This is a genomic window from Oxobacter pfennigii (assembly GCF_001317355.1).
GTDB classification, from domain to species: Bacteria; Bacillota; Clostridia; order Clostridiales; family Oxobacteraceae; genus Oxobacter; species Oxobacter pfennigii.
Genome location: NZ_LKET01000039.1, coordinates 403,700 through 513,968, shown reverse-complemented (window position 1 = coordinate 513,968; position 110,269 = coordinate 403,700). Strand labels below are relative to the sequence as shown.

Here is a 110,269-nt window from a genome sequence, read left to right as displayed (position 1 = left end):
GGTATGAGCAACTTGGCGGAGCAGATGGCCCATTAACAGATGCCATACTGGATCGTATTGTACATGATGCTTACAAAATCAATATCGAAAGCATCGACCCTACTAAAGATATTTCAATGCGAGAGGTATATGGTTTAGATAAATCTCAAAGTGAATAGTTTTTATTAAGTCAATCGAATGCGGTTTCCGGTTCCGGTCAGGAGGTTTCCAATTCACCGGAACTTCGGTTTCACCGCACCGGAATATTCAATTACATTATGGCAGTATTGATTATAGCTTTTTTCAATAATCATTTGCAATAAATTAAACTATATTTAACATAATTATAACCGAATAAACAAAGTATTGTTATACTATGAAATTAAGAACTTAACTGGAAGTGATTATATGTTGTATATAGGCTTAATAATTTTTACATTTATAATATTAATGACGTTTGCTCTATGCAAAGCTGCAAGTAAAGAGAATAAATATTATTAACAGTTATTTAGTTTAAAAGATATTGTAGGGCACTTGATTTTTAAAAATCCACCTTAAACCGGATGGCTCTGAAAAGATCCTCTATGTGCTACCCATTGTCAAGACACGAAAAATGTTTCGTAAGTTAATCTCCTTTCGTGTTTGATTCTAGTAGGCGTTTGCGAAACGCTAGAACCCGCATAATTACATGACTTTTTCGTTACAAAATAAAACAACTCCTCACTGATTTATGGTAAAATTGAATTGTCGAAAAACAAATTCACCACTACCTCAGAAAGGAGTTATACACATATGTTACCATATAAACAGCTTTCTTTGGCAGATATTTTTTCTGATTGCAAAGAAAAATTTGAAAATGATAAATATCAGTTCCTTTCCCTGCTTGAGGATAACATCAATCTTGACGAGTTGGTTCCTGCTTCTTTCAAAAACCACTTTTACGCTTCTACTGGTAGGCCCCGGAAATTTCAGCCTTACGCCATGCTTTGGGCACTGATTTTGCAACGTATTTTTTCCATACCTACAGATTCCCTGTTAATCATTTTTCTTCAATACTCTAAAGAATTAAGAGATTTCTGCGGGCTTACCAAAGTTCCTGATGCTTCTAAGTTCCCTGCTTCAAGCAGGATTTCCTTTTAGACTTACAATTCATGTTCGAATCCTTAGTAGATATTACCGAACCGATATGCCAACAGATTGATCCCAAACTTGCTGAAATGACCATATTTGATACCTCTGGTATTGAAGGTTTTGTTACCGAGAATAACCCTAAATACATAAACCGTATTATCAAACAGCTGAAATCCTTTAAAAAAGCTAATGAGATTGACGATTCCTATGACCCTTATAAAGCTGCCTACGCCTCTATGCCCTCCCATGCTGCTTCCAATCCAGCCAATGGGCATTTCTGCTATTCCTTTAAATTTGGTATTATAACCAACGGTCTTGGCATTGTAAGGGATATTTCTTTCTACAATAAGAAGTTTCTTGAATCTCATGTCGATATCACAGTCGAGAAAAAATCCGATTCTCCTGATAAAGATAAATACTTGCAGATTCAAAGGCTCTCATACCCGTTTTTAAGGATTTCTTCGCCAAACATCCTCTCATTAACCCTAGGGTATTCATAAGGTGATGCCGCTTTCGATATCATTCAGATTTATCATTACTTATTTCATGATTTAAAGTTTCAAACTGCTTATATTCCTTTAAAGAACAAACTCTCTTTAGAAGATGCTGACTGCCCTTTAAATGAAGTATGTCCACCATTACTATGGGGATAGGATATATTTATGTAGTGGCCATCGTATGTAGTTCCATTCTCAATAAACCTTGCTTCACCGAAATCTACTTGAGCTTCTCCCGGAGGATGGTCAAGTGGAAGTGAGCCATCAGTCTCAATCTTAAGTTCCTTCCTAAGCTTTGCTACAAAGCTTCTTACTGCTCTTTCAGAAGCATTAAATTCATCTTTGTAAATCTCGCACAACCTGTCATATACCCGTTTGGCAGTATGACGCTGCTTGTGAGGTGCCTTCTCATCATCGGTCAACCATTTGATTACCAAGTCTCTATATGGTGAGAGCTTTCCTGTTCTAATCTGTTTAGGCCGGATTTCTATATTAAAATTATCTTTCTCAACATACTTCTTTACTGTTTCAAAATCATGTCCTGTGATATCAGCAATCTTTCTTAAACTTTTCCCTTCAAATTTCTTCATATATTTGATACGATATACTTGCTCCATTGTTAGCATCTCCTTATTCTCCTTTTCAGTTTGGTCACTAAAAAGGTTATATTATTTGAGGGGTGCTTGCAATGGAGTTCTTCCATTTTATGCAGGGATTTTTAACTTCCGCTCTGCTTGGTTTCTATTCTACCAAAAACAACTATAGGAACCTTATAAGTTTTTGTACTTTGCTTTTATCTACCGCCAACAAGCATTCTACAAAATTTTGGTGATAACTTTTTTATAATTATTTCCAAGATAATGCAGCAAACAATTGTTAATATCGGTATAAATAAATATTGGAATAGTTCTACAATTAATATTTGTGGTAAAAGTTTAAAAGCAATTCTAAAAAAAATTGTCACTAATGTTTTATGACATGCAAAAATAACAAAGGAATGTTGTGCTATTAAAATGAAAAGATTAAATAAATCCGACTGAATTAGATGTTTTGACACATAAATTAATGTAAGCATTCCAAACAAAATTGAAATATTCTGTAAAATAAAATATTTACTACCCAATTTCAATACTAGTATTATCAAAAGAAGATACAGTGCAATAATTTCTTTAGCATTAATTTTGTCAATTGCTTTTACACTGATCTTATATTTCACCAGAAAGTAACCCAATGTAAAAAAAACAACTGACAGATTAGAGATATAAGGTACTTCGAATATCCCTATCCAGAATAACACAATTACTCCAAAAGAGAAAAAAGGAATTTTATCTACAATACGCTTAATAACTATAGCTAAAACATTCATAAAAAATAAATCTTTTAAAAACCAAAATGGACCTATAATTGGATGAGTTTTATTGAAAATTCCAAGATACGCATCAATCCAATCTTCCCACGAAAATTGAGTTATTAAGGTAGAACAATCAGAAAAGTAAGTTCTCAGCACATGAATGTTTTGCACAAATAAATAAAATAAAATTAGTAATGTATTCCACAGAAAATAAGGGAGCCCTATACTTCTAACTTTTTTTACAATATTTTCTTTCCATGTAAATTCTTTTGAATATAAAAGCATACTTGAAATAACAAAGAATAGGGGAACCGCAAGATTTGCAATTATAACCGATAAAACTTCTTTAATTATTTTTACCACTGCCCACATCATAGTATCATTGAAATTCTGAATTGAGGTAAGGTTGGAATGTAAGAACACTATTAGAACGCACAAAATAGCTCTCATACATGTAATTCTTTTCGACAATTCTTCATCAATTTTATAATTCACTTTCATTATATACCTTTCAATATATTCTAATTTATTCTATTTATAAATTTAAACATGGACTGCATTGATAAACATCACCAACTCTCAACGCAGCCCCAATATAAACTATTTAATTATCTACCGCCCAATAGATATATCCTAGTAAATTTTATTTTATTGAGAATAATAGAAATTATTAATGAACAAATAATAATAATAATTGTTTCAATTATTATTATATTGAAACAACATATTTTATTTATCTTTTTTAGAATATAAATGTTAATATATTCAGAAATAATATATATTCCTAATGAATGTTTACCAATAAAAGATATAATTTTTATAGCTACTCTTGCTATGTATAAATTAACTTTATTAATCAGGAATATACATAATATAATAATCCAACTACAACCTATAATCCCAATCATCCAACGAAAAATATCAATACCTAGTTGATACATAAAGTTTGGATTACTAAACAAAAAAATTTTAGAAGTGTATATATAACTATCGTAATCGTAAAATTGTATTAATATTATATAGCATAAAAATAATGCAAGAAAAGTAGCAGTCTTAATTATTAATTTCATATTAGCCATTTTTGATTTTATGTCATATTTGTTCCAGAGGTATGCACCTATAAAATATGGATACATATATTTATATAAGTGAGTGTTAAAAGCATCAGGTATAAATAGCATACTAAAGCCTATATATATATAAGCTATGATACTATCATTAAAATAATGGTTTACGAGTATTATAATTATAGAACAATAGAAAATTGACCATAGAAACCATAAATGTAATAATGACGTCTTTAAATACAGTGTAATTATTTCTTTATAATTTACATCAATTCCATTAGCAAGATTTTCTGTAATTTTAATTAATATTGTGAAGAATGCCCATGTAAATATTGGAACTAATAATTTCATAATCCTATTGTATAGAATAATAATTTTATCAGACTTGTAAAAAGTCTGATAAAATAAATAACCAGATATAAGCATAAACAATGGCATATGAACACTATATATTAACTTAAATGCTATGTTGTAAAAATAACTTTCATATTTCAAAAAAATATATCCAGATCCATATTGAATCGAATGCCCTGCTACCACAAATATTATAGCTATACCTTTAATAAAATCAAAGAGGATATTTCTATTTGTATATTTGTTTACATAGATTTTGTTCATTCTTCCACCTCTTTTATTCATCTCCCTTTAAATAATCCTTATTAATAATTTTATAAAGCATCATACTTAATATAACACTCCAAATAATTAAAAATAGGAACCTTACTATGAATTTTTCCATTGCAAATAAGCTTATTATCCCAATAAAAAATAAACAAATTACTATTAATGCAATCATTCTTAAATCGAATAACATGAAACCAATAATCTTATAAGTCATTATCAAATGAAAAATAAAATTTATAAAATATGATAATAATGTTGTATAAGCTGCAGCAATATAGCCATATTTATTTATACATATAACATTTAAAATAATATTTATAATTGCCGCTCCAATTGTACCCATAGCAATTAAACTAGTTTTTTTATAGTAATACTCAACTTGTACAGGTATTACATAAATCGCAGCAAAAAAAGAACCTAATAATACGGGAATTGTCGTATACTTTGAATTCCAGAAATCTCTTCCTGACATAATTATTGTTATTTCTGGAGTAATAAATACAAGAATCATAATTATAAATAAGAAAATTATAAAATATACGTTAGATCTTTTTCTTATATTATCATAATTTTTTTTCCCCATTTGCTCATAAAACCAAGGTGACCATGTCGATTCAAGTGAATTAATAATAATTTTATAAATTGTTGATAATGTATATGAGAAACTATATAAACCTGCTTCTGATGCACCTACTATTCGTTGAATCATCACTCTGTCAAATTGTGATAATATAACTTGTGATAATCCATGTGGTACTATAGGAATACTATATTTAATGGCAAATTTCCAATAGTCATAATTAAATACCGGCTTAGCTCTCTTATAAAAATAAAGAAGTATCCATAATGATATAACAATCATTGATATTGAAGCACCAAATATCCGTCCTAAATACTTTTTCTCAATACATTCCTGACTAATCAATAATAACGATAATCCGATATTAAGCCCAGTATTCAAGAAGGCCATTATTAAGTATTGTTTATAGGAGTAGCTTAAAGTAATAACATAATTATAAATTAATAAAATTGCAGTACATGCACTATGTATTAATAAAATATTTAGAATAATTTTTTCAAAACCAGTAAACTTACTTAATTGCTCACTATATATATGTACGATTAAAAGTGACACACATAAATTCAATATAACAATTAAAGTTATAGATGATATGTATTCATTAAATGAATTTTTAAATTCATATTTAGCACTCCGTATACTGTCATGCAAAGTTATACCTATTATCATGTATAGAATTGTTTCATAAGCAATATAAGAATTATAAATACCAAAATCGGATGTTGAAAGAATTCTCGTAAATACTGGTAACGTTAAAAAACTTATACCTTTTATTAATATGTTACCGATAGAATAGCCTAAACTAGCCTTGACCGTTATATCATTTAAAACAGACTTTATATTAATATTTTTCATTTAATCACACTTTCAATTAAACTGGGGTTTACATTCAATATTTTGAGATATAATTTCATCAGAAAATTTATAGGCAAATAGAAGTATTATAGAAAAGAATTGTATGGGTTGAGAAGCCATTAACATCAATAGTATGATATATAATATTACAGCCTCAAATTTCTTACTTAGCAATTGTTTACAACCACAATAATAAAAAAATAAAAGTACGGTAAAAAATAATCCTCCTCCTCTATAAATACCTTGAATCAAACCATTTGAACTGCCACCTGTACCTAATTCTATTTCTAATTGCTCTGATAAAGCCGATTTATATCCCACGCCAAAAAAAGGATTCTTTAAAATAATTGAGATGCCACCATACAAATCTAAAGTACGTGCTTGAATTGATGAATTATCTGAAAAAAACTTATCTTGAATGATTGGTGTATTTGTTAACATAATACAAATAAAAAGAATAAATAATGTAAAAACATATTTCATAAAAAAGAATCTTTTAGAAACATCATGGTATTTAAATATGTATGCAATCATCATAAAAGTTAATGTCAAATATCCCATAGCCGACTTTGTTGTTAATATCGTCATAATAAATATTACAGAAACTACTTTTTTATACTTACTAGAAAATATCTCATCGATAAACAATAAAAAAAATAACCCAATAATCAAATAACAAGCAAACATACCTGGCTCCCAAAATGGACCAGCATTTCTATTAAATGCAATACCCCACCCGATTGTATGCCAATACGTCATAACATAGATTGTATTATTGACTAATTTATACATTATAAACGGCTGCAAAATATTAGGTTGATATATATATAAGAAATAAGTAATTATACTAATCAAAGAAATCATACATAAACAATTTACAAATACTTTAATAAATTGTTTATGGCTTAAAAAACCTTGTGCTATTGCAACCACAGCCATCTTTTCTAATAATAGAATTACATGTACCCAATTGATTTCATTATATGCATTTATAATTTGAGATAATATAAATAGAATTGCTAATATACTAAAACGCGCAAAATTTTGCTTAATAATTCTTTTTCTATGTATTGCAGCCAATATAAATACAGGAAAAATAATGACAGAAATCATATTTCCATATAAAACACCTAGAAAAACTGTACCGTTACAGAATAAAACATATATTACATACATATATATTAGAAATGTTTTCATATTTAATCACACCTTGATAAGAATTATGTTGATACTCCCATTTGTATTCTTATATATATTCAGGCAATTCATCGCTGAGGCTTTCGTTGAAAGATCTAATATGCGTATTATCAGTTGGCTCTTCTGGTCTTGAGTATTCAATCGCACATTATTCAAGTAAACTCATGCATCAAGAGACTTCGATATGAGTTTCGGACTATAATCTACCTTTATTTTCTTGGGCAACCCTTCATTTAGCTCTAATCACTTAGGTATTGGCTACTGCTTCACCTTTTATTGATTTATCTATATAAATAGCCAGGCATTCACGACTATACGTATCTCTTATTTTCAAAACCTTGATCTTTTTTCATCATAAAGCTGATCTGATACAAAACCAGCTTTAATTTATTATTAAAGGTATATTTTATTGCCTGCTCGTCCTTCTTTGGTTTATATCTGTATGCTGTTCTATTTATATTCAATACCTTGCATGATCTTCGTTCACTTACCTCATAAGCTTTCTCCAAGATATTTTAGCATTCCCTTTTTTCCGACAGGCTTTAGAACTTTTTGATAGCACATCCTGAAACATCGCTTTATACAAGCTGAGGTTAGCTACAATTTGTTTCAACTTCCTATTTTCTTCTTTGAGCTATTTAAGCCGCTTTACATCGGTTGAAACCATATCGTCCTATTTGTTTTCCACCTATAGAATGTTTGCTCAGAAATCCCTATTTTCCTGCATACTTCATCTACAGAAGTGCCTAGCTCTGCTTGCTTTATGTGAAATCTATTTGTTCTTCTGCATATTTTGCCCTTTTCATATTTTCCCCACTCTTTTTTATTAATTTTATCATTTTTCGCATTAAGAGTGGACCATATTTTCGGGAAGAAGATCAAAAGTTAATCTAATCCTATAGTAATTTTATTTTGATAGTTTTTAAATCTAATACATCATCAATTATTCATTTTATTTATTTAAATTTTAATATTTATATACCTCTTTTCATATTCTCCTGCCATAATTCTTGAATTTAACACTTGACTTATTAGAGTTGATGCTGCATTAGATTTTTTATCATAATCATTTTTATTAATTTCAGATATGCATTTAACTAAACTATCACAATCATTATTTTTAAATAGAATAACCGAATCTTCTGATAGATTTGCCACTTCGCGATGTGAATCAATATCAGATAATATTGCTGGCAATCCACAAGACATACCCTCTAGTACTGCCAGAGGTAGACCTTCTGAGAGTGATGCAGAAATAAAATAATCACAATATGGTAAATATTCAAAAGCATTGCTTACCCTTCCAATCATAATTACACGATTGTCTATTTGGGCATCCCTTTTTAATTGTTCATATTCCGGTCCGTCTCCTAATATTAGAAATACTATATCTGTTCTTTGAATTACTTTAAATGCTTCTAATATTAAGCTAACATTTTTACGTTTAGAAAGATACCCGCAAAAAACAAATATAGTTTTATCTTTATCAATTCCATGATATTCTCTGAAAAAAATTTTGGTCTGGATATTATTATTTTTAAAATCAATACCATTACGAATATAATCAATTTTATAATTTGTTTTATATTCAATCTTTTTTGCAACAGTTTCAGAACACGCAATTGGATAATCAAGTTTTTTCATAAAATAATTGTATATTAATGCTTTGACACTTCCTATAAATTCTCCATCCTTCATAACAAAATCCTCATGCGGTACACAATGAACTGTACTAAATGTTTTATGTAATCCATCTACTTTAGAATTTATTATATCAGCAATACCCCCATGTGAATGTACAATATCTGGTAGTATTTTTTCTAACAATTCTTTCACTTGTTTTAATATACTTAGAATATTAGATTTTTTTAATTCGATAATCTTACATTCAACATCAGAAAAATCTTTTTTATTTTTTTCTGAACATACTTCTAATGCTAAAAGTGTTATATCAAATTTTCTCTTATCTAAAAATTTCACAAGATTATATAACATATTAACAGGTCCACCCTTTTTAAGGCTATGAATCATATATAAAATTTTTATTTTTTCTTTCATATAAATTCCTTTCTATCAAACAGAAAAAATTACTGTATTAAAAATCTATTACTACAAGTTTAATTGTGCTTAACTCATTAACTCTCTTGGCAATTATTTCAACCAATGAAATAGACTTATCTATAAGTTCCTCGTTCTTTAAAATATCTTTTTGAAGTTCGGAGCCACCACTATTAGTTCTAGCCAACAGACGTTCTTTAATTACATACTTTGGCACCCGAAAAAAAATAATTTCATCAGCAAAATAAGGAAATAACAGTTTTTGTAATTTATATATACTTTGCTCTGAATCAAATGAATTATATGAAATTCCCCAAATCACTTGATTAATTCCTTCATCTAATATTATTAAATTTTGTGAGTATTTTGTAATACACAAACTATATATACTAACAATTGAAAATAAATACGTAAACATTTTAAGTTTAGTAAATTTTGACTTAAATTTCACTCTATTAAAAGCTATTGTTAATTCAATGGACTTTATTGGGTGTGATAAAAAAAATAAAAATAATAATTTAATCTTATTCATATTCTGTTTAAAACGTAAATCATCATAAAGATATAATTCTAATGGGTTCAAAGCATCTTTATTCTCTTTTATGAAGTTTCTAACATATGTACTCTTACCACATCCTGGTATTCCTAATAACTCAATTACCATTTCTCACTTTATATCTCCATTTTGTTTTTCTATAAATGAAAATTAAAATATTTAGTACTTTATATTTTAAAGCATGTACCTTTCCATAGTATTTTTTATGAATTCTATATTTCTCATTAATAGTAATCCAGTTATTACTACTCAGACCTCCATATTCCATTACAGCCAGTACTTGTGACGATTTATGAAATTTACATCCCTTCATAAAAAACCGTACCATAATTTCATAATCTGCAGTTATACGAAAATTCAAGTCGAATAGTCCATACTTATCATATATTTCCCTTTTGACAAAACATGTAGGATGATTCACACTCATTCTATGAATTAACTTATGATGATTAGCCATCAAAGGTTTATTAGAATCTACATAATTATTATCTGTATAAATAAGATCTGAATATATAATATCAGCATTTTTTTCTTCAAACATTGAAATTACTTTTTTGAAAATAAAATTATTATAATAATCATCACCATTAATTATACCTACATATTTTCCTTTCGCTGCCCTTATCCCTTTATTCATAGCGTCATAAACTCCCCTATCAGGCTCAGAAATATAACGCAATCTTCCATTAAATTTTGTAATATTCTCTTCAATGATAGATACAGTTTTATCTGTTGATCTCCCATCTATTATCAAATATTCGTACGAATCATAGTCTTGATTATATACAGAATCAAGCGTCCGTTGTAAAAACTTCTCGCAATTATATGTAACGGTCACTATAGTTAAAATAATTTCTTTCATATTTACCTCATTAATATAAATGCATAATCGTTCTTTAATACTTATCTATTAGATATCTCTAAAACTTGTATATTTTTTATAATAGAATCATTAGGTATATCTTTATGAATAATGCAACCAGCACCTATGACACAATTACTTCCGATTTTTACACCTGGTAAAATTATTGAGTCACTTCCGAACCAACAATTATTGCCAATTTCTATAGGAGCTGTTCGGTATCCTTGTGTTCGTATTAATTGCTCACTATCTATAAAGCTATGATTATGATCATATATCTTAACATTTTCGCCAAAAATACAATCGTCTCCAATACTAACATCTAATAAACAATTTAATGAACAGTCATTATTAAAAAATACATTATCACCAATTTTCAATATGGCATTCTTACCTATTCTTATATTAAGCCCTTTCCTAGCAGAAAACTTCTTACCAACCTTTAAACTATTTCTATAAAGTATTTTTAATATAGTCACTTTAATAAGAAATATAATTTTATTTATTATTTTCAACAAAACATCCATATATTACCTCATAATAATTCTACAGTTTCCTTAACAACACGTCTGATATCAAATCGACTTTTTACACACTCTAACCCATTTTTAACAAGTTGTTTACGATACATTTCATCTTTGTATATTTTCATTGCTGCTATGTATACTGCATAAGGATCATCTGGTGAAACTAATACACCATTTTTACCATCTTCTATTAAATCAGGTATTGCATTAACATTTGTCGCTACAAGTGGTTTTCTTCCTAACATATATTCAGCTAGTACAAGTCCAAAGCCTTCCCAACGTGATAATAGAAAGGCTTGGTCAAATAATTGTATGTACTGCATAGGTTCATCTACCCACCCAGTAATTAATACAGAATCAGCTATTTTTTTCGTTTTTATCATCTCTTCAATTTCCGCTTGTTGATCACCATTTCCAACTAAAATAAAGTATGCATTTGGTATTTCTTTCTTTATCAATGCTGCGAAATTTATAAATACATCTGGTGACTTTTGCTTGGTTAGCCTTCCTACAGTTCCAAATATATATGCCTCTTCAGGGATTCCGAGATCCTTTTTTGTTATATGATATAGTTGATTCTTTTGATAATATTCTTCTATATCAACACCATTGAAAATAACCTTTATTTTATTAAAATTACATATATTATTTGCTAAAGCTGATTTCATTTCAAATTCAGAAATAGCAATAATCTTTGTACAAAAATTTGACAGTATCTTTTCTATCCATCTATAAATATATCTTTTAAAATTACCACAATCCATATTAAAAGACCATCCGTGTGGATTGTATAAAGACATGTTATCAAGACCTATATTGGCTAGTCTGCCTATTGCACCTGCTTTACTACTATGCATATACACCACATCCGGCGAATACTTTTTTATGAGTTTTCTTATTTTTATACATGCATAATAATCCTTTAAAAAGTTTATTTCTCTGTGCATATCAACATGTTCAAATGCCATTACAAGTCCATTGTAGTTTTTTTTATTATAGTCATATGAGCAAACTAATATATTTTCATATTTTGATAAATCCATATTTTTAATAAGCATCAAAATATATCTTTCTACCCCACCTGAGGATTGAACTATATGCATTATTCTTTTCATACTTCAATAACCACCTACCATTTATGATAACATGCAATTGTTTAATTTATAATTTAAACTCGTAGTTATCCCCTCAACAAATCAGCTGGATAGAAAAAATACCGTACCCATCTTAAATACCTTATTTGATTACAAAACCTAAATAATAATATAGGTGCCCCTAAACCTAAAATAGTTGCAAGAATCACATGTATCCAAAATACATAAATACCAAATTTACACAATATAACTCTGACTCCCGCGGTTAAAATTGTATGAATTACATAAATTACCATGCTATTTTTACCTATACAAATAAGAACCTGAATAAACCATGTCTTATAAAATTTATCATCTATATCTGAAAATAACTTAAATAGAAAAAATAAAGCTATATTAATCAGTGAAGCAACTAAAACTTCTCCTAATATGAAAATAAATGACCAATTACTATGTAAATAATTACAACATATAAACGAAATAACCAATACAAGCAAAGTAATAATAGCAGTAGTTTTTAATTTTTCAGTTATTTTATATCTATTATTTAATTCGATAATATAAACAAACCGTGTGACTATTTTCCCTGAATAAAAGAATATACCTAATCCTATATATTCCAAAATCCAACCTATAGCTTGATGATTTACTATAAAACTTCTAGATAAAAAATATATGAATATAGATATTCCAAATACAATATTTTCGTTTGTAATTAAAATATCTATTAAGCTGTAGAAAATTGTAATAATCATTAGAGCATATAGAAACCAATAAATACTATATGGCTGATAAAAAACCTGGATGAATTTATAATAGTTAATTTCATAACCATATACAATTATTTGCATAACTAATAAGCAATATGTAAATATAATCGCCGGTATATAGAATGATATAATCTTTTTACTAATATAATTGAACCATATAGGTAACATTTTCTTTATATATAAAAAATTACTTTGGTTCTTAGTAGGTTGATATATATCTATAATATTTGATCTTCCATAAAGAAAGCCGCTAATCATAAACATCAATGGCATATGAAAACTATATATAATATTATCAAATAACTGGAGACTATAATTCAAAAATAATCCTTCTCCTTTTAGACCACGTTCAATATGCCCTAAAACTACAAGTATAATTGTAAATCCTCTTAAGGCATCTATCCAATTGATTCTTTTGTTCATATCAACTTTCCTCATATTCTATTTTATTGCCTCCAATATTGCATACTTTTGATATCGCTTAATCAAGTAACCAATTATCGGAAATACATAACGGTTCGATACAAACTGATCAGAGTATCTAGTAATGCATAAATATAATTATAAATATTTAGTTTTATTCAATTTTCAATATGCTCCGCTCCTCCCTAAACCACTCATATGCCAATCTAATACCGTATCTCAAATCCATCTTATGCCTCCAACCAAGCCTATGTAGATTACTCACATCCGTTAACTTCCTGAGCGTTCCATCAGGCATATTCGTATTAAACATCATATCACCATCAAATCCAACAACTTCTTTTATCAACTGTGCGAGTTCCCTAATGGAAACTTCCTGACCAGTTCCTACATTTACATGTTCTTCACCATCATAATTTTCCATCAGAAATACGCAAGCATCTGCCATATCATCCACATATAAAAATTCTCTTAATGGTTTGCCTGTGCCCCATATCTCAACCTGTGAAAGATTGTTTACTTTTGCTTCATGAAATTTCCTGATGAGAGCCGGAAGGACATGAGAATTATTCAAATCAAAATTGTCATTGGGTCCATATAAATTAGTAGGCATACAGCTTATAAAGTTATCCCCATACTGCCTTTTGAAGTACTGACACATCTTTAGCCCGGCTATCTTCGCTATTGCATATGCCTCGTTTGTGGGCTCCAGATATCCGGATAAAAGATATTCCTCTTTTATTGGTTGTGGGGCCAGTTTAGGATAAATACATGTACTGCCTAGAAATAATAGCTTAGTTATTTTATAATCGTGGGCGGCTTTTATTACATTGTTTTGAATCTGCAAATTATCATATATAAAATCTGCCGGATATGTATTATTGGCATTTATTCCTCCTACTTTTGCTGCTGCCAAAAATACATATTCAGGGCTTTCTTCTTCAAAAAACTTTCTAACCTGTTCCTGATTAATCAAATCCAGTTCCTTATGTGTTCTTGCAATTATATTATTGTAGCCTTTTTCATTCAGGTTTCTTACTATCGCAGAACCTACCAAGCCTCTGTGGCCTGCAACATATATTTTTGATTCTTTATTCAAAAAGAACACTTCCATTCAAATATTATTTGGAGGCAGCTGCCTCTAGAAACTCATCAATTCCCATCCCTGCTATTTCCCGTAAATCGGCATCCACCATCATCTTTACAAGTCCTTTAAAGTCTACTTTCCTTTTCCATCCCAATTCTTTTTCCGCCTTGGTTGAATTTCCCCATAGGAGTTCAACTTCAGCCGGCCTGAAATATCTTGGGTTTATATCTACCAGCACTTTGCCGGTAATTTTGTCGAACCCTTTTTCTTCAACACCGGTACCATTCCATATTATATCTACTCCAACCTCTTTAAAGGAAAACTCTACAAACTCCCTGACTGTGTGGGTTTCATTGGTTGCCAGTACATAATCATCCGGTCTGACTTGCTGCAGCATTAGCCACATACCCTCAACATAATCACCAGCATATCCCCAGTCTCTTTTTGCATCTAGGTTTCCAAGAGATAGTTTGTCCTGTTTTCCTCCAATAATGTTTGCAACAGCTCTTGTAATTTTCCTTGTTACAAAAGTTTCACCTCGTCTTGGAGATTCATGGTTAAAAAGTATTCCATTACATGCAAATAAATTATAGGCTTCTCTATAATTTACAGTTATCCAATATGAATATAATTTTGCAGCGCCATATGGGCTTTTGGGATAGAAAGGCGTTTTCTCATTCTGAGGTGCGGTACCAGGTATGCCCCCGTATAATTCCGATGTTGATGCCTGATAAAATTTGCATTTTATTCCGCTTTCTTTTATGGCATCGAGCATCCTTAATGTCCCTATGCCATCTGTCTCGGCGGTATATTCAGGAACTTCAAAAGATACCTGGACATGGCTCTGGGCTCCCAGGTTATATATTTCATCGGGCTTGACTTTTTCAATAAGCCTGTTTAAGTTACTTGAATCTGTTAAATCTCCATGGTGAAGAAACAGCTTTTTATTGCCTATTTCAGGATTCTCAAACAAGTGGTCTATTCTTTTGGTATTAAATGTGCTTGCACGTCTTATGATGCCGTGTACTTCATACCCCTTGTCCAATAAAAATTCTGTTAAATATGAACCATCCTGTCCTGTTATGCCGGTTATTAATGCCCTCTTCATGTCTATCCTCCATTATTATAAGTATGAATCCAAACTCAGTTCTTTCATTTCTCCGATAAGCTGCTTAATATCCTGAGCCTTGTCCTTTTTACAAATAAGTATGGCATCTTCTGTTTCCACCACTATTAAATCATCTATTCCCACAGTTGCAATTAATTTCCCGCTGCCCTTTACAATACACCTATGAGTATCCAGGCTTATTACATTTCCCTTTAACACATTGCCTTCATCGTCACAGTTGTCCAATCTTTCAAGGGATGTCCAGCTTCCCACATCGTCCCAGCCAAACTGGCAGGGAAGCACATATATGTTTTTTGCCTTTTCCATTATCCCATAGTCTATTGAAATGCTGTCAAGCTTTATAAATTCCTCTTTTATGGCGTGGTTTTGATTGCCGGTTCCTATTGCTTTTTCAATATTTAAAATGCCGTCAAACAGTTTTGGCATGTGTATTTCGAAGTTCTTCATTATAGTATCCACATGCCAGATGAACATGCCGCTGTTCCACAGGTATTTTCCTTCGTTTATATATTTATTTGCTGTTTCTGCATCGGGCTTTTCCACAAAGCGCTCAACATTAAATGCCAGGTCTTCATCCATATTCCCAATTTTGATATAGCCATAAGCTGTCTCAGGGTAATTGGGCCATATGCCTAAAGTTACAAGATTTTCGCCAAGGTTGGCTTTTTTAAAGCCTAATTCTATCATATTTAAAAAGCGGTCTTCGTCTTTTATAAGGTGGTCGGAAGGAAGCACTACCATGTTTGCATGCTTATCCTTCTTTTTTATAAAAGCACAGGCAAGGCCAATGCAAGCTGCTGTGTTTCTTGCCACCGGTTCAACTATTATGTTTTCTTCATTTATAGTCGGCAGCTGCTCTTTAACCAGCTCCTTATACATTTCATTGGTTATTATGTATATATTGTCGCAGGGTATAAGCCTGTTTATTCTCCTTACTGTCGATTGTATCATAGTCTCGTTTCCTAATAAATTTAAAAATTGCTTTGGACGGCTCAACCTGCTTTCGGGCCAGAACCTTTCGCCTCTGCCGCCTGCCATAATTACTGCATGTAACATTATGTATCCACTCCTTACGATGCATTAACATCTCCAAATAAAACTTTGACTGTTTTTAGTATAAGCTTTATGTCCAGCCAGAAGCTTCTTTCTTCTATGTACTTTATATCCAGTTTCACCCATTCATCAAAGCCTACGCTGTTTCTTCCCATTACCTGCCAGTAGCATGTAAGGCCGGGTTTTACCATAAGACGCTGCTTCTGGTATTCGGTGTACTGTAAAACTTCGCTTGGAAGAGGCGGCCGCGGACCAACTATGCTCATATCACCTTTTAAAATGTTAATAAGCTGAGGAAGCTCGTCAATGCTTGTACGCCTGATGAACTTGCCGATTTTCGTAATTCTTGGATCATCTTTTATTTTAAATACTGGGCCTGTCTGTTCATTTTTATCTTTGAGTGTTTCTTTGAGTTCTTCGGCATTTAACTGCATGGAACGGAACTTAAGCATGAAAAACTTTTTTCCGTTTTTGCCGCACCGCAGCTGTTTAAAAAGGATGGGGCCTTCTGAATCGAGTTTGATAAGAAGGGCTGTTATAATAAAAACCGGGGATAATATTATAATACCGAATAAGGATCCGGTAATATCCATTAATCTTTTGAAAAACAAATAAACTCCGTCTTCATTTGTATGTACATGTACCAAGCTGTCTTCAATAGCAATTTCCCTGTCCATAGATTTTGTCCCCCACAAATAATAAAATAAATCATCATCATGGATACAGGTTAGCTTTATATTATGCTCTGTCACAAAATGCGTTTTTGCAAACCGTTTTCCATTATTTACCGAATGTTATTATTTATTATATATCCTATATTTTCAATGTCAAATGTTATAAAAACCTAGATTTTGACATTGTTCACAGATTTTTCTTTAGTGGTTGTGCTTTATATTTTACTACTATTTTCTGTAAATATCCATACGATTGGTGAAAATTTAAACTAAACTTTAAGATTATTGGTTTCCAGAGCGTTTTTTTGTATTTACAGAGCAATAATTTATATTTTTTTCTATGTCATAAAATCATCCCCTTTATTTTTATATACCCTGTTTACGGTTGCTAATATTATTGTACTGATATTATTACTGGGCGTAATGTGCTAAAGTACAGTCCTAAAAATTGGTAATAATATCCGTATATTCAATAAACCGTTAAACATTTAAAATTTTACTATAATCTGCCAAAAAAATAACCACCCGAAAGGGTGATAAAGTATATTTCTTCATAAATTTATCTAAAAAATAACAAAACATTTTACCATATTAATTTTTTTTCAATAATTTAAGCTCCTTTGCTTTTGTGACAACCTGTACCCTCCTGTTTACTTTCAATTTCTCGTATATATTCTTTATATAAACCTTGACAGTATTTATGCTGATTTTCAAACTGTCGCTGATTTCCTTATTGGACATTCCTTCTGCAATCAGATTAAGAACTTCCGCCTCCCGCTCTGTGAGAGGGTCGACAAGGTAGAGGCCTTCTTCAACATTCTTTTCTTCCTTATCTGTTTCAAGATATTGCTGCAGTTTTTTAACATAGGCTATCTGGAGGGATAACAGTTTTAAGAATTCAAGCCGGCCGGGTGCAAATATACCCGATATAAAGCTGTTTTCAAAATAAAGGAGGCCGAAGGGTATTCTCTGCAGCAATAAAGGCACACAGGCTATGGATTTTGCATTTGATTGTGATATATATGGATCGGAAGCAAAGATTCCTATCTGATCTTCGCAATTTAAAACTACAGTTTCAGAGGCTCTGGCAACATACCGTACGACTGCCTTTGAAAGTTTATCATTGTCTTCTACCGGGATGGCCTGTACAGTTAAGCTTCCAGTATTGTTATCCTTTATAGCCTCGATAAACAGCTCTCCGTTTTTTTCAAGTATCAGATATCCCCTGTCAGCACCGATGCTTTGAGCTGCTAAGCTTAAGAAGCTTTCAAGCAGCTTGTTTATGTCCGTTTCCATCGAAATGCTTTCTATAGCTTTATCTATAAAATACATGTCCATATTCCCCGGAGTTTGCATGTAGCTCGGAGTAGGAATGATTGATGTATTTTCAGGACCTTCTTTGGCATCATTATTTTGATTTTTGGAGTCAGTCCCGCCTAAAAGTTCATAATACCGCGACTTAAGTTCTTTAGCTTTGGCAGATGCTCCCCACCTGTCATAACCACTGCAAGCGTCTATCATATAGGTCTTTGCTATCTTAGTCAGGCCTTTGGAAAGATAAAAGCCGGCAGCCAGTTCATTGGCAAGAGCCTCGTTTTGTATATAGCTGTTTTCCTCAGCAGACAGGATGGCCCGGTCATAAAGTATCATGGCTTCCATTTCTTTGCTTTTAAAGCGTGCTGTTTCGGCTTCCACCAGCAAAAATTTATGTTCAAAGTTCTCCTTGCAGGCCTCCGACCATTTTTTCATCTGCCGCTGGTTCTTTTTAAGAACTTTTTTAAAGCACTTTCTCTCTTTTAAAGGCAGTTCTCTATAAAGGGCGGTTATGGACAGAGAGTAATAGAAGTTGTATTCGGCGCTGGTCATAAAACCAATGAGAGCCTCTGCCAAAGGTTCGATCAATTGGGCGGCGGACAGGGCCTTTCTGTAATTTCCGGCCATATAGTAAAGCAGCATCCGGTATAAATAAAGGGTGGCTAAAGAAGGCTTATCATTCTTTACCAATTGAAGAAGCTCATCTTCTTCAAACTCCGCACCGGATAAGGAAGAATCTTCATCCCCTCCTTTAAGCGCAGATATAAGCTTTTGATAGATTGCAACATTGACAGCAAGGCTGTCATGCTTCAGCCTTTTTGCAATTATTTGTTTTTCCCGGATTTCGTCTTCAATTTCTGTAAGTGCTGCGCCTATAAGATACCGGGTTTCAAGAAGAAGACAATGGGCATAGCCCATAATTAAGACATCTCCGGCTTCCATTGCGCTTTGAATTGATTTTTTAAAGCAGTCAAGGCTTAGGGAGGCATGGCTGGTCCAGTGAGAGACGAAGGCTCCGATGACAAAATATATAATGCATTTTGAAAAACTGCGGTCATATTTTTCTATAAGGCGTATGCATACCTCTCCATACCTGCTTCCTGCCTTATAATCTCCCAGAATGTTTCCGGCAGTAATGCTGTAGCCTAAGTATCCTACGGAAGTTATTTCGCTGTTCCCGTAGCTGGCTGCATAATTGCCGGTTTTAAGTATAATAAAACCATGCAGGTCCGGGTGGCTGTTCATGGTTACGGAGCACATCCGGGCTAAAAGCTCCGCAATTTTCTTATGGACCGGGTCCTCCATCTCAGGAAGACAAAGCAGCTCCTCTATTTTTTTATTACGCATGTGCCATTTAAATAATAAGAGTTCCTTTGCATAATCCAGCTTTGCCGGGTTGAGCGGCAGCTTTACTCCCAGATTTTTAAGAACCCGGATACCTGTACGGACAGATTCGTCATATTTTCCTGCACCTGCATACAATATAATCTTTAAACTGTATATTCCTGCGCGCTCCAGCTCAGTTCCGGACTTTTCCAGGAGGGTATCAAACAATTCTTCGGCGGTCTTTACATTGGAAGATAAGTATTCCGCCTGAGCAAGCTCCAGATGCAGGTCATAACTTAAGCTATAAGCATGTTCCCAGGAATACTCAGTTAAAAGTACCTTCCCATATCTGAAATATTTAAGGGCTGAAGCATAGGCCGCAGAGGCCTTGACTTTCCGTCCTGCCATCAGGTTATATTCTGCCAGTTTTATTCTTTCTTCAGGATGTGTAATAAGTTCCAGGCTGCGGTTGAAATGGTCCATAGTCGGCAGGATTTTTTCATCCAGATTGCCGGGGTCCGTATTCTGCATGAACAGCCGGCCGATTAAAAGGTGCTTTTCCTTCTTCTCATTTTCCGGTATAAGGGAATAGACGGCCTGCTGCACCCCATCATGAAGAAACTCAAATACGGAGTGCTTCAGATTTTTATACTCCGGGTGCAGGCCTATGTTTTCACTTTCTAGAGTCACTATGAGCCTTTCAAGCAAGGGCTGCACCAGGAAGGATGTTGTCTCCTCTGGGGGCTTGCCGTATACAAAAGCCAGGGTTTTTAAATCAAACCTGTTTCCGATACAGGCTGCGATTTTCATAATCTCACAGGTTTCTTCAGGCAGATTTTGTATCTTTTTTATCAGAAGCTCCAGCACGTCTTCTCCCGGCTGCAGCTTTTTAATGGTTTCAAGCTCCCATTTCCAACAGCCTTCCTGCATATCAAAATATATATGTCCCTCATTATGTATCAGCATAAGCATCTGTCCTAAAAAAAATGGATTTCCTCCGGATTTGCGGTACAGTACTTCCGACAGGTCAGCAGCATTTTCAGGACTGGTATGAACTGTTTCAGCTACCAGCTTACAAGCATCATTCCATTTAAGAGGCATAAGGTAAATATGCTTCATATCAGTCTGTTCATTATATGTTTCTTCCGTCATCTCTTTAAGCGGGTGGCCAGCGTTTATTTCATTATCCCGGAAAGAACCTATAAAAAGCAGGGAATGGAGGTTTGCATCCCGGGTCAAATATTTCAGCAGGTGAATACAGGTGCTGTCCGCCCACTGTAAATCGTCCATAAACAGTACCAGCGGGTGCCCTTTTAGTGCAAATACACCTATAAAGTCCCTGAACACCATAAGAAAGCGGTTTTCTGCTTCTTTAGGAGGCAGCTCATCGACGGGAGGCTGCTTGCCTACGATATATTCCAGTTCCGGGATTATCCCGGTTATAACCGCGGCATTCCGCCCAAGAGAATATAATATTTTTTTCTTCCAACGCTCCAGCTCTTCACGGTTTTCAGTCATAAGCTGCCTTACCAGATTCCCAAAAGCGTCAGCCAGAGGAGCATAAGGTATGTTCTTCTTAAGCTGATCAAATTTTCCCGTAAGAAAAAAGCCTTTTCCCTGAGAAATGGACTTCAAGCTTTCATTTATAAGCATTGTCTTGCCTATGCCCGGGTATCCGTTTACCAGCACCGTAACGGTCTTACCTTCATGTGCGCTGTTAAAAGAGTCTTTTAGAATTTTCTTTTCTTCTTCCCTGCCGTAAAATTTGCCGGGCAGCCGAAAAAGGTAAAGAGCGTCTGCTTGTCCTATAGAAAAGTGCTCAATCTTACCTGTATGGTTAAGAAGCCTCTGGCATTCTTTAAGATCCCGCAAAAGCCCATATGCGCTCTGGTATCTCTCTTCAACAGCTTTTGATAATAGTTTCATAATGATAAGGGATATAACAGGAGGGATATCCGGATTGTTCTTGTCCGGCGGCTGAGGTTTTTGGGTTATATGGGCATTTATCCACCCGGCGGGGCTTTCAGCCTGCAGCGGAAGACACCCGGTGATTGTTTCATAAAGTATTACTCCCAGGGAATAAAGGTCGCTGCGACAGTCAATTCCTGTATTAAGCCGGCCTGTCTGCTCCGGAGACATATACTCTAAAGTTCCTGACGGGCTGCCGGGAAGCCGGGTATTTTTATTTTTTTCGTCCAAAAGCACAGCATTGCTGAAATCAGTTATATATACTTTTCCCGTATTTGGATTAATAAGAATATTATCCGGCTTAAGGTTTCCGTGAATTATACCCTTTTGATGGATCCGGATGAGGACTTCCGTAAGCCCGGCAGCAACTTCCAGAAATTTATGTATGCTTATTGAACAGTCCCGTATATATCTTTTTAAGGATACTATCCCCTCTATTTTGTCATTTTCGTAAATTTGTTCATAAATTATATAATCCGGCAAGTTAAACATATAAGCTTTCAACCCCATTTTTGCGCGTCTTTATTGATATACTATCACTGGTATTTAGTAAAGTGAAGGGTTGACAGCATGACAAAAAACGAGGAATTATCTCATGTAGGTTTTATTGAGGATGTTATTCAAAAAAGCAGAGAGTCACAGTAAAAATACTGTGCCCTTTAAAAGGTTCGTGGTATTCGTTTTGTGAACAGAGCGAAAAAATCAATAGCTCATTTTATTGCTCTTGTAAATATATTTGCATAGGTATTATCCCGCCTTCGGGTGGCTGCTCCGTATCAAAGGCTGATGCCCCTTCTGGTCTTGGGTAAATCTGCCTGCCATTGCTTTTGTTATAAAATACCACATTAGCAAAACCGGTATTTGTATAATTATTTGCGGTATCCACTGCCTGACCTGCCTTTTTTGCATTGGATTCATTTATACGTGACCCGTTTACCCAGGCACCTATCAAAGCTTGTATGCCTTTCGAGCATCCATTGAATTTGTTGCTTTTGATTTCTGCCGAGCCCTCCTCCACAAAGACGCCGGCAGTTGAATATATTTCATCGTTGTTTTGTGAAGTAAAATTATTTATAGTGTTTCCTGTTAAAAGTATCCTGGAATTACTTCTGCTGCCCTTGACATGTACCGCATATTGTATTGCAGCACTGTCCAGTTCTCCTCCGAAGGTATTGCCATCTGCCGTCCCTTCCCCGCCTATGGTAGCTTGTGCATTATCGTATATACCTATGCCTACCTTTTTAACTTCTGAAATATATGAATCCCTTATATTTATGTCGGCATTATTGAATGCATATATGCCCCATCCGTTCTCAATATCATAGGCTATGCTTTTTATCCTTATGTTATTAATGTTGGCGTAACCCGATATGCGAAGAGCTTCCATTACCTTATGTCCGGTACCGTCTATGGTGAGGTTTGAGACACTCAACGTTTTTCCCTGCTCTACAAAAATTACTCCTCTGCCATCTCCGGAATTGTCCGTATCATAGTTTATTTTTATTATGGTGCTCCCCCTGCTCATACCCTTTATAGTAAGGTCTTTGTTTATCACAAACTGTTTATCCAATATATAAGTATTGTTGTATAGATTAATTATATCGCTGTTTTGGGCCAGATTATATACCTCCTGCAATGAATCGTCTGTGTGCCAAACAGCAGGGCTTGGTATTTTAAAGCCTTCCGGAGCATCATCTAATGACCCAAGCCAGGGGCTGTAATCCACATTAGCGCTTATATAATCCTTAGGGTAAATATCTCCCCAATAGTTTCTGGTTGCATCCAGCATTATATCTGTACTATTTTTTACTCCTGTGTTATTGGAGGATATTTTATTTAGATAAATCTCGTTTAATGTGGTTTCGGCAAATATTCCCGTATCGTTATCAATTATTGTGTTACCTATAACTTTAGTGTCTTCTGTAGTATCTGCCAGCCATATGCCATCACCTAAAGCATTGCCGGAAATGTGGTTGTTTTCCACCTTGTTCCTAGACCCCATTACCCTTATCCCATGAACACGGGTATTAATTTCATTACCCATAATGTTGTTATCATCCGGTGTGCCTGCGTAAGCATAGGGAGATATTCCTGAGAGTATGCTCATCCTTATTCCAAACTGAGAGCCTTTTATTGTGTTTCCATTAACATCTCCATCGCTGCTGTTGCTTATTATTATACCTACGGATTGTGAGCCCTGCCAGCTTGTGTGGTCTCCGGCAGTAATGCTATTGTCTGTAATCTGTGTTCCCTTGCAGGCCGTAAGGGATATACCATATACCACATTTCTTATGGTGTTGCTTATAAATTTATTGTCGTCATTTAATGAACCTACACCTGATTCTCCGCCCTGGGAAAAGATACCATCCAGACTCCAATAGTCACTGTGTGTATCCTGGCCATCAATTATGCAGTTTTGTACAACATTTAAATCACAACCGTCACGAAGATATACTTCATATTCGCCGTTGCCCCGTAAGTAAAGGTTATCCAGCATGGATTTATCGCTATTTAGCATAAATATGCCGTAGGACTCGCTTGTTTTTTCCTTCGTTCTTTTTACCCCTGCATTTCTAACCGTTAAATTTCTTATTTCAACACCCGAGGAATTAACTATTTTTATTCCCGCTTTTGTGGTTCTTCCATCCTGGGTAGCATCAATGATGGTAGTATCGCGGTCATAACCTATAAGCTTTAAGTTGTCCTTGTTTATTACAATATGCTCGTTATATGTTCCGGAGGCTATTTTTATGGTATCTCCCGGTGAACTTTTGTTCACAGCATCCTGTATTGTATCGTAAAACGAATTTTTTTCAACGTTAAGTATGCATGGTGATATTTCAAGGGTGGCAGTTGTATCTTTGTATCCCGGCCTCTTTGCCGTTAAGGTAATGGTGACAAATCCCTGAGATACTCCTCTTATTCTAAGAGAGTTATCCAGTATGGATACGCTTACCACTCCCGGTTTATTAACCGCTGCCGTTATTTTTGCATCCTTTGGATTGACTTCCAGACTTATATATTTTATATCCCCCGGTTTTACAGATAAGGGTGCATCAATAGCCTTTATGTAAATTGACGGCCGTTCGATATTAAGCAAGTCGCCTACTATGTATTCGGGAACTACGGCTTCTCCGCCCAATGCAGTTATCTTAACATCATTAGCCATTCTGGAGTTTACAAATTCAAGAGTTGATTGTGGTATGTCTTCATAAACCAGTATAACAGGGGCTTTAGTATAGGATGCCAGTACAGAGCCTGATAATGCATCGGCAAATTCATCACCATAGGGACCATCAGCAACTGCAAGGTATATATTTTTAAAATTCAGACTATCCTTAAATTCATCCATTACAGCCACATTGGTTTCAAACCTGTCAGAGCCGGATAATCTTTTGGTGTTTGCTGCTATGGTTTTTATGTCGTTTTGCACATTGCTTGCTATTACGCCTTCACCGCCTATTATGTATGCCTTTTTAATTTTGTTCTTTATCATATATTGCACTGCTCCTGGGTTAAGATTATGTTTATCCGTTAAAAGTATAGGCATATTTGTGTATGCAGCTATGGACGATATAGATAATGAATCGGGGAAGCCGGTACCGGTAGCGAATACCGCCTGCGTGACCTTTCCCAGTTTTTCAGCAATTTTCACCGAGGTTTCATATCTGTCTGCTCCAGCTATACGCTCCACATTTATTCCCCGGGAAATCAGCTGTTCTTCTATTTGATATGATATGGCGCCTGCACCGCCGACAATTATAATATCAGTTACACCTAAGCGTTCTATTTCCTTTGACACTTCGGGGTGAAGCATATTGCTTGGGGTTAATAATATGGGGGCATCATATTTTTTAGCAAGCGGACCTGCACAAAGTGCGTCCGGGAAATCATCTCCTCTGGCTATTACAGCATATTCTGATTCCTTCGGCCAGCCATGCTGTGATATTTTAACGGAGGTTTCATAGCGGTCTTTACCGGATAACCTTGTGTATTCAATAGGCTGCTGCATTGCTGTCTGCACCGGTTCAGATTGTGTAATGGGCTGTTCTGCCGGCTGAAGTTCGGTAACTGTTTGTCCGAAAGTAAGGGACTCCAGTAAAAGCCACATCAAAACAAATACAGTAATGAATATTAATCCACGAAGCTTATCCTTTTTCACCATATGTACCCCCTTTTATTGAAAATAAACACCATATATTGTATTTTAATTATATCACATAATACACTAAAATTATTAATAGATTATTAAAATTTCTAAAGGTAGCCCTCGACTTATTCAATATGGTAAAATATCTAGTAGATAGTAATGTTGCTAATTTGTGTCATAGTAAAGGAAGTAAGGGAGGAGTTAAATGTTAAAGTTTAAAAGAGAGCTTGGTACATTCATATTCATTTTTGTTTTTATGGCTGCTTTGGCGGTAAAAGCATATGCAGCTGCTGATATAGAACGGCTTATGGGATCAAGCAGATATGAAACTGCTGTAGCGGCAAGCCAAAAAGGATGGGAAAAGGGTTCTCAATATGTGGTTTTAGCAACTGGCGAGGATTTCCCCGATGCGCTGTCTGCCGCTCCTCTTGCAAAAAAACATAATGCGCCGATTCTTCTCACAGGCAAGGACAGTTTAAACAGTGAAACATTGCAGGAAATTCAAAGACTGAAAGCAAAAAGTGCTTATATAATAGGCGGTACCGGAGTTATATCAGTCCAGGTGGAGAGCCAGTTAAAACAGTTAGGTGTATCGCCCACGCGTATTGCCGGCATGGACAGGTTTGAGACATCAAACAAGGTGGCAGAAAGGGTGGGCTACAAAAACGGCATTTTTGTTGTAACAGGCTATGATTTTCAGGACGCAGTGTCTATAGCACCTATTGCTGCAAAAAAGGCCATGCCCATTGTTTTATCTCCGGACGGATTTATTCCTGAAACCTTTAAAGATTTAGCCTCTAAGGGAAGAGTGGGACAGATTTATGTTATATCGGGTAATACGGCAGTTACTGAAGGATTATTAAATGTTACGGCTATAACAGGTTATAGCGCTTACGCTAGAAATATAAACATATTAAAGAATTTTTCAGATGAGATAGATTTTAATAAGCTGTACATAGCAACGGGCAAGGATTATCCAGATGCTCTCGCAGCTTCGGCATTGGCGGCAATCAATAATTCTGCTGTTGTATTGGTTAATGATTATATTCCCAGTGAAGCGACGGCATTTATAGGCTCAAAGCTTGTAAGCAACCTGTATATATTAGGCGGTGAAGGAGCGGTAAGTTCTTATGTAGAATCACAGCTTAAAAGCCTTCCGGCTAAAATAGTTTCTGTCAATGATGTAAATGCATCGGTAGTTGAAAAGGGAAAATACGAATTTCCCAAAACCGTAACTGCAATATTGAGCAGCGGGGACACACACGAAGTTCCCGTAACATGGAAGTTAACATCGGTTGATACGTCCAAGATGGGCAATTATGTATATGAAGGTATAATCGACGGCTATGATGATGAAGTAAATTTATACCTTGAAATAAGGCCTGCGGTAACATCTGTTGAAAACATAACTGCTGAGGTGGTATTGTCCGATACCTATGAGTTTCCAAAAACAGCAACAGTGAAGTTCAGCGATAATTCCATAGAGGAAGCTGCCGTTACCTGGACTTCAAATACTGTAAGTATGAATAAACTTGGCAATTACAGCTTTAAGGGTACAGTCGAGGAATACAACAAGACAGTTACATTAACGCTTAAGGTTGTGGAGGATTTGCTTATAGATATTCCTGATAGCGATTTACGGGCGGCGGTCAAAAGCGCGCTGGGTATAAAGAAAAGCAGCGGCAAGATATATAAGAAGGATGTTTTAAAGCTCACAACATTGAAAGCTGATAGAAAAGACATATGGGATTTAACAGGCTTGCAGCATTTTTCAAATTTAAGAAGCCTGGATTTGGGAGAAAATTATATAGAAGATCTGACACCCTTACAGTCCTTGGTTAATTTAAGGACCTTAAGACTGGATAATAACGAAATAGAGAACATAACGCCTTTGTCAAAGCTGACCAAGCTGGATTATTTGAATTTGTCGGATAATTATATAGAGAATATTTCACCTTTAAAAAGCTTGACTAATTTGACATCGCTGTATCTTGATGATAATTATATAGATGATTACACCCCCATTAAGTCTATTTTTCCAAATCTTAAAAAGAAAGATTTCGATATTTATGCCGATTGATAGTTTAAAATTCTCCAATATATTTTAAAAATTGCGTTATTTGATAGTCCGAAAAAGCCCTGTTATGGTAAAATGTTGGTATAAAGGAAATTTCAAAGGAGGAGTTTGATGTTAGGACGTAAGAGAATTATATTAAATGTTATATTTGCAGTTTCATTGTTTTTGATGTTTACGATAAGTGTACAAGCTGCTGTCAATATCGGCCGCATACAAGGCGACGACAGGTATAAGACAGCAGTGGAAATAAGTAAAGCTGCTTTTGAGCAGGATTCCATGTTTGCAATTTTAGCCTACGGTGAGGATTACCCCGATGCACTGGCTGCGGCGCCTTTGGCTAAGTTGTACAGCGCACCCATTCTTTTAACGGAAAAGGAATCTCTAAATGCTTCAACGGCAGCGGAAATGGAACGCCTGGGTGTTGAAAAGGTGTTGATAGTTGGCGGTGAAGGCGTTGTATCCAAAGCCGTTGAGGATCAGCTAAAAGCAATGGGGATCGAGCCTTACCGCGTTGCCGGTGCCGACAGGTATGAGACATCTGTAAAAATTGCAGAGGTTGTAGGAGCGGACAACGGCATATTTGTAGTAACAGGCTATGAATATGCAGATGCAGTATCCATTTCGGCCATAGCTGCCAAAAAGAATATGCCAATAGTCCTCGCGCCAAAGGACTCATTGACACAGTCCATAAAGGATTTTCTGACAAGCAAGAACCCAAAGGCAAGCTATGTTATAGGAAGCACTATGGAAATAAGCGATGATGTATTAAATGCTCTGCCTAACGCCAAAAGGATAGGCGGGTATAATAAATTCAACCGCAATATAAATGTTATAAAGGAATTTTCAGGTGATTTGAATTTTGATAAGGTCTATATGGCTACGGGCAATAACTTCCCCGATGCGTTATCTGCGGCTATGTTGGCACAGGCATCATCATCTCCGATCATTCTGGTTGATACAATACTACCAATGGAATCAAAGGAATTTTTAAATACCAAGATGATTAAGGATTTTGTAATACTGGGCGGCCCTGGAGCAGTTGACCCTGCTATCGAATCAGACCTTGGAAAGACAGCGGCTAAGATTGAATCTGTAAAGGATATCAAAGTGCAGGTACCCGAGGGCGAGGAATATGAATTCCCGGAGACAGTTACTGGTGTGACATCTGGCGGTCAGGAAGTAGAACTGCCGGTTACCTGGAGACTTATTTCTATAGGAGAAGGTAAATCACCTACGAATATTTATGAAGGTACCGTTGAGGGCTTTGATAAAAAGGTAAAGCTTACGGTAGAGATGAAAGCACAACTTGAGTATATAGAGGATATGTATGAAGAGATTATACAGTACAGCGGCTACACCTTCCCTAAATATGTAAAGGCAAGGCTTAGCGACGGCGGCACCGAGGACATTCCTGTTATATGGAACAATACAAGTATTATTAATTTAAGCAAGCTTGGTACATATACCATTGAAGGTGAGATAGAAGGCTATGATGAAGAGGTTTTATTGACCTTGAAGGTTGTAGCGGACGACCCCATTACCTTTAAAGATGATAATTTAGAGGATGGCATAAGAAGCAAAATTAAAAAATCCAGGGGTACTATTTATAAGAGTGATGTGTTGGGTGTAACTGATTTGAAGCTGGATAGAGATGGAATAGAAGATTTGTCGGGACTTCAATACTTCACCAACCTTAAAAGTCTGGATTTGGGACAAAACGATATCGAAGATATTTCACCATTAGGGAGCCTTGTAAAGCTGGAAACATTGAGGCTTGACAACAACTATATTGAGGATATAACCCCTTTGAGGAATCTAACAAACCTTACTTATTTGGATTTGAAGGTAAACTATATATCGAATATATCGCCCCTTAAGAGCCTGGTTAAGCTTACAACGCTGTATCTTGATGATAACGCTATAAGCGATTACACTCCTTTAAGGGCATTCTATAAGAATCTTGAAAAGAAGGATTTTAACGCGAACCTGTAAAAAAGTTAACCCTCGGCAAAATGCCGAGGGCTTTTTTTACTTAATTACTTAATGGTGAATTCTACCGTTCTAGTAGCTTCATTCCCGAAATTATCCCAGGCCACTACTGTTACTTCGTGGACACCTTTAGTCCAGTTTATCTTCTTTAACGTTACTGTGCCGTTCTTTTTATTAAATGTAAGGTAATTTTTCTTTTTGCTGTAGTCCACGTCGTCTACTATTATGGTTACTTTATCCCAGTTAATATCGGACATATATGGGTCCTCTTCATTATCCCTGACTTTTGCGTTTATGCTTACGGAGCGGGTGTTGTATGATTTGCCGTCAACATTTATTTCTTCTATTATAGGTGCAAATAAATCATCCTCTGCCGTTATTTCAAATACCGCCCTTATGTTATCCACATAAATTGAGCCTTTGGTCATAGGTCCTTTTATACCTGAATTGACGGACATTATCCTTATAGCCTGAGTAGGATGTAAGGATACAGGTTTTGCTATGGATGAAGGTATTTTTGCTTCTACGTATTTCCATCCAATCCAGTTTATACCGGTAGCTCCATCCGTTAAGTCAAGGTTTTGTATATTGCCTTTTCCGTCAATAATTGCACTTCTTAACCAATAACCCTGTGCTTCAGGAGTTCCATACACCCACATGCCTATGGAGGATATATTGCCCTGTATTTGACTTGCGGTGCCGGGGCCTGCATAAACTCCTAATGTGTCCACCCACAGGGCGTTTGTAAAGTCAAAATCTATTTTAAGTGCCTTTTCATCAAAGCGAACAAGATCCTTTTCACTGGAGCTTAAGCTTATTGAAGAATTCTCTCCCTTTCCTGCAACAGATGTTCCCCATACTCCAAGGCCATTTTCAAAGGCATAAAGAACTTCAGGCTTCTTGCCTAATTCCAATTCTATTTCTGCCGTAACCTTATTTTTCTTATATTTTGCTGTTATCTTTCCAGGTTCAGGATTTTTTGCAGCATGGAATACTCCGTCTTTGTCAACTGTACCCAAGGTTTTCGGAAGCTCCCATTCAATATCACTTGCCTTTATCACAAGAGGCCTTCCATCAACAGAACCTTTCATCGTCAATTGCTTTTCCATGTTTGGTATTACAGTAAATGGCTCCATATCAAACTCTAAAGTATCAGGGTTGGCTATTTCAATCCAGGTGCTGCCTGCAACCTTATTATTGTACTTTAAAATGACCTCTACTTCCCCTGTCTTCCCGTTGGATACGAATACTCCCTTGTTGTTGATTTTTCCGTACCTGGTGCTGGATAGTGACCATTTTAATCCCGAGGTCTCAATGGGGGCTGACGCTAATGATGAGTCCCTTCCCTTGAATGAAAACTCAACTGTGCTTCCGGGGGTATAGGAGCTATCGTAGGGCTCTATATATGCATTTGCGAATTTATGATCGGATTCTGCAGTGGATACAACCAGCCAGGAATTTGCCACTTTTCTTTCTGCTCCTGCAGAAGGCTTATTTATAAGTCCCAGTATATCTTCACCGGGAATTCTTGATAGATATGTTGTAGAGCCGCCGCCGTCCAGTTCCAGTGCTGTTACCGCACCTAAATCTATCATAAGCTGAGTGAAGTCTTTTGATGTCAATCCTGCAGAGTATGGCTCCTGCCTGCCGTCAACAGCTACAAAGAATACATCTCCGTTTTCTTTTATACCCACGGCCGTTCTTGGGTTTATTCCTGTATCATACACTGCGGGCTCGCAGGATTTTCCATCTTTTACTATTATGGCTTGTCCGCCGATTGCTTCTTTAAGGGTAACCCCAATCTGACTGTAATAGCTCATATCTCCTATCACTGCCTTGTTGTCCTTCGTTATGCCAAAAAACCTCCAAGTTGAATAATAATTAGGTCTTACCGCCCTTCCATCCTTATAAATTATCCCAAAGGGCTCGCCTGTGGACATATTAAAAAAGTCTCCATTTACCGCCGCAACCACTGTATGATTATAAGAGGTGGCAGCATCAGCCTGTCCCCTCACCGTCTGCAGTCCTATACTGTCACCGTCATATGGTGTACCGGCTTCAATAGACACCGAATTATTTTCCATATCAATATTGGTAACAAAAACTTCCCTTTTTTTGCCGTCATTACCTATAAAGCTGTAACGGCTCTCGGTAACTCCTGGAGCAATATCCACCCGGTATTCATTTATGGCTTTATCCACAATTTTCGATTTGAGGTTAAAACCGCCCAGGGCATAAGATGTAACAGAGCCTAAGACGCAGTTGCTTATTAAAACTGTTGTAGCTGTAAAACAAATTACCTTCTTTGTAAATTTCTTATCGGATTTTCTTTTCACTGCTTCTATCCCCCCTGTGAATAATGTTATTACTATCTGAAAATGTTAGAGGACGGTTGACTACCATCTTTCTTTTAAAACAGCATGTCCTAATTTTCTTTAAAAGATAAACAGTAATGAACCGTCCCCCCTCTTTGGTCTTTGTTATTTCCTTATATAACTATTTAGTTTGTTAACTAATTTCTGTCAGTTACTACAACAGCTCTTACAAACTTTGAGCCGGAAGATACAAGATATAAGGTAACTATATCGCCATCGTCGATATCCCTTAGTGATATTTCCTCTATATTATCTATATCGGATATATCGTAAATTATGGCATCATCTTCAAGCGTATATGTAACTCCATCTATCTGTATCTTACTGCTGGACCGCGTTACGCTTTCCACTTCTGCATCTTCTATAAGGTAGTTAAGTTCATAAACGTCAATTATTTCTTCTGTATCTTCATCTACTGAAATTTCCACTACGTCTCCTGCATAAAGGGATATTCCCCTTAAAGTTCCTTCATTTTTCTCTGTGCGCAGGTTTTTAAGCTCTCCATCCAACCAGACCTTCAATCTCCATGTATCTTCATTTGACAGCTTTGTTGGATTGGAATCAAGTACGACAGTATATTCTTCTGTATATACTGAGCCTGACCTGTCAGATTCTTCAACTATTACGGCCAGAACATCATCGCCATCATCGACAAATACCCTGCATCTTATTATTTCATCATAGTTTATATCTTCAAACAGACTGATATCTATTGGATTATCATCCTCGTCATAATCATCATCTTCATCGAATTTTTCTACATTGAACATAACTGTATCTGCATTGAGCCTGTAGTCGTCCACATATCTATCACCGGCTTCGAAACACACTTCGCCGTTCTGGTCGTTGTCAACTATAACTTCTTCTAAAAATTCAACTTCCACTAAGTTATCATCTTTATCTAAGGTTATTCCAACTAAAGTGCCTGCAACGATATCTTCCCAGTCCAGTCCTCTTGGAGCAGTGAAGAAATCGTCATCGTCTATATCATCTTCATCTACATCGTATTCGGTATAGTCCCCATTTTCATCAACAACATCAAGGGTCCATACATAGCCGTTTCTCGTAGATGTGGATCTGGTGTCATTGACAACATAAGCTATCAACGAGGCTGAACTGGAACTTATATCTCCCGCATTTACAAATATCGCATTCCCTGCCCTGTCAAAATAAAGGGTTACTTCCTCGTCTTCCATATCCAGCGCAGCGTCACTGTCAAAATATTCAAGTCTGTTTCTATTTAGATAAAGTATCATTTCTGTATCATAATCATTATTTATCTCATATGTATATTCTTCTCCGTCAAATGTAAAATCCACTTCCGTGACATCTTCTATCTCATCTTCTACAGTTTTATTATATACTTCAGCGAATTCCGCATCTTCATTATAAAACACTATGTCTCCAGCTTTTACAGCTTTATAGTCGATTGTCTTACCACTCTTCACAATAGTGAAGTCTTCAACATCAATCTCATTGTCGTAGCTGTATATGACATAGTCATCAACATCCTCTACTACTAAGAAATTTTCCCAATCATAAAGGTCCATGAAAACTATGTTGTTACGCGAATCCAATACTATTTTAGCATAATCGTACTCTCCATCCAGTTCATCTTCATCATCCTCTATTTGTCCGTTTATTCGGAATATAAGATTATCAGATATATTATATTCGTCATCTTCTGAAATTAATGTAGCTGTCATCTCATCTACATCAATTTCAACTGCGTCATGTTTTACTTTGTCAGAACTTGTGGAGTAGTTTATTATTTCGTTATCATCCAGGCTGAGGTTAATTTGGAGGCCTAATACCTCTTGGTAATCTATTTTTAAATTGCTTGGTACACTATACCATTCTGTATCTTCATTTTCATCAAGCACTTCTATTTCCTCTTCATCTTTATCAACATTTATTACCCTTCCTGTTGCTGCAGATGAACGCGCATAGTCATAACTAATAGTGTTTTCATTAATTCTTATGGTAAATGTGTACGTTTCTCCTTCTTCAAGGTATTGTGCATTGCTGGTATCCTCAATAAATTCTACATTTGCACTCATTCCGTTGGTTGCAAACAAAACATCGTATACTCCCACCAGTTGTCCGGAGGCTTTATTAGTAACTGTAACATCTGAAGAAGTGAAGGCCGGTACCTGTTTATTAAATTGAATACGTACCACTCTTCCGCTCTGTACTAAGGGAGTTATGGAGGTTATCTTAAGATCCTGTGAAGTTCCCCCATCTATTACTCCACCGCTTATGGAGCCTAATACAACATCAGATACATTTCCTATTGACAGCACATTTGTACCATCTTTTACTTTTTCAGAAATAATGCTTTTGGTTTCTGTCACCATAGGGTTGTCTGCCAAAATTACCGGCGAATATGTAAGTGCTGCAAGAGGTGAAGCAATTAACGCATATGTATAATCCAAGCCTGTTGCGAGGAATGCTTTGCTGAAATTTAAATCTGAAAATCTTCTTAATATTGCTGCGTTGGTTTCATACCTGTCCATACCGCTTAATCTTTCAGCATTTAAACCTGATACAACGGCGTCGCTTATGACACCTGTGCCGCCTACAACAAATACTTTTTTATTTCCTATAAAAGTTTTTACTTTAGCCGGCATGCTTGTTATGTCTGTTAAAAGTATAGGCATGCCGTGAGCTGCTGCTATTGATGATATAGATAATGCATCGGGATAATTTTCCGCATATGCAAGCACTACTTGCGAAGTATCACCTATGTGGTTAGCGACAGCCAGAGATGTTTCATACCTATCAGCTCCCCAAAGACGGGTAACAGTTTTTCCATTGTTTTTTAAATAATCCTCTATTGATTTTGAAATTACGCCTTCTCCGCCGACAATCATAATATTTGTGGCACCTAATCTCAATATCTCATTTATTACCGTTGTGGGAAGAGTATTAGTTGGTGTAAGTAAAATAGGCGCGTCGTATTTCTTAGCCAGAGGCGCTGAACAAAGCGCATCAGGAAAATCCTCTCCATATGCCAATACAACATATTTAGAAGTTGTCCATCCCGACTGGGAAACTTTAACGGCCGTTTCGTATTTATCAAGGCCTGTGATTTTATTGATATTTACAGCTGCAAATGCGGTATTTGCTGTAACCATCTGAGTTAAAATCATACAGAACACAAGGCTCAATACGAAAATCCTTTTAATTTTCTTACTCATTTTTTAGCTCCTTTCTGCTAAAATGCACAATTATATTAATTATACTCTTTTATAATATAACATTTTTTCGGATAATTTGTGTCGCATTTATGAATATATCTTTAAATTTTATGTGAAATTTGACTATACAAGAAAAATCCGCCAAAATATCACAGTTATTTTGACGGATTTTTATAGTTTAGGTTCCAGAATTTCATTGGTTATTTTATTCAAAAAAGTCCTGCAGCGCTTTTTCCCATGGCCTTGTTTTATAACCAAACTGCAGCTCCAGCATATAATTCTTTAGCACGGAATACTTAGGACGCTTCGCAGGGCTGTTATATTCCACAGATGATATGGGCAGTACATTCATAGTCTTGCCTGCCATCTCAAATATCTTTTTAGCAAAATCATTCCAGCTGCATTGCCCTTCATTAGTGACATGATATGTTCCATAAGCATCGGTTTTTATTAGCATATCGATTACCTTTACTAAATCCATGGTGTACGTAGGACACCCTATTTGGTCATCAACTACAGTTAAAGTGTCTCTGGATTCTGCAAGCTTTAGCATGGTCTTTACAAAATTTTGGCCGTTCTTGCCATACAACCAGGCCGTTCTTAATATATAATGCTTCTGACATATTTCTTTAATAAGGTTTTCTCCTGCCAGCTTAGACTTTCCATATATGCTTAAAGGATTCGGTGTATCGAATTCTATATAGGGTTCATGCTTTTCGCCATCAAACACAAAATCAGTAGATATGTGAAGCAAGCGGGAATTAGTCCCAATAGCCGCTGCTGCTAAATTCTTGGTACCTATTGCATTGACTTTGTATGCCAGATCAATATTTTTCTCGCAGTCGTCCACCTTTGCATATGCGGCACAATTTATTATGATGTCCGGCTTTTGTCGTTTTACTGTATTAACCACGGTGTTGATATTCGTTATATCCAAATCCTGAGAAGATAGTCCGATAACATCGTAGTTTTCTTTTAATATATTTGCTAAGTCTATCCCCAGTTGTCCCTTGGCACCCGTTACCAACACCTTCATTTCAACACCTCTAATATGCGTTTTTATTTACAAGCCCATTGAATATTGTGAGAAAAACAATCTTTATGTCCAGCCATAATGTCCAGTTTTCTATATAGTACAAATCATGCTCAATTCTCTTTTTTATGGATGTGTCTCCTCTAAAACCGTTTACCTGGGCCCAGCCGGTTATTCCCGGCCTAACCTGGTGTTTAATCATATATTTGGGTATTTCTTCTTTGAATTGTTCGACAAAATATGGCCTCTCAGGTCTTGGACCGATAATGCTCATGTCCCCTTTTAGCACATTGAAAAACTGTGGTAATTCATCAATACTTGTCTTTCTTATGAAGTTTCCAAACTTTGTTTTTCTTGGGTCATCCTTTATAGTCCATTGTGTTTTTTCTTCTTCATCATCTTGTACAATCATTGAACGAAATTTGTACATTTTAAAATTACGCCTGTTTAAGCCTACTCTTTCCTGTTTAAATAACACAGGTCCGTGAGAAGTTATTTTTATAATTAACGCAGTGATTAACATTATTGGTGAAGTAATTAGAATGCAAAAAATAGCTGCTGTTATATCAAGTAGCCTTTTTATAATTTTATTAATTATATTATCTAACGGTATATACCTTATATTTATCAAAGGCAATCCATCTATTTCTTCAACATATGGCCTTGCAGGAAGGTATTTAAAATAATCAGGAATAATTTGCGTCCTTACACCGCATTTTTCACATACTGCAATAATATTTTTTAGTTTATCATACTCTTTAATATCCAGTGTTATAAATACTTCATCGATATTTTGATTATTGAGATAATGCTCCAACTCATTTATTTTCCCCATAATATATGGTTCTGAATTTGATACTGCAACCTGTTCTAAAACTATATTGTCTATTACATTATTATGATTGACTGCGATTTTTTGTTTTGTTTTAACTGCATATTTATTGTCATCCAATATGCCTAATATATTGTATCCCCAATGTCTATTTGACCTGATTCTTTTCAAGAGCTCATTAGTCAGGTCACTATATCCTATAACAATCACATATTTAATATTATAACCTTTCTTTCTTACCATCCTCAATATCAGCCTGGCAATAGTTCTTTCAATAATAATTGTTATTGTGCTGATAATTGAAAATATAAATAATAATATTCTTGAGTAGTCTATCTCTTTGAATAGAAATAATATCAATACAAATAATAAAATACCTGAAGCATTTGCTTTTATTATATTTAAGATTTCTTCCGAAAAGTTCCTAATCCTATAAGGCTCATACAACTTAAATAAATAATATAAAGTAATGAAAATTGGAACAACAAAAATCACTGGCCTAATATAATTATTGAAACTCAAATATTGACCTTCAACATTGAATAAATTACTTTTAAATCTTATTATCCATGAAAATACCAAAGATAAGAAGATTAAACAAATGTCTATTATCAGCAAAATTTTGTTTAAGAATTTTTGATTTTCCTTTATCATAAATAATCACACTTCCAAATTAAATTAATTTTATTATTTCTCATTAAACTCTTTAAGCTTTTGATTAAAAAACTCGATAAATTCAGCTTTAAACCTATTTATACTATATTTCGATGCGTGCTCTCTTATATATTGTTTATCGAATATATCATAATCACTCTCGACTTTTAATACTGCTTCTTTTAAGGATTTCACATCTTGACTATAAAAGAAAACACCGGTTTTACCATCTATAATCGTTTCAAGAGTTCCGCCCTTACCAAATGCAATGACTGGCTTTCCACAAGATTGAGCTTCAACAGGAGTGATTCCGAAATCTTCCTCTCCTGGAAAGACAAAAGCTTTGCATCTTCTATAGTAGTCTCTTACCTCTTCATTGGATAATTTACCCTTGAAGATTATATTATCCTTAGCGATGCTTTTACATTTTTTATATTCAGGTCCGCCTCCGATTATTATTAGTGTTAATCCAAGTTCATTAAAAGCTTCAATAGCAAGCTCAACCTTTTTATAACTAACTAGCCTGGACACAATAAGATAGAAATCTTCAGTTTCATTACCTGGTGTGTAAAAATCAACATCTACAGGGGGATAAATAACTTTTGAATTCCTCCTATATGTCTTTTCTATTCTATTTGCAACATATTTGGAATTTGCAATAAAATAGTCTACTCTATCCGCAGAAATCCTGTCCCAAATTCTTATTCTATTCATAGAGTATGCAATATACATTCTCAGTAGCTTGTTCTTATCAGCAATATATTCGTGATATAAGTCCCATGCATATCTCATCGGAGTATGACAATAGCAAATATGAAGCGTATTACTTTTGGTCAGAACACCTTTTGCACAGCACGTTGATGAACTTATGACAACATCATACTCAGACAAATCATATTGCTCAACTGCAGTAGGCATAAAATTTAACAGAAGTTGATACTTCTGTTTTGCAAAAGGAATTTTCTGAAGATAAGACGTCCTTATATCCATACTCTTATACTCATCTGGCATGTTCTTCTCATTATATACAAATGTATACACAGGGGCTTCCGGGAAAATGTCATGTATTGCTTTCATTACTTTCTCAGATCCGCCTAATCCTGCAAGCCATTCATGAACAATCGCAACTTTCATTATTTCCTCTCCTTTGTAATACCAAGATGATAAATTCCACAGTCATTTTTCACATACTATCTAATTTAAATTTCTCGATAAATATCTATTATCTGCTCAGCGGTACTATCCCAATTAAATTTATCTGCTCTTAATAAGCCTTTACGAATGCATTCTTCTCTTAAATTTGAATCTATCAGAAAATTATTTATTCTTTCTGATATGCTCTCGACATTATATGGATCAATATATAATCCCGCATCCCCTACTACCTCAGGAAGCGATGATGTATCCGATACGATTACCGGGACGCCACAGCTCATAGCCTCAAGAGGGGGAAGGCCGAATCCCTCATATAATGAAGGATAAACAAGCATATTGCTTCCACTATATATAGCAGGCATATCAGCCTGTGCAGCATACCCAATATAGCGAATATTAGATTTTGCCTTACTATATTCTATCTTATTAAATATTTCTTTGTAAAGCCAACCTTTTCCCCCAAGCAATACAAGAGATATGTCTTTATTATGACTGTATATTATTTCAAAGGCTTCGATTAACCTGGAAATGTTTTTTCTTGGCTCCATAGTTCCAACAAATAGTATATAGTTATCAGGAAGATTATATTTAATCTTAACCTTTTCAATAATAGAAAAGTTCTCAACTCTTCTATAGTCACCCTTGCCAGGATATATTACTTTAATCTTTCCTTGAGCCTCAGGAAAGAAATTAATTATATCGCTCTTTGTATTTTCAGAAATAGTAATTATTTTTTCCGAGCGTTTAATGCTATATGGGGTTAAAAACGTCTTCAATTTCCTGTTCTTTGCAGGAAAAGTTTCAGGATACTTTAAAAATGTTAAATCATGAATGGTTGTTAGAAACCTTTGGTTGAAATTTATAATAGAGCTGCTGTAATCTATATAATGAACTAAATCATAATCGTTCATTTTGAGTTTTAATGGAAATAAAAATTGTTCATTTAGCATCCTCTCAGATGGACTAATAAATTTTTTATAATATTTAACAGCTTGAGATTCAATATTAATATCTTGCTGTAAAAAAAAAGTGATGTCTATATTATCATATTGAGATATCTTATTTATTAAAGATTTCATGAGATTATATCCATAATGCCCGACACCAGCTTTATACTTATCAATAACTAAACCATTAAATGCTATTTTCATATTTTTTATCCTCTTTGTCATTTACAGACTGTTTTGCTAACAATATTAATATAATTATTCAATATATAACAGATTAAAATCGAAAATATATAAACGGATTGAAATCAGTACCTGACATATACAAGATAGATACAATAAATATTAGAATTAAAGCAAAATTATATGAAATTCTTGCTATTAAATATGCAATACTATTTATTTTTGAAATGAAAGTTCTTTCAATAGTATCTTTTAAATAATTATATATAGGTGTAGAAAAGATAATGGCTATTATTATAATAAAAATAGACTCATTATCAATAACCCTAAGCACATAACTTGTTCCGCTTAAATTAAAGCTAAAAAGTGCATGTATAAATTTCACAGAAGATTGTAATGTATCCATTCTAAAAAATACCCATCCGATAAGCACAACAAATAATGTATATATTCTTTGAATTATTAATGGTAATTTGTCTAATAGTTTTCCAAAACCACTTCTTTCAATTATAAGGAAAAAACCATGATAAAGCCCCCAAATAACAAAGTTCCAACTAGCCCCATGCCATAAGCCAGTCATAAAAAAAACCATCAAAAGATTTCTATACGTATTAATTTCTCCTTTTCTATTGCCTCCCAATGGAATATACAAATAATCTCTAAACCAGGTAGAAAGTGAAATATGCCAGCGTCTCCAAAAATCTCTTATACTGTTTGCTATGTATGGATATTTAAAATTCTCAAGAAAATCAAACCCAAACAATTTACCAAGGCCTATTGCCATATCTGAATATCCGGAAAAATCATAGTAGATTTGTAATGCGTAACAGAATATAGCTAGCCATGCAGTTCCCATATTATAATGTTGAGGTGCATTAAAAATATAATCAGCTACATAACCTACATTATTTGCAATAAATACTTTTTTAGCAAAACCCAATATGAATCGTTTAATACCATCATAGAACTTACCTGGATTAATTATTCTATGTACAATTTGTTCTGCTACATCTATATAACGAACAATTGGACCTGCTATTAACTGCGGAAAAAGCATTATATAAAGAGACAGGTGTATAAAATTTTTTTGTGGTTTAACAGAACCCATGTATACATCAATAATATATGACATTATCTGAAAAGTAAAAAAAGATATCCCAACAGGCAATAGTATTTTTTCATTTGATATTACTAAACCAAACTTAAATAATTTACCAATATATATAATATTATCAATTAAAAAATTGTAATATTTAAAATATGTTAGTACAAAAAGATTAATCAGTATAGCACATATAAAGTAATATTTTCTTAACTTATTGTTGTTATCATTAAACTCAGGTTCCCCTATCAGTATACCAAATATATAATTGATAACCGTGCAGAGCAGTATTAAAACAGCGTATTTGGCACCGCTCCAAGAATAAAAAATAAATGATGTGAGCATAAGCCAAAAATTTCTTAGTTTATTAGGTAATATGTAATATACAAATAATGTTATCGGCAAAAAAATAAATATAAACTCTGGAGAACTGAATACCATATTTTCACCTCAGAAGAAAAATAAATTAATGTAAATAATGTGTTTATTGGGAAAAGCCACCGTTTTCAATCCATTTTACGAAGTATTCCATAAAGCCTGTCCTCATACTGCCTATAGCTTCCTGATTAACTTCAATAATAATCATATCCTTATTTTTTAATAATTCACCAAAATTGACATTTTTAAATTCATTATCTATTTCATAATATCCGCTTGGAAATGATCGAACAGCAACGTTATAGAACATAAAATCAATATTACTAAATACATCTTTGTCACCTATGATATCCAAAATTTCGTTATTAAAACTTCCTCCCCTTATAAAAAGATTGGGTTTTACCGTATTAGGCGATTCAGTGAAACTTATACGTGGATAATAGTATTTTGTATCCATGGTACCTTTATATAGATTCATAAGATCAAGGAGGTCTGTATCAGGTGCTACTGGCGATTCTACTTCATCAACGCCAGTGACTACCATTTTTTTTAAACGTATACCAGTACGCTCATACATTGACTCGAAAAATCCGGATGCAGCATATGCTGATGCAATATAGTTCCAATGCACTCCAGTAGTTGCAAAGAGTGGATATTTAATTTTATCTCGGTTTTCTTTTAGATATTTTGCTGAATCAAAATATCCAATATCGTTATTTTCAAGAAGTGCAATAAACCGTAAATATGCACTATCTTTTTTATTAACTGGAGCCATAAAATAGTATTTATCTGGTATCCTTTCAGGGTAAATATCAGCTTTACTAGGTGTAATTAAAAGAAAAAATATAATATCATTTAAATCACAAAAATTATTAATATACTTTATATCATCGATGAGTATATTTAAATATTCATCCGATGCGATTGGTCTAAGTTGCAGATATTCATCTATATCACCTGAGCCATATAAAGTATTATCCTTACCAATGACTACACTACTATTTGGTGATTTTCCGAATACAGAATATTTAAATTGAGAATATGATCTTATGATATTATTTCTATGTGGAAAACTTTGCATAAACCATTCACTAAAATTCTTTTGATATTCTCCTGTCCAATATTTATCCCAACTTAAATTGTCTCTTTTAGTAGTGTTTATAACCCCTGAGAGTTCTTCATTTTTTGTTAATTTTAATAATTGAGCAAAATATAGAGATGTTAAAATACAAAAAAATAACAATATTAAAGATATTGAAGTAACAACATCTGATTTTGGTAGATTACTATTACTTTTTAATCGATTCTTATTTTTTAATAAGATGTTCTTCAAATAATTCACCTCATATGATAACTTTTGTTTCTTATATAAATAATTCCCAATAGAAGCTATAACGATATCACAATAATCCCAGAGATTATCAATAATAGGCCTGCGACTTGATACATGGATATATTTTCATGTAAAAATATATAAGATAAAATAAAGGTTAATACATATCCAAAACTCACTAAAGGATATGCAGCACTTAATTTCATTTTCGAGAGAACGTTGATCCATAATAGCGCACTAGCTCCATATAGAAATAAACCAGTTAAAATATATTTATTAGTAAATAATATAGTGAATGAATTTAAACTAAGCTTTGAAAAAACATCTGATCCTTTTTTCAAAAATAATTGTGCAACAGCACCGAAAAAGATGCTAAGAAATGCGATAAAGTATTTATTCATATTTTTACCATTCTTTCCGTTAATATTGAATAATATTTACACATAATTACATCTTGACAAAGTAAATAGATATTACTGAAACTATAACCCAAGCAATAATATTAATTAAAAAGGGTTTGTCCTCGATAAAAATATCTTCCGGACTTCCTCCAAAGTTTTTATTCATTATCAAATATTCATATCTAAATGTACCATATAGTACAAAGGGTACAGTCAAAATCATACCTTTATAATCAGTACCATTAATTACATAAAGCGCATATGTTATTATAGTAAGTGTCATTACAATTATAAGTATCTTATCTAAATACTCAATGGTATATTTAGAAAGTATAGTACGATGTATGCCTGCTTTTTCCCTCATGACAATCAACTCATTTTTTCTTTTAGCAAAACCTAAATATAAAGAGACTAAGGCAGTACATATCAAGAGCCAGTAGGATAATCTTACATCAATGACAATTGCACCTGATACAACTCTCAAAATAAACCCTATGGCTATAGTCATTACATCAACAATCATAATATTTTTTAACTTAAATGAGTATGCAATATTAATCAGAAAATATATGATAAGTATCACAGTTAATCTAACATTGATAAAGTAAGAAAAAACAATCGAAGAGATAAATAAACATAAAAGTATTACTATTGCTACACTCACAGATATCGTTCCTTTTGCAATAGGTCTTTTTCTTTTTTCAGGATGTCTTTTATCCTCGTTCACATCTACAATATCATTTAATATATACACACAAGAAGATATGAAACTAAACATAAAAAAAGTTAAAAAAGTAGAAAATAAAAGCTTAATATTGAAAAAGTTACCTGAAAAAATTATTGCAGCCGCAACAAATCCGTTTTTTATCCATTGCTTTATCCTACAAAGCTTAAAAACTTCATTAATTATGTTTACTTTTTCTTCTACATGTATATATTTCAAATTCATCAACGTGTCCTCCATCTGTTATAATGCTTCACAATTTTAGTTATAAAATGAACGAACAATGGACTTTTCTTTGTGATATACTGTGCATTCGATAAACTAGTAAGGAATTCCTCTGGGGAGTTAAAATCCTGCATTTTTATATAAGAATTGCCTATTTCGAACGGTGTATGAGCATCACTTCCCAAACCTTTCAAAATTTCTTTACTCTGTGCAAATTCAAATGCTTTAATGTTATCTTCATTATATACATTTCTCGAATTAAAGACTTCGATTATATCTGAAAGTTCACACACATCATATAGAACATCGGGTTTTAGCCTCTTTTTTCTAAGCCTATCAAATGGATGAGGAATATATACTATTCCATTTTGCTCTCGAATTTTTTTTATTGTATTGAATACATCCATATTAGGTTCAATCCACTGTTTAAGAAACAACCCTATTATTTCACCCTGTGCAGTATTTATCTCTTCACCAATAATTATTTTAATCTCGGTGTTCATATTTGAAATAATTTGGGCACCTCTTATAGAATCATGATCACATATAGCAATGCAATCAATATTTCTTTTTTTACATACTTTTAAAATTGATTCATAGCTACACAAACTATCTTTAGAGTCTATAGTATGAATATGCATGTCTACATTAATAACACCCATTATGCTGCATCCCTTCTTAAAACATCTAATAACATATACACAGATAGAATTTCATTATATTCGAAATATAATAGTATCATATTTAAAACGAATTTGTCTCACTAATATGCTTATTTGTTTTTATGAATATAGTCTTCTCTACCCCAGCGTACATTTTCCCTTATTATTTTTGCTGGATTACCTGCCACAATACAGTTAGAGGGTACCGATTTTGTCACTATTGAATGTGTACCAACAATACTATCGCTATCTATATTTACTCCCTTCAAGATTACTGCATATGACCCAATCCAAACTCTGTTATGTAAATAAACTGACTTTTGCATATTAATCCTTTCGTTAGTTTCAATATCATATATAGAATGCCAATCGCTTGTTCTTATTTCTATTCCCCAAGAAAGCATGCATTCTTCACCAATACTTATATTACTATCACATTCTACAGCAAAAAATAGGCAACCTAATATCGTTGTTCCTTTTCCTATCGATACTCTTGTATTATCACCTTGTAAAAAAACCTGTGTATTTTCTATTATAGTATTTTCATTAATTTTAAGACTTGAACAATTTGTATGTATTGAATCAGAAGACCTTACATTCACTCTTAGATTTTTTATGATAGAGTTCTCACAAATAATGATTTCATGGTTATCTCCTTTAACATCTAATTCACAACTCTCAATATTATTAGTTTTTATAATAACACTGTTGTTATTACCGGCAATGGATACTTGTAATTTATTCCAATCAATGTTTTCATTAGTTTCTACTGTATTGTTAATTCCAGTATCATATTTCATCGTAGGCCTCCTACAATAGCATTACATACATTAATTATATCATTTTATTTCTACAGCTATTTCAATGGTATTAGAACCTTTATCCTCAAACCATGCAACATTCTCCTGTATCATATCGAATTCTAATATATATCTGCCTGGATTGGAGGGTGTTAATATGTTAATATTAATATTTTGTATATCACCTGGCTTAATAGGACTTTCAAGATAGGTTCTTAATCCATCATGTATTACGACTTGTCCATATGAATCGAGCCAATGATATGATAAACCAATAGCATACTTGTTATTTTCTAAAAACTTGTTGTCCCATAAATAATTACTTATATTCTTTAGATTAGCACTTATTTGTATATTTGAATTAGGCCCAATTATCGTTGGTATATTTTCAATATTTAGGTCATATCTAAACCCTTCATCTGGCAATGGACTCATAGTGAACTGTGACATCTGATTTTTCTTAAAATTAATATACATTACCTTATCAGGATTTTTACTGAATTTTAGCAATAATTTATTATAATATTTTTTATCTATTACTTCAAACAATTTCGACATTTTTTGTAAACCCTTATAATCTGTCAATGCTTTCATAACATTTCCATTATTAATATAAACAATTGGAAACTTATCTGCATAAGTAGTATCCCCGATTGATAATACTCTTTCAGCAAATATTTCATAATCCGGTGAATAAATAAAAGGCATATTATTTAATATTGTTTTTGCAGGTGCTAACATTTCAACATGCGATAATTTAGGAATAAATCCTCCACCATGATAAACTATAAACCATGATAAAATTAAAGATATTGCAACTGCACTTTTAAATTTTTCTATATCTATATAAAGAATTACATAATATATAATTATAGGAATCATCCACACAGCATATCTATTTAAACCGGAGCACCCATGATTCCAATTAGATGTTTGTGCTGATAAAATAATCATAAGAAGTAAGCCGCCTGCAAAAATATAACTTAATATATCTTTTTTAAATAGTTTTCTTGTCAAAAGATAAATAAATAATATCAAAAGTATTGGCAGATATGGAAATATGCCCATATTTAGGTCAAATAACAAATCATATATTTTTTGAATGCTCACATACTTAATTCCTGCGGAGCCGACCTTCATGATTAAATTTGGAGTAGCATAATTACAATAGTAAAAAATGCTGGGTATTCCTGCTGGAATACATGAAATAATCATCAGGATTGCATCCTTAATTTTATAATCTTTTTTATATTGCTTAATAAAAAAGATTAAATATATAGCCATTAAAATTACTAATGGAGGATTTTGCATAGAAGCTATTGCAGAAAACAACATAGACAATTTTAACTTTTTTCTTGAAAACATTACCAATGATATGATAATAAGGCTGTATGTAACAACTTCCGGGTGAGTCCATCTTAAATACCAAATGATTGGATTTACAGCTAGCATTAAAACCAATATCTTCTTCTTTTTTTCATCAAATTCTGTATAAAGATATGTAATCCATAATGAAATAATATAGAATATAGCATTGGTTATTTGAAAACTCTTAAGAGTATTAATATCAAATAACTTTAATACCAACTTTACAGGAAGAACCACTAAAGGATATCCGAAAAAATGATAAGAATACATTTTTCCCGACAATGATTCAAAAAAACCTGAGTAAGCATCTGAATAAGGTACTATATTATTTTGATTTAATATTATCTGAGCATCCATTATATCTTGCGGGAGAACATCAGGTGTGAGATGATTTTCTAATGCTTGAAGCATATATATATATTCAAATCCATCACCATATCGCTCAGGGGAAACTATAATTATCATATTCACAAGAATGAAAACTGAAAATATTATTAATATAAATTTAAATGAATTCTTACTATAAATTAATTCAATAAATCTATTAACGTTTTTGTTAATAGGTGTAAATATTATTGTAAGTAAATATGTCACTAAAATGTTTACAATAAAACATAGCACCATTATTATATACCAGCTTACTTTTAGTTGTATAAGCTTGCTGGCTAATAAATAGATTACAGATCCTCCAAATCCTTGATACAAATATATGGTCAATGAGTTTCTGCCACTATAATTAAGAAATTTCAAAAAAACATTCTTTTTATATAAATTTTCGCACGGTAATTCAAAGTTCTTAATATATATTGATATAAAAATTGAAAACAACGAAATAATTAAATAAAAAACTGATGGTGGAAATTTATTTGATTGAACATCAAAACTTCCATAATAGCCTAAATAAAGTAGAAATATAAATAATAATCCGAGTATAATAATTAGAAATTCTTTTAAAGCAATATACTTATCACTAAAATACATACCAAGAATGAAAAATAATATATAAAAAGTAAAGTATCTTAATGTAACATTAGTGTAAATATTTAAGTTCTGAATATTAATACTGGTAAATGTAAATATTGCATTCATCAGTATTAATATAATTATAGTAAATATAAATAGGCTGTTATTTTTGATTAATTTCTGAAATATTGGAGTTATAGAATAGATAACAAAATATACTGGTAAAAACCACATACTCCCCATCACAACATGCCATCCGAGAGAATCAAAACTTTTTAAAGTTAACCAATTGTATATAGTCACTCTAGGTACACTAACCTTATCAAATAAAAAAAGAAGAGCTATTAGAAAAAATATCATAATCACATATGGTATATAATTTGATATTATTCTTTTAACAATATCACTAAACTTATATTCCTTATAACTAACTGACCAACCTGATAAAAAAATAAATAGGGGTATATCAATTAGCAATGCGATATCTCTAATTAAGTCATAAGGAATGTACATTTGCCCACTCCACCAAACTGTATGAATTAAGATGATATTTATAATAGCAAAACCTCTAATAATATCGATCAAGCTATTTCTTTTGTTAATTAATTCCACAACACTCAACTCCAGAAAAATTATAAATCGTTTTATATCAACATTAATTATCAAGCACTTTTATTTGATAAAAATATTATCTTCGAATATTTAGCGAAATCACACATATAGATTACTTATATAATCTTTATAGGTCATTTTGATACCTGTTCTTAAATCGATGCTAGCTTTCCATCCAAGATTATTCAATTTAGAAACATCCAATAATTTTCTTGGTGTCCCATCAGGTTTCGTCCTGTCATATGCTATTTTACCCGTAAAACCAACAACATCTGAAATAAGCAGCGCCAATTCATTTATTGATATGTCATTACCCACACCTATATTTACTGTTTCACTACCTGAATAATTTTGCATCAAAAATAAACATGCATCTGTCAGATCATCAACATGTAAAAATTCCCTTTTAGGAGTTCCACTGCCCCATATTTCTACATATTTGCTTTTATTGAACTTAGCTTCATAGAATTTTCTAATTAAAGCAGGAAGGACGTGAGATGTTTGCAGGTCATAATTGTCATTGGGTCCATATAGATTAGTCGGCATTACGCTTATAAAATCAGTCCCATACTGCTTATTATAATATTCACACATTTTAAGACCAGAAATTTTCGCTATGGCATAAGCCTCATTAGTTTTTTCCAGGTACCCACCAAGCAAATATTCCTCCTTAATTGGCTGTTCAGCCCTTCTTGGATATATACACGAACTTCCTAGGAAAAGCAGCTTTTTGACTTCGAATTTATATGCACTATGAATAATATTGGTTTCAATCATAAGATTGTCATAAATAAACTCCGCGGGATATATATTATTTGCAACTATACCGCCTACCTTGGCAGCAGCTAAAAAAACATATTCCGGTTTTTCATATTCAAAGAATTCCTCGACTTCAGATTGCCTTCTTAAATCCAATTCAGCAGAAGTCTTATTTATTATATTATTATATCCGTCTATTTTTAATCTTCTTATAATTGCTGAACCAACCATACCCCTATGTCCGGCCACATATATCTTACTACCAATATTCATCCTACTTCTCCCAATAATAATATTAATCAAATGCGCATCTTATATATTTCTCATTTTTAACAAGCTTCATATCTTCCCATATCATTTCAGATACCATATCATTAAAGCTTGTTTTCCTTGGATTCCATCCCAGTAATTCTCTGGCTTTCGTAGGATCACCAAGTAATTGTTCAACCTCTGTGGGCCTGAAATACTTAGGATCTACTTCTACAATAACTCTTCCAGTAGCTTTATCTATTCCTCGTTCATCTACACCTTTTCCTTGCCATTCAAGCTGAATTCCCGCTTCCTCAAAAGCGAGTGTACAAAATTCCCTTACAGTATGCATCTCACCTGTAGCTATCACAAAATCTTCTGGTTTATCGTACTGGAGCATAAGCCACATACACTCTACATAATCTCTCGCGTGGCCCCAATCTCTTAATGAATCAAGATTACCCAAATACAATTTCTTCTGTTTGCCTTGGACTATCCTTGCTGCTGCTAGTGTAATCTTCCTGGTAACAAATGTCTCACCTCTGCGTGGAGATTCATGGTTAAAGAGTATCCCATTCACAGCAAACATATTATATGCTTCTCTATAATTCTTCATAATCCAAAATCCATACATTTTTGCAACTCCATATGGGCTTCTTGGATAGAAAGGAGTTGTTTCTTTTTGTGGCACTTCCTGAACTAAACCAAATAATTCAGAAGTGGAAGCCTGATAAATTTTAGTTTTTTCTATCATCCCAAGTAGTCTGACAGCTTCAAGAATTCGCAAAGTACCGATTCCATCAGCGTTAGCTGTATATTCGGGAGTTTCAAATGATACTTTTACATGGGATTGTGCTGCTAGATTATATATCTCATCCGGCTTTACATTTTGGATAAGAGATATAATATTAGTTGAATCAGTCATATCTCCATAATGCAAATATACTTTTCTCTTTTGGTGCATATCTTCTATAAGCTCATCAATGTATAAATGCTCAATCCTGCTTGTATTAAAAGACGAACTACGCCTTATTACTCCATGTACTTCATATCCTTTTTCTATAAGTAATTCCGCAAGGTAAGAACCATCTTGACCAGTTATACCTGTTATAAGTGCTTTTTTCATTTTGTTCCCCCTATCTCCATCTCACTTTACCCTGTATTTGCCTTACAAATGCTTTATATAACTCATTTACAATTATTGATGGGTTTTTATAATTTTGTTTTATTAGCTGCTTTAAAGATTCATAAATTACTTTTTTATTACTGTAATCAGGATTATCATAAAAAATCTTTGATTTAATCCAGCTCAAAGGTATATATCCATAATGTTCATACAATATTTTTTGTGCTTCTGCGTATACCTCACAATGTCTACTCAACGTCTTATTTTCAGGATATATTCTTGAAGATGCAAGTATATCATTTAAATAAGCAAACTTATATTTTTTACCCATGCGTATCCATAGTTCATAATCCAGGCATAAATGCAATGACTCGTCAAGATATCCTATATCCTCTATAACTGACTTTCTAAAAAAAACAGTTGGTTGACAAATATAACATCTATCAGCCAATCTTTTATAATCGAAAGATTCAGTTGGATATTCTCCTGTAACTTTATCATAAATATCGATAAAATATGCATTACCGTAAATAACATCATAATTATTAGTATTAAAAAATTCTACAACTTTCTTTATAGTATCCGGCATATAAGTATCATCTGAATTCAACCAACCAATAATATCACCATTAGCAATTTTTATACCTTTATTCACAGCATTTGCTTGTCCATTATCTGTTTCTGATACATATTTAAGTTTTGAATTATAACTCTTAAGTATATTTAATGTATTATCAGTTGAACTGCCGTCAACTACTATATATTCAATACCATTATAATTTTGACATAGAACACTTTCTATAGTCCTCTGTATATATTTTGCCTGATTATACGATGGGGTGATTATAGAAACGATAGATTTTTGTACATTGCTAACATTCATTTTTTTTTGCACCTTCTAACCCGACTGTATAGACCTGCCTACCTTAATATCCTAGATTTCTTATACATTTCAACAATACCATACGGCAAAACATACTTCAGTATTTTCTTAATCGTCAAATTTCCTAATTTTGATTTTATATCAATATTATTGTTATCATCGATAAAATGACCTAAAATATCTGAAGTAACATAACCAAAATGTCTCATTTTATCTAATAGATACTTTTTTTGCTCTACAGTATAAATATCGTTTTGGATAATACTTTCTAAATTTTTTATTATTACATCGCCTAACTTAAATTCATGCATAAACTCTACTAATGATTTAATTTGCTCATCAGTGAGTGTGGTATGAAATTCTTTTAAAATAAGTGCCACTTCTTTTAATGTATTTTCACGTTCAATACTGGATAAACCAGCAGATTCATAATAATGAATTGGTTTTTTTATCATACAACCTTTAAGATTTTTATTTGTAACGAGCAATAATTGCATCTTAAAGTCAGCTGCTATTCTATAACTTTCATCATAATGACCTATTACTTCATATGCACACCTACTAATAAACATTGTACCATGATTACATGGGTTTTGGGCAAAAAGTGCTACCTCATCAAAATGCTTCAGTTCGTAAATGCCTATTAAACTTCCATCTTCGTTTATAACATATTCCTCTGCTCCAGAATAATCAGCACTGCTATTTAATATCTCTTTAATAGAAAACTCTACTGCATCCTCTGTATACCAATCATCAGAATTCAAAATACCAATATAATCTCCGAAACTTAATGCCAAACCTTTATTAATTGCATTATATATACCCTCGTCCGGTTCCGAAACATAATAATCTATAGTGTCTTCATAGTTCTTTATTACATCTAATGTTCCGTCTGTACTGCCTCCATCTACAATCACATATTCTATATTATCATACGTTTGGTTTAAAACAGATTTAATAGCTCGTTCAATTTTATTTTTTCTATTAAATACAACTGTAATTATAGTAACTAGCGGTTTATTTGTATATGAGGTTTTATATTTCCCTTTTAACCTTAATCCCCCTTGGATACAATTGTTATTTTTATCCACACTTACCTGCAGATATCTGCCACAAATCGACCCCAGAGAAACTACAATAGGTGTATCAGATACAAACTCTAATTTAGAAGCAGAACGCTCATTTTCATTAAAAGTAAATGCGTTGACGTGCCTTTTTTTTATCTTTTTATATTTATCCCATATTGGCATTATTATTAAACCCATTTTACTGTTACCAATATATCGCTTTAGTCTTCTAAAAGATTTATCTATTTCCGTTATATTTGTTTTTTCATGAATGGTATTGGAGTTCACAGTACTACTTAAGGCTAACTCATCATAATTAGCCCCATTTTGATAATATTTCAAGTAAACTTTATCTCTCGGTTGGATTATAAAATCAATTATTTTTTCTTCTTCTTTTTTCCAGTCTTCATAACCTTTCTCTATACTAAGTCGTGCCATTGAACTTATTTTATCTATATCGCTAAAATTTAATGGTTTTAGATTCTTCAAATCATATAATAATCCGTTAACCCCATTTAAGATATATTCGTTCATAGTACCATAATCAGGTGATACAACGCATCTTCCCATCGCCATTGCTTCTAGAAATGCCATACCTATTCCTTCAGAAGGCCGCGGCGCAAAATAAACCTGTGCATCAAGAATTTTTTTATAATATTCATCCTTATTATCAAACCAATCTGAAAAAGTTATATTATATTTCGCTATATCTTTTTTACTTGGATAGAAAGGCTTAAACCCTGGATCAGTTGCCATGTGTATATGTATTGATGAAAAATTAGCATTACTAATTAGTAATTTTAAAGTTTCCCAATTTATATTATCAGGCATCCTTTGCCAAAAAAAACCTTTTAAGTCACCATTAGTAGGTCCATATGCAAATTTAAAAGGTTCTGGAAAATACTTAACATATTTACTTGCTAATCCATGACTCAAAGCTGCATAATGTAAAGCTTTTGAAAAACATAAAAATTTAACTCCCGAATAATCTTTCCAAAACCAGCGATTATGATGAAGTAATTGATCATTCCCAAATGAATCAAGCATAGGCAGGTAAGTTATATTAACCGGCATTTGATAATAAGGTTTAGAAGCTGTTGCCGATAATTGATGGAAAACAAAGGCATCGTATTTATCAATAAGGTCATCTAAAACAATTGGTCTCCCCCCCTTCCACGAATCATCCCATATATATTCCACAGTTAAACCATTCCTCTGAAGAATATCCACAAAAAATTGTGATGATAGAGTTTTTTTATGAAATGAATGATCGATGTAACCTATTTTCATAAATAGTCTCCTTATTTTAAATCAAAGATGTCTACTAAAACTGAACTATTCCTTTCAATTGAAAGAATATCACCAAAGTAGCTCCGTATATTATCGGAAGTAGAATTATAAAAAATACTATCTTCCAAAAGTTTATTTATTAATTCAGCAAATTGCACAGGGTCATCTGAAACTAAACAACCATTTTTAAACTTATCTGGAAAACCATCAACGCCTCTTGATGTGCATACTACTGGTATGCCATAACTCATGGCTTCGACCACTTTTACTTTCATACCAGTGCCATTTAATAAAGGACATATTGCAATCTTAGTTCTTGAATACAGACTGTGTAAATCCTTTGCAAAATCTATTTTTATGACATTAGTATAATGTTTTTTTACATGTTCTGTTACTTTCCCTACTATATAAATATTAATTTCTGAATTTAGATTTGGCAATACACATTCCAGGAACCAATTTACTCCCTCTATATTATATTTATTGTCATAACCCAAAAACAAAATATCTACATCATTTTTTAAATCTAAATCTTTTTCTTCACGATTTACTAAGTGAGGAAGAAAGTAAAAACTTTTATCAGTCATCAGCTTTTCAAAAAAAACTTTTTCATCATAAGAAATACATATTATATCATCGAAATATCCTAATCTCTTTAGCTCACTGTTTAGCGGTCCTCCAACTTCATTACTATAGTTAGAGACATAATGCCCTACTGATAAAAAGTCCTCCATAAAGTAAATTTTTCTTGACTTGTCATTAATATTATTTAATAATTCTCCAGTATATAAATAGAACATGACTATATAATCATATTTATTATTTAATATATACTTAAATTGTTCTTTGAATTTTGGAGTGACCCAATCATCCAAATCTATAGTTTCTTTAACATTGAATATTCTCTCTAAAATTGTTCTTCTTGTTTTCAATTTTTTGCTAAAAATTCTTGTTTCATAAAAATCATAAAGATATAGATTGTCAATAATCCCTTCTTGATTATACAAACTGAAGCTATCAAATGTTGTACTTACAAAATTTTTGCATGCAAATAAATCAATTGAACAATTGTTCTCTTTAAGAAACTCTGCAATTTTATATACCCTGTTATTAGTACCCATATTACGTTCTAAAAAATTATGAGGATATATCAACAACACATTTTTCATATTTTCACCTACTAATCATAGTATTGAATATTAAAATCCATACTTTTTTTTCTGATAATATCGCACTATTGCATAAGGCAATATAAACTTTACAAACTTTTTAGTTAACTTCCAAAAAATCCTAATTGGATATGTGATCAGCCAAGACCTTGATTTATAAACACTATTTAATTCTGCTGATACTGTATTTCTTTCTTGTGCTAGTTTCTTATTTTCAATTTTTAAAGCCTCGAGTTCTCCTATAATATTTTCCTGTTCAGCTTTTAATAAATTATGTTCTTGCCTTGACTTTTCTTGTTCCAGTATTAAAATATCCAGTTCTTGTCTCAACTTCTCTTGATACGCTATTAGTTTATTACGCTCCTGTCTCATATTCTCTTGATACACTATTAGTTTATTACGCTCCTGTCTTAATCTCTCTTGCTCTTCTATTGCTGTATCTCGCTCTTGTTTCACTTTTTTAAATTCTAATATTGAATTGTCCCACTCTTGTCTTAAAACCTCCCGCTCCGCCATAACCGAATCACGTTCTTGCATTAAATTTTCTTGAGTTATAATGCTTACATTTCTCTCATTTTCTAAATTGTACAATTCATTTTGGATATCTTTACTGACACTGCAAATGAAAGGTGATAAACCTATGGCTACCTCAGGGAAAATATAAGGTATATGCTGATTTATATGCTCAGTTCTTTTCCTATCTGTTACCGATATTTCTTGGAATAATGTATTATAATTCTTTGCCTGTATTTCGAGTCTATATTTGTCCAAGATTAAACTGCGACAATCTTCTTGCATATTATATTTCAAAGCCTTTGAAATATAATATGCAAGTTTTTCTGAATCATATAATGGACATAAATAACCATTTACATTATTTATTATTGTATCGCTCATACCACCTGTATCAAATGCAACAACAGGTGTACCGCAAGACATACTCTCCAACATCAAGTTAGGCAAGTTATCTTCTAATGAAGGTAGTACTAATACATCAGAAGCTGAATATATCATTGAAAGTTTCTCGTCGCTTTCAACATAGCCAATGCTTTTATAGGGAACATTCATATCATCCAATAAAGGTGATGAATGACCAAAAGTTAATATACAAAGCTCATTTCTTTCTAATAAACCTTGTATATATTCATCTTTTTTAAGTATATTAATTGATTTTAATAACTCATGTAAGCCTTTTCTTCTTTCTTTTAAGTCTTGAGCTCCAAATAAAATCAATTTTGTATTTGCAGTAAATCCTAATTCTTTTTTGGCAAAGCTTTTACCATAGGGCTCATATATATCTGTTTCTAAAGAATTAGGGATCACTTCAATCCGGTTCTTTTTAAAAACCGTGCTCTCTCTTGCGCATTTTGCCATCCATTTACTTGGAGTTACAACAATAATATCATTGGGTAAATATTTAACTTTAGCCTCCAGTATCGATTTCGTGATATTAAATTTATTCTCTACTAACTGAGGGCACTCTGAACAATCATTTTTGTACCTATCACATCCGTGAGCATAATGGCACGCACCTGTCATAGGATTTTGGTCATGTAATGTCCATACAATTGGTTTGTTATAAGTAGTTCTCATGTAAAGAATTGCTTCCAATGAAATGAACATTGAAATCCAATGTAGGTTTATAATATCAAAATCTTTAATCATATTTAAAAAATCAAATCCAATACTTGGGTACATGATTGAACTAATTGTATTCCCATCTTTAATATTGTTTATGAAATGCTTCATAGTTAAGTTGTCAAAAAGCCTATTATTGATTTCATTTGAAATAACTTGTACTACATTGCTATCCTGTACGGACTTCTGCCTAACGAATAATTTACTATCTACACCAATCAAATTTAATCCTTTATTTAACCTTAGGGCAGCCTTACCTGCACCGCCATTATCATGAGTATTAAAAAGGGCGATTTTCATTTAGCTTACCTCTCATTTATAGTTTAGTCGTAATATTAAATATCTAATAGATCAGATAAAGCTTCTTTTCTTCCTAGAATATCTTTCATACGTATCATACGATTAATTTTCTTCTTTTCATCAAGATAGGATTTAATTTTACCACCAGTTGTATAATCTATTGCAATGTAATTACTGTTAATATTATCGCTGAACACCACTGAATGGAACCTCATACATAAATTAAATTTTGAACTTTTCATGGCTTCAATAGTATTTTCAACCGTAGATAATCTTTTTTCAACATAGTATTCTCTATTTTTAAAATATTTTGAAGTAAATTCAATATTAAAATCCCTGTCGTCATTTCCTATCACAAAATTATGCATAGCATAAAAATAAGGTATCATATTCATCTTATCACACATGTATATAATATTTGATGCTAATCCTTCTTCAAAATCATTTTTAAATTTTATAAATTCTTCATAATTCATATCTGCTCTGTATTCATAGGTTAGCTCTCTTAAAAAGCAAGCCAGCTTTTGGTGTTCTTTTTCTACAATTATATCCTCAGAGATTTTATTAATATATTTGCACGCTGGATCATCAATTTTCAATAATAATTTACTTCTTCCTATCAATTGTTCTGCTTGTTCTATGGATTTGGAATCCCTTAAATAGATTTTATCTGCCAAAGTTAATATTTCTCTGACAGCTTCTCTTTTTTCCCCGGTGTATATAGGTCCTATTCCACAACCTAAAATTGTTGTTTTGCTGGAATTATCTTTTGCGATTTTAAAAGCCCATTCTATTAACGACAATTCGTCCAATTCCATCAAAGGACCGCCACCAACAACAACTTCATCTACCATTGAAGAATATTTTAAATACTGCTCACTGTAAACTGGAATTACAATTGCATTTATATTTAATTCTTTAATCGTTCGTTCTGTTACAAAAGGATATAATGAACTAATATAGATTTTTATATCATTTCCATAGTTATTTATATAAGAATCGACTATTCCACCTAGAATAGCTTTATCGCCAACAGTCTCGGTTCCATACCATCCAACGATAAGTATCGAATAATTGCTTATTGTTTCAATATGTCCTTCTACTTTATAACTATTTTTATGATTGTTATAAGAATTGATACTAATTAATTCCCTATATTTTTTTTCATTAGCATATATTTCTAATAATTTAGCTGAAGGTTCAGAATGATAATCATGTATGCAATTATCACAATATTTCTCTTGTATATCTCTTAAAACCTTTCTGTTTTTAATATAAATCTTTATACCTGATTCTTTAGTAATACTTCCTATAATAGGAGATTTTGGAGCACAATATGCGATTTCACCATGACAATTCAGGTTAATAGCCTGTCTATTTTTATATGGGCATTCTATAAGCCTTTTACCACCCTGCAGCATATGTTTAATATTTCTATAAGTGTTTATTATTATTGGATCTTTTTCATACTTGAACTCTAATTTGCTGAAAAACAATAGTAATTGATAAATTTCATCATCATCAAAATTTCTGATATATGTATTATCTTTCAAATCGTTATAAAGCCTTTTTATAAATTCTGCTACTCGAAATCTTCCATAAATGTTGTTATTCATTAAGAAAAATAAAAGCTCATCCAAGTTCCACACATTATTTTTAGTAATAGTAGTACCTGTCAAGACGCTTATTCTTTTATCTTTTAGCCACTCAAGCATATTTAGAACTTTTTCATAGCTTCCTTCTATTCCTCTATTATTATCATGTATTTTATCCAAACCATCCAATGACAGCATCACAGAAAATTCTTTGTTATTTAATAAACACGTCAAATTTATTGCCTCAATTTGTTTTTTAATTTGTTCTGTTGCAAGTGAATTTGTAATTACACTTAATCCTTTTAAATTTTTTAATTGCCTTATAGAAACTTCAAAATAATCTGGGAGATTCGCTATAAGAGAAGGTTCCCCGCCTGTAATGCCAATATGTTCTACATTATTAAACAAAGAATCGCCTAATACTTTCTCAAATTCTTGAATATCCATATATCGGAAATCTTTTTGCTGCCATACATTGCACATTACACACTTTGAATTGCAATAATTATTTACCTGATAGTTAATTGCATTTATATGCGGCTCTATAACCTCATTCATTTTATTTTTATATTCCATATACTTTTTTACAAATCCGTAAGGCAAAATCCATTTTATAATTTTTCTAGGGGTAATTTTATATTTCATAATACACCTCAGGATTAACTTACTTCTATTTCAAATACATTAGAAGTAATATCAAGATCAACAAGCGAATTCATTAGTGAGTTTTCCCTCTCCATTATTCTAAATGCTATTACATCAATCTGCCTGTCTAAAAAGATTTCGTTATCTTTATCTATTGCTACAACTCCACATCTTAAAAAATATACACCTGACGTTAGTTTTGGTACAAATTCGAATTCAATATTAAGGATTGTACCCGACTTAATGAATGGTATACCCTGACCGGGATTAGCTGTTGCTGCACCACTTATATCAATACCTGTTTTAGTTTTAATTGTCATACCGAATCTTACATTATTACAATTAGTAAAAAATTCAACTTTATATGATAATGTATATCTTCTGCCAAATCTCAACACATTAATACTTTCACATTTAAAATTCATTATCTTATAGTCAAAAATCCTAGCTCCCATATTTTCATATATAATAGGATCAGTGTTGATAAGCCCTTCATCAAAATATTCTTCTTGACCCGGCTCCGAATCTATATCATTTGCAATATCTAGTGAATTATTAATAATTAATAATTGCTCATCATCAATTTGTTTTCCTTGGCCATTTTCACAAGAATTAGTCTTGATTATTTGTTCTTTTATTAGTGTTTTTTTCTCCATAGGTGCAAACAATAGCTTTTGATATAAATTAACTGCACGATTACTATTACCAATATAAATAATTTCACCTGCATCCAAAAGTATTGCTTTATCACATAGTTCTATAACCAAATTACCAGAATGTGAAACAAATATGATTGTTTTTCCTGCCTTCTTTAAGGAATCTATTTTAAAATAACACTTTCTCTGAAACAAATCATCTCCTACAGCTAATGCTTCATCAACAATAAGTATATCAGGGTCCACGTTAATAGCTACTGCAAATGCAAGGCGCACAAACATTCCGCTCGAATAAGTCTTTACCGGTTGATTGATAAAATCACCAATATCAGCAAATTCAATAATATCCGGTATCTTTTTCCCCATCTCTTCTTTGGTATACCCCATAATAGTTCCATTTAAGTATATATTTTCAATACCGGTGAATTCGGGATTAAAGCCCGCTCCAAGTTCAAGCAAAGCTGATATCTTGCCTTTAACTTCAATTAATCCTAATGTGGGATTTAAGACACCGGTTATTATTTTCAATAATGTGGATTTCCCGGAGCCATTTTTTCCTATGATCCCCACAGTCTCGCCTTTTTTTATTTCAAAAGATACATTTTTAAGTGCATAAAAATCTCTGTGATATTTCTTTTTAAATGGATGCAACGTTTCTTTTAGTCTGTCTATAGGATTATCATACAATTTATAAACTTTAGCTATATTCTTAATCTTTACAGCAATTTCATTTGACATAATTTCCTCACTTTTATATACTTCAAGTTTTTAAATTATAATACATCTGCAAAATGTAATTTTAGTTTTTTATAAAGAATAGCTCCTAATATGAATAACAAGCATGTAATTATCCAAAAACATATAGTTTCATACGGATGATGCCAGAACGGTATATTATATATAAGCGTATCTCTGTATCCTTGAACAACATAATACATTGGATTAATGCTAAACAATATCCTTAACTTTTCAGGTAACATTTTAAAATCCCACATTATCGGGGTTAACCACATACCAAACTGTATTAGAATTCCAATAATATTAAGAATATCTTTAAAAAAAGGAGCAAGTGAAGCGGTAATAAAAGCAAGTGATAATGACAGAGCAATTACACAAATGGAATAATATATTATTTGAAGATATATTAACTTCGGAAAATAACCATAGAACGAATATATTAATAACAAAAAAAACACTAATATGATATGGACAAATAATGAAGAAATTATTTTCACTATTGGTAATACGCTGGTTTTAAACATAACCTTTTTAACTAGAAAACTATATTCAAAAAAACAGTTACCTGAATTAGTCCATGCATCTGAAAAATAGAACCAAGGTATTAATCCCGAAGCCAGCCAACAAATGAATGGCACATCTTCAATAGAGGATGATCTAAATCCTACTTGAAATACAAACCAAAATAATAATATTGTTACTATAGGTTGAACAAAACCCCATATTATTCCGAAAAACGAACCTGAAAATCTTGTTTTAAAGTCATTCTTAGCTAATGAAATTATTACTCTTCTATTCATCCATATTTCTTTAAATAATTGCTTTAAGCCGTTCATGTCACACCCCTAGTTCATATATAACTGTATCTTCCCTATATTTTGATTTTACAGGTAATTTTCCCTCTTTAACTCTTTCATTTCGCTTAAAAGCAGCTTTATGTCCTGACACCTATCTTTTGAGCAAACAAGTATAGCATCATCGGTATCAACTATAACCAGATTCTCGACTCCAACAGTTGCTATTAATTTTTGAGTTCCGTCAATAATACAATCCTTTGTATCAATGCTTACAATATTACCGTTATATATATTACCTTTATCATCAGGCTTATTTACTCTTTCGAGGGCTGTCCAGGTTCCAACATCGTCCCATCCAAATTGTCCCGGTATAGTAAATATTTTAGCTGCCCTCTCCATTATTCCATAATCTATGGATATGCTGTCGAATTTACTATATTCCTCATATAGGACTTCGTTATATGTACTGGTATTTATGGAATCTTTGATTCTCATAAGCCCTTCATAGAGCCTAGGCATATATTCATGAATATTGTTCATGATAGTAGAAACTTTCCATATGAACATGCCACTATTCCATAAATATTTACCTGATTCCAAATACTCTTCAGCCTTTTTAATGTCAGGTTTTTCAACAAATCTTTCAACTTTATATATGCTTTTATTATTCTTCTCGCATGCTTTTTCACCAAAGTTAATATAGCCATATCCTGTTTCCGGATAGGAAGGTGTGATACCAATGGTAACTATGTTTTCACCCTCTTCAGCTAAAGTTGTTGCACTATCAAGAATTCTTAAAAATTCTTGATTATTCTTAATAATATGGTCGGATGGTAATACTACCATCACCCCATCTTTATCCTTGTCCATAATATGAATGGCAGCAAGCCCAATGCACGCAGCGGTATTCTTTCCAAAGGGTTCCACTACTATGTTCCCTAATGGAATTTGAGGAAGCTGATGGTTGATAGGCATTGCGTAATCCTTATTAGTGACAATATATGTATTTTCAGGAGAGCATAAACTTGATACCCTATCTATACTATTCTGAATCATAGTTTTTCCATCATTGGTAAGGCATAATAATTGCTTTGGTGTTTTTCTCCGGCTTTTGGGCCAGAATCTTTCACCTTTTCCACCTGCCATAATAACAGAATATATCATATAATAAGTCTCCTTTCATACATAAAATCTTTATCGTTTTATATATTCATAATCTGAGTACATTTTCTTTGCATATTATAATATTTTATTTCAAATCACATAAATGAACGTATAGCATATTTCTACATAATTATAGCATAGTTCAAATTATATTCAAACACTCACGGAATAAATGAACATGCATATTTGCACCTATTACTAAAATTAAAGGCAATTACATTATTTTTGTAATTGCCTTTCTATAATTTTGGTGTATTACCCATTTTTCAGCATTATATCTTATGATAAATCCAATTCTTTATCCTTTTTTGATAATATGACAGACTCCATATTAGTAATAGGCCATTTTATTGCTATAGTTGGGTCATCCCATCTGATTCCTCCTTCATCCTCTGGATGATAAAAATCAGTACATTTGTATACAAATTCTGCTTCGTCTGATAAAACTAAAAAGCCATGTGCAAAACCTTCCGGTATATAAAATTGTCTCTTATTTTCTGCACTTAATATAACACCGTACCATTCACAATAAGTTTTGGAATCTTTTCTTATATCAACTGCTACATCAAACACCTCACCGCTTATTACTCTAACAAGCTTTCCTTGGGGGTGTTTTTTCTGAAAATGCAACCCTCTTAATACACCTTTTTTTGATTTCGACTGGTTGTCCTGTACAAAAATCATATCGAGGTCTACTTTTTTAAAGTCCTCATAATTGTATGTCTCCATGAAATATCCTCTGCTGTCGCTGTAAACTTTGGACTCGATTATATATAAACCTTTTATTGGAGTCTTTATAAAATTAAATTGTCCCATGCCGCTCTTCCTCTACTTTAAATTGCATAAACTATTCTATAAATGCATCTTCAGTATTTTTAAGAGCCGTACAGCATATCATAGTATTTTTGATAATCACCGGATGTTACATTATTCATCCACTCTTTATTATCCAAATACCATCTAATGGTTTTAATTATTCCTTCTTCGAAAGTAGTTTCAGGGAGCCAGCCAAGTTCATTTTTTATTTTTGCTGCATCTATGGCATACCTTCTGTCATGGCCTTTTCGGTCTTCCACATATTTTATCAGATTTTCATCTATGGTATTATCCACATTTTTATTCAAGTAATCAATAATTGTTTTTACTATATATATATTGGTTTTTTCATTATGGCCGCCTATATTATACACATGACCAGGCTTTCCATTGTTTATAACCATGTCTATTGCTTTGCAATGGTCTTCAACATATAACCAATCCCTTATATTAAGCCCATCTCCGTAAACAGGAAGAAACTTTTTGTTAAGACAGTTATTAATTATCAAAGGTATAAGCTTTTCAGGAAACTGATATGGCCCGTAGTTATTTGAGCATCTTGTAATGTTTATTGGCATACCATATGTGTCATAATAGGATTTTACCATTAAATCGGCACTTGCTTTACTTGAAGAATATGGGCTATGAGGATCAAGGGGAGTTGATTCTGTAAAATACCCTGTGCTTCCCAATGAGCCATACACTTCGTCAGTGGATACCTGAAGAAATTTTTTGCCGGGCTTAAATCCTGTACTGTCCTCCCAGCATATTTTTGATACATTTAATATATTGACTGTTCCCAGTACATTTGTTTTCATAAATATCTCAGGTTCTTTTATGCTCCTGTCAACATGAGATTCTGCAGCAAAGTTCACTACATAATCAATATCATTATTATTGAATATATTTTCTACTATTTCTTTATCACAGATATCTCCAAATACGAATTCATACCTATCGTCTTTTTCTATCTCTCTTAAATTATCTAAATTTCCTGCGTAAGTCAGTTTATCTAAATTGATGATTTTAATATTTTCATATTTGTTTAATATAAAATAAACGAAGTTGGAGCCTATAAATCCTGCTCCGCCTGTAACCAAATATGTCTTCATATTAACTCTGCCTTTCCTGTATCTCTGCAACTTTTTTATATATTCCTGTATTAAAATATGATACAGGCTGTCAATTTGTTCTTATTCTTCTCCGACCGCCAGAATCCTTTTTTGTACTGCCTTTCCATACGCATATCTCAAAATTCTATTTACTCTTCTACGCTTACCTTTACTAGATCCCCTTTTGTATAATTACTAACATCTCCACTCTCTAAATCTTCGTTTATCACAAAATAATATATACCGCCTTTTGTTAATTCCATTGCCGGTACTGCTATTATAGAGTTTTTATCATTATATTCGAACTTTAATGGTACCCTCTCACCGGATGCTTCATTAATCAACTCTATATTTTTATCATTGATTGATTCCATATTAACATCATTTAAAAAGATAACAGTAAAGACTTTATTTACAGGTACACTTTTCAGTTCACTTAATTCCATATATTCAGGATAGTAACACCTATATAATTCTTCTTCAAGAAATGCTCTATTGGCTTCAACCCAACCATTAACTGTGCCTATACTTATTCCGTATCCTGATTCTAATGCCTTGTCCATTATATATTGATATGCATCCCAATATTGAATAGCTCTTGCTTTTTTAAGGTCTATCTCAAATTCTCTGCTATCAATTTTTACTTTCATAAAATCTCTCTTATCCCAGCCATCTCCGGCTTTACCTGAAAGAAGCTCGGCGACAGCAAGGGAATCTTCACCTCCAACTGTCAGGTCAGGGGTAACCCCTTCCTTTTCTATAACATTGCCAAGTGGGGAATAGAATCTCTCAACCGAAAGCTTGAGTACACTGCCATCTGAAAATCCGAACATAGACTGCACTGTACCTTTTCCATATGTAGTCGTACCTACTAAAAAAGCAGTTTTGTAATCCTTTACAGCAGCTGAAAGTATTTCGGAAGCACTTGCACTATACTGGTTGACAAGAAAAATAATAGGTTTATCTATCTGGCTTGTCCCCTTATCCGGCATAATTTTTCCCTCTTTTCCTTCCCTATCTTTCAAGAGTACAAGAGGTCTTTCTCCTATAAAATCGTAAGCCATTTCTTGTGCGGTTTTTAAATAGCCCCCGCCGTTATTTCTTAGATCCACAATAAAATTATCAGGGTTTTCTCTACCCAGTTCCTCAAGCTTTGCTTTAAAAAGAGATGCGGTATCATCTCCAAAAGATATTATTCTTATATACGCAGTATGCTCATCCAGCATTTTACCTTCTATTGTCGGAGACTCAAATTCTCTCCTGGTAATTTTATATGCATGAAAAGAATTGTCTCGCTTGACCTGTATATTTACAACGGTTCCCGCTTCTCCCCGCAAATATGATGCCGCCGCTTCAAGAGCTGCTCCTGCCAGTTTGTGATTATCTACTTTTGTAATTATATCGCCCTCTTTAATCCCAACAGCCTGTGCAGGGGTACCGTCGATTACCGAAAGCACCTTTACTCCCTCGGGGTCTATCTCTATCTGGATACCTATTCCTGAATATTTTCCGTCTATATCATTAGTAAATCTTTTATATTCATCAGCTGTGAAATATTGAGTATATGGATCATTTAAAGATTTAATTACATCTTCTATTGTAGTTGCTTTTAATGTTTTATCAGATACATCTTCTATATAATAATTTGTAATTATATCTTTAGCAGTATCTAATACAGCAGTTTTAGCTTGTACAGAAAATGTAAACAGGTTCAATATCAAAACTGCGATTACAGATATTAAAGCAATGCGCAAGCTTCGCCTTTTTTTACTTATATCCTGGTTCATAAAGGTCATCATTCCCTTCATATTTTTAAATAAAAGTAATACTGGTTTAGTAACATTGTAACAAAAAAAATTATTGCATTCAAATTTAATGTCAACAAGCTAAATTGTTGATAGGTTATAGTTGTCTATGTAACTATAACCTATCAAAATCAGGTAAAATAAAAACACCTGCAGACTTACTATCAGAATTTTTTATGATTGTATCACTGCAATTATTCACTATAAACTGTTTTGCTTCTTCTATGGTTAACCTGGTTTTACCGGATACTTTCCTCCAACCAATATATAACCCCAGCATGCCTGTGACCAGAGAAGCCGCAGCACTGGTGCCTTCAAATGGAAAAGGATTCTCTACACTGTTTGGAATATATATATAAGTAAATCCCAGCGCCTCCAGGCCTTCACCTTCATTTGAATATTCAGGGATTTCATCTTTAAGAAGGTTATATGCCCCTATGCTGATGGTCCAATCGAGGCAGGAAGGATAGGATATAAATTTAGAGGAACCGTTATTCCCTGAACTGCATATAAACGGAATATCCAATTTCTCCAACACATTCCACAATTCTTCCCTTGAGTTTTTAGGACTTGAAAAGCTACAGTTTACTATATCGATCTTTTCCCGGTTTTCTATTAACCACCTTGTTGTTTCCCTGGCCCCGCCAAACCAGTTAAACCCATATATATTGGCATCAGGGCAGGCTTCTCTGACAACACTGCACGAGTTCGGTTTATGGAATTCATACCCCTTTATTATTGGGTTATGGTGGGCAATGGGCAATATTACTCTTGTATGGCTGTGAGGAGCATATTGATCATCCAGGACGGCAATATTGACATTTTTACCTGTATATCCGTTCTCGTACCATTTTAATATATTTGCGGCTTCAAATACTTTTTTATTCTGTCGGAGCATCATATCACCACCTATATTCTTCTATTATATATTAAAGGAAAGAAGACAACCACTAATGGTTGTCTTCTTTTTAAATTACTTTAATTAGTTAGCTTTTTCTACTACTATTGCAAACTTAATGAAATTTTCGTTATCTCTGACAAGTACAACCTTATCTCCTGCTTTAACTGACTGCAGAGTGTAGGATTTGACATTTGTCTTGTTTGAAGCATCAAATACCTGGTATGAGTCAGCAAGCTTGTAAGTTCCTACTGTTGCCGCTTCTGTCTCATCTATTTCTTCAGTATTTGGATCATCAGCAATAGCAGCATCAACTGTAATTGTGATTTCTTTGCTTGAAGTTGATCTGGATATTACTACACCTTCAGCTTCTACAAGATCCATCACTGTTATCGCATCTCCAGCTTTATTAACTACTCTTCCTGTGTTGTCGTCTATGAGCAATTTAGCTGCATAGTATCCGTTAGCTGTAATTGCAGCCTGAGCATTTGTGACTACGTTATCTCTGAAGTAGTTGAATACGCTGCTTTCATCTTTAGTGTAGATAGTCTTGGATTCGCCGTTAATCATAGCTTTTATTCTGTATACATTATCTGTTGTAAGTTTTGTTATTTCTGTGATTACTGTTGATGTTACTGTTGCATCATCTTCAGTGTTTGTATCATTTGCTATGATATAGTCTGCATTGTAGTCAGCATCATGGTATACATAGCTCTTGCTTTCTGTCGAAGCTGTTATTTCTGTGAAGTTTAATTCATCGCCCCACTTAACAACTGTTATATCATCTTCATCGCTACTTACATTATATTCTTCTGTAAGGAATACTACTGTTGAAGAGCTTAATTTATATCCAGCGACATACTTAGCAGTAGTCTTTACTGTTGAAGTAATGTCGGCTTTTGCAAAATCTGAAGCTCCATTTACATATAATTCTGCTATATCGCCATCGGAATTAAGTTTAACCTTTATTAACTGATCTTTTGTAATAACTGTTGCGCCATCAGTTACTGTTGCAGGGTTTATATTTGTTTCTGTACCGGCTGTTAAGCTGCTGAATTTAACGTCATAGCTTACCTTTTCGCCGCTTTCATTGATCATGTCAACCGGGAGGTAAAGTTCTCCGCTTCTTGCATCTTTATATGCAACTACATTTTCATAAAGATATCCAACAACCGTAGTTTTAGCTACATCTCCTCTGTCGCCTGATACAAATACTGCATCACCGTTTCTGTCAACATATACTACTACGTCTTCACCTGATTCCTGCATTTCTTCAGCTATATCGGAATCAAAGTTTTTCAATGTATTTCCATCAAGATACTTAACACCGGTGAATTCAAATTCCTCATCATCTACAATGAAAGTATCGTTTGTGATATCACCTATTTCGCCTGTTACTGTCTTGTTGAATACTTCTGCAAATCCGTCATTATTTCTTGCGCTGGTATTGTAGAAGAGTATGTCGCCTTCTTCAATATCTGCTGCAGTAATTTGTTTTCCGTCTTTTACTATTATAAAGTCTTCAACGTCAAGTTCATCATTATAACCAATTACTTCATTTTCATCAACGCTTTTTACAACCATATTTTCTTCCAGTTCGTATGCACTGATGAATATAACATCACCATTCTTGTCAAGAACTACTTTTGCGTAATCATATTCTGTACCCATTGCAGCAAGAGTAGTTGAGCTGTCATCATCGTTTGCATAAAGAATAACGTCATCTGCAAGATCATATGATTTGTCTTCATCTACAAGGTCTACTTCTTTATTAGCCTTATCAAGCTCGATTGCATCATATTTTACTGTTTCTGAATCAAGTTCAAGCCTTGTAACATTCTTGTCATTGTCGCTCCATACTTTTGCACTACGCCCAAGTATTTCCTGGAAATCAACTTCAACTGTTTCAGGAACTGTGAGTACAGAACCATCTTCAAGTGTTATTTCACGATCATCTGCGTTAACTTCTACTACTCTTAAGTTAGTGTAGTATGGTCTCTGATAATCAAATGCAAGGGTGCTGCCATCAACTGCAACTGATATCTGATAAGTCTTTCCCTGCTGTATATATCCGCCATTATCTTCAAGGAACCATATGTCAGCAGCCATTTTGTTTGAAGATAAAGCAACCGACTCAACGCCTACCATATCAAGGCTGTCCTTGTCTACAACTGTAACATCAGCTGTTGATAAGCTTGAAACAGGTTTGTTAAATGATACTCTTATACCTCTTCCATCCTGTGTAAGAGTTGTAACTCCTGTTATCTGAAGCACTCCTGACAAGTCGCTTCCAACTGCTGCTAAAGCTTCGTCTGAAACCACTGCAGATCCACCAAGAGCTACTGCTGTAGTTGTAGCTGTTACTTTACTGTTGATAAATGCCTGAGTTGCAGCCGGCATTGTAGCTCCAACCAATACTACCGGTGAAAGAGTTTTAGCTGCAAGAGCTGCTCCTGCAAGAGCATCTGCAAAGTCTTCACCTGTTGCAAGGAATACCTTTTCAAAATTGAGTTCTGCTGCAAACTTGTTCATAACTGCTACGTTTGTTTCATATCTGTCTATTCCTGCTAATCTTTCAGCACCAGTAAGGCTGTTGAGGATTGTATCGCTTACAACTCCTGATCCGCCTACTACATATGCTTTCTTACTGCCTATAAATGACCTAACTGCGTCATCCATTGAATTTGTTTCTGTAAGAAGTATCGGCCATCCTTTTGCTGCAGCTATAGGAGCTATTGATAATGCATCAGGATAATTTTCTCCATATGCAACAACAACTGTATCAGTTGCTCCGATTTGTTCTGCGACTTTAAGGGATGTCTCATATCTATCGTCACCTGCAAGACGTGTAACTGTCTTACCTGCTGCTGTTAAAGCATCTGCAATATTTTTGGAAACAACACCTTCTCCACCTACGATGAATACGTTTGTTGCACCAATTCTGTTAAGTTCATCAAGAACTCCTGCAGATAAACTATCTTTAGCTGTTAAAAGTATAGGTGCATTGTATTTCTTTGCTAATGGAGCCGCACTGAGTGCATCAGGAAAATCTTCTCCATAAGCGATTACTGCATATTGTGTTGAACCTGCACCCCAGCCGTTCTGAGATATCCTTAATGCAGTTTCATATCTGTCTTGTCCTGCTAGCCTTGCTGAAGTTACTGCTGCTGATGCTACACTTGTAAATAAAAGCTGTGTCATCATCATTGCTGCAACTAAAAATCCAGCCAGAAACTTTTTACTTATTTTACTCATTTTTAGTCCCCTTTCGTGAGTTAGTGCAAAGCCCTATTCATTTTATTAGTTTTGACTTTGCAATGGTAAAAATTAATTTATAAAGTTGTTACCAGGTAACCACCCCCTTGAAATGGTGAATATCTTAGAACATGCAAATTAAACATGTTCGACTTTGTTCAAACCGTAGTACTAATATATCATATTTGTTTTTTAAATCCTAAGGTGTTAATCTGGAAGGACAACCAAATAAATATTTTATTGGAAAATTCATAGCCTTTATGAGGAATAAATTTACATGGCAATTCGCATAAATCACTGGTATGACTGGCCTTACTTCAGTTGTTAATAAATTGTTACAATCGATAGAAATATGAAATTATACTCGACTTGCTTAAATTTTTTAGTATTCTTTATCAATATGCCTGCAAAGAGTGGGGGCTTCCCCCTATTATCAAAGTGTATAAAATCATACATAATTTAATCTATTACAATTTCCACCCTGGAAATGGTAAACTGGTAAATACAATTCATGAGATTAGAATATTTTAATCGCAAAATAAAAAAGCCGGATTTCAATCCGACTTTTTGAGACTTATCTCTTTATTTATTATTTAGCTCAGTTTTATTCTTTAATTTATCATTGATGCTTATACCTACACCCAGCAAAACCCAGAACACAGGAGCGACCGACAATACACTGTCATTAAAAAGGCCTGAAATTGTGTAGCCCACAAATGCGGCAAATATAGCAAGTCCGATATATGAGTATTTGTCATTAAAACTAGACTTATAGTATATCCTCCAGCTTGAAACAAAGTATATTATAAACATTGCAAGAAGCGCTAGTAGTGAAATTATGCCTGTGTTTATGGCTGTAGCAAGATACATATTATGGGCCTTATCTACAAACATAGAAATTGTATCATATGCTATAAGTTTACCCACGTAATCTTCTTGAGGAAAATGTATGGCATAGGTATCAGGCCCATAACCTGCGATAACAGTATTTTTAAGCAACGGTATAGACCTGGACCAGATATATCCCCTGGCCGAGCCTATCCTTTCAAGCCCCTCAAAACCCCATTTTTCTACAGGTTCCAGATTAACTGTCTGATCTCTATGATTAACCAGCCTCAGCCCGGACTTAGTCACTGCAAAACGCAATTTTAAGGAAGCATAGTTCATCTCTATAAAAAAATCATCCTTATTATTTGATACCGTAAAAGTTGTTCCATTATATCTTTCATCGGTGATTTTTATACTATTACCATCAAACTGAGCAGGTATATCCATATCGTTTTCATCTTTTAATTTTATAGTTTTATCATCATATATGATTTTCAACTCTTTATCTTCAAATATTACCCTTATTTCATTTGAATCCGAAGTTATGTCCTTTATGCCTTCATATTTTTGGGCAGAAAATATTTTCACGGCATCCGTTATTATGGAACCCACCCTACCGAATATTCTGCCTGATGACATAACGTTTGCAACAACAAAAGCTATTATAAATAAAGATAATACCGCCAGCGATATTTTCCAATGCTTTTTAATCATACTCCGGAACATTATTACTATAATTACAAGTGCCACAAAACCCCCGACCACGCCTGCTCTTGAATTACAAACTATCCAGTTAGCCAGCATTATACAACTGAACATTGCTGCCGCAGCCTTCTCCTTCCTCCCTTTTACGAACGCAAGTATTACTACCGATATTGGGAACAGCATGGCGAAATAACTTCCTGCATAGTCATAATGACTTATTGTTGAATAAAATGCTCTGATATCTTTTAGAAAGCTGATATCCATACCATTTTTCTCGGCGGGGAGCAATAGATCCCGTACTCCCTCCCATGTTAAAACATATATATCAAAACGCTCAAGTAGCCCTATTATGCCTATTATGAATGCTGAAACAGCAAGCCATTTTATGATAAGTACTGCCTGGTTTTCATTATTTACGAGATTTACTGAAAGAAGCATTACCACAATATAGCCAAGAAGCACAAACATCCCCTCATATCTTCCTGTAAAGCCAAAAAGAGAGATTGTCGTATTCTGAGAGGTAAAAGTTGAAAGAATAACGGCAGCACTATACACAGCCGCCGGAATATAAAACAATGTTTTTTTTACCTTGATGTATCCTTTATAATAATAATAAATGGCCATGGTTATGGCTGCTACGGTAAATATTAAAAACCACTGCATTTTATAATATGCAAAAAAGTCCATAACCTCATTGCCTGTCCAGAAATATACCGCATAACTATCTGTAAGTCTATCGACTTTCATATGGACTATCAATGGCAACACAGAGATAATTAATAACAATGGCAAAATGTAATATGTGTATATTTTTTTATCTTTTTTTTCAGCTTTTACTTTCATCTTTCCTATCTCTCCTGTCGTCAGTTTAATATATAAGCTTCATTTGGGAATCTATATGTGCTACTAATAAATTTCATTATTTATAAAATATCATAATTGGACAATCATTACAATATAAAAAAGATATAGCAGTTGTAAACACAACTGCTATATCTTTTATTATTTGTCTGTATTAATTAACCTTAATCACAAAGAGTACAAAGTTATAATTTGTATTATGTTCTACGCTGTCATAGAATAAAATAGCTTTGTCTCCATCTGCATCAATCTTGGATAATGAAATTGATTTTATGCTGGTCCTAGTTGTTCCATCAAATACTTCAGCTGCAGAAGCAAGCCTATATACTGTTCCATCCTCTGCTGTGACAGTGCCATTTCCTGAAGTATTTCTGGTTTCTAATACGGTTGCTGTAGTAGGCTGTGCTACTGTCTCTGTTGTAGCACCTACTGCTTCAAGCACGTCAACTGCATCGCTACCGCTACCTTTATTGACTATTTTTCCAGTTTCATCATCAATGAGCAATTTAGCGGCATAGAAGCCTCTAGCTGAAATAGCTGCATTTATAGAAGTCACCAATCCGTCAAAATGAGTCTCTACGCTGCTGGCATTTGAAGTGTAGAAATCTTCTTTTGTACCATCTACAAACGCTGTTACTCTGTAGGAGCCTTTGTTGGCGCCACTAGTAATCTTTGAAGAAACCTTAGTGATCAGAGCTGGAGTCCAAGTAGCATCACTATCAGTATCCGCTGCAGTAGCTACAATATACTTAGCGTTCTGCGAATTGTTATAATATACTGTACCTGCAGTAATTTCTGTGAAGCTTGTAACATCACCCAGCTTAATTACTTCGATGTCATCCTCATCGTTACTTGATAAGTATTCATCAACAAGGAATATTACTGTAGAATCACTTAATCTGCTGCCTGCTGCATAAGTATCATCAGTTTCTACTTTGCTAGTTATATTGGTGAAACCTAAGGTTGGAGAAGGAATCTTATAAAGTTCCACAATATCTCCATCTGAGTTAAGTTTAATTTGTACAAGATCTTTTGCTGCAAGGCCAGCAACTATTGTACTTTCATCTACACTTGGGGTTGCTAGATCATCAGTACTCATGATAAGAGCACCAGTAGTTGTATTTTTTATATTAGTTTCTGTGTCTTTATCCAAACTTGATACTTTGACGTCATAGCTTACCTTTTCGCCCAGTTCATTTATTATATCTACGGGCAGATATGCATCGCCGCTCCTTGTATCATTGTATGGCTTAACATCTTCATATAAGTATCCAACAATTGTTGTCTTTACAGCGTCTCCTCTTTCGCCTGTGATATATACTACATCACCTGCTCTGTCGAGGTAAACAACAACTTCTTCTTCAGTATCCTGGAATTCCTCAGCAATCTCTGCATCAAGAGCTGCTAATTCATCATCATTAAGATATTGAACTGAACCTTTATCATAGTCTACGTCATATTTGTATATTTCTCCATCAACAGTGAAATCAACATCGGTAATATCTTCAATCGCTCCGGTTACGGTTTTATTGAATACTTCTGCAAAACCGTCTCCGTCCAATGCGTCACTTGTATAGAAGAGTATATCGCCTTCTTCAAGGTCATCAACAGCGACAGTCTTTCCATCTTTTACTATTGTATAGTCTTCAGCATCAAGAACATCACCATATCCAAGGATATCCGTTCCATCAACACCTTCAACTACCATGAAGTCTTCCCATTGATATACTATAAGGAAAACAACATCGCCGCTCTTGTTAAGGACAACTTTTCCATATCCGTATGTGGCATCGTCAATAGCACCGATATCGTAATCGTTAGTTTCATCATCGATATCTACTGTATATGTGTCATTACGATCAACTATTACAGTTGCGCCATCTGCAAAATCATAATCTTCGTCTTCGTCAACTAAAGTGATTGTACCATCATCATTGATTTCTACTGCGTCATACTTAATTGTCGGATTTCCGGGAGTAATCTTTGAAATAAAGTTGGAGTTGTCATACCATACATCGGCAGTACGTCCAAGTAAATCCTCGTAATCCACTTCAATGTCATCAGGTACAATCAAAGTACCGATATCAGCTAATTTTATTTCTGCTTCGCTTGCATCAACATCTATTACTCTTTTTGAAGCATAATTAGCACGTATATATTCATATTTTAAAGTGCTTCCGCCTGTTACAACTTCAATAACGTATGTTTTCCCTGTCTGTGCATAAGAATTTGTTGAATCTTCAAGGAACCATATATCAGCTGTCATCTTATTGGAAGACAATGATACGCTTTCCACACCGATAGTAGCAAGACTGCTCTTGTTATAAACTGTAACATCGGCACTTGTTAATGAAGCAATAGGTTTGTTGAAGGATATTCTTATACCTCTACCATCCTGTGTAAGAGTTGTAACTCCTGTTATTGCTAACACTTCTGATGAAGGGCTGCCGATAGCTGCTGCTACAGCATCGCTAACAACTGCGGGTCCTCCGAGAACAACTGCTACAGCGGTTGAAGGTACAACGCCATTAAGGAATGACTGTGTTCCAGCTGCTAATGTAGCTCCAGCAAGAACAACCGGTGAGCCAGATACTGCTGCAGGAACTGATCCAGCCAATGCATCTGCAAAACCTTCGCCAGTTGCTACAAATACTTTAGCAAAGTTAAGGTCAGCAGCAAATTTAGCCATGATAGCAACGTTAGTTGCATATCTGTCTGCTCCGCTTAATCTTTCTACGTTAAGGCCTGCAACTGCTGCGTCAGCAACAACACCAGCTCCGCCTACTACAAAAACTTTCTTGCTTCCGATGTATGCCTTTACGGCTGCATCCATAGCATTAGCATCTGTTAAGAGTATTGGCCAACCTTTTGCTGCAGCAATAGGAGCAATTGATAATGCATCTGCAAAACCTTCTCCGTTTGCTACAACTACTGTGTCGGATTCTCCAACTTGCTCTGCAACTTTGAGTGCTGTTTCGTATCTGCTAGCTCCTGCAAGACGAGTAACTGTTTTTCCAGCTGCTGTCAAAGCGCTTGCTACAGTTGCGGAAACAACTCCTTCTCCACCAACTATAAATACGTTTTCAACACCTAACCTGTTGAGTTCGTTAAGAACTCCAGCTGGTAAACTATCCTTTGCTGTTAAAAGAATAGGTGCGTTATATTTCTTAGCTAGAGGTGCTGCACTAAGCGCATCCGGGAAATCTTCCCCATATGCAAGTACTGCATAATCAGTTGAGCCATCTGTCCAATTGCTTTGTGATATTCTTAATGCTGTTTCATATCTGTCTGCTCCGGACAGTCTGCTTGCTGTTGCTGCTAAAGCTGTGCTAGTGAAAAGCACTTGTGTAAGTATCATTGATACTACCAACGCCAATGCAAGCAACTTTTTACTTTTTCTGAACATGTTATAGTCCCCTTTCTTATTCTTTTGCAAAGCCCTTTTATTATTTACGGGCTTTGTTGCTAAATTAATATTACTCATTTTTGCATTGTAACCTTCGTTACTCTACACACCACCTTCCCTTCACACCAAGGAATGCTATATATACCATAAAATACATAGCATGTCCTTCTATACTAATATACCACATTTTTTCTAAAAATGCATAAATTTTTAGTGTTTTTAAGTCTAAAAGTTATGAATTTTTTATGAATATAGCCTGCTCCACAGCACATTCATGTGGTCTATCAGCTTAAGCCTGTCTAATTTTATGCTAAAATCAAAATCAAGTAATAACATAAGGCTTAGAATTTTGTGGCAAAATGAGATAATTTATCATACTTTGTATAAACTATGGAGCCATTTTAAAATATACCATAAACTTCATATATTGTACAGGCTCTTTTTATTTTGGCGTATTTTGGTGATTTATCAGTCCTTATTAATATCCGCCGGCGCTGGATATACCTATGCCGAATGATGCCTCAAACTGTTTCTTCGCAAGGTTATATCCAAGCAGGGCTTGGGCCTTCTGCAGTTTTACTTCTTTTACTTTGTTAAGCATATCTGTTACACTGCTGCTTGTATCCAGGCCATTTTCATACTTTAATATAGTAGCATCATATAACTTTTCCATTTCATCTATGGATTGGTCGAGTATGGTGAGCCTGTCGTAAGCATCCTGCATATCCATATAGGCTTTTCTCACGGATAATTCTACCGACTGTTTGCTGCTGCTTAGTTTATATTCGCTGCTTTCCATGGTCTGTTTGGCTTCTTGATATTTATAGGTATTTTCTGGATACCAGCCATAAGTAATTTCTAAATTCAGTTTATCCACTTCATACTGCTCGCTTGCCGAAACTATCTCCATCCTGTTTTGAAGAGCCAGGGATACTTTTTCATTAATATCAACTTCCGGCAATGGTTCTATGTTTAATGTATCGGTCAGCTTTACTTTAGTCTCAAGAGGTAGGCCCAAGGTTTTATTGAAATCCATAACTGCATACTCTACTGCCCTTTGGGCAGACCTCTGATCCATCTGTTCCTGCATATATGTCGTCTTAGCCGATGTGACTTCTATCTGGGAGACCAAACCCAATTCATATTTTTTGCTAGTAGTATCCAAGTTTTCTTTAGCAGATACTAAAGTGCTGTTCTGTATTTCAAGCTTTTCTTGTGCATTAAGCAGGTTAAAATAACTGCTTTCCACTGAGTATTTAATATCTTCTGCCGCCCGAAGCAAGTCCTTTTCAGCTACTGTAACCGCACTTTGTGCCCCTCTTTTACCATATCCTTTTTTTATCTGGGCTGTCTGGAATGTGACCTCGCTTGAATCTTTTGTTTTGTTAAACAGACTATTTGCTTCCCTAAGGCCAACTTTAGCTTTTTCAAGGGCTGTCTGCTTAATTCCCATCTGAGGGCTATTTTTTAATGCATAATCGACAGCCTCTGCAAGTGAAAAACTCTTTTCCCCAGCTGGACTGTTCTCCGCCATTGATACTGTGGTGAAACTTCCTAAAACAATGCATAATACAAGTGCAATTATCAACTTCTTCTTCATTTTTACTTTCTCCTCTCTAATGTTAGGGGACACTTCTCCTCTTTTTGGGTAATACTCCGGAGCAGTCGGAGAAATGTCCCCAACTTATCCTTCAAACTCAGTTCCCAATTTAATCCCCTATTATCTTTCTAATATATAATAATGTAGAAACTCTTTACCTCAGTTTCCATATAAACTAATAATAAGGCTTCATTGGCTTTTTTTCAATAAATGACATCTTAATTATTTATTAATTAATGAAGAATTCGGCTGGGCCGAGGAAATTGCTGCATGAAATGCCGTAAATTTGTAACAATTCTTTTGATGCTGGAATATAATACTATACTATCTATATGTAAAAGGGTGCGGATATATATGTCCGGTATTTTAAATAGACCCAATAAATATATAAGAGAAAAGGCAGTGGAATATGCCCTTAAGTATGTTAAAAATCCAAATCCATATTACAGGTATTTTAAAACCGAGGGGGATGGGGGTGGAGACTGCACCAATTTTGTGTCCCAGTGCCTCTTTTACGGCGGAGCCCCCATGGATTATAAAGCAAGGTGGCCATGGTGGTACAAAGGCACCGGCAATTCATCACGTATAGACCATGCCTGGTCCGTGTCCTGGGCCGTAGCCCATTCTCTTTATTGGTGTTTAAAATCCAGGGGCAAGTCAGATGCTTATGGCTTGTGCGGCATTGAAACAAGCGATATGGATGTTCTGGAGTTGGGGGATATCATTCAATATGAAAAAAGCGGGGGCATTATTTATCACTCCGCCATAATTACCGGATTTAGTACTAAGTCGGGTAAGAGAGAGCCTCTTATAACACAGCACAGCATTGATGCCGTTAATATTCCGTATTTTAAGCCGGCAGCCTCGAAGGCGCATTTTATGAAAATATTAGTAACATGAAATTAACGTGAGTGAAATCACATCTATTATTATATACGGTGGGTATAATAAACTTAGAAAACATTCAAGGAGGAAATAAATATGGGAAAAGTAGCCTTAATGAAAAACATAGAGTTTTCAAGGATTTTAAATTTAAATGAATTAATCGGTTATCAGGAAGGGCAGGTGGTAAGCAGGACTGTGGCACAGGTCCCTACTGCAAATATCACTCTCTTCGCTCTCGATAAAGGCGAAGGTATCAGCACACATACCACATCGGGAGACGCCATGGTGCAAATCCTTGACGGTACAGCCGAAATAACCATCGGTGATGAAGTTTTCAATGTAGGTGCCGGGGAAACCATCATTATGCCGTCCGATATACCCCACGGCCTGGAAGCCCGCGAACGCTTCAAAATGTTGTTGACGGTAATTAAGAAACCTGTGGAATAGTGGTAATATGTAAGGGGAGCAGCGGTTAGGGGGCACAACTAAAGTTATGTCCCCTTTTTATTAGGAATGTCCCCTACTTATGCCAATTTGACCGCTTTGTTATTTTATAATGATATGAACTTCTTTACCGAGGCTACGGGCGAGTTTAGTAACGAAATCAAATGTGGGATTATATGACCCGCTTTCAAAACGTGATATATTTGATTTTTGCGTTCCGACACGCAAGGCAAGTTCTTCCTGTGTCAAGTTCAGCTTATTTCTTGCATCAATAATTTGTGCAATCAATTCATAACGAGGTTTTAATTTTTCATATTCAGCTTTAAATTCCTCATCCTTCATAAGCCTTTCTTGAATATCTTCCAATTTCACTCCTGCTTTACTCATTTTTGCACCTTCTTTCATAATCCAACTTATAAGTCAATGCTTTTTCAAGCTCTCGTTCAGGTGTTTTATTTGTTTTCTTTACAAATCCATTCAGTAATACAAAAGTATTTTTTTCATATAGAAAATAGAATACTCGTGTAATGTAAGATGAAAACTTTACTCGTAGCTCGAACAATCCTTTATAGCGTTCTCCTTTTATTGCGGTTGAAAATGGTTCGCGAATATTAATACCCAATTCTTTAGGCAACATTATGTCACTATATGCTTTAGCACGCAGCTTAGGATTTAACGACAACAAGAATTCCTCAACAGGAATCTCGCCATTTTCTTTTTGATAGAATTCTATCTTCCAATCCACTCTGCTGCCTCCTTGATATAATATTCATTGCTTGTTTTAAAGTTATCATATATGATAACACATGCCAATTATAAAAATATATATATATTATCCCCGATAATATCTGTGTATTATTAGTATTACGATTACGCATATCGTTTATATTATTAGTTCATGGGTGAGATCAGTTTCTTACTTGATAGAATAGAAAACACTGTAACCAGAATCAAGTTAGAGTATTGTATGTAGCAAGCTTGACGCACTTTTTGATGGGTATAAACAAAATTTTAAGCAGATTCAGGGGCTGGATGAACGACTTCCAAAAGATGAAAAGATGATTATAAGAAGATTCAAATAAGCTACACACTAAACAAGTACACATATAACGGATAATTATAAGCATAATATATTTAAGAAACATATGAAACCATAAATCTATTCATTCAGGAGTGTACTATGTCAAAGAACAAGAACAAAAAAACTGTCCCTGTGGAAACCCATGACACGGCAGCCTGGGCTAATATAGCAGAACAAAAACCTGTTTCTAATGTATCCATACCAAACAAATCCCAGGTTGAAAATGCCAAAGAGTGGGTAGATTCAAACGAAAAATAACTTAAATGTAGGTATGTAAATTTTAGTCTTTAATTAAGGGCAGACGGTATAAATAAACTGTCTGCCTTTGACATTATTCATATTCCCTCATGCTTTTATTAATCAAGTAAATTGTGAACTTTTATACCAAAGCTGTGAAAATAATGAGAATTATTTTTTTAAATTATATATGTGCGTTGTATTTACATAGCACGTGATATGTATTATACTAAAGATGTAAATATAAATTATAGGAGATGATTATAGTGGGAGATACAACAAATATAAGCATCCGCTTGGACGTAGAACTTAAAAAACAAGCAGAACAGCTCTTCAACGAACTTGGCATGAACATGACGACCGCTTTTAATATTTTTCTGCGTCAGGCTGTACGTCAACAGAGAATTCCCTTTGACATCGCTTTGGAAACTCCCAATGCTGAGACAATCTCCGCAATGAAAGAGGCCGAGCGCATCAGCAAAGACCCTTCCATCAAGGGTTATACTAACGCCAATGAAATGGTAAGGGAGCTTTTAGCCGATGTATGAAATAAATCAATCAATTTTTGAAAATTATTATTTCGTTAAGAAAGCGAAAGTTTCTAAAGCTAGTGTTTAGACCATTTGTGAAAATGAATATTTTAGTTGTAGCTTAAACCATCTTACAAAAATAGCTCCTTGCATATAAACAGGGAGCTATTTTTATTAAAGAATTAAAGAGGTCTGCAGCCTAAAATGCAAGCATCTTTAAATGGAGATTTGTATGAAAAATCAAGCACTATAATGCAATTGACTAAATACCATTTATTGTAACTTTTGATTAAGTTGTTCGCATCAATATTCGTAATTCTAGTACTCGCCCTAAACTTCATAAACTGAAGTTTTCCTCTTGTTTAAATGCGGAGGAGTATAGGCCATGCTTTCTCAATTCCGCAAAGGGATATTTATGCAAGAGAGTTTTTAGCAAGGGAGGCATGTTACTATTTGATAAATACTCTATTATCCCATAAAACTTTTTTAAAAAAGGGGAGAAAAAAATGAAGAGAAAATTATTGGTTACCTTGGTTTTAGTATTATCAATTATTTTGACAAACAGTTACACAGCTTTTGCAGTAATCGATAGAAATTTCACAGTTAAAGAATATGAGGAGACTAATAAGCCTTTCTGATCACCCATTCCGCTTGCTGGTTACCACTTTTCAACACGGTATCTTTTGCAAGGCTCTTGGCCTCAGCATTAAAGCATATGCCTTTGTTTTAAAATCCTGCCACGCAAATAGAGCATATAAGGCCAGAGCTGCCAATATGATAATCACAAATCTAAATTCCCATAAAAATTCCTTCATTATATTACCCCCTATTTATTCAATAATTTTCTTGCGGTATCCATTCTATCACTGCCTGCTATTCTGATTATTTTTGCTCCTGGTTCAGAGGGTTCCCATACGCCACCAATAACTATATACTCCTTGGCTTTGTTGCCTTCTGGATTTAAAAGATAATAATCTTTCAGTATTACAGGAGCTTTATATTCATACATTGCAAGCGTGGCAGCAGCCATATCCCCATCACCTGAAGCTATTATAAGTTTGTCAATCATGCTTGGATCATCCTCTCTTAATTCTGGTATCCACGATATATAAGCCGTCTTTAAAATTCCTTTTGCTATTGCCTCCGCCTGTTGTGCAAGCCATTTGTCATTTAGTAATAAATCCTGCTCTTTTGGATTGCTCAAGAAAGCTAACTCATGAAGAGCAGCTGGCATATTGGTTTCTCTGATGACATATAAATCATTTGTTTTTAACCCTCTATCCACTAATCCGGATGCCTTGACGGTTTCTTCCTGGATATTTCTTGCGAGGATTAATCCTGCATTGCTGCCATTGTAATAGTAAGTCTCTATTCCATTTGCAGTTTGATTTTCTGCACTATTAGCATGAATAGATATAAAATAATCTGCTTTAAAAGTATTGGCCATATCGCATCGCTTTTCTAATGACACATCTTCATCAAAGGTTCTAGTATATAAAATGTCAACTCCATGTCTTTGTAAATGTTCCCCAACCATTAAAGCTACTTTTAAAACAATATCCTTTTCAGGAATTCCCTTGGTTCCTACTGCCCCTGGTTGTTTACCCCCGTGGCCCGGGTCAATACATATTTTCATATCATCCCCCCCTCTACTTTTTATAATATGCAATAAAATAAGGCATGCTTTTATTGCACGCCTCCTTTTACCCTAAAATAAATTTTTAACCCCTCCTTCCTACTTAAACAGCTCATCCTTAATATCGTTTACGTCGTCTTTGACGATTTCAACAATATTGAGTTTTTCTGTGAGCTCCTTTATAATTTCCTGATATTTTGCCTCCCTCTCATCTGCTTTTTTATCTCTCACCTCCTGCTTTTTAAGGACATAAAAAAGCAGCGTTACGAATAACGCCGCCCATATGCCTTGGGATGCTGCTAGCTTTAATACTTCTGTTTCCATCAATGCACCTCCTGCTATTTAAATTAAAAGGAGCCTGATTTCTCAAGCTCCTTGATATGGAGAACTTTATTTATTTTCTATTGGAATTATTCTAATTGCTTTTGGATATCTAACGGTAAATCCTGTTTATTGATTATGTCATTAGCCATAGAGGGTGAAAAACCATCCAAACGCATTTTGAGCGTATATGGTATCGAAGGAACTCCAGAGTTATATACAACTTTTATAAAATAGTCTAACCATGGCTCTTTAGGAGCATAAAAGTTTGTAATTTTCTTGACGCCATTCTGCTCATAAGCTTGGTATATAACATTTCCATCTTCATCGCATATATACATATCCACATCAACATTAGGATCAGGATAAAGCTCAAAAGTAAAAACTCCGCCTATAGTAGAAGCGCTAACCCTCGCAAGATCTATTGTATCGGCAGATGAAACTACCCCGAATATATTTTGGACTTCCCCATGTTCTGTAAAATCCCATACACCACGGGTTTCATCTACTGTATTATTTGGTTCCTCTTCTGGCCACCCATAACTAACTGAATCTGCATAAGCCACAGAAGCAACAAGCAGTACCAATGCAAGTATTGTTGACAGCGCTATAATTAATCTTTTCTTCATATCTTTTTCTCCCTTTTATTCTAATTTTTAGAGATAAAAGATCTTCCATCTCAACATATTCGTAATTCGGAATATTCCACGTCTTAATTGTTTCATAAATTACCAATACTGTAAATTATTATCATATTGCAATAATCAATACGATATACCAGATATCAACCTTTTCTATAAATACTTTCTATTATTCATGGAAAATAGATATCATTTTTTGGCTTTATTGCAATTATTTTAACCAAACATCTTCATCTAATAAATAAGAGTTTTGCCCCTTCTCGTTTTTCCACCCTAACTCACTAACTTTTGGCATTTAAAAAAGCCTATGGCCATCCACAGACTTTGAATTTATCCTTATAAACTCTCTTGCTATATAGGTTGAATTAATTTTTAATACAATTACAATATACAGCATAGCCTCGAATACCGGCTTCTGGTTCCATGTTTATAGCATCCAGAAAAGCGTTTATATTTTTTCTGATTTCAGGAACAGTTTTATAAAAAACATTGTAAATGACCTTTTCTTTAAGCTACTTCCACAGTCCTTCAACGAGGTTTAAATCTGGGCTGTAGGGCGGTAAATACATCAACTGCAAACGATCTTCATTCTCTTTTAAAAAGGTTGAAGAAGCTTTGCATGGTGAATACGTGCATTAATCCAGAATCATAACAGTTTTACCGTTCCCGTTCCTTAACAACTGTAGTAAACCAACATTATTCGAGGCTGAATTTATTGTTAATAGCGTTATATACAAAACAAAAATTATATTCTTTATCAGCTGCTATTATTGAGGTATTAAAAAATGGTGGGATACTATTTATTGACGAATTTGATACTAATTTGCATCCCGAATTAACAGAGTATATTATCAGTTTATTTAATTCAATAAATAATAATAAAAATGCCCAACTTATTGCTATCACACATAATCCTTTGTTGATGGATAGCAAATATATACGCCGAGACCAAATATGGATTGTAGACAAAGATAACTATGGATCAAGTGACTTGTATAGAATTACAGATTTTAATGTAATGAAAAGTTATATGCTCGGTCAATTTGGTTCTGTTCCGGATATAGATAATGATGAGGTTTTATTATAATGAGGAACAGAAGAATTGGACGAATAGTGCGCGATACAATCTTAATCGTTTGTGGAAAGACAGAAACAGAAAAAAACTATTTTTTAAGCTTTAAAGAAAAAATCAGATTAACAACAGGTAAAATAAACATAAAAGTAATCAACAAAGGTGCCTCACCACTTGAAATCGTTCAGCTTGCAATTGATGAAAAAAGAGCATCAACTTGTAGAGCTTTTAAAAGACTGGATGTAATAATGCAGGCAAAGCAAAGCCGTGTAAGTAATTTTACACGGCTTTTTTAACTCCCCCTAATAATTCATTTCTGATAATCTCTTATATGTCTGGTACCTTTCTTTCGCATGCTTTTCGGCAACGTCGAACATCTCATTGGCAATATCCGGGAAAGTGCTCATAAGGGACGTATAGCGAATTTCTCCGTTTAAGAAATCCTTAAAGGAAGCTGCAGGCTCTTTGGAATCCAATATGAAAGGGTTCTTTCCTTCATCTTTTAGCATTGGGTTATACCTGTATAAATGCCAGTAGCCTGCTTCAACTGCCTTTTTCTCTTCTGCCATGCTGGTGCCCATGCCGGATTTTATTCCATGGTTTACGCAGGGCGAATAGGCAATTATAATGGACGGTCCCCTGTAGCTCTCAGCTTCGGTTATGGCCTTTATGGTCTGGTTCATGTTGGAACCCATGGCTATCTGGGCTACATATACATAGCCGTAGCTCATGGCCATCATTCCTAAGTCTTTCTTGCGGATTTTCTTTCCCGCTGCGGCAAATTTGGCAACTGCTGCCGTCTGGGTGGCTTTTGATGACTGGCCTCCTGTGTTTGAATACACTTCTGTATCCATTACCAGTATGTTTATGTCATCGCCTGAAGCCAATACATGGTCTAAGCCGCCGTAGCCGATATCGTAAGCCCAGCCGTCTCCGCCTATTATCCACTGGGACCTCTTTATAAGGTAATCCTTTTTGTCCAGTATTTCCTTTATTATATCGTTGCCGCTGTAATTATGTCTTTTTAATTCTTCCAGTATTTTTTCCGCTGCTGTTTTTGAGCCTTCGCCATCCTCCATGTTAACTATCCATTCATTGAAGGCTTCTTTTAGATGAGTGCTTATGGGAGACTCCATTGCCTTTCTCATGAGGAGGGCAAGCCTTTCCCGTATCTGCTTTACTCCAAGGTACATGCCGTATCCGAATTCCGCATTATCTTCAAAAAGTGAATTGGCCCAGGCCGGACCCTTTCCTTGGCTGTTGGTGGAATAGGGCACCGAAGGGGCACTGGCACCGTAAATTGATGAACATCCTGTGGCATTTGCTATCATCATCCGGTCGCCATAAAGCTGGGTTAGAAGCTTTATATAGGGTGTCTCGCCGCAGCCGGGGCAGGCTCCGTTAAATTCAAACAGGGGACGTAAAAATTGGCTGCCTTTCAGGGTGTTTTTATCCATCAGGCCAGGCTTTTCCTTCATGGTAAGGCCGTATTCCCAGTTACCACTTTCCATATTTATCTGTTCTTCTGCTTCTTTCATAACCAGAGCCTTGCCGGGTGCCGGGCATATATCGGCACAGTTGCCGCATCCTGTGCAATCCAGGGGGCTTATTTGTATTCTGTAGCCATAACTTTCAAGACCCTTACCAACTGCCTTTTTGGTTTTAAATCTTTGAGGAGCTTCTTTTTGTTCTTCCTCGTCCAGAAGATATGGCCTTATTACGGCATGGGGGCATACATAGGAGCATTGGTTGCACTGTATACATTTATCAATTTGCCATTCCGGCACCATGACTGCTATGCCCCGCTTTTCGTAAGCAGTTGTGCCGGTAGGGAAGGTGCCGTCTTCCATTCCCTCAAAGGCGGACACGGGAAGTTCATCTCCTTCCTGCCGCTCCATAGGCCTTTGAATGCGTGTCAGGAAATGGGACGCTTCGCTTTCAGAGGAGCGCCACGAATTTAAAGCAGGGACATCCCTTTCCTTGTCTTTCTCATCTTCCGCATTGGCCCAATCTAAAGGAACTTCAACCTTTATTAAGGCTTCAATTCCTTTATCCACGGCAGTTTTGTTCATTTCAACAATTTTATTTCCTTTTTTACCGTAGGTGTATTCTATAGAGTCCTTAAGATATGTTACCGCATCCTCCAATGGCACCACGTTGGCAAGCTTGAAAAATGCTGCCTGCATTATCATGTTTATCCTGCCGCCTAAGCCGATATCACCTGCAATTCCTATGGCGTCTATTATATAAAAGTTTATGCTGTTTTTTGCTATATACCTCTTCAGCTGTGCCGGCAGTTTTTTCTCCAATTCTTCAACAGGCCAGGGGCAGTTTAATACAAAGGTGCCGCCCGCTTTCAAGCCCTTTAAAATGTCGTACTGATAGATGAAGGCCTTGTTGTGGCAGGCTATATAGTCGGCATCATAAACCAGGTATGGAGATTTTATACGCTTGCTGCCAAACCTTAAATGGGATATGGTGGTGCCGCCGGATTTTTTGCTGTCGTAGGAAAAATAACCTTGAGCATAAAGGCCGGTGTTATCTCCTATTATCTTTATCGCCGATTTATTGGCACCGACAGTCCCGTCAGAGCCCAAGCCCCAGAATTTGCAGCTGATTGTGCCTTCAGGGGTGGTTCTTATTATATCCTCCTCTTCCAGGGATGTATTTGTGACATCGTCAACGATTCCTATGGTAAATCCATTTTTGGGATGAGGCTTTTCAAGGTTCTTAAATACGGCAAGTATCTGGGAAGGCCGTGTGTCTTTAGAGCCCAGGCCGTATCTTCCGCCTACGATTAAGGGTTTTTCTTTCATGTTATAAAACATGTTAACTACGTCAAGGTACAAGGGTTCTCCGGATGACCCCGGCTCCTTTGTCCTGTCCAGCACTGCTATTTTCTTAACTGATTTAGGCAGCACATTAAAAAAGTATTGAGAAGAGAAGGGGCGGTATAGATGAACATTTATAAGCCCTGTCTTTTCTCCCTTTGAATTTAAGTAATCCACTACTTCTGAAATTGTATCGCATACAGAGCCCATAGCTATAATTATGTTTTCAGCATCCTCGGCTCCGTAATAGTCAAAGGGGTGGTATTCCCTGCCCGTAAGCCTCTTTATCTCCTTCATGTACCCTTCCACTATGTCAGGCAGCGCTTCAAAATACCTGTTTGCTGCCTCCCTGCCCTGAAAATATATGTCCGGGTTCTGGGCTGTACCCCGGGCTACGGGGTGGTTGGGGTTTAATGCCCTTTCCCTGAACTCTTTTATAGCTTCGTAGTCGGCTAGCTTTGCCATATCCTCATGTTCTATGACCTCAATTTTTTGATATTCATGAGATGTTCTGAAGCCATCAAAGAAATGTATAAATGGGAGCCTTCCCTTTATGGCGGATAAATGAGCAACACAGCCTAAGTCCATAGCTTCCTGTACGTTTGATGATGCTAAAAGTGCCGCACCGGTCTGACGGCAGGCCATTACATCCTGATGATCGCCGAAAATGGACAGGGCATGAGCCGCCACCGCCCTTGCCGATACGTGGAGCACTGCAGGCAGGAGCTCTCCTACCATCTTATATATGTTTGGTATCATCAATAAAAGTCCCTGGGATGCCGTATACGTGGTTGTCAGTGCCCCGCCCTGCAACGATCCGTGCAGCGCTCCTGCCGCTCCTGCTTCCGACTGCATCTCCACAACTTTTACATTTTGTCCGAAAATGTTTTTCATTCCATGGGCAGACCATTCATCAACGCCTTCAGCCATGGGGGATGACGGGGTTATTGGATATATTGCGGCCACTTCGGTAAAAGCGTATGAGGCATGGGCTGCCGCCTGGTTTCCATCCATAGTCTTCATTTTTTTAGCCATTGTATTACCTCCGGGGTTATTTGTATGGGGACCCTTCTAGGTTGGGGATATACTTGCGTTGGGCTGTTGCATTTTAAACAACGTAAATGAATTGTGAGAGTTCTTTAAAAGTTCTTTGTGACGCTGCCAAAGATACACTTAGAATTTTAGATTGTTTGAGCGGAGTAAAGTTTAAAAATTCTTGTGTTTTCAAGGCAGGGAGCCTTAGAACCTGCGGAACTCGAACATAGCAATGCAGTGTTAAAATGCAACAGACCTCTTCCTTAAATGTGTACCATTACTTAAAAAGTGCCCCTGTCTTATGTTATTATTTGTCTTTATAGAATTAAAATTCATATAAGTTATGTCTACAGATTTTATATATGTGTTATATGAGCTAGACTATGGCAGAAACACAACTTTAGTTGTGTCTCCCCTTCCTATTTACTTGATATTTTGCGCTTATTGTGATAGATTAGATATTGAACTCTAAATAAGTATATATTTGGTATTTCTGTCTTGAATAGACTTTAACATGACTTTCATCACTCCAAAATTTGCCCAAATTAACTCATATGACAAATATCCGGGGAAAGAAGAGATACTATGGAAAAAAACAAGTTATTTTACAGTAGTGGACAAGTAAAACGTCATATGATTTTTGCAGGCAGATTATTATTATTGCTTACGGTTATAGCTGCTTTGATAGTCAGCAGCGTGCAAAATTATCTGTTCTTTCATACCGTAGTTGAATTTTTTTGCATAGTAATGGGTTCCAGCTTGTTTTTCATCTCCATGAATGCTCACAGAATTTCAGAAAACAGAAGTTTTGATTTTCTCGGCATGGCCTATGGATTTATAATTATATTTAACGTGCTTCATACCCTTGCTTATGTGGGAATAGGAACTTTCTCCGATGATACTTATAATATGTCGGTGCAGTTTAGGATTGTTTCTGCTTATTTTGAAAGTATATCTTTTTTAGTCTTCTCCACATTGCCCCATAAAAAAGATAATATACAAAAAATCTCATATGGTTTTTCAGTTCTTTCGGTGCTCTTTATTTTCATCATACGGATTTTAAGAGTGTTTCCCGATTGCTATATAAGCGGTGTTGGACAAACACCCTTTAAAATAACAAGTGAAATCATCGTTTTATTTATGTTCTGTCTGTCACTGTACAGGATTATTAAGAACAAAAATAAATTTCAGTATAAAGTGTTTACATTGTTAACCCGATCCGTTGCATTGATGATTATAACGGAAATTCTTTTTACATCCTATGCAACCCCTCAGAGCCCTGTAAATGCGGCAGGCCACATATTTAAGCTTTTTGCCTACATTTTTATATACAGGGTGATGGTAGAAACCAGCTTGAAATCGCCTTATGTACTTTTAAAAAGGATGAATTCCGAGCTTAAAAGTGCTATTGCTCAACAGAAGACGGCAGAAAATGAATTGGGTATTCAGAGGGCATATTTCCAGCAGCTTTTTGAAAGCTCCCCCGAAGGAATCGTAATTTTAGACAGCAAGGATAAAATTATGAAGATAAACAAAGGCTTTGAAGGCATATTTCAATTTAGCTCGGAAGAAATTGTCGGAAAATACTTAAATGATGTAATAGTACCCTCCTATTTGCATAGTGAGGCTACGAATTATAGTTCAGAGGTATTAGACGGAAATGTGGTTCAGCACGAAGCTGTAAGGATAAGAAAGGACGGCAGCTTTGTAAATGTTCATATACTTGGCTATCCCGTTGTAATCGAAGACAACCTTGAAGGTATTTTCGGCATTTACAGGGATATTACAGAACAGAAGAAGGCAGAGGAAAAGATTTTTTATTTGAGTTTTCACGACAAGCTTACAGGGCTTTTCAATAGAGCATTTTTTGAAGAGGAATTGAAGCGTTTGGACACAGACAGGCAGCTCCCCATAAGTCTTATAATGGGAGATGTAAACAACTTAAAAATGGCTAATGATTCTTTCAGCCACTTAGAGGGTGACAGGCTTCTTGTGAGCATAGCCAATATTTTAAAGGAGTGCTGCCGCAACGAGGATATAATCGCGAGATGGGGCGGAGATGAATTTGTACTTTTACTGCCCCAGACAGGCGGGGATCAGGCTCAAAGGATTTGCCAGCGTATAGTTGCTGCCTGTCGTGAATGTCGTGAAGGACATATACAGCCAAGTATTGCTTTAGGCATGGCCACAAAGACAAACAGCGAACAAAATATAGAAAAAATCTTAGGGGAGGCTGAGCAGATGATGTACAAAAACAAGCTCACAGACCACAGCCGCAATTACCGCATCTCCATTGCATCCCCTGAAAGCCCCATTACCGATGCAATGGATAATGCAGTTACTTAATTTATAAAAAGATTTTGCAATTTTTTAATAATCGGTGTAATTGTGGGAAGAATATAAGTAAATCTTAATAGATTTGCTAGTTAATGTTTTAGGAGGTTACCAAATGAAAGGTACAGTAAAATGGTTCAACAATGAAAAAGGCTACGGTTTCATCACCGCAGACGACGGAAAGGATGTTTTTGCACATTATTCCGGTATATCCGGCGAAGGATATAAATCCCTCGAAGAAGGCCAGCAGGTAGAATTCGACATAACCCAGGGAAACAAGGGTGACCAGGCAATCAACATAAGAAGAGTTTGATTTTTCTCTGGTTCATAGAATCTATATAAAATTGCGGCTAAAAAAACGTGGTGTCCGTGGAAGGACACATACGTTGGGGACACAACTTTAGTTGTGTCCCCTTTAATTAAGCTGTGTCTTCAATACAGACTGCGCCCCAAGCAAAAAGAGAGTATTGGCTTTACCCTACTCTCCTTTAAGTTATTCCTTTTCTTAAGTATTCACGCTGCTTGTTTAATATGTATTGTTCTATTATATACCTTACTTTTTTAGGTATTTTAGTAAATTGTATGCCTGTCTGATATAAGCCGTGTCTTTCTTCAGAAATCTCGCACCTTACCACCTTGCCTTCTATAACCTCGCGCTCTATGCCAGGTATGTTTATCAATATACTGACATTCGAATTGACGATAAATAATTGGTTGGATGCCAATTTTATCCCTCCGCCGCTTATATCAACAGTTTCAAAATTCTTGATGATTTTTTCGGAGTTTTCCTCTCCAGCCGGATGAAATCTTATAACTACAGAAACCATTGCATTCAGCCTGTAATAATTTCTCCTCTGAATTTTATATATTTCGGAAACTCTTTTTAATTTTATTAAAATGCTTTCATTGGATTTTTGCCTTCCCATAACTTCCGCTTCAAATGTGTATATCGAAAACTTCAGATTATATATTACGCGTACGATGTCAGAGACAGAGAGCAAAGAATAAGTCCTTCTGCCAACAGGAGCAGTTATTATATATGTCGTATCGTCTATCACTTCTTCTATTTTACTGTAATATAAAGCTCTCTCACCATTCTCAGCCACTTCAATTTCGATTTTTTGCCCGCTCCTTAAATTATTATGGATCTTCATTTTCTTCACTTCCTTTGTATAACAGTACAAGTTTATGTTATCAGTTTAATCAGCTTTATAATTTATATATTTATCAACGAGACATTTTATTAAATAACATTTTAACATAATTTATAAATTACAAAAAGTATTTTCCAATAATTTAACACTATATAAATAATCATTATTTTTTAATATTCATTAAAATATATGTTGATTTTAGTACGTATTTATCATATGATTTTTACAAAGCATAACCTTTTAGGTGGATATATTACATTATTATTAAGGAGGTACAATTATGACCAAACTCAGAGAGGTTTATAAATGTAATGTCTGTGGTAATATGAATGAAATGGTACATGCAGGAGCAGGCACAATGGTTTGCTGTGGAAAAGATATGGAGCTTTTGAATGAAAACACTGTTGATGCCAGCCTGGAAAAGCATGTTCCCGTCATTGAGAAAGTTGATGGCGGAGTATTAGTTAAAGTTGGAAGCATCGAGCATCCCATGGAAGAAATACATCACATTGAATGGATAGAGCTTCATACCGAAAATTATGTTTACAGAAAATTTCTGAAGGTAGGCGAAAAACCCGAAGCTTTGTTCAATCCCACAGAAGAACCCTTATATGCAAGAGAATACTGCAATCTTCACGGTTTGTGGAAAGGTTAAGACTGGGTATACCCAGTCTTAACCTTTCCTTCGTTCTGGGGCCGGTTCATTGCTGCATTGTAATGAACCGGATCCAAGCGTTATTTAGGGTTTAAAATATATACTATAGGGTCTTTGAATATCTTGTTTACTACTCTTTTGATATCCTCTTTTGTCACCCTTTCAATTTTTTCAAGCATGTTCCGGTATTCCATGGGATCGTTGTATGTAAGTTCTCCGTCTAAAAGATAATCAATCATATCCGCGGGCGTTTCTTCTGCTATGACAACATCCGTTATGAATATATCCTTTAAAAGCTTTAGGCTTTTTTCATCTATAAGGCTGTCATCATTTTTAAATTTCTCCAGTACTTCATCGATAATTTTCAAGGTACTTTTAAGGTTCTCCCCGGATATTCCGGCATATATATAAAACAGCCTTATGTTTTCCATGTAATCCATATCGCTGTATATGCTGTAGGCCAGGCCTTTTTTCTCTCTCAATTCCTTAAACAGAATGGAATTTGCCCCTGCACCCAGCTTTTTGTTTATAATGGACAATGCAGCATCTTCTTCACGGGTTAAGCCATTTATATCAAATCCGTAAATTACATGAGTCTGCCCCAGCCCTTTTTTATAGCCTTTAACATTTTTATTTTTAACCATGGGGCTTTGTCTTAAATTTAGCTGAGCTTTTTCACCCTGCCACATACCAAAGTACTTTTCCATTAAAGATACTATCTCTTGATGTGTAAAGGAGCTCACTATGCAAACAACCGCGTTCCGGGGTATGTAGTAGGCTTTGTAAAACTCCTCCAAGTCCTTCACTTTTATGGATTTCACGCTATTTGTTGTACCGGCAATATTGAATTTGTGCCATTCATCGGGAAAAGCAGCTTTATATAACCCAAGGTAGGCTACATCCTCGGCATCGTCTTTTGCCATTTTTATTTCTTCTATGATAACCTTTTTTTCAAGCGTCAATTCTTTATTTGGAAAGGTGGCATTTTGAAGCATATCCGACACCAGCTCCAGGCAGTCTTGTGCCCTGTCCTTCAGTATGCTGACCGTCATTACGGTATCTATATATGTTGTATATATATCCAAATCTCCCGCCAGTTTTTCCACATCGTCATTTAATTGCTCTACGGTTCTTTTGGCCGTACCCTTAAAAAGCATATGTTCAATCAAATGTGATATTCCGTTATTTTGCCGTCCCTCATACAGCGACCCTGCCTTTATTCCAACTCCCATGGAAAATACTTCGCTGTCCCTCTCAATAGTTATTACCCTCAAGCCATTCTGCAATACTGTCCTGTCAATTTTCATTTTCCTCATATTCTACTCCGCCAATCTTTTTATCCTCTATCTATAATATCATTATTATCCACTTTTTCAACTCTAAACACAGTCTGGTGATGGCAAAGAGCTTATCGTCCGGAAAACCTTCCTGATTTTAACGGCCGCGCTCTGCCGCCCTGGCTCCGCTTATCGCTTCTTTGCCATCACCAGCCTTAATACTTTTTAATCTGCTTAATTTTCGCGTATACTTTATGTATAGCAAAAGGAACATGGAGTGTATATTATACGTCATATATGGTATGATATTAAAAACCCTAATGGAGGGATGGAAATGAAGAAAATTTTGATAGTAATGTTTGCCTTTTTGATGATATTAACATCCTGTACGGTTAATGGAGGGCCGGCAAAGAACCCGCCGGATACAGATTCCTCTGGGACAAAGGAGGAGCCGACACCGACGGTAAAGGCTTATGACGTTTATGATTTATTTCCGGAAGTGCTTAATAAGCATATGGTTTACAATGGAGAAGGAAATGAATTTGCAGAGCATGAAACCTATGTGGATTTTGTGAGAGGTAATGTTGTGCAAATACGGGATATAAATCCCGGAACAACTATGGCAAAGGTTTATGAGATAGGTGACGGGATTGTAAGGTTGGTATTTTCACAGGGTGAATCCTATGAAGTTAAGGATTATACAGCCTCAAGAAATAAGGATGAAGTTATACTTAAAGAGCCTATAGCTGTTGGTACCGAATGGACTGTAAATGACGGCGCCACAAGAAAAATAACGGCAGTGGATATGGATGTAACTGTTCCTGCCGGAAGCTATAAATGCGTGGAAATCACAACGGATAACAAAGACTCCATAGACAAAAGTTATTATGCCCCCGGTATCGGCCTTGTAAAAACAGAATTTACCTCCAAAGAAGGCAACTATCTTGTTACAAGTGAACTGGAAAAAATCGAATAAAATAAAGCTCCTCTTGTGAATCACATGAGGAGCTTTTTAACTTTAAGCTTCTTTATCAACATTGCTTAAATCTATTTCAGCCTTTAAACAGCGGCCTAATATTTTAATTTCTTTGATGTGCTTTGTCTGAGTTTTTAATTCTCCCTGGTTTGATAACAAAAGAACTTTTTCTCCATCCAGTTTTTTAAGCATTCTGACGGCTTTTTTACCCTCATTTTCAATATAATAAATCCCGCTGGTGGGAGCTTCCTGGTTTAGAAGGGTCATAAGCCAGTCGCCTTTTTTTATTCTAAATCCGGATAAAGAGTTATCTCCCATAACTATGTATACAAGCTTTTCGGGATTGTAGCCCTCCACCTTTTTATCTATTATAGGCAGATGCTTAAAGGATACTACCGTTTTCATTTCTATATCGTATACAGGCACATCTTTTATAATATTTAAAAAGGCTGACTGCCATTCCGGGGCTATTACTTTTTTCTCCGGGATACTTTTCTCTCTTATAGCCGCCGCGGGCGCAGCTGTGTCAACCCTATCCTCGCTTTCATCCCAATAAAGGGGTTCATCAATGCCGGCGCCTAAAATACCGGTAAGCTTTTTTAATAAGGCATCGCTGACTACCTTTTTCCCGGATTCAATGTCAGTAATATATGTTTCAGACACACCGCACTGCTTTGCCAGCTGTTTTACCGTCATGCCCTTTTTCGTCCTAGCCTGCTTTACGCTTTCACCGATTCTGCTCATCAGTATCACTCACTCCTGTTTGTTTCTCTTCTGATTAATTTAAACCATTTACTATTATATCATAAAATTTGCATAGCAAATTTTATGTGGCAATGATTCCCAAGGAATCATTATATCATGAAAATTATTTCATAATTTTCATATCGTAATAAATCCCTCGGGATTTATTATATCATAAGTTTTACTATGTAAAATTCATGGCTAATGATTTCAAATGGCAAATCCATTTGAAATCATTATACATTATACGCTTGGTATTATTAAGATTTTTTTAAGAAATGCGAAGCTATAATTATTAGTAAAAAAATGCAAAATATATTAGAATATAGATGAAAGAAAAAAATTGGATTTTTTATCAGACTTTTTAAAAGTTTTTTCGTCTAATATTATGTCGAGGTGTTTAAATGAAAATCAATGCAGATCTTTTTAGCTTTATCGAAGATAATTCCTTGCTTGAACTTATAGAGCGCAATCCTGACTTAAAGAAGTATATAGATGATGAAATATCCCGTTTAGAGGATGAAGGCATCATACATAACTGTAGCTGTCCTATGAGAAAAGCTAAGGGCTGTAGCGGCTGCAGTTCAGGTAAAAATGCCGGCTGCAGTTCAGGCTGCAGCCACAGCAATTCATCCAATCCGGCTTATTTGACTGCCTTATTGTCATCCATTTTTAATTTTTATATACCTGATGATATAAAAAACGCCATAAATTTAGGGGTAACTACGTATATAGAGTAGGACAACGTTAATATTATAGTATTGATAACGTATTTTTAACAATTTACTTATATAATTTCTTGTATAAGATACTTTTATGATTTGCAGCAAAAGTTTTACATTAATTTAATGAGGTGATTTAAAATGCCAAAGGTTCTTATACTTTCCGCGTCAACAGGCGGGGGACACAATTCCGCGGCAAACGCCATAAAGGAAGAGCTTGTTGCCTTAGGATGCGAGGTTTCTGTCGTTGACGCCATTGAGTCTGCAAGCCCCATACTTAATAAAATAGTCTCGGAAGGCTATGAAAAATCCGCAAAATACGTTCCTGTTACCTATAAAGCATTTTATAAAATATCATCGGGTAAATCCAGAAAGGAAGACCTGGATGTTTTGGTAAGGAGGATTATAGGGCGAAAAATCCTGCATCTTGTCAATGATTTTAAACCCGATGCCATCATAGGCACCCATCCTTTTCCCATGATGGCTCTAACCAGGTATAAAGAACAAGGTACAATAAATGTGCCTGTGGTATCCATAATTACCGATTACACCGCCCACACCTGCTATATCCAGAACAGCGTGGACGCTTATATAGTAGGTGATGTGGATGTATCATATATACTTAAAAATTCCGGGATTGCTCCTGAAAAAATCCATCCCTTCGGTATCCCCATAAACAGCAGCTTTTTAAATACCGAAAGGGTAAATACCGTAAAGAAAAACCTGGACCTCGACGATAAATTTACCGTCCTTGTAATGGGCGGAAGCTTCGGTGCGGGCAGTATAAAAGAGTCCCTCATGGAGCTTTTAAGCAGCCGCTATGATTTTCAGATAATAGTGGTAACGGGAAGGGATGTAAAGCTTAAGGCAAAATTAGATGAGCTGGTTGAAATTATGCGCCCTAAAAAGACTGTAAGAATATTGGGCTTCACCAAGGATGTACCCGAACTTATGACAATATCAAATGTGCTGATTACCAAGCCGGGCGGTTTAACCACTACCGAAGCCATTATAAAGGGGATACCCATGGTCATTCCATATTATATACCCGGGCAGGAAGCCGAAAATGTGGACTTTCTGCTAAATAACGGACTGGCACTTAAAACTTTTAAAAACTATCCTTTGGTTACAATTATAGAAATATTGATGGATAATCCCGAGCGTTTAAATGAAATAAAAGAGAGAATGCTTAAAAGAAGCAAGGCGGATTCTTCATTAAAAACGGCAAAGCTCACTTTAGATCTTATCGAAAGTTTCAGTAATAAGGGCCAAGTGTCTGACCTATAAGTCAGGCACTTTTTTATTGATTAAGGTTCTTAGGAAAAGTATAATTAATTAAAGACAAAAATGAAAAGGGTGTTTGAATTGGATTACAGACTAAGTGAAAACCTTTATGACAGGCTGGCCAAAAAGAAAAATGCTCTTATACAGAAGTTCTCCAAAGGAGATCTTTCAAAAAGGGAATTTCTCATAGAAAACTTTGAGCTTATTCAAAACATGAATATAAAACCTTTTACCAGAATAGACTGCTTTGAAAAAGGCTATTACAATTACCAGTATTATAATACCCTTGCCAAATACTACAGAATGGAAGCTGATTATGAGAAAAACAATATGAAGCATCCTGAAATATACAAGGAGTATATCGATAAGTCCAACTTTTTTTACGGCAAAAAGGATAAAACAGTCCTTAAGGTGCTGGAATTAGTAGACTTTAAAAAGGTAGATGCTTATTATATCAAGGTTAATTCCACTTATCTCAAAAACCGTCTCATTGAAATAGTCATGAGGGATTATGATAATGTCATTTTCCACACCCGTTCCCCCTATATTGCCGAAAGATTGATTTCCGAAGGCATTTTGTACGACGAAGTAAGAAGGTCCGTAATTGATTCTTATATTAATCAAACGTATTAAGAAGGGCTGCTGCATTTAAAATAACGTAAATGAGCATTGTGAGAGTTCTCTCTAAAGCTCTTGGTGACTCTGCCAAAGATATTACTTAGAATTTTAGATTGTTTGAACGAATGAAGTTTAAAAATTCTTGTATTTTAAAGGCAGGGAACCTTAGAACTTGCGGAACTCGAACACAGCAATGCAGTGTTTTAAATGCAGCAGCCCAAGGTTAAATCCCTTGAATTGTCTCTTTACACGTTTATAATCTTGACATACGACCGGGACACAACTAAAGTTGTGTCCCGGTTTATAAGTTAAGGAGAGAGTATAGATGAACAAACACTATTTTTATATTTTATTTTTCCAGTTCTTTATATGCCCAGGACCACATGCTTGCATGTCTTGCTTCATCTTCTGCTGAGATTTTGAAGAATGCTGCCAATTCGTCCTGCCCTTCTGACAACGCAAGGGAGAACCCTTCTGTCTTCATCTTATGAGCACCTTTTTCCGCTTCAATCATTTTGGCCACGAATTCCTTAAGATCTTCCTTGGTCTTTCCGATTTCACCGCTTCTGTAAAGGTAATTTGCTCCATGGTATGCTTCTTCCATTGCTATGGTCCTGAAAGTTTCTGCTACATTTGCATATCCCAATTTATCGGCCAAAAGGGCTGCTGCTAAGTAATGTGTTACTTCCCAGGTTTCACCTTCAATCTGGGCGTTTACATAGTCTTTTAAGGATTTACCCTCTTCACCTGTAATTTCAGCAAATTTTGATCCGGGTACTCCGCATACCGGACATTTATCAGGGGCAGCTGCTCCTGTATGAACATAACCACAAACTCCGCATTTCCACTTTTTCATAATTATACCTCCAAATATATTTTCTTTATTAATAATAATTATCCGTTCGATGTTTTTATTTTAATAGATAGTGAATAAAAAATCAATACCTTTTTTAAAAAATTTCATTAAAATTTAAAAATTAATTTCTACATCCTTCCACTTACCTTCATCCATTACAAACTGGCGGAAGGGTATATCCGCTCCGTTAGTGATTCTAATAAAGGTGAACCTGTACTGCTTTCCGTCCTTGCCCTTTGCAATTATGTTGCTGAAATATCCGTCATTTTCCATATTAAGGACTTTGTCAACTATATTAAGCTTATCTCCATAGATAAATTTAACGATAGAATTGGCATCATGATGCCACCCGTGATATGCATGGGATAAGAAATCCTCAGGGATAAGCTCTATGGAATGTATCCTCCAGCCGTTATTGCCGTCTTGATTAAGCGTTATATAACCGTAATAATAGGCAAAATAGGTTTTGCCCAATGTGTCGGAGCCTTCTATTGTCTCAATCTCCACAAAATACCGCGGGCTTATGCTGTTTTCTGATTTTACCGAAGGGCCTTCGGCCATTTTTAAAAGATTGATATGACCTATACTTTCAAAGGATTTAAGGAAGCTTTCATAAGTCATGGCTTTCTTTTTATCCTCGGACAAAAGCTTATAGGCTTCGGGATAAGGTGCGGTGCCGTATCCTATGCTTCCCATGCCTCCTTTTTTGCTTCCCATATTGGCTGCATCGCTTATAATATCAAAATATGCCCTGACTACATCATTGGATGCCTGAAATACTTTAGGCAGCTCAGCCCCTTCCTTGTTAAAAAAATACTTTTTATCCATTACTTTTTCCTTTGACGGCCGAAAGAATCTCTGTATGTAATCATCTTCCTTTTTACTGTCGGCCCCATCAAAAACTTCAAGCCCGAATAATCCTTCCTTGATTATTGTACCGCCCATTACACTTTTTATATTATTTCCTGTAATTTCTCTCACGTATCTTATTATGGAAATATTTAAAAATATTAACATTACTGATATGAGTACTGCTATAGGAACCCTGGAATTAATTTTTTTCATGGCTCATCCTCCAAAATTATTTCTATAAAATAATACAAGCCGCAGGCTTTAAATATTCGTTTATTTGAAATAAAAAAAGACCGGTCATCGGTCTTTGGTTGGTAAATTCTTAAGTTGTCTCAATATTGATTGATTTTATATATATGTTTATCTCGGAAATATTAAAGGCAGTCATATATTCAATATCATTTTTGACGCTTTCTTTAACCCTTGCGGCTATTTGTGGAAGTATTGTTCCGTAGTCTATAGATATGTCCATGGAAATGATAAGCTCATCATTGGTATTTTCAACAGTTACTTTAAGTACTTTGTGAACACCGGGAATTTTCATAGCTCCACAGGATACCATGGATTTTATCACACTGTTTGCTATGGTGTATTTGCCAAGATAGCTGAAGGTAGGCCGAACAACAGTCTTTTCCATATCGTCGGATGTTTCCCTGTCTTTTTTGGTTAAGCCTTTTATGGAATCTATAAAATATCCGGAAAAATCCTTTTTTATGGCAAAGGTAGGCACGGGAATGACATGCTTTCCCTGCTCTTTTCTTATTCTGGTCGCAATATCAATTTCCCTCTGGGTTGCTATATCTTCTATATATATTTTTTGGGTTATTTCAGGAAGTCCCAGTTTTTGTGCAATTCTCTCCACCATGCTGTCCGAGGTTCCTAATATAAGGACTTTTTCAGGGCTGTATTCCAAAAGAGCCTTTTTCATGATTTCCATGTGTTCCTTATCATTAAACACAGCTCTTTTAACAGCGCCTAATTTTGTGCTTTCTTTTTTTGCCGATTTGCCGGCTATAACCTTGTTGCCGTTTATCAAAAGGCCGTCATCGATTATATATTCAATATTGTATTCTTTGGATACTTGCTGTGCCCTGTGGCTTTTTCCGCTTCCGCTTCTTCCTATGAGTCCGTAAACCTTCAAAGCGCTTACCTCCGACCTGACGAAAAGGACTCCTCAACCGGAGTCCTTCTTTTATTAATTTAAAAACATTACTCTTCTTCTACTATTTCTTCAGGGTCCTTATTAATGTAATCAAGCAATTTAGGTTCATTTACTCTGTATGTGAGAGTAAGAAGGCTGTCTAACAGATGTACGTTCTCAACTATTACACCTCTGGGTACATCAAGGTCAGTAGGGGCAAAGTTCCAAATGGCAGTGATGCCGTTTTTAACCATTACATCGGCTACTTTCTGAGCCTGAACACGGGGAGTACATATTATACCTATGTCTACTTTGTTGTCATGAAGATAATTTCTGAGATTATCTATGTCAAATATCTCTATATCCCTTATACTGAGTCCAATAAGCTTCGGATTTATGTCAAATAAAGCCTTAACCCTGAACCCCTCTTTCTCAAAATTTGAATAACCGGCAATTGCCTGACCTAAATTTCCGGCACCGGCTATAACCATGTTGTAGTTTGCATGGAGCCCCAAAATATTGCTTATTTCATTGTAAAGGTCCTTAACATTATAACCATATCCCTGCTGGCCAAAGTCTCCGAAATTATTAAGGTCCTGCCTTATTTGAGATGCTGTGAAACCTATTCTGTCGCTTAATTCCTTAGATGATATTCTGTCCACATCGTTTCTTATAAGTTCAAGTAAATATCTGTGATACTTGGGGAGCCTCCTGACTACTGCCATGGATATTTGTCTTTTATCGCCCAATTTCATCCACCTCCTATATATTAAGGATTATTTACATATCATGAAATCCTCATAGAAAATTTCATGAGGAAATGAATCTCCGATTCATTCATCATAAATATTATACACTAATAATTATTATACACTACAATACAAAAATTTCGACCTCTTTAGTATTAATTTATCATTTTTTAAGAATAATTTTAAATATTTATTTTACATTTATTATTTGATAGAATTATTATACATGTTAAAAGAGCCTTAGAAAAGCTAAATTTTTGTTATAATATCTATCGGAGGTGATATTTTTGATTGTCCTCTCTTGTAATAATATCTGCAAAGCTTATGGTACAAATACCATACTGGAAAATATCTCCTTCAGTATGCAGGAAGGAGATAAAATAGGACTTGTAGGCGTAAACGGCGCCGGAAAATCAACATTGTTTAAAATAATAATCGGTGAAATTATTGCCGATTCAGGCGATAAATATACCGCTAAAGATATATCTCTTGGATATCTCCCTCAGAACATGTCCCTTGATTCCTCAAGGACGGTCATTGAGGAAGTTTTAACTGTGTATGATGATTTAGTCAAGATGGAAGCCCGTCTAAGAGAGCTTGAAATTATGATAGCCGACGAAAAGAACATGGCAGACACTGAATATCATGAAAGGCTTATGACGGAATACTCAAACCTTCAGGATGAATTCACCCGCCGTGACGGCTATGGTTACGGAAGCTTCTCCAAAGGTGTGCTTATAGGGCTGGGCTTTACAGCCGAGGATTTTGATAAAGGGATAAATATTTTAAGCGGAGGTCAAAAAACCAGAGTTGCCTTAGGAAAGCTTCTGCTTACAAAACCGGATATTCTCTTGCTTGATGAACCTACAAACCATTTGGATTTAGATGCGGTGGAATGGCTGGAGGATTTTTTAAAGGCTTACAGAGGGTGCCTTTTTATTATTTCCCACGACAGGTTCTTTCTTGATATTGTGACCAACAAAACCTATGAGCTTGGCAACAACAGGCTGGATGAATACAACGGCAATTATTCATATTATGTGCGGGAAAGAGAAGTAAGAAAAGAGAACCTCTACAAGCAGTATAATCTTCAGCAAAAGGAAATTGCAAGACAGGAAGCTATAATTGAACGCTTCAGGTCCTACAACAGGGAAAAAAGCATCAAGCAGGCTGAAAGCCGTGAAAAGGCATTGGAGAAAATCGAGCGCATTGACCGGCCGGATAACGATCCCGAAGCAGCAAAAATGAGCTTTGAGGTAAGGATAAAAAGCGGCAATGACGTATTGGATGCCGAAAATCTCTCCAAATCCTTCGGAACAAGAACCCTTTTTAATAATTTAGACCTTTATCTTAAAAAGGGTGAAAGGGTGGCGCTAATCGGCCCTAACGGAACGGGAAAGACTACGCTGTTTAAGATGATTATGGGAGCTTTAAATCCCGATTCCGGCCATATTAACTTAGGGCGCAACGTTAAGATAGGATATTACGATCAGGAACAGTCGGATTTGGATGTAAATAAAACAGTTATTGATGAGGTATGGGATACATATCCAGACCTGACACAAACAAAGCTTCGCACAATTTTAGGCGCCTTTCTCTTCCCGGGAGAGGATGCTTTTAAGAGCATAAGCACGCTTAGCGGAGGAGAAAAAAGCCGTGTGGCTTTAGTTAAGCTCATGCTGTCCCAGGCAAATTTTCTTCTGCTGGATGAACCTACAAATCATCTTGATATAATATCGAAGGAAGCCTTGGAGAATGCTCTTTTAAATTATGACGGAACCATACTCACAATTTCTCATGACAGGTATTTTTTAAACAAGGTGGTAAACCGCATTGTTTATCTTGAAGGCTTGGCAGGCACGACGGAATACCCTGGAAACTACTCATATTATCTTGAGAAAAAAGGCAGGCCCACCAGGTTTATTGAGCAGCCCCAAATTTTGCCCGGCATGACCAAGACCGCCATGAAGGAAGAAAAACGCAAATTAAAGGAGCAGGCTCAAAGGGAGAAAAAAGAGAAAGAAATCATAAAGTCCATTGAAGAGGATATCTCTTCTTGCGAAGCTCGCATTGCCGAGCTCCACGAGTTCCTCTGTCTGGATACCATTTACTCGGATCCGGTGAAGTGCCAGGAGATTAACGATGAACTTAAAAATTTAGAATCTAAGCTCTCTTCCCTATACGAGCAGTGGGAAACTTTAGTTTAACAATGCGATTGATAGTAAACCTTCAGAACGCTGCATGTCCTAGTGTCTGTAAAACTCGGCCAGGACATAAGTCATAACTCGCTATCGCTCAAACAATGACTTATGTTGCCTGTCCTTCGTTAACAGGCACACGGACATTCCGCTATCTCTTTTGGCTTACTATCACATCTACTAGTCTTCGTTACTAATAGACTATGCAAAATTACCTCGTTAACAGCCTCTGCAGTCACTGCGCAATGTTTTGTTCATCATATCTGCTGGTACATTAGTTTGTACTTAATCCCCTAAGTTTGATAAGCTTATTTTTTCTAAGCAGTCTAGGTTGCATCATGTGCCGGTGGATTATAAAGGGGGAGTTTGACGACCATTTGGGTGCCGTAGCCGGGGATGCTGTAAGCGTTGATAGTGCCGAAATAGCCGGCGATTATGTTGTGGGCGATAGATAGGCCAAGACCGGTGCCTCTCTTGGTTTTAGTAGTGAAAAAAGGCGTGAATATTTTTTCCAAGACTTCATCGCTCATGCCTATGCCGTCGTCCTCTATAACAAAGCATACGTTGTCGTCCTCATCCCAGCTTTTTACTGTTATTTTGCCTGTGGTTTCAATAGCATCGAAGGCGTTTATGAGAAGATTGGTTATTACATCCCTGATTTCACAGCAGTTGCAGTATACATACCCGCTGGCCTTTAATTCGGTGTATATCGAAACCTTTTTACCTGCAGTCAATTCTTCTTCCTTCCACTGGGGATGAACCATGTAAATGCTCTTTAATATCAAATCGTTTATATCACAGGGTTCTTTTTCTCCAGCCGCCTCTTTTCTAGTGAATTCATTTACCCTTTTGACAATCATAGCCCCGTCCCTGGCACTTTGTTCTATCATTTGGGCATATATTTTTAAATTGGGATCATCCAGCTTTTTAATAAGCATCTGTGAAAATCCCAGGATAGGAGTCAGCACATTGTTAAACTCATGGGCGATACCGCCGGTCAATACGTTTAAGGCATTCATTTTTTCCACATGAAGAAGGCTGTCATAAATGGAAAAAAATTCAGCGCGTATTTTAAGAACGGCTGCTGCCCTGTTGCAGCAATCCTTCATGAAATCTATGCGGTCTTCAAAGGCAAAATTTTTCTTTGTTGAGGCAATATATACTATCCCTGTCAGTTTATCTTCCAGCCACATGGGCACAGTAACGGAATATACAATTTTATATTTCTTCCTCATGGCATTTAATTCATATTGACTTCCACCGTTCTCATCTAAAAGATAGCATTTACCCTGTGAAAATACTTTGTCCAATTCTATAGAAACCTTATCCTTGTTGCGAATCAATATATCCATGTAATCCCGGGGAACATTGTAGTATGTTATAAGGTCCTCGTCCAGCTTAAGGCTGCTGTTTTTGAACAAATGCATGAAACCCATTTCGCCTTTGAAGGCGGTTATGAATTGCCTTAAAAGCATAGTATATATCTCATCTGACTTTCCAATGGGTGCCGGATAAAATAAAATGTTGCTTAATAATTCAAACATTATTGCCGAGTTTTCATCATTGAAGTCCATGACATATTCCCCTTGTAAATTTTTATAATTATGGTAATATTCTTCAAAAATTTACTATTTCCTCCATAATTAAATAAAAAAATTTATAAAAATAAAAATTTTTATGTTTATAAATTTACAAATTGCCGTAAAATGGCTTTTTAGTGCTATTCGGCTATTATTGCTCTAATATTTAGCTTATCCTGTATTTCTTCAAAGTTATGGCCTGTAAGGTCATAGCCACTCAAATCAAATGGAGCGGCCGGGAGAATTATTAAATCATACTCTTCTTTGGAAGCTGATAGTTTATCAATTATGTCATCCACCGTTAGAAGCCCTGCGCACATTATAGTGCCGCCGAAGTACTTATTATCCACAGCCAAAATATTAATATGACCGTCACCGAACATGGACATATTCTTTATGCCTGATTCAATAGCCTTATAGGCCAGGCGGGACGTTATAATAACGGGTTTTTTAGCATTGCATCTTTTTATGGATTTATCAATGCTTCTTATGGTATCGGGGTGAAGGTCGTAATAAAATACTGCGCCTGCCGATGCGTCACCTTCCTTTATTATTGTAGCTTTAAATTCACAATTTTTTCTTTTTATGGTTACTTTGGGATTTTGATCTTTATATATGCGGTTATAGGCATCCACTCTGGACTGAGGCTTATAGTCATTTACTTTTAATACTATGTCCCCTTTTTCCATGCCACAGATTTGGGCAGGGGAATTTCTAATAACACCGGCTATGGCAGGAGTAAGATTATTTATTTCCGGGGGTTCCACAAGTATAGGTACCCTGTACTTTTCATGGACCCTGTCTGCTATAATATTTAAGCGTTCTCTTATTTCAAAGAAATCCGCATCATACTCACTAAACTTTGAAAAGCCGGGAACATATACCCTTACAGTCTGTGCTCCGCTTTCGCTTAAAAAGGAAACAGTCTCTTCTATATCCTCATAGCCCGCTATGTCAGGCATTGCTACCAGGCTGCCGTTAAAAGCTACACCTGCATCACTTAAATGCTTTGGTGCTATGACAGCATTTTCATGGTGCTTTCCTTTAAAAAGAAGTTCTCTGCCGATTTTTGTTGAGCTGTTTAAAGATAAATTGATTTCTATAGGCTCAAATTCCTTTAATTTTCTTATTTTTTCTTTTGTCAGCTGGTTACCGCTTGTAGTTATTACTATGGGGGTGTTTTTGAATTTATTTCTTATATAGTAAAGTATATCTAATAAATCCTCCCTTAAGAAAGGTTCTCCCTCTATTATTCTGCTGGCTGATTCACCTATTACGATCCTTTTATTCTTATCTAAAAACTCACATAAATCCTTAATTTGGTTTGACGACAAATTTGGCATACAAAATGTAACAATATCCGCAGGATTATTCTTATGACTGCAGAATATACACCCGGTGATGCATTTGGAGGTTACAGGCAAGATATTAGTATTATCAATGGTTTTAAGTATATAATCATAAGGTGCGGTTTTCATTTTTTACCTCTTTTTAATGCATATGCATAATTTCTCAGTATACTTTGGTACACATAAAATATGTCGTAAATAAATTTTTTTTGTTATGTTAATGCAGTCCATCCACATTATCCACACAGTTATCCACAGATATCCACACTAGAACTTTCTAATTTTATGACTATTTTCACACTATCCACAATTGAGTTTTTAACAACCATTCTTTAAAATTTACTCATAATCTGTTTACATAATACAAAATTATAGATTATACACTAATTGCATATACAAAATATGCCTTACCGCTGACCCAGCCTTAATGAAGGGTTTGCGTTAAGACTCATATCCGATTCCCTTCCGTTTACATATTCGTAATATGCTGCCGAAGCGATCATAGCTGCATTATCGGTGCACAATATGGGAGGTGGAAAAAATATTTGTATATCGTGTATCTTAGCCTTCTCCATGAATTTTTCTCTCAGTCTTGAATTTGACGCAACTCCGCCGGCAATTCCAATTATTTTGCTTTTTTTCAAAATGGCGGCATTTATTGTCTTATCCACAAGAACGTCCACCACCGCCTCTTGAAAGGCTGCGGCAACATCCTCAACTATTATCTTTGTGCCTACCATATTAAGCTTATTTATATAATTTAAAACAGAGGTCTTTAATCCGCTGAAGCTGAAATCAAGGCTTTTATCAAGGTTTATTCTGGGGAAGTTAACGGCATCCTTGTTGCCCTGAAGCGCCAGTTTATCAATTACCGGACCTCCCGGATAGCCCAGTCCCAATGCCCTGGCAATTTTATCATAGGCTTCTCCTGCAGCGTCATCTCTGGTTCTTCCCATTATTTCAAATTTTCCGTAATCTTCGATGTAAACTATATTGGTATGGCCTCCTGACACCACCAGACACACAAAAGGAGGCTCCAGCTCTTTATGTGCCAGAAAATTAGCACATATATGGCCCTCTATGTGGTTTACGCCTACAAATTTTTTCTTTGCAGCAAAGCTTAGTGCCTTTGCCGTCGAAAGCCCTACCAAAAGGGCTCCTACCAGTCCAGGCCCGTAAGTCGCTCCTATAATATCCACATCATTAAGGGTCACTCCCGCTTTATCCAAGGCTTCCTGTATAACCACATTTATAAGCTCCACATGTTTCCTTGACGCTACCTCCGGCACTACTCCTCCGAACTTTTTATGCAGCTCTATCTGTGTCGATATTATATTTGAAAGGAGCTCTCTGCCGCCCTTAACAACTGCCGCCGAGGTCTCGTCGCAGCTTGACTCTATCCCCAATACAACATAATCTTTCCTCTCCATTTTAGTTCTCTCCTTACCCCTCTGTTTTCATTTTTAAGCCGTCAATTACGCTCTAATTCCTAGTGTCTGTAAAACTCGTATGTTTAAGGTTAGGGGACACTCCTCTTTTTATTGAGGAATGTCCTCAATTTATACGCTATCGCTCAGACAATGACTTATGCTTCATGTACTTCGCTAACAGAAACACGGCCTTTACGCTATTATTTCCAGCTTTGTTATTTCCAGCTTTGCAAATGAAGGCAGAAGTTACATAAATTATAAAGTCAGATTATTTTAATCTTTCTTATAAACATCTCTATCACTCATATAATGACTCCAGCTTTCCTCCGCTTCGTTAACAGCTTCTACAGTCCTTTCGCAATGTCCATTCATCATATCACGCCATCTCAACTTTAAAGATTCTTTTATTTATAAACAAACATCATTTACACTCTAACCCAAGTATAGAGGTTAACAGCCACATGAACATTCCGCTATAACTCCGTCTTTACTGATATCATAGCAATTTTCATTTGCTTGTTCTATATAGATTCTACACAATTCCGTTTAGATGGCAATTAATACAGTCAAAAGCTTGAAATGATATCAGTATTTATTATATTCAATTATATCCAAAGTAGCAAACTTGTATATGGAAAGGAATACAACGTAAATAGCCCCTGACTGCTGTTAATATAGTCAGAGGCTGTAGATGTACATTTTAGGACGCTGAATTTTGAACAACGCCATAGCATTGTGAGAGTTCTTTGAAAGTTCTTGGCGACGCTGCCAAAGATATTGCTTAGAATTTTAGATTGTCTGAGCGGAAGGAAGTTTAAAAATTCTTGCATTTTCAAGGCAGGGAGCCTTAGAACTTTCAGAACTGGAACACAACGAGAGGGGTGTTCAAAATTCAGCGTAAAAGTGTAAGGAGACACAACTAAAGTTGTATCCCCAAATTTGTTACCTCTCTTCGCGGAAGTAAGGGGTTCCCAAGGCCGCGGGAGGGGA

85 protein-coding genes and 3 pseudogenes (1 of these 88 only partly in view) are annotated in these 110,269 nt (G+C 34.9%); 19 read left to right on the top strand and 69 right to left on the bottom strand.

Going from position 1 to position 110,269, the window contains the following annotated elements; all coding sequences use genetic code 11:
- Together OXPF_RS23670 and OXPF_RS15610 are read left to right on the top strand one after the other, a co-directional pair.
- Nucleotides 1–158: pseudogene (locus tag OXPF_RS23670) on the top strand (ATP-binding protein); the annotation flags it as partial.
- 613 nt (nt 159–771) lie between these two features.
- Nucleotides 772–1,736 (top strand): annotated as a pseudogene (locus tag OXPF_RS15610) (transposase); the annotation flags it as partial.
- On the opposite strand, the gene OXPF_RS15605 reads toward OXPF_RS15610, so the two are convergent.
- The 19 genes from OXPF_RS15605 to OXPF_RS15520 all read right to left on the bottom strand — a co-directional run bounded on the left by OXPF_RS15605 (nt 1,679) and on the right by OXPF_RS15520 (nt 26,287).
- Nucleotides 1,679–2,197 carry a winged helix-turn-helix domain-containing protein gene (locus tag OXPF_RS15605; protein ID WP_160317239.1) on the bottom strand — a complete coding sequence of 173 codons (519 nt, stop codon included), beginning with the start codon at nt 2,195–2,197 and terminating at the stop codon, nt 1,679–1,681. The pseudogene OXPF_RS15610 and the gene OXPF_RS15605 sit on opposite strands and share 58 nt — an antisense overlap.
- A 203-nt stretch (nt 2,198–2,400) precedes the next feature.
- On the bottom strand, nt 2,401–3,408 hold the full coding sequence (locus tag OXPF_RS15600) for an acyltransferase family protein (protein ID WP_242854423.1): 1,008 nt from the start codon (nt 3,406–3,408) through the stop codon (nt 2,401–2,403).
- 158 nt (nt 3,409–3,566) lie between these two features.
- Entirely contained in the window at nt 3,567–4,643 is a 1,077-nt protein-coding gene (locus OXPF_RS15595; protein WP_054876144.1) for an acyltransferase family protein, read from the bottom strand.
- Nucleotides 4,644–4,656: 13 nt separating this feature from the next.
- The gene (locus OXPF_RS15590; RefSeq protein WP_054876143.1) at nt 4,657–6,084 is read right to left on the bottom strand and encodes an oligosaccharide flippase family protein; all 1,428 of its coding nucleotides are present in this window, start codon (nt 6,082–6,084) and stop codon (nt 4,657–4,659) included.
- Between the two features lie 12 nt (nt 6,085–6,096).
- A complete protein-coding gene (locus OXPF_RS15585; RefSeq protein WP_054876142.1) occupies nt 6,097–7,281 on the bottom strand; it encodes an O-antigen ligase family protein in 1,185 nt (394 codons plus the stop codon).
- Between the two features lie 311 nt (nt 7,282–7,592).
- The gene (locus OXPF_RS22595; protein ID WP_160317238.1) at nt 7,593–7,790 is read right to left on the bottom strand and encodes a hypothetical protein; all 198 of its coding nucleotides are present in this window, start codon (nt 7,788–7,790) and stop codon (nt 7,593–7,595) included.
- A 139-nt stretch (nt 7,791–7,929) separates the two neighbouring features.
- Nucleotides 7,930–8,163, bottom strand: coding sequence for a transposase (locus OXPF_RS23665; protein ID WP_152967780.1), 234 nt, complete (start codon nt 8,161–8,163; stop codon nt 7,930–7,932).
- 78 nt (nt 8,164–8,241) lie between these two features.
- A complete protein-coding gene (locus OXPF_RS15575; RefSeq protein ID WP_054876141.1) occupies nt 8,242–9,339 on the bottom strand; it encodes a glycosyltransferase in 1,098 nt (365 codons plus the stop codon).
- A 37-nt stretch (nt 9,340–9,376) separates the two neighbouring features.
- The gene (locus OXPF_RS15570; RefSeq protein ID WP_054876140.1) at nt 9,377–10,003 is read right to left on the bottom strand and encodes a hypothetical protein; all 627 of its coding nucleotides are present in this window, start codon (nt 10,001–10,003) and stop codon (nt 9,377–9,379) included.
- Nucleotides 9,993–10,757 (bottom strand): glycosyltransferase family 2 protein, encoded by a 765-nt coding sequence (locus OXPF_RS15565; RefSeq protein ID WP_054876139.1) that lies wholly within the window; start codon nt 10,755–10,757, stop codon nt 9,993–9,995. Before OXPF_RS15565 ends, OXPF_RS15570 begins: the two co-directional genes overlap by 11 nt.
- Nucleotides 10,758–10,798: 41 nt before the next feature.
- A complete protein-coding gene (locus OXPF_RS15560; RefSeq protein WP_054876138.1) occupies nt 10,799–11,284 on the bottom strand; it encodes an acyltransferase in 486 nt (161 codons plus the stop codon).
- 8 nt (nt 11,285–11,292) lie between these two features.
- Entirely contained in the window at nt 11,293–12,399 is a 1,107-nt protein-coding gene (locus OXPF_RS15555) for a glycosyltransferase family 4 protein (RefSeq protein WP_054876137.1), read from the bottom strand.
- Nucleotides 12,400–12,464: 65 nt separating this feature from the next.
- A complete protein-coding gene (locus tag OXPF_RS15550) occupies nt 12,465–13,571 on the bottom strand; it encodes an acyltransferase family protein (RefSeq protein ID WP_160317237.1) in 1,107 nt (368 codons plus the stop codon).
- 154 nt (nt 13,572–13,725) lie between these two features.
- A complete protein-coding gene (fcl, locus tag OXPF_RS15545) occupies nt 13,726–14,670 on the bottom strand; it encodes a GDP-L-fucose synthase (RefSeq protein WP_054876135.1) in 945 nt (314 codons plus the stop codon).
- Nucleotides 14,671–14,692: 22 nt separating this feature from the next.
- Complete coding sequence (gmd, locus tag OXPF_RS15540; RefSeq protein ID WP_054876134.1) at nt 14,693–15,766, bottom strand: GDP-mannose 4,6-dehydratase; 1,074 nt, start codon at nt 15,764–15,766, stop codon at nt 14,693–14,695.
- Between the two features lie 15 nt (nt 15,767–15,781).
- The gene (locus tag OXPF_RS15535) at nt 15,782–16,843 is read right to left on the bottom strand and encodes a mannose-1-phosphate guanylyltransferase (protein ID WP_054876133.1); all 1,062 of its coding nucleotides are present in this window, start codon (nt 16,841–16,843) and stop codon (nt 15,782–15,784) included.
- 14 nt (nt 16,844–16,857) lie between these two features.
- Nucleotides 16,858–17,517: a sugar transferase gene (locus OXPF_RS15530; RefSeq protein ID WP_054876132.1), complete on the bottom strand. Its 660-nt coding sequence runs from the start codon at nt 17,515–17,517 to the stop codon at nt 16,858–16,860.
- Nucleotides 17,518–18,105: 588 nt separating this feature from the next.
- A complete protein-coding gene (locus OXPF_RS15525; RefSeq protein ID WP_083479988.1) occupies nt 18,106–22,632 on the bottom strand; it encodes an AAA family ATPase in 4,527 nt (1,508 codons plus the stop codon).
- A gap of 205 nt (nt 22,633–22,837) precedes the next feature.
- Complete coding sequence (locus OXPF_RS15520) at nt 22,838–26,287, bottom strand: cell wall-binding repeat-containing protein (RefSeq protein WP_054876130.1); 3,450 nt, start codon at nt 26,285–26,287, stop codon at nt 22,838–22,840.
- A gap of 190 nt (nt 26,288–26,477) precedes the next feature.
- Between OXPF_RS15520 and OXPF_RS15515 the strand changes: the two genes are divergently transcribed.
- Together OXPF_RS15515 and OXPF_RS15510 are read left to right on the top strand one after the other, a co-directional pair.
- On the top strand, nt 26,478–28,352 hold the full coding sequence (locus tag OXPF_RS15515) for a cell wall-binding repeat-containing protein (RefSeq protein WP_054876129.1): 1,875 nt from the start codon (nt 26,478–26,480) through the stop codon (nt 28,350–28,352).
- Nucleotides 28,353–28,460: 108 nt separating this feature from the next.
- Nucleotides 28,461–30,341, top strand: coding sequence for a cell wall-binding repeat-containing protein (locus tag OXPF_RS15510; protein WP_054876128.1), 1,881 nt, complete (start codon nt 28,461–28,463; stop codon nt 30,339–30,341).
- 44 nt (nt 30,342–30,385) lie between these two features.
- On the opposite strand, the gene OXPF_RS15505 is transcribed toward OXPF_RS15510, so the two are convergent.
- From OXPF_RS15505 to OXPF_RS15355, 31 genes are all read right to left on the bottom strand, one after another.
- Entirely contained in the window at nt 30,386–32,674 is a 2,289-nt protein-coding gene (locus OXPF_RS15505) for a phosphodiester glycosidase family protein (RefSeq protein ID WP_054876127.1), read from the bottom strand.
- A 176-nt stretch (nt 32,675–32,850) separates the two neighbouring features.
- Nucleotides 32,851–35,913, bottom strand: a complete 3,063-nt coding sequence (locus tag OXPF_RS15500; protein WP_054876126.1) for a cell wall-binding repeat-containing protein — start codon at nt 35,911–35,913, stop codon at nt 32,851–32,853.
- Between the two features lie 205 nt (nt 35,914–36,118).
- Entirely contained in the window at nt 36,119–36,949 is an 831-nt protein-coding gene (rfbD, locus tag OXPF_RS15495) for a dTDP-4-dehydrorhamnose reductase (RefSeq protein ID WP_054876125.1), read from the bottom strand.
- A 10-nt stretch (nt 36,950–36,959) separates the two neighbouring features.
- Nucleotides 36,960–38,432 (bottom strand): undecaprenyl-phosphate glucose phosphotransferase, encoded by a 1,473-nt coding sequence (locus tag OXPF_RS15490; RefSeq protein ID WP_054876124.1) that lies wholly within the window; start codon nt 38,430–38,432, stop codon nt 36,960–36,962.
- A gap of 33 nt (nt 38,433–38,465) precedes the next feature.
- A complete protein-coding gene (locus tag OXPF_RS15485) occupies nt 38,466–39,566 on the bottom strand; it encodes a glycosyltransferase (protein ID WP_054876123.1) in 1,101 nt (366 codons plus the stop codon).
- Between the two features lie 65 nt (nt 39,567–39,631).
- Nucleotides 39,632–40,738, bottom strand: coding sequence for a glycosyltransferase family 4 protein (locus OXPF_RS15480; protein WP_054876122.1), 1,107 nt, complete (start codon nt 40,736–40,738; stop codon nt 39,632–39,634).
- A 73-nt stretch (nt 40,739–40,811) separates the two neighbouring features.
- Nucleotides 40,812–42,260: an MBOAT family O-acyltransferase gene (locus OXPF_RS15475; protein ID WP_054876121.1), complete on the bottom strand. Its 1,449-nt coding sequence runs from the start codon at nt 42,258–42,260 to the stop codon at nt 40,812–40,814.
- A gap of 43 nt (nt 42,261–42,303) precedes the next feature.
- Entirely contained in the window at nt 42,304–43,530 is a 1,227-nt protein-coding gene (locus OXPF_RS15470; RefSeq protein WP_054876120.1) for an alginate O-acetyltransferase AlgX-related protein, read from the bottom strand.
- A gap of 56 nt (nt 43,531–43,586) precedes the next feature.
- Nucleotides 43,587–43,931, bottom strand: coding sequence for an EamA family transporter (locus tag OXPF_RS23660; RefSeq protein ID WP_054876119.1), 345 nt, complete (start codon nt 43,929–43,931; stop codon nt 43,587–43,589).
- A gap of 46 nt (nt 43,932–43,977) precedes the next feature.
- A complete protein-coding gene (locus tag OXPF_RS15460) occupies nt 43,978–44,880 on the bottom strand; it encodes a decaprenyl-phosphate phosphoribosyltransferase (protein WP_054876118.1) in 903 nt (300 codons plus the stop codon).
- The gene (locus tag OXPF_RS15455) at nt 44,880–45,542 is read right to left on the bottom strand and encodes a PHP domain-containing protein (RefSeq protein WP_054876117.1); all 663 of its coding nucleotides are present in this window, start codon (nt 45,540–45,542) and stop codon (nt 44,880–44,882) included. Before OXPF_RS15455 ends, OXPF_RS15460 begins: the two co-directional genes overlap by 1 nt.
- A 110-nt stretch (nt 45,543–45,652) precedes the next feature.
- A complete protein-coding gene (locus OXPF_RS15450) occupies nt 45,653–46,342 on the bottom strand; it encodes an acyltransferase (RefSeq protein ID WP_054876116.1) in 690 nt (229 codons plus the stop codon).
- A gap of 39 nt (nt 46,343–46,381) precedes the next feature.
- Nucleotides 46,382–49,285, bottom strand: a complete 2,904-nt coding sequence (locus tag OXPF_RS15445) for an acyltransferase family protein (RefSeq protein ID WP_160317236.1) — start codon at nt 49,283–49,285, stop codon at nt 46,382–46,384.
- A gap of 99 nt (nt 49,286–49,384) precedes the next feature.
- Complete coding sequence (gene fcl / locus OXPF_RS15440; protein ID WP_054876114.1) at nt 49,385–50,317, bottom strand: GDP-L-fucose synthase; 933 nt, start codon at nt 50,315–50,317, stop codon at nt 49,385–49,387.
- 22 nt (nt 50,318–50,339) lie between these two features.
- Complete coding sequence (gene gmd / locus OXPF_RS15435) at nt 50,340–51,419, bottom strand: GDP-mannose 4,6-dehydratase (protein WP_054876113.1); 1,080 nt, start codon at nt 51,417–51,419, stop codon at nt 50,340–50,342.
- Between the two features lie 10 nt (nt 51,420–51,429).
- Nucleotides 51,430–52,302 (bottom strand): glycosyltransferase family 2 protein, encoded by an 873-nt coding sequence (locus tag OXPF_RS15430; RefSeq protein WP_054876112.1) that lies wholly within the window; start codon nt 52,300–52,302, stop codon nt 51,430–51,432.
- Nucleotides 52,303–52,340: 38 nt separating this feature from the next.
- Nucleotides 52,341–54,659: a glycosyltransferase gene (locus OXPF_RS15425; protein ID WP_054876111.1), complete on the bottom strand. Its 2,319-nt coding sequence runs from the start codon at nt 54,657–54,659 to the stop codon at nt 52,341–52,343.
- 11 nt (nt 54,660–54,670) lie between these two features.
- Nucleotides 54,671–55,828, bottom strand: a complete 1,158-nt coding sequence (locus OXPF_RS15420) for a glycosyltransferase (RefSeq protein ID WP_054876110.1) — start codon at nt 55,826–55,828, stop codon at nt 54,671–54,673.
- 30 nt (nt 55,829–55,858) lie between these two features.
- On the bottom strand, nt 55,859–57,766 hold the full coding sequence (locus tag OXPF_RS15415) for a glycosyltransferase (RefSeq protein ID WP_054876109.1): 1,908 nt from the start codon (nt 57,764–57,766) through the stop codon (nt 55,859–55,861).
- Nucleotides 57,767–57,801: 35 nt separating this feature from the next.
- A complete protein-coding gene (locus OXPF_RS15410) occupies nt 57,802–60,006 on the bottom strand; it encodes a polysaccharide pyruvyl transferase family protein (protein WP_054876108.1) in 2,205 nt (734 codons plus the stop codon).
- Between the two features lie 14 nt (nt 60,007–60,020).
- A complete protein-coding gene (locus OXPF_RS15405) occupies nt 60,021–61,400 on the bottom strand; it encodes an ABC transporter ATP-binding protein (RefSeq protein ID WP_054876107.1) in 1,380 nt (459 codons plus the stop codon).
- A 35-nt stretch (nt 61,401–61,435) separates the two neighbouring features.
- Nucleotides 61,436–62,236 carry an ABC transporter permease gene (locus OXPF_RS15400; RefSeq protein ID WP_054876106.1) on the bottom strand — a complete coding sequence of 267 codons (801 nt, stop codon included), beginning with the start codon at nt 62,234–62,236 and terminating at the stop codon, nt 61,436–61,438.
- A 48-nt stretch (nt 62,237–62,284) separates the two neighbouring features.
- Nucleotides 62,285–63,361: a mannose-1-phosphate guanylyltransferase gene (locus OXPF_RS15395; protein WP_054876105.1), complete on the bottom strand. Its 1,077-nt coding sequence runs from the start codon at nt 63,359–63,361 to the stop codon at nt 62,285–62,287.
- 279 nt (nt 63,362–63,640) lie between these two features.
- Nucleotides 63,641–64,177 carry a dTDP-4-dehydrorhamnose 3,5-epimerase gene (rfbC, locus tag OXPF_RS15390; RefSeq protein ID WP_054876104.1) on the bottom strand — a complete coding sequence of 179 codons (537 nt, stop codon included), beginning with the start codon at nt 64,175–64,177 and terminating at the stop codon, nt 63,641–63,643.
- Between the two features lie 59 nt (nt 64,178–64,236).
- The gene (gene rfbB, locus OXPF_RS15385; protein ID WP_054876103.1) at nt 64,237–65,289 is read right to left on the bottom strand and encodes a dTDP-glucose 4,6-dehydratase; all 1,053 of its coding nucleotides are present in this window, start codon (nt 65,287–65,289) and stop codon (nt 64,237–64,239) included.
- 149 nt (nt 65,290–65,438) lie between these two features.
- Nucleotides 65,439–67,097 carry a S41 family peptidase gene (locus OXPF_RS15380; protein WP_083479984.1) on the bottom strand — a complete coding sequence of 553 codons (1,659 nt, stop codon included), beginning with the start codon at nt 67,095–67,097 and terminating at the stop codon, nt 65,439–65,441.
- A 112-nt stretch (nt 67,098–67,209) separates the two neighbouring features.
- A complete protein-coding gene (locus OXPF_RS15375; protein WP_054876101.1) occupies nt 67,210–67,992 on the bottom strand; it encodes a S8/S53 family peptidase in 783 nt (260 codons plus the stop codon).
- An 84-nt stretch (nt 67,993–68,076) separates the two neighbouring features.
- Nucleotides 68,077–71,247 (bottom strand): cell wall-binding repeat-containing protein, encoded by a 3,171-nt coding sequence (locus OXPF_RS15370; RefSeq protein WP_054876100.1) that lies wholly within the window; start codon nt 71,245–71,247, stop codon nt 68,077–68,079.
- Nucleotides 71,248–71,829: 582 nt separating this feature from the next.
- Entirely contained in the window at nt 71,830–73,527 is a 1,698-nt protein-coding gene (locus OXPF_RS15365; protein ID WP_160317235.1) for an O-antigen ligase family protein, read from the bottom strand.
- A 268-nt stretch (nt 73,528–73,795) separates the two neighbouring features.
- Nucleotides 73,796–77,125 (bottom strand): cell wall-binding repeat-containing protein, encoded by a 3,330-nt coding sequence (locus tag OXPF_RS15360; RefSeq protein ID WP_054876098.1) that lies wholly within the window; start codon nt 77,123–77,125, stop codon nt 73,796–73,798.
- Nucleotides 77,126–77,525: 400 nt separating this feature from the next.
- Nucleotides 77,526–78,647, bottom strand: coding sequence for a TolC family protein (locus OXPF_RS15355; RefSeq protein WP_054876097.1), 1,122 nt, complete (start codon nt 78,645–78,647; stop codon nt 77,526–77,528).
- 270 nt (nt 78,648–78,917) lie between these two features.
- Here OXPF_RS15355 and OXPF_RS15350 point away from each other — a divergent pair, with 270 nt between their 5' ends.
- Nucleotides 78,918–79,547: an amidase domain-containing protein gene (locus tag OXPF_RS15350; RefSeq protein WP_341442706.1), complete on the top strand. Its 630-nt coding sequence runs from the start codon at nt 78,918–78,920 to the stop codon at nt 79,545–79,547.
- Between the two features lie 81 nt (nt 79,548–79,628).
- Nucleotides 79,629–79,979 carry a cupin domain-containing protein gene (locus OXPF_RS15345; protein WP_054876096.1) on the top strand — a complete coding sequence of 117 codons (351 nt, stop codon included), beginning with the start codon at nt 79,629–79,631 and terminating at the stop codon, nt 79,977–79,979.
- 99 nt (nt 79,980–80,078) lie between these two features.
- On the opposite strand, the gene OXPF_RS15340 is transcribed toward OXPF_RS15345, so the two are convergent.
- A complete protein-coding gene (locus tag OXPF_RS15340) occupies nt 80,079–80,363 on the bottom strand; it encodes a helix-turn-helix domain-containing protein (RefSeq protein ID WP_054876095.1) in 285 nt (94 codons plus the stop codon).
- Nucleotides 80,356–80,721, bottom strand: a complete 366-nt coding sequence (locus OXPF_RS15335) for a type II toxin-antitoxin system RelE/ParE family toxin (RefSeq protein WP_054876094.1) — start codon at nt 80,719–80,721, stop codon at nt 80,356–80,358. Before OXPF_RS15335 ends, OXPF_RS15340 begins: the two co-directional genes overlap by 8 nt.
- Before the next feature lie 435 nt (nt 80,722–81,156).
- On the opposite strand from OXPF_RS15335, the gene OXPF_RS21910 reads away from it, so the two are divergent.
- From OXPF_RS21910 to OXPF_RS23420, 3 genes are all read left to right on the top strand, one after another.
- On the top strand, nt 81,157–81,315 hold the full coding sequence (locus tag OXPF_RS21910; protein ID WP_083479982.1) for a CDIF630_02480 family spore surface protein: 159 nt from the start codon (nt 81,157–81,159) through the stop codon (nt 81,313–81,315).
- A 242-nt stretch (nt 81,316–81,557) separates the two neighbouring features.
- Nucleotides 81,558–81,842 (top strand): type II toxin-antitoxin system RelB/DinJ family antitoxin, encoded by a 285-nt coding sequence (locus tag OXPF_RS15330; protein ID WP_054876164.1) that lies wholly within the window; start codon nt 81,558–81,560, stop codon nt 81,840–81,842.
- Between the two features lie 488 nt (nt 81,843–82,330).
- Entirely contained in the window at nt 82,331–82,462 is a 132-nt protein-coding gene (locus OXPF_RS23420) for a hypothetical protein (protein WP_278308402.1), read from the top strand.
- Nucleotides 82,463–82,492: 30 nt separating this feature from the next.
- Here OXPF_RS23420 and OXPF_RS22590 read toward each other — a convergent pair whose 3' ends face one another.
- The 5 genes and pseudogenes from OXPF_RS22590 to OXPF_RS21905 form a co-directional block, all read right to left on the bottom strand.
- Complete coding sequence (locus tag OXPF_RS22590) at nt 82,493–82,639, bottom strand: hypothetical protein (protein WP_160317234.1); 147 nt, start codon at nt 82,637–82,639, stop codon at nt 82,493–82,495.
- Between the two features lie 11 nt (nt 82,640–82,650).
- Nucleotides 82,651–83,460, bottom strand: a complete 810-nt coding sequence (locus tag OXPF_RS15325) for an N-acetylmuramoyl-L-alanine amidase family protein (protein WP_054876093.1) — start codon at nt 83,458–83,460, stop codon at nt 82,651–82,653.
- Nucleotides 83,461–83,559: 99 nt separating this feature from the next.
- Complete coding sequence (locus tag OXPF_RS15320; protein ID WP_054876092.1) at nt 83,560–83,784, bottom strand: BhlA/UviB family holin-like peptide; 225 nt, start codon at nt 83,782–83,784, stop codon at nt 83,560–83,562.
- Between the two features lie 86 nt (nt 83,785–83,870).
- Entirely contained in the window at nt 83,871–84,410 is a 540-nt protein-coding gene (locus OXPF_RS15315; protein WP_054876091.1) for a hypothetical protein, read from the bottom strand.
- 377 nt (nt 84,411–84,787) lie between these two features.
- A pseudogene (locus OXPF_RS21905) lies at nt 84,788–85,108 on the bottom strand (transposase); the annotation flags it as partial.
- A 29-nt stretch (nt 85,109–85,137) separates the two neighbouring features.
- Here OXPF_RS21905 and OXPF_RS15310 point away from each other — a divergent pair.
- Both OXPF_RS15310 and OXPF_RS15305 read left to right on the top strand, forming a co-directional pair.
- On the top strand, nt 85,138–85,509 hold the full coding sequence (locus tag OXPF_RS15310) for an AAA family ATPase (RefSeq protein WP_054876090.1): 372 nt from the start codon (nt 85,138–85,140) through the stop codon (nt 85,507–85,509).
- Nucleotides 85,509–85,790: an RloB domain-containing protein gene (locus OXPF_RS15305; protein WP_054876089.1), complete on the top strand. Its 282-nt coding sequence runs from the start codon at nt 85,509–85,511 to the stop codon at nt 85,788–85,790. The genes OXPF_RS15310 and OXPF_RS15305 overlap by 1 nt, the downstream gene beginning before the upstream one ends.
- Nucleotides 85,791–85,796: 6 nt before the next feature.
- Here OXPF_RS15305 and nifJ read toward each other — a convergent pair whose 3' ends face one another.
- Nucleotides 85,797–89,360: a pyruvate:ferredoxin (flavodoxin) oxidoreductase gene (nifJ, locus tag OXPF_RS15300; RefSeq protein WP_054876088.1), complete on the bottom strand. Its 3,564-nt coding sequence runs from the start codon at nt 89,358–89,360 to the stop codon at nt 85,797–85,799.
- A 585-nt stretch (nt 89,361–89,945) separates the two neighbouring features.
- Here nifJ and OXPF_RS15295 point away from each other — a divergent pair.
- Both OXPF_RS15295 and OXPF_RS15290 read left to right on the top strand, forming a co-directional pair.
- Nucleotides 89,946–91,706, top strand: coding sequence for a sensor domain-containing diguanylate cyclase (locus tag OXPF_RS15295; RefSeq protein WP_054876087.1), 1,761 nt, complete (start codon nt 89,946–89,948; stop codon nt 91,704–91,706).
- A 103-nt stretch (nt 91,707–91,809) separates the two neighbouring features.
- Complete coding sequence (locus OXPF_RS15290) at nt 91,810–92,007, top strand: cold shock domain-containing protein (protein ID WP_054876086.1); 198 nt, start codon at nt 91,810–91,812, stop codon at nt 92,005–92,007.
- Between the two features lie 175 nt (nt 92,008–92,182).
- Here the strand turns inward: OXPF_RS15290 and OXPF_RS15285 are convergent, their stop codons facing one another.
- Nucleotides 92,183–92,848: a flagellar brake protein gene (locus OXPF_RS15285; RefSeq protein ID WP_054876085.1), complete on the bottom strand. Its 666-nt coding sequence runs from the start codon at nt 92,846–92,848 to the stop codon at nt 92,183–92,185.
- Nucleotides 92,849–93,128: 280 nt separating this feature from the next.
- Between OXPF_RS15285 and OXPF_RS15280 the strand changes: the two genes are divergently transcribed.
- Nucleotides 93,129–93,503, top strand: a complete 375-nt coding sequence (locus tag OXPF_RS15280; RefSeq protein WP_054876084.1) for a desulfoferrodoxin — start codon at nt 93,129–93,131, stop codon at nt 93,501–93,503.
- Between the two features lie 80 nt (nt 93,504–93,583).
- On the opposite strand, the gene OXPF_RS15275 is transcribed toward OXPF_RS15280, so the two are convergent.
- Nucleotides 93,584–94,819, bottom strand: coding sequence for a M16 family metallopeptidase (locus OXPF_RS15275; RefSeq protein WP_054876083.1), 1,236 nt, complete (start codon nt 94,817–94,819; stop codon nt 93,584–93,586).
- Nucleotides 94,820–95,114: 295 nt separating this feature from the next.
- Between OXPF_RS15275 and OXPF_RS15270 the strand changes: the two genes are divergently transcribed.
- Complete coding sequence (locus tag OXPF_RS15270; protein ID WP_054876082.1) at nt 95,115–95,756, top strand: TapB family protein; 642 nt, start codon at nt 95,115–95,117, stop codon at nt 95,754–95,756.
- A gap of 42 nt (nt 95,757–95,798) precedes the next feature.
- Here the strand turns inward: OXPF_RS15270 and OXPF_RS15265 are convergent, their stop codons facing one another.
- Nucleotides 95,799–96,500, bottom strand: coding sequence for a helix-turn-helix domain-containing protein (locus tag OXPF_RS15265; RefSeq protein ID WP_054876081.1), 702 nt, complete (start codon nt 96,498–96,500; stop codon nt 95,799–95,801).
- 404 nt (nt 96,501–96,904) lie between these two features.
- Between OXPF_RS15265 and OXPF_RS15260 the strand changes: the two genes are divergently transcribed.
- From OXPF_RS15260 to OXPF_RS15250, 3 genes are all read left to right on the top strand, one after another.
- Nucleotides 96,905–97,240: a hypothetical protein gene (locus OXPF_RS15260; RefSeq protein WP_054876080.1), complete on the top strand. Its 336-nt coding sequence runs from the start codon at nt 96,905–96,907 to the stop codon at nt 97,238–97,240.
- Between the two features lie 123 nt (nt 97,241–97,363).
- Nucleotides 97,364–98,509 (top strand): MGDG synthase family glycosyltransferase, encoded by a 1,146-nt coding sequence (locus OXPF_RS15255; RefSeq protein WP_054876079.1) that lies wholly within the window; start codon nt 97,364–97,366, stop codon nt 98,507–98,509.
- 78 nt (nt 98,510–98,587) lie between these two features.
- Nucleotides 98,588–99,139, top strand: a complete 552-nt coding sequence (locus OXPF_RS15250; RefSeq protein ID WP_054876078.1) for a DUF6648 family protein — start codon at nt 98,588–98,590, stop codon at nt 99,137–99,139.
- A gap of 334 nt (nt 99,140–99,473) precedes the next feature.
- Here OXPF_RS15250 and OXPF_RS15245 read toward each other — a convergent pair whose 3' ends face one another.
- From OXPF_RS15245 to OXPF_RS15230, 4 genes are all read right to left on the bottom strand, one after another.
- Nucleotides 99,474–99,980: a rubredoxin-like domain-containing protein gene (locus OXPF_RS15245; RefSeq protein ID WP_054876077.1), complete on the bottom strand. Its 507-nt coding sequence runs from the start codon at nt 99,978–99,980 to the stop codon at nt 99,474–99,476.
- 114 nt (nt 99,981–100,094) lie between these two features.
- Nucleotides 100,095–101,045 carry a hypothetical protein gene (locus tag OXPF_RS15240; RefSeq protein WP_054876076.1) on the bottom strand — a complete coding sequence of 317 codons (951 nt, stop codon included), beginning with the start codon at nt 101,043–101,045 and terminating at the stop codon, nt 100,095–100,097.
- A gap of 109 nt (nt 101,046–101,154) precedes the next feature.
- Nucleotides 101,155–101,973, bottom strand: coding sequence for an Asp23/Gls24 family envelope stress response protein (locus OXPF_RS15235; RefSeq protein WP_054876075.1), 819 nt, complete (start codon nt 101,971–101,973; stop codon nt 101,155–101,157).
- A 68-nt stretch (nt 101,974–102,041) separates the two neighbouring features.
- Nucleotides 102,042–102,722 carry a redox-sensing transcriptional repressor Rex gene (locus OXPF_RS15230; protein WP_152967779.1) on the bottom strand — a complete coding sequence of 227 codons (681 nt, stop codon included), beginning with the start codon at nt 102,720–102,722 and terminating at the stop codon, nt 102,042–102,044.
- 287 nt (nt 102,723–103,009) lie between these two features.
- Between OXPF_RS15230 and OXPF_RS15225 the strand changes: the two genes are divergently transcribed.
- The gene (locus OXPF_RS15225) at nt 103,010–104,929 is read left to right on the top strand and encodes an ABC transporter ATP-binding protein (RefSeq protein WP_054876073.1); all 1,920 of its coding nucleotides are present in this window, start codon (nt 103,010–103,012) and stop codon (nt 104,927–104,929) included.
- Nucleotides 104,930–105,246: 317 nt separating this feature from the next.
- Here OXPF_RS15225 and OXPF_RS15220 read toward each other — a convergent pair whose 3' ends face one another.
- The 4 genes from OXPF_RS15220 to OXPF_RS15205 all read right to left on the bottom strand — a co-directional run.
- Nucleotides 105,247–106,494: a sensor histidine kinase gene (locus tag OXPF_RS15220; RefSeq protein WP_054876072.1), complete on the bottom strand. Its 1,248-nt coding sequence runs from the start codon at nt 106,492–106,494 to the stop codon at nt 105,247–105,249.
- Nucleotides 106,495–106,640: 146 nt separating this feature from the next.
- Entirely contained in the window at nt 106,641–107,978 is a 1,338-nt protein-coding gene (locus tag OXPF_RS15215) for a DUF512 domain-containing protein (RefSeq protein ID WP_054876071.1), read from the bottom strand.
- A gap of 278 nt (nt 107,979–108,256) precedes the next feature.
- The gene (gene tsaD, locus OXPF_RS15210) at nt 108,257–109,279 is read right to left on the bottom strand and encodes a tRNA (adenosine(37)-N6)-threonylcarbamoyltransferase complex transferase subunit TsaD (RefSeq protein WP_054876070.1); all 1,023 of its coding nucleotides are present in this window, start codon (nt 109,277–109,279) and stop codon (nt 108,257–108,259) included.
- 942 nt (nt 109,280–110,221) lie between these two features.
- Nucleotides 110,222–110,269 carry the end of an ABC transporter permease gene (locus OXPF_RS15205; protein WP_054876069.1) on the bottom strand. Its footprint extends 888 nt past the window's final position, so the window shows 48 of its 936 coding nt (coding positions 889–936); the start codon falls outside the window, past its right edge; it ends in the stop codon at nt 110,222–110,224.

Coding starts and splice junctions, on each gene's coding strand:
- OXPF_RS15570 (WP_054876140.1), bottom strand. CDS start 10,003: ATGGTAATTGAGTTATTAGGAATACCAGGATGTGGTAAGAGTACATAT.
- OXPF_RS15460 (WP_054876118.1), bottom strand. CDS start 44,880: ATGAATTTGAAATATATACATGTAGAAGAAAAAGTAAACATAATTAAT.
- OXPF_RS15510 (WP_054876128.1), top strand. CDS start 28,461: ATGTTAGGACGTAAGAGAATTATATTAAATGTTATATTTGCAGTTTCA.
- OXPF_RS15410 (WP_054876108.1), bottom strand. CDS start 60,006: ATGAAATATAAAATTACCCCTAGAAAAATTATAAAATGGATTTTGCCT.
- OXPF_RS21910 (WP_083479982.1), top strand. CDS start 81,157: ATGTCAAAGAACAAGAACAAAAAAACTGTCCCTGTGGAAACCCATGAC.
- OXPF_RS15315 (WP_054876091.1), bottom strand. CDS start 84,410: ATGAAGAAAAGATTAATTATAGCGCTGTCAACAATACTTGCATTGGTA.
- OXPF_RS15485 (WP_054876123.1), bottom strand. CDS start 39,566: ATGAAAGTTGCGATTGTTCATGAATGGCTTGCAGGATTAGGCGGATCT.
- OXPF_RS15265 (WP_054876081.1), bottom strand. CDS start 96,500: ATGAGCAGAATCGGTGAAAGCGTAAAGCAGGCTAGGACGAAAAAGGGC.
- OXPF_RS15270 (WP_054876082.1), top strand. CDS start 95,115: ATGAAGAAAATTTTGATAGTAATGTTTGCCTTTTTGATGATATTAACA.
- OXPF_RS15515 (WP_054876129.1), top strand. CDS start 26,478: ATGTTAAAGTTTAAAAGAGAGCTTGGTACATTCATATTCATTTTTGTT.
- tsaD (WP_054876070.1), bottom strand. CDS start 109,279: ATGGAGAGGAAAGATTATGTTGTATTGGGGATAGAGTCAAGCTGCGAC.
- OXPF_RS23660 (WP_054876119.1), bottom strand. CDS start 43,931: ATGAATAAATACTTTATCGCATTTCTTAGCATCTTTTTCGGTGCTGTT.
- OXPF_RS15395 (WP_054876105.1), bottom strand. CDS start 63,361: ATGATATATTCTGTTATTATGGCAGGTGGAAAAGGTGAAAGATTCTGG.
- OXPF_RS15500 (WP_054876126.1), bottom strand. CDS start 35,913: ATGAGTAAGAAAATTAAAAGGATTTTCGTATTGAGCCTTGTGTTCTGT.
- OXPF_RS15595 (WP_054876144.1), bottom strand. CDS start 4,643: ATGAACAAAATCTATGTAAACAAATATACAAATAGAAATATCCTCTTT.
- OXPF_RS15320 (WP_054876092.1), bottom strand. CDS start 83,784: ATGGAAACAGAAGTATTAAAGCTAGCAGCATCCCAAGGCATATGGGCG.
- OXPF_RS15295 (WP_054876087.1), top strand. CDS start 89,946: ATGGAAAAAAACAAGTTATTTTACAGTAGTGGACAAGTAAAACGTCAT.
- OXPF_RS15280 (WP_054876084.1), top strand. CDS start 93,129: ATGACCAAACTCAGAGAGGTTTATAAATGTAATGTCTGTGGTAATATG.
- OXPF_RS15360 (WP_054876098.1), bottom strand. CDS start 77,125: ATGAGTAATATTAATTTAGCAACAAAGCCCGTAAATAATAAAAGGGCT.
- gmd (WP_054876113.1), bottom strand. CDS start 51,419: ATGAAAAAAGCACTTATAACAGGTATAACTGGTCAAGATGGTTCTTAC.
- OXPF_RS15285 (WP_054876085.1), bottom strand. CDS start 92,848: ATGAAGATCCATAATAATTTAAGGAGCGGGCAAAAAATCGAAATTGAA.
- OXPF_RS15455 (WP_054876117.1), bottom strand. CDS start 45,542: ATGGGTGTTATTAATGTAGACATGCATATTCATACTATAGACTCTAAA.
- OXPF_RS15535 (WP_054876133.1), bottom strand. CDS start 16,843: ATGTTACATGCAGTAATTATGGCAGGCGGCAGAGGCGAAAGGTTCTGG.
- OXPF_RS15380 (WP_083479984.1), bottom strand. CDS start 67,097: ATGAAGGGAATGATGACCTTTATGAACCAGGATATAAGTAAAAAAAGG.
- OXPF_RS15520 (WP_054876130.1), bottom strand. CDS start 26,287: ATGGTGAAAAAGGATAAGCTTCGTGGATTAATATTCATTACTGTATTT.
- OXPF_RS15255 (WP_054876079.1), top strand. CDS start 97,364: ATGCCAAAGGTTCTTATACTTTCCGCGTCAACAGGCGGGGGACACAAT.
- OXPF_RS22590 (WP_160317234.1), bottom strand. CDS start 82,639: ATGAAGGAATTTTTATGGGAATTTAGATTTGTGATTATCATATTGGCA.
- OXPF_RS15550 (WP_160317237.1), bottom strand. CDS start 13,571: ATGAACAAAAGAATCAATTGGATAGATGCCTTAAGAGGATTTACAATT.
- OXPF_RS15260 (WP_054876080.1), top strand. CDS start 96,905: ATGAAAATCAATGCAGATCTTTTTAGCTTTATCGAAGATAATTCCTTG.
- OXPF_RS15555 (WP_054876137.1), bottom strand. CDS start 12,399: ATGAAAAGAATAATGCATATAGTTCAATCCTCAGGTGGGGTAGAAAGA.
- OXPF_RS15305 (WP_054876089.1), top strand. CDS start 85,509: ATGAGGAACAGAAGAATTGGACGAATAGTGCGCGATACAATCTTAATC.
- OXPF_RS15290 (WP_054876086.1), top strand. CDS start 91,810: ATGAAAGGTACAGTAAAATGGTTCAACAATGAAAAAGGCTACGGTTTC.
- OXPF_RS15600 (WP_242854423.1), bottom strand. CDS start 3,408: ATGAGAGCTATTTTGTGCGTTCTAATAGTGTTCTTACATTCCAACCTT.
- OXPF_RS15525 (WP_083479988.1), bottom strand. CDS start 22,632: ATGGGGTTGAAAGCTTATATGTTTAACTTGCCGGATTATATAATTTAT.
- OXPF_RS15605 (WP_160317239.1), bottom strand. CDS start 2,197: ATGAAGAAATTTGAAGGGAAAAGTTTAAGAAAGATTGCTGATATCACA.
- OXPF_RS15575 (WP_054876141.1), bottom strand. CDS start 9,339: ATGAAAGAAAAAATAAAAATTTTATATATGATTCATAGCCTTAAAAAG.
- OXPF_RS15355 (WP_054876097.1), bottom strand. CDS start 78,647: ATGAAGAAGAAGTTGATAATTGCACTTGTATTATGCATTGTTTTAGGA.
- OXPF_RS15490 (WP_054876124.1), bottom strand. CDS start 38,432: ATGATAAAGGAAAATCAAAAATTCTTAAACAAAATTTTGCTGATAATA.
- OXPF_RS15475 (WP_054876121.1), bottom strand. CDS start 42,260: ATGGTATTCAGTTCTCCAGAGTTTATATTTATTTTTTTGCCGATAACA.
- rfbD (WP_054876125.1), bottom strand. CDS start 36,949: ATGAAGGTGTTGGTAACGGGTGCCAAGGGACAACTGGGGATAGACTTA.
- OXPF_RS15350 (WP_341442706.1), top strand. CDS start 78,918: ATGAAATGCCGTAAATTTGTAACAATTCTTTTGATGCTGGAATATAAT.
- OXPF_RS15530 (WP_054876132.1), bottom strand. CDS start 17,517: ATGGACAGGGAAATTGCTATTGAAGACAGCTTGGTACATGTACATACA.
- gmd (WP_054876134.1), bottom strand. CDS start 15,766: ATGAAGAGGGCATTAATAACCGGCATAACAGGACAGGATGGTTCATAT.
- OXPF_RS15420 (WP_054876110.1), bottom strand. CDS start 55,828: ATGAAAAATGTGTTGTTGATATATCCTCATAATTTTTTAGAACGTAAT.
- OXPF_RS15400 (WP_054876106.1), bottom strand. CDS start 62,236: ATGAACGGCTTAAAGCAATTATTTAAAGAAATATGGATGAATAGAAGA.
- OXPF_RS15415 (WP_054876109.1), bottom strand. CDS start 57,766: ATGAAAATCGCCCTTTTTAATACTCATGATAATGGCGGTGCAGGTAAG.
- OXPF_RS15585 (WP_054876142.1), bottom strand. CDS start 7,281: ATGAAAACATTTCTAATATATATGTATGTAATATATGTTTTATTCTGT.
- OXPF_RS15560 (WP_054876138.1), bottom strand. CDS start 11,284: ATGGATGTTTTGTTGAAAATAATAAATAAAATTATATTTCTTATTAAA.
- OXPF_RS15480 (WP_054876122.1), bottom strand. CDS start 40,738: ATGAAAATAGCATTTAATGGTTTAGTTATTGATAAGTATAAAGCTGGT.
- OXPF_RS15325 (WP_054876093.1), bottom strand. CDS start 83,460: ATGAAAATATGTATTGACCCGGGCCACGGGGGTAAACAACCAGGGGCA.
- OXPF_RS15565 (WP_054876139.1), bottom strand. CDS start 10,757: ATGAAAGAAATTATTTTAACTATAGTGACCGTTACATATAATTGCGAG.
- OXPF_RS15345 (WP_054876096.1), top strand. CDS start 79,629: ATGGGAAAAGTAGCCTTAATGAAAAACATAGAGTTTTCAAGGATTTTA.
- nifJ (WP_054876088.1), bottom strand. CDS start 89,360: ATGGCTAAAAAAATGAAGACTATGGATGGAAACCAGGCGGCAGCCCAT.
- OXPF_RS15215 (WP_054876071.1), bottom strand. CDS start 107,978: ATGAAAACCGCACCTTATGATTATATACTTAAAACCATTGATAATACT.
- OXPF_RS15340 (WP_054876095.1), bottom strand. CDS start 80,363: ATGAGTAAAGCAGGAGTGAAATTGGAAGATATTCAAGAAAGGCTTATG.
- OXPF_RS15425 (WP_054876111.1), bottom strand. CDS start 54,659: ATGAAAATAGGTTACATCGATCATTCATTTCATAAAAAAACTCTATCA.
- OXPF_RS15430 (WP_054876112.1), bottom strand. CDS start 52,302: ATGAATGTTAGCAATGTACAAAAATCTATCGTTTCTATAATCACCCCA.
- OXPF_RS23420 (WP_278308402.1), top strand. CDS start 82,331: ATGAAGAGAAAATTATTGGTTACCTTGGTTTTAGTATTATCAATTATT.
- OXPF_RS15405 (WP_054876107.1), bottom strand. CDS start 61,400: ATGTCAAATGAAATTGCTGTAAAGATTAAGAATATAGCTAAAGTTTAT.
- OXPF_RS15220 (WP_054876072.1), bottom strand. CDS start 106,494: ATGGACTTCAATGATGAAAACTCGGCAATAATGTTTGAATTATTAAGC.
- OXPF_RS15245 (WP_054876077.1), bottom strand. CDS start 99,980: ATGAAAAAGTGGAAATGCGGAGTTTGTGGTTATGTTCATACAGGAGCA.
- OXPF_RS15240 (WP_054876076.1), bottom strand. CDS start 101,045: ATGAAAAAAATTAATTCCAGGGTTCCTATAGCAGTACTCATATCAGTA.
- OXPF_RS15370 (WP_054876100.1), bottom strand. CDS start 71,247: ATGAGTAAAATAAGTAAAAAGTTTCTGGCTGGATTTTTAGTTGCAGCA.
- fcl (WP_054876114.1), bottom strand. CDS start 50,317: ATGAATATTGGTAGTAAGATATATGTGGCCGGACATAGGGGTATGGTT.
- rfbC (WP_054876104.1), bottom strand. CDS start 64,177: ATGGGACAATTTAATTTTATAAAGACTCCAATAAAAGGTTTATATATA.
- OXPF_RS15590 (WP_054876143.1), bottom strand. CDS start 6,084: ATGAAAAATATTAATATAAAGTCTGTTTTAAATGATATAACGGTCAAG.
- OXPF_RS15365 (WP_160317235.1), bottom strand. CDS start 73,527: ATGAAAGTCGATAGACTTACAGATAGTTATGCGGTATATTTCTGGACA.
- OXPF_RS15275 (WP_054876083.1), bottom strand. CDS start 94,819: ATGAGGAAAATGAAAATTGACAGGACAGTATTGCAGAATGGCTTGAGG.
- OXPF_RS15450 (WP_054876116.1), bottom strand. CDS start 46,342: ATGAAATATGATACTGGAATTAACAATACAGTAGAAACTAATGAAAAC.
- rfbB (WP_054876103.1), bottom strand. CDS start 65,289: ATGAAGACATATTTGGTTACAGGCGGAGCAGGATTTATAGGCTCCAAC.
- OXPF_RS15375 (WP_054876101.1), bottom strand. CDS start 67,992: ATGCTCCGACAGAATAAAAAAGTATTTGAAGCCGCAAATATATTAAAA.